Below are 115,343 nucleotides of genomic sequence, written 5' to 3' on the forward strand. Positions count from 1 at the left end.
CATAGCATATAGTATAATAATTGTGGTATGATGTCAAACTATATTTCAAAAAATAGATGTAAATATAGCATAAAAATGCACTTAATGTTTGTTTGTAAATATAGAAAAAAGCTTTTATCTAAAGCGATTTCAGATAATATTAAACAAATTATTTTTGAGGTATCTAAAAACTCTTCTTTCTCGATCGACATCATCGAAACTGACCAAGATCATATTCATATATTATTAAATATCACTCCTCAATTTGCTATTAGTTCTATTGTTAATCGCTTAAAATCAATATCTACATACAGAATATGGAAGTTAGAGCTTGTCCGCAAACTAAGTAATAGAAGTAATCCTACGAAGAAGTAATCGACTCATAGCCAAAAAAATTATATTTTCACTAGAATCAGTAAGAAAATCATATTCCTTGGAGAGCCTTCTATTTCTATTTATCCAAGCAAAGCTTCTCTCAACAACCCATCGCCTTGGCTGTACTTTAAACCCAACTTCCCTTGTTGGCAATAGTTCTAGTGGTGTATTTTTTGGTATCCAAAATCTGCACACTGGGCGTTTAACAATTTCTAAATCTATGTTATACTTTTCCTTAATGAGACCCTTTAAATCTTTAGACTGATACCCCATATCAGCCCACATTTGTTTAATAGTAGTGTACTCTTTTTGCATGTTACTGAGTAGCACTGTAGCTCCGTATCGATCATTCTCATTCGCAGAACCGACATAACAACCTAATACAAAGCCTTGTGTATCGGTAATAATATGCCTCTTTCTGCCCTTAATTTTCTTAGCTCCATCATAACCTTTAGCTCCCCTTTTTCTGTTGTCTTGACAGACTGACTATCTATTATGCAAGCACTAGGATACTCATTTCTACCTAATTTTCGTCTAACATCCTTGATAAGTTCATGGTTCATACGTTCAAATACACCTTGCTTCTTCCATCTTCTAAATTGTTCATATACTGTCTTCCAAATTGGAAAGTCATGCGGCATATATCTCCACTGACACCCAGTACGTAATACATAAAAAATTGCATTCAAAATCTCTCTTTTGCTATGTTTTAAAGGTCTACCTCCCTTTACATACGATACTTGAAACAAACCCTCTATCCTTAACCATTCTTCATCTGTTAAATCTGTTGGATAATTTTTTCTGCTCATTCTTCTATACTTCTTACTAATAATACTTTGTTCACTTCATCATACCTTAATTTTAGTTTGCGGACAAGCTCTTAAAGTACAGCCAAGGCGATGGGTTGTTGAGAGAACCTTTGCTTGGATAAATAGAAATAGAAGGCTCTCCAAGGAATATGATTTTCTTACTGATTCTAGTGAAAATATAATTTTTTTGGCTATGAGTCGATTACTTCTTCGTAGGATTACTTCTATTACTTAGTTTGCGGACAAGCTCTTACACTATGAATATTTAAAACAACAATTTTGGAAAGAAAATACTTTTTGGTCGGATGGTTATTTTGTTTGCTCGATTGGCGAAGCTAATTCCGATACAATTAGACGATATATTGAAACTCAAGGTAAGTAACGCCTTACATCCCACATGCTAAAGACATATGGGTTTTACGGCGTTATTTATAAATTTTGTAGTTATGCATCATCCTCATTCTCACTCTCAACAATACCACCACCAAAGTTATCGTCCTCAATGTCACCATCACCAACATCAACAGCACCATCAGCAAAATCATCAGCATCAACACCACCAAAATCATCACCAACATCAGCAGCAGCACCGGCAGCCGCTCTTCTCACGCTCTTCTCATGTTAAGCCCTCGTACCCTAGTAGCTAAGTTATTGTTAGCCATTACTGCTAAATTATTATCATTGATATCCGCCTTATTATCAACATTACGACACTGACTACCAAACATCTGCCATGGCATTGTTATGCTATGTACACCTCTTCGGTGATTCTTTTTCGCTATTTCTTCCCACAATGCCCCTTGATGGCTGCTACGATCGTAATTCTCTAAACATTTAATTACTACTACTGCTTGTTCATTATCACGGCTAGCTCCAAAGGCTTCACTATAATATAGCACCTTGGCATAATGATATTGTACTAGCTCTTCAATGCCCTTCTTGTTAGAACCACTGACCGTGTTAAATCTTATAGCTCCTTCATTAAAGGCATAGCAGTCCTTAACAGCATATCTAGATTGAACCGCATCCCCAGTATCATCAAATATACCACCCAACATCTCACTAGTAATAAAGGTAAATCCTAAGAAGCTTATATCATAATTTAAAGATATAAGAACCTAGGCTGATATTTTTGGCAAATTGTTCTTTAAGACCATCTGTTATTTGTTCCATTTTTCCTCCTCAAATAATCTATCAATATTTAAAGTGCTATATCATTTATGCTAGAATGTGGTTGTTGTCCGCTATGCAGCTAACAAGCTTTCGGGTATATATGCTATTAGTGGCTCTTTTATGATAGGTTATTGCGAAGTTGCAGCCTTAAATGAGTTGTCACCTACTTCATGACTTTAATGATTGGTTAGTTACGTTATTTTTTATTGTTTTTTATCATAAGCGATCTTATATAATTGTTGCATACGTCTAACAGCTTGATCATGTCCCGTATGGTCTTTAGTCCTTAATTTTACCATAAACTCAGGGTCAGAATCAAGTTTTTCTATCTCTGACAATGCAGCTTCCCGGCTATTAATTGCAGGTAGCTCTTTACCAGTTACTAACGAGTCGGATTTTAAAGTTTCACCAACCCTAACTAACAAATCTACTAAAGCTGGCGAGTAATTGGAATCTTCAATTAATTCAGCTAGTTCTTTAGTACCAAACTTAGACAAGGCTGCCTGCATCACTGTCATCTTACTGTCAAAACCTTCACCATAAGTGTTTTTCAACCAACCAATGTGAGAGTGACGTGTTTGCTCGATAGCATTTTTTTGCTGTTTTTGTAAATCCTGCGAAAAACCATGCAGAGAATTAAGTAGCTTCTCACCTTGCCTTTTAGATAGTCCGCTTTGGTAAAACATATCTTCATAACGAGTTAAATACTCCTCATCTTCCTTGGATCGTTTATCAGTATATCTCTTATCTTCAGGCAGTCCAAGTCGACAATAAAATTTATGCCACTCTTCATCAGAGCTGTCATCCTTTGGCACGGCAATTCGTTGATTCAAGCTCTTTTCTGCTCCCAAATAGCTCTGAGCTAAAGATGAGACATCCTTGAATTTACCCAGTGACTCAGCTTTACGTATTTCCTCAGGCATATTAGCTAGCCAATCGCTAGCAGAGGAAGTAGGGTTAGTTTCATAGTTATTGGCAATTAATTCTTTGCTCATCGTATTATTCTTCTTTTAACTGTTCTATTTTTTCAATGGTTAGTTTTGTATATTTAACTATTTTTTCTATTGGCTCATTATTAATTAACATTTCTTTTGCCATGGCTATAGCTTTTTTTTCTTCACCTTCTTCCCTACCTTTTTCAATCCCTTTTTCAATCCCTTTTTGCTCAGCTGAAACTATATAATCACGTTGTTTTAAGGATTCATTGACATATCTATTATAAGCTATACGTTCTTTTGTAGTCATTTTTAGGATGCTAAGTCGTTCAGCTACTTTCTTCATATAAGGTGATTTAAAATCATCTCTAACCTCATTGTGTTTAGCAAAATATAACCATTCATCCATTTCCTTTTTTATAATATCGTCAAAAAGTGGTACGGAAATAACAAAATATTCTGGAAATACATTATGAATATCCACTACCTTACCCTCTGTATCAGCAAGATGCAGGTCTATAGGATGTTCTCTATCGATTTCTCTAAAAATAGTTTTACCGTAATATAAAGGCGATTTCATACCTGCATAAGCAAAATATATTAAGTTGATATGAAATACTTTTTTGATGCTAGCATAATCTTGACTCGCATAAATACTATCAACAATCAACCGGCTAGTATTAAAGCAAGCTTTATGGAGAAACAAGCTAGTATAAGTGCGATCTATCTCAACAATATATTTATGACCTTGTTGGTCTTCAACAACAACGTCAGCAATGCTTTTTTTTAGGTCTACACTTTCTTTATTACTTTCACTCTCCAGTAAGGCAATGATTTTTACTGCTGAATAGCCGCCGGCATCTCTAAGTATCGCCGAAATAAATCCCTCGACTATCTCATAGTCACCTTTGTTCTTGAGTAAATATTTAATTGCATAGTCCAACGATATCAGCGGTTTACTGCTCATAAGTTATCCTCATTATAAAAAATCACATTTGTCTGTTTAAAAACTATTTTTTTACTATTGTAAACTACTACTCTATTTTAGCACCATCAATATTATTAACTCCATCATCTTCTGAGACCTGCGAGCATATATATAGGAACAAAGATCGGTGTCCTTCAAGAAAAGCAGTGTAATCACTTTCTTGTCGAACAAAATTGCTGCGATATATACCACTCATTTGAGCTAAATCCTCTAATATTATTTTACCATCTTCTCCACTAAAAAGCTTGCAATAAATTGATTTTAATTGTTCTTTTGTTCGTAAATTTGATGGGGATGATGATAGTTTCATGTACTCCTTACCCTTGTATCTGTTGTTGCTGTTGTAATTGTTGCATTTGCATCATCTTACGTTGTTGTCTGATTTGTAATACTTCTTGTTCACTCTTGAGGATTGAGCTTGGGGCTTCTCGTAGTTCAAAAAATAGTTTAAAACACTCATCCCAGTTAATATTATCATAAATCTCAGGAAAAAAGTTACTTATACCACTTCTTTGGAAAAAACCTAATACTTGTTCAACGCTGGCTATTGCTGATGTTTTTTGTACCCTAGATAGTGGTGAAACATATCCAATCTCTATCTCAGGTGGGCTATTTGCCCCCTCTAAGATCGGTACTCTGTTATATTTGATTAGTGTTTGATATATCGCCATAATTAACGGATTTAACAACTCACTCTCAATTCTTCCAACCATCGGGGACATTAAACGGTATTGTTCTTCCGTTCTAATTTGCACCTCAGTGGCAGTCATTTCTTTGTTTTCTTTCTGCATTCTGAATATATCAACATAGAATGCCTTAAATATAGCATCGCGGCATTGATTCTGCTCGATTTCAGTCGGTAGGATATTCTCCATACCAGTTAGGGGCATTATTTTATCTGCCATACCGTTACGATAGAAATTAACACTGCCCGGCGTAGTGTATAGCGGTAAGTAATATCCATCTTTTGGCACTAATAATGGTGGGTCTAGTTGTTTTTGGGCTACTTTTAGGGTAATTTGTCTTAAACTATTGAGTAATTTAATATCAGGTAGCACATGATGAGCCGGAGCATAACCATATACTTCACCTTCTTCTTTTACCCACCGCGTTACAAAAAATGGGAAATAAGAATAACCTGATTGACTGATAATTTTTTGTTCAGCGAGATAGATGTACTCTGAACTATAGGGCAGTAGCGATGAGCTAGATGTTGAAGGACTAGCTGTTACCATTGCTCTTCTACCTTTACTTTTCTGATTTTGAGCTTGTGGGCTAACTATGTGCAATATTTCTACTATTTCATCAGGATTTCGGGCTAACCTTTCTTTGAAAGGAGCAAAGTCTACCCATTTCGCTGATGCCGATTTTATCGGCATGCTAAATAGTCGGTACATTGTATTAACAAAACCAAACTTATCCTCTTCAAAATAACATTCCTGCAAATTAATATTACGAAAGAACAGGGTCTGTGCTAATTCTAAATCTTCTTCAACATAGAATATTGCAGTACCAAAAGCTGATAAATTCAAGAAAAATTGATGAATCTGACTATAAAAATTAGAAGCCGGATTATTAAATATATCCATTAGGGTTTTTTCTAGCATTTGGGCTAGCATGTTGCGTTCAGCGGTGGTTAAATATTGCTGTTGCTCATCATTTTCAGCAACTATAGTAAGATTAAACCAATTCATTGCTGGGTTTACCAGCAAGCTTTGTAAACCTGATGCTAATTGCTCTCTTGACCAAATAGAAGTTGAGTCAAATATTACCTTATTAGTCTCCGTTTGTGGACAAACATATTTCTTCAACTCATCCCATATATGATGCCACTTCTCCCGTTTAGTTTTGAGATTATCAAAATATTCAATCTTTTTGTTTAAATCACTATCAGCCATAAGATGTCACCATATTTGTGTTGTAATTGGTACGTGTTGCGTTTGGATTTATGGTTGAGTTTGGGTTTAAATAAGGCTCGCCCAGCTTCTTTGACACTTTCTTGAGTTTCTTAATGAACTCATTATCATATAACACCTCATAGTTATACTTTTTACCGCTAGCTGCCGTCATACTAGGCAAACCAAGGGTTAACCCTTCAATATCCTTAAGCGACACGATCTTGCCAAGAGATTCGTGCAACGGTGGTAAATCTTTTAATTGTGGCACTGACCGCATGCCAAAATGTTCCAACGCTTGTTTTAGACCACCAAGTTCAGGTATGGCTCTTTTTTCTAATCCTGATGGACCGTATCTTGCTATTCGCGACAAATCAGCTCCTATACTTGGATCATTGTTGTTAAGATTAATTCTTTCTAAACCAGCAAGTTTACGACTAATATCGGATTTATTCATATAATGAGCAATACCCACGATCGGGGATAACATTTGGATTCCCGAACCTATCCCAGCAAGTATTGAACCCTCAGCAGCAATCCCTCCTAAGCCTGCCCCAAGTCCAAAAGTTAAAGCTGTTAGTCCCAATCCTTGTGCTAGCCCAGTCACTCTTGCAGATTTTTGATACTTACCAGCTCGCCACTCTAAATCCCTGCCATAGCTATCCAACTGGCTTTGAGCAGCTTCCCCATAACTTCTTAACTGGTTTTGCAACCCTTCAGCATGCGACCGCTGCCTTGTATAGTTAGCAGTGATTTGCTCTTGTCTATTCTGTTCTTGTTTGCATTGTTCAATCATGCTGAGCAATTGTTGTCTAGCATTATCAAAGTTACTAGTATCCTGCGACAATCGATTTTGCTGTGATTGATAGTTAGTAAGCTGATGTTCAAGATTAGCTTTCTCCCTTGTTAGCTGTTGATGCTCTTTGGTGATACTATCCATCGAATGACGTATTTTACTTTCTGTTTCACTACGTTGCTTTTTTAACAATTCAACATCTTGCTGATATTTAGAAATGTGGCTACCGGCTTCCTCTTCGGTTAAACCTTTCAAGCTTTCTCTTCGCTGGGCTACTTGATCATACAGGTTTTGGAATTGACCCGGTAATTGCTCTACCTCGCTTATCTTTGCATCAAGAGCAGGAGCTTTTTGTGTAAATGCTGCAAAAGCTTGTTTTAGCTGATCAGCTGATGTGACCAAACTAGCTCTTTGTGATTCTATGTTTTTTAAGCCACTCTCATATTGTCGAGTATGATAATCTAGTTGGTGTTGCATATCATAGCTTCTCATGCTAGCTTGATACTGTTGCTCCTCTAGAGAGTGTAAGCCCTGCTGAGCTTGTTGCAATTGCTGCGACAAATTATTGATAGTACTTTGTGCTTCACTCGCATAATTACTATAACGATCTCGTGACTCATTATAGAGACGCTTCTGTCTTGATGTATCAGCTCCAGTAATGTACCTGTTCCTAGATGCACCAACCGCTAAAGCACCAAGTCCTAGTAAACCTAATATTGGTCACATATATTACTTTGCCTTAATTATTTATTAATTACCATTATCTATTATTGCATCATCAATTCTTGCTTCTTCTGCTCCATCATCTTTCCAACGCATTGTAATCATTCATTACTTTACGATATTGTAATATATTATATTGCGATTGTTGTTGCTCATTACCAGTTTTAACATCCATGGCAAGATAACAAAAGCTCTCGGTTATATCAGTTGCTCTAGATGAATTAGAATGCACTCCTCTTTTTGTAGCATCAAACTCGAAAAGTCCGTTAATGCCACGTTGACATTTTTGGGCGTCGATGCGGCATTTACTGAGTAGTATTCTTGCCTTGGTTATCATTTCTTCCCGTAAATATTTCCTACCAATAGCAAAAGGCGAGAAGCCTACTTTCTCTGCTACCTCATTAGCTTGTTGTAATCTTGTATCCAAAGTTGGCATTTGCCTTCGACTCATATCATGGGGCAATACATTGCGTCCATATTGATAAGGTCTAGTTCTTAAATGCGTCAAGTAAAACTCTAAATCCTTACCCCTGTTCATATAAAAGTCAATAATATCGATAGAATCTTTTTTTTCTTGAACAAACCAAATAACCGTATAATCAACAATCCCTATATCCCAGTAAGTATGAACCTGATAGGCTGGGTCATATGGCACATAGCCAATACGCCCCTGACTTTCAGCTAGTCGTAACTGTTCAACAAAAGTACCACCTTGATCAGCTCTCTTGTAACGATAAGCAGCAAAGTCACAATAAAACTCTCTTTGAATCTCTTCGTTACTCATGTCGACTGAAGTCAACTTGTTTTTATCAACTAATGGCTGCCCCTCATGATCAGTAGTATCTTCAATAGTTTTTATTTGGCAAAATACTTCCGGACTATCTTGGTATTTCCGGTATAATTCTTCACCATGTACAAGTTTTGGATTATCAGAAGGGGTATACAAATAAAGCAACCAGCCATTATTACGAATTACCATCGGCTCTATAACGCAACTCATAGCTCGTGGATCATGATAAGAATACTCTGAGATAACTGCTCCTTTAATACCACTACCCCTGATAGTGGCATAACGATCGCTACCAACAAACTGAATCACTGAACCATTTTTAAATAATATCCGTTGCTTATATTGCTGACTACGAGCAATAATCCCTTTAGGAATAAATGACATATAAGGACGCCCCGATAATGTCATACCATCCCATATGCTCATTTTAGCTTGATTATAGGTAGGATAGACATACCAATAAATGCCAACTTCTCGAATAGCACTAGCAGTGATCCAGTTAATACCCATAATATCCTTACCAGCTCTTCTATGCCAAATGGCTATAGCTTTCTTACCACCGCTATATAAATACCTCCACAAAGGCAACTGAAATGGATAGGGTGACCAATCCACCGGAAATTTAAGACTTTTAGAAGCAGAGCTAGAAAGCTCTTTGCTGGCTTTAGCTTTACTAATAGTTTTCATCACTTTGGTCTTACTGTCCTTTGGCAAGTGCATATTCTGCTTCATACGATTCTATTTCAAAATTAGTTACATCTATCATCTTTGCTATTTCTCGGGCTTTTGCTGCCTGTTCAGCTTCATCACTATTTTTCCTATGGTAACTAGCATCATGCTTCCTTGTTTGATATTTTTGCGAATTGGCTTTAAGATATTCCAGCAAAGACTTAGAGCAATATTTTTTCTTAGTAGCTATTGCCTGATTATCCTTGTTATAAGTCACTTCCTCATAACCGTTAATTGCCCTATCATATAACACCCCTTCTGCTCTATCTACCGCAATGGCTAAAGCTAAATTGACGCATTTGGTTAAATATTTATCGCTATTAATAACTCGGTGCAACCTAAGTGGTGAAATACAATCAGCCTTCTTAGCTGCAATAACGATGTTACCATGTTCACAAAGATATAATAGGAAATTAGAGATATCATCTATTGAGCCAAACTTACTAATGCTACTAGATGATATCTTTGCTAAATATTTTTCAAACAAACCATAATTTTTGATCATGTACATCTCTTTAAAAATTCCTTATAATTCCCTTTATTATAGCTGATTTTCAGGTTTTTTACCAATTAATTAATTGAAAATATCCCCCTTATATTTTGCAGTGTATCACAACTAAAAATTGCTGTCAATGCTTTATTTTCTATTTTATTGTTATTTTTTTTTAAGATATAAAAAATTGACAAAAGTGAAAATTTTTAATAACAAGTGATTAATTACCTCAAAAAAATTTTTCGCGTGACGCCCCCTATACCCCATTTTGCATAGCTACCACCCCCCGGGTGATTCCGCGAACAATTTTTGCCAAAAAATGTAAAAAACTGATAAAAATCGTACAAAATCTTGGCAAAATAGCTATAGATGGTGAATTTAGTATAACCCCACCTTCTTCATAAGAAGATAGTGATGTATCCACAAGGTGCATTACTCTCATCTTCTCTAAGTTCAAATAACCTTCTGTAGTGTTTTTATAGTGTTTTCAACCCTAATTAAATAATTCTTGATTATTATTAACTTCTTTGTAATCATTCTTTTTTCTCAACTAATACAATTAGTTTCATCAACTTAACTACCAATTCAAATTTTTGTTTATTATTGCAATAATACCTTAAAATTTCGCAAATACAGACTCGTACAATAGTGTTATTTGTTTTTAACATACCTTTTAATAGCTAAAAATTAAAATCCTCTTATAAACATATTTAAAATAGCTTTAAATGCTATTTGCCATAGCTTACAGTCCAGCCATTCTATCAACTTTCATTAACTCAAAAGTATAATTCAGTTTACTGCACGCATCTTCCAAAGCTCTCCTGTAATTACTCTTAATCCAATCCCCAATAAAGGCAGTAGCTGGTTTGAGAATAAGCTTATTGCAAGTCGTATCTTCTTCAATTGCTTCTAACTTGCTAAACCAAGCTTTGTCCAAGTGTTCACCGTATAATTTTAACAAATATTTCCTTACTTTATACCATACTGACTCTGGATTTAGTCCACTTAGCTCTAAATCATAATCCGATACCTCTCTTTTGTTGGTAATACGCAATTGCTGAACATCTTTGCCATATACCTCTGCTACTATCTTGAGTAATGTGCATTTGTCAGTTTCTGACAAAGAGATATCCGCTAGATCAATCTTGTATTCATCGTCACATACTCCAAAAAAACTGCACCTCTTCAGCAATTGATAAGCAGTGCTAGGCTGATGCTCCTCAAAAGCTTCAACAATCTTACGTTGCAACTGATTCAGTGGTTTAACGCCCTTACTATCTTTTACCTTTTGCAAATAAGCCTTTCTTGCCCTAGTAGCATTGTTCAGATCGAAGTTAAAGTTTGGGTTATTTACCTTCTCTGGTGGACGCATTTCATGAATCAAAGTTTTTTTCATGTAATTCAGTACTGCTTGCTTGCAGGCAAAGAGACGATTAGGAGAGTCCACGCTATGTTTAATCAATAGCTTGTTGACAAAACTCAATTCGTAATTACGACCTGTTTGCCTTTTTAGCCAATCAGCATCTTCTCCGCTCAATGGGTAAAACATCTCTAGCTTCCTAGGTGAATACCAGCCTTTAGCCTGTTTGGTAATATCACTGAGCCACCTAGGCAATTTCCCACTAGCTTCTTGCTCAGACCCGCTACCTCCTGAATACCCGTCTGTTGAATCGGAATCTGAATCGTAATCTGACTCGTCATCAGTTGGAGCTGCCTTAGAGGAATTGCAGGGTAACGTTTCATTTACTGAGTTTACCGTTGTCTCCATAGGTAAATTAAAACTTTTTTCTTCAGTTGACTCAAGCTTTGGTAAACTTTTTTCACCTGAACTTACCGTTATCTCCGGCGATGAATCAAAGCTTTGCTCCGTAGTTGACTCAACTTCTGATAAACTTTGTTCACCTCTTTTTGTCGTTACCTCAAGTGGTAAATTAACGTTTTGTTCCTCAGTTGATTCAGACTCTGACACAGTTTGTCCACAGACTTGTCCACAATTTTCTTGATTTTTTCCATATCTAGATATTATAGATATATTATATATAGATGTGTTTTTTTGAAAATTTTTTACAGTTGGGTGGTAATTTTTTTCCGGTTGACCGGAAATTTTTTGCTGGTTAGGTAGAATATTTGTACGATTAACGTGATAAGAAGTATCATTAGCTTTACGAAAATTTATAAATTTCTTAAGAAGTTTGATAGATAAAATATTACGGCATTTTAGGTTATGTTTGACCGTAGTAATCAAAGTGTGATAAATGAACCCACTTGTTTGTAATTCTATTAGACATTGTTTAACCCGTCTTTGGCAAACTCCTAGCTCTTTCTCGAAAAAATGATAGCCTTCTTGTAATTCTTGTATATTGTTGTAGCTATCAGTTTTCGTGCAAGAAACTATCAACGATAAAAGTTGACGAGATGTTTTACTTAATTGTTTGCCACAATTATTGGTAAGATTTCGCCACTCAGGTGGGACAAAATTACCGACTATATTATAGAAAATAGTATCAGGATTTTCAATTAAGTTGTCGGAAAAAATTAACGATTCTGTCATATTTCCTCCCTGTGAAAAACGGTTAAAAATAGACTATTTTGTAGGTCAAATTTCAGGAAATTTGTCTGAGAAGTTACATATGAATTACATATGAAATTTTTAGTAAAGTAAGAAAATCCTGAAACCCTGATAGGGATTGGCGGGGCGTAGTGGACAATTTCAGAACCATAACAGACAGTAAATTACTTATTATTCAAACGCTTACAACCTATTACTAAAGCATTGTCACCTGATATTGTAAATCCATATTTTTACCACAAAAAGCTATGGAAAGTTTAATGATTTTTTTGATATGAGAATGTTCTTTTACCTTAGTATCATATTGTTTATCTATAATCTGTTTTAAGCCCATTTGAGCTACCGAGGCTAAATCTTCAGAAGGTTTAGCGATTTTATACTCGATAATCATGGCTTTGTCACCTTTGCCAACTTTGGGGATCATGCTTACATCAGGGCGTCCATCACCTGATTCTTGTTCACTTGATATTATATAGCTCGGTGCTAACATGTTAATAATCCCTAGCATAAAGCCACTATAAAATAATTCGACCTTTTTCTCTCCCACTTGATGAAAACTAGTACTATTCAGCAGCAACTCCTGCATTCTTTGTTTAAACTCCTCTATTTTACCAGCTGGCAGTAAGCTCATTAGCGGATAATATAATGAGCTATCCATTTGTAATTGTTTGCCAAGCCATTGCAGTAATCGAGTTTCATAAATAAATTTTACTTCTTCATTTGGCGCACTTAATTCAAAAATATTTCTTGTTGGTTCAACAACGGTAGGATTCAAATAACCACTAAATAGTAATAAGCTAAACAAACCTGAACGTGAACTAATATCACTAAAACTTATTTGTTTCATAATAGGAGCAATAATAGCTTTACCAGCAGCCAATACTTGAATATCCTGCTGCATCTCATCTGACAATAAAACATTATCAATCCAACCAGTACCGCCACTGTCAACCCAATAATAATCTAGTTTCCCTTTACTTGCTAAGCATTGCATGATAGACCATGGGTTATAGATAATCTCTCCACCAAAATTATAGCCATTATACCATCTCTTAATTTCTTCTGGGTTAGTATCAAGCGGTACTTTGCTTAACAACTCTTCTACTTCTCCTGCAGTAAATCCGTAGACTTTGGCAAATGGTTCGTCTAACAAACTATACTCACGAACATTATTCAGACCAGAAAATAACTCAGCTTTAGCAATCCGCAAAATTCCTGTAATAACTCCTCGTTCGACTGGTAATTCTTGATCGCCAGTTTCCCTTTTAAAGGTAGATTTCATGATTCCACGAAAAATTTCTAACACTTTCTGAAATTCTGCCTCATGAGTACCAAACCATCTGTAAGCACTATTAATGGGTGTATCATATTCATCAATCAATACCCAAGGTTTTCTATTATAATGTTTGTAAATCAAATGGCTTAAAATAGCCAAACTATTTTTGATATTGTCTAGAGTTACCTCGCCAAATAAATATTGGTTGAAATCTGCTCGTTCATCTGATGCAAGCTTATCACTATTAGCTAAATATCTATGTGACTGAAATAATTTCCGTAACTGGCTTTTTACTCCTTGTTCGATATCGTGATAGTTTGAGCCTTCTACGCTTTTAAAAGTGATGAATATTACGGGGAATTGACCTTGATATTCCAAAATAATATGTGGATACTCAGCTACTTTGAGCTTTTGAAGTAATTTTTTTCTACCAGTTGCAAGTCCTAAATCTATTTTTCCACCTGTAAATAATTTGCTATTGTTCTGATTCTCTAATGATAAGGGATTGCCATGCTCATCTATTTCTATTTCAAAGAATCTCCTAATCATATCCATATTCAAGCTCTTACCCCAACGTCTTGGTCGGGTGATTAGAATTACTTCTCCACTGTCTTCTAGTAATTCTTTGATCATTAAGCTTTTATCAACAAATACATCACTATTTAACAATAATGTTTTAAAATCATCAGTACCTACCCTCATTCTAGGTAGATTACTATTATCCTTAACAGAATCAGTATCTTTAAATTGTATATTAGTATCCAAAAGTTTAACTATCATACTAGTTGATTATATTTGAAAATTACCATAAAGCCTTATATCTAACAAATTGTAGCACAAATAAGCTAGCATCACTAGTAATTTAAGCAAATACATAATTACATCTCGTGACAACATCGCCTAATTTATCCATATTTTAAAAAAATATTGGATAAGGATTAAGATATTTTTCTAAAGTAGGATGCTTGGTTCATCCCATTTTTACAGGTACGTCAAATAAACGACCCGGTGAAAAACTTCTGCCAAAATGCCGCAAGCCCGGTACTATAATTTTGACTACAGCTATCCCTGTATCCTTTCTAGTTTGGTTAATATAATAAGCTTCTAGCCCGGCTTTTTTCACAATATTTATGCAATTTTCTAAAGTATTGCTGTCCTTTACTGTACTGAAATCATAATTAATGTTATCCTTAGGTAATAAATATGGTTCTGATACTGTCTTAAGAGTCAAGGATTAAAGATCAGGGTAATTTAAAGTCACAATCTGAGGTTGCAGAATAAAGTATAAACAGATTGTTTGTAATGACTATAATATTCCCTAGTTTCAGTAATTTTAGCAGAAATAGTAGCTATTATTGATATAACAAAACTCCGTAATAATGATAAAACTATAGGTGCATTATCTTTCCGAATTGTTGATTTATCTTCCATAAATACCCTGTCTTTTACCCAATTTAAATTATTCTCACAACTCCAGTGTTTTCTATTTAAATCCAATAACATTTCAGCAGAAGCACTGCTACTTAAGCTTGTAATCATGTAAGCCGTTTCTTCGGTATAATTTTCCTTGTTTTTTTGCTCACGCCTTCTAGTAATTCTACATAATTGCTTTATATGCCTGTGACCATTTAGATATTCCCAAGGCATATCTATCACTTCTATTTTTCGTTGTTCAATACGACCATGATTATATTCAACATCTTTCTCAAAAGTTCGTACATTTTCCTGCTTGCTATCGCTAAAAGCTTGCTCTGTTGTTCGCAATAAATTTGCTTCATTGCCCTTTAAACATATAGCAAAATCAGCACCTTGTTGAATTATTTCTTCGCATATATCTGAGTGGTCAAAGGCTGCGTCGGCAGTGATATTTGCCCTTTGTATGTCAAATTTTGTAGTATTTCTAACATTGCTTTATTTTCGTCTTTATTCAATATTTCTTCAAAACTAATTACATACTTAGTTTTATTATTAAAACCAGTTAAAACTTGTATTGCTCTATTCTCTAAATCCTTACTACCTCTCAGAGTCTTACCATCTATATGCACTTCCTGAAACTCCTTAGTTTCCTTCATTCCGCTAATTACTTTTACAATCGCATCATGTAAATCCTTTGGATTTATCTTACGTAACATTATAGTTAATGTACTATAACATGGCGTAATAGCATTATAAAAACCTAAATTCTGTAACAGTTTTTTACTTAAAAATTTCTTAAATCTTGCTATAGACGCTATGCTATTACAATTACACAACAAACCTGCAACAATTAACCGCAATATCGCTGCTAAATTATACCTTTTCCCACGCATGTTTCTTGGATCTTTGACTTCTGATAAAAAGTTTGTTACAGTCATAAATGCTCCGTTATTTGTAGTTGAAAATCTTTTGACGAAGCATTTTACATTAAACTCATGTTACAGGGCTTATTTCTTTTCTTGCCTAAATTTGCTAAAAAATAATTTTGATTATTTTTATCAAAATACTTGCAAAAATCATCAATTGAGCAGAATATTTTCTCTAGGGAAGCGAACATAGTTACCTCTTTAATTGTCAGTTAAAATTAGTAACTTTAATTCACTTCCCACTACACTGCAACCCTTATATCTTTATATAATCCTTCTACTCTTATATCGAACTTAGGTTATTTTAAATAAAATGGTAGCTTTCAAATATCGAAATTATTGACTGATAACAATAACATACTTATCCTAAAACGAAGTTTTAGGATAAAGTGAAGACCAATCTCTGAACTTTATAAAAAACGTAAGGGATTTGATAAATTTTTTCAAATTCACAGCAGAAGCAATTTAGTAAATTGAATCTTGCTAAATTTCCTGTACCTAATTTTTGAAAATTACCAAAGTAACAAAAATACATTGCCCTAGATACTAGCCTTTCAATCTTTGGTCTTATTTTTATAGTCGTCTTGTATTCCTGTTCATCAAGGTATCTATTTAGTACGTGGCAAACCCTTACAGGATCAGGGTTTCAAGAAGAATAATTTTACCACATAATAAAAATTCTTAACGTTAGGATATGGGATTGCAGACAAGTGTTTAATTTAGCTCTTTGACAGCGAAATCTGCGTATATCAAGAGGTTAAAGGCATGCCGTTCACCTGAACAGATACTCATCAAGACGTACCCCCCATTTTTAGCTGGACTCCATTTATTGAACCTAAAATTATTTATGCCTTCATGCAAGCAACCTGTGTAAATGATCATCCTACATTCTGTTCTAAACACCAAACCGTAGGCTAGAGCTTGCAGACTTAATAAATTCTACAAATAGTGGATGAGGGGCAAATATTCTAGATTTTAACTCTGGATGGAACTGCACTCCTATAAAATATGGATGTTTTAACAATTCAACAATTTCAACCATATCATTATCAGATGCATAACCACTAAATATCATATCAGTATTTTGAAATTGTTTTTTAAACATCATATTAAAAGTATATCTATGTCTATACCTCTCTGTAATATTTGTTTTTTTATAAATTTTATAAGCAAGTGTATCATTTATAATAGAACACGGATAACTTCCTAATCTCATTGTTCCACCTACTTGTTGACTGTTTTCTCTATTTTCTATTAAACTACCTCTAATCCATTCTTTCATATTACATATTATATTAGTCCCTTTAATATTAAACTCAGAAGAAGTAGCATCTTTTATATTTAATACATGTCTTGCATATTCAATTAATGCTAATTGCATGCCTAAACAAATCCCTACAAAAGGTATTTTATTCTCCCTAACATACTTAATTGCTAGGATCTTACCTTCCGTATCACGTACTCCAAAACCACCAAGAACTAAAACTCCTGCACTGTCCGCAAGTTTTTCCGTAATATTTTCTTCTGTTATTTCACCTGCATCAACCCACTTAATTATTACCTTATACCTATTAGCAACTCCCGCATGCATTAATGATTCAGTTACCGACTTATAAGCATCTTTAGTTTTCATATATTTTCCGACAATCGCAATGGTAATGTGTGTTTTTAAATTCGAAATTTGTCTAACAATATTATTCCATTTTTTTGTATTAGCTAAAATTGTAGGGGCTACTCCAAAATGCTTTAATATCTGTACACATAAATTATCACCTCTATATGCAGTAAGAGCTTTATAAATATTTTTTTGGTCTAATGCCTGAATTACTCTTTCTTGACTTATATTACAATGAAGAGCTACTTTTTGTTTTATGTCAATAGGAAGAGGTTTTTCTGACCTTAAAAGTAGTATATCTGGTTGAATACCTGCTCCTCTTAATTCTTTGACAGAATGTTGAGTTGGTTTGGTTTTAAGTTCTTTTGCTACTCTTAAATATGGTACTAAAGTTATGTGAATAAAAGCTGTATTCTCTTTACCTAGGTCATAACGAATCTGACGGATAGCTTCTAAGAAAGGTTGGGCTTCAATATCTCCTACTGTACCCCCAATTTCACAAATAATAAAATCTTCCTTATTAAGATTAGAAGTAATAAATTCCTTTATTAGGTTAGTAACATTAGGTATGACCTGTACTGTTTTGCCAAGGTAGGCACCTTGGCGTTCCCCTAATAATAAATCAGAGTATATTTTACCAGCTGTAACATGATCACGTTTTGTAGTATTAACAGCAGTAAAACGCTCATAATGACCTAGGTCTAAATCAGTTTCTGCTCCATCTTCAGTTACAAAAACCTCTCCATGTTCATTAGGTTGCATAGTACCGGAATCAATATTAAAGTAGGGATCAAGTTTTCTTAAACGCACCCTATATCCATATTCCTGTAACAAGACACCAATAATCCCACTAGCAACACCTTTACCTAATGAAGAAACTACTCCTCCTGTTATAAAAATAAATTTTACTAAGTTATGCATTAAATAATTACTGACCTAAGCTAAAGTTATACATAATATTGGAACTTGACCATTGAAAAGACAAGTACGATTATTGGTTCTTCAAGTTATAATTTACGCTACTATAGGAATAGTATATTGTTGCATTATTAAAATTATAATAATTTTAAATAAGAAAAAGAGGAAATAGTTGCTCTTAGTATCTTTAATATATAAAATCATTGTAATAACTAATATCGGATTTAGTCTCTACTTGCTTTATTACCCAATAGATAAGGGTCGTATGAGATGAATGGCTTATGTATAGTTTGAAGCTAGAGGAATTTCTCCTCTAGCTTGCTTGACTATACATATTATGATGCCTTATAAAGTATCTACCATACTACCACTTGCCCCATCATCTCCCATAGTAGTAACTGCTTTTGATGGTTCATGGCAGACAATTAATAGAGCTTGATCTACTATTTCTGATATCTTAGATTTGTAAGATTCATCTGTTAATTCTTGATATTTAGTACGTAATAATTTATTAAGGTCACTATGTATAGCATTTCCATCTTCTCTTACGCATCTATATTTTTGTGCTTCTATTATAGCGTTTGCTAAAACTCTACACTCATTTAGCTTTAATTTCTGATTATTACTAAACTTTTCATGATCAATAGCATTAATAAGCGTAGATAACCTATCAAATTTATTTTCAGCAATATACTTTATAATTAATGACTTTTCTGCTTCATAAAATGCGATTTTTGACTGAGCGTTTGTGTTGGGATTATCATTAATTAGATTTTCTTCTACCCATTGAGTAATAGGCTCAGGGTTATTAAGAATGCTATGAATAAAAAATCTCGAATGATTTTCCTCTAAAACCATTTGTAAGTTACTTTTAGGCATACAATGTTCTCCTGTAATTTGTTGATATGAAATATATTATACCTTTTAATTTAATAACTATTGATGCAATTACGTTGCAAGCTTAGGTTAATTCATAATTATCTATCAATAGACTCATTATATTTTACATACTCACTATTAATTTGTTCTTTCCACTGGTTATCCAAAGTTATTGTTTTCCCATGACAATCTTTAGTGTTTTTATAATCATTTTGTACTAATTTTAGAAATGCATTGAATATTTCTTTCATCCCTTCTTGACTATCATTTATTGTACATCCTGTTTTTAACCCTTTAAAAGGTATTAGTGAAATTATTATATGAGTAGTAACTTTTTTTTGTAGTATGTCTTTTATAGTGTTATTATCCATGTTTGAACGAAATATTGCATTATCATTGTAACCTTTTCTAGAATTATATTGTAATTCTCTATACAGTTTTCCTTCTTGTATTGAATATTTTGCTGTTGTTGTTCCACTGGCGGAAGGATATACTGCAATAGTATTATGAGCTTCACCTTTTTGTCTAGGTGCCAATACTTTTGTTTCTAATGGTTTAAAATCAAACACTGAGTATAGATGCTTTGCAACGTAAAATTGAAAAATATTATGTAAATTATTATCAAAATCAATTTTTGTATTATATTGGGAATTAGTAGGGTTTACACCTCCTATTTTAACATTAAAATTATATTTAGTATTATATTGATCTTGATATTTATGCATTTCTTCTGTTATGTGGTGAATATTTAGTTTCCCAGATATTAAGGAATTTATAATATCTAATGCTTTCGCTGCTCTTTTAACTATTGATCCCTCATTGTTTACAATTCTAATACGCTCATCATATTGTAGGACGGGATATTTAGTAATTTCAGTGTGAGACTTTATAGTATATTCCTGCTGTTCTAATTTTAATGTTGCTGCTTTTTTTGCATCATCTTTATTTTTATATACACGTATCTCTTCCAATAAAGAATTACCTTCGTCAGGGAAAGCAGCATACTTATCCTGATTAAATAAAGTTAATATTATTCTTGCAATTCCTTCACAAGTCATTGTTATAGTATTAAGGTCATTTGCATCCAGTATTACTTCAGTGAGGTATCTTATACCATAAGTGATATATTTGCTAAATTTAGAACTAAAATCTGTCTTAGCTTTATCTTTTTCGTTTTGAGAAAAATCATTACAATTTATAAATTGTGTTATAAGGGCATCGTCATATATTAAGTAATATTCTCTACTAGTAGTAGATAGTTTAAATATTTCTTGTTCTTCAATTTGCAATGTGGAGTTAGCAACTAGTTTAGAATGTTGCTCAGTAGTTAAACATATTCCGTCTTTAGTGCTGATTATAGGCTTAATAGCTTCTAGTATATTTTCCATATAAGCCATGTAGTCACTTTGCTCTTTCTTTGCTACAACCATTTCCTTAATAGCTTTTTCTATGAAAGCATATGGAGTCACATGTCGCATTTGTTTTGTTGAACTTCCTAGTAGTTTAGGACGTCCTACTATTAAGATTTGATTATCGTTTATATCTTCATTAATTATGATATCTACTAACGCATCTTGACTCATATCTATTTTAAAGAGATGTTCTAAAAACTTATAAATATAAGATTTATGTTTTTTTGTAACAAGTAAAGGATTCATAGGTGTGGAGTGAAATACTTCAGCACTGCTACTACTAGGTAAGTTGGTTGATGAACTAGAAGATTGAGTGGAGATAATGCTTTGCTGACTTATAATACTACTAGATTCTTTTTTGCTTTTTCTATCCATAATTTTGTGTTTGTGTTAAATATAATTCCATATAAAGGCTCACGACGGGCATGTTAACATGTTTTATTTTGGAAAGCAACAAATTTTATAATTTTGTCGATAACAAGCTGATGAAAAATTAACCTACTTAAATCTTAGAAACCATAATATTGGTAGTAGTGGTGGTATCAAGCTACTTAGCAAAGCTTTAGAAAATAATAAAACTCTAACCCACATAAATCTTCGTAATAGTAATATTGACTATGAGGGAGTCAATATAGTGGCGAAGTTTTTGCAAAACAACAACACAGTAACTAGAGTAGATCTAAGCAACAATAAAATTGGTGATATAGGTATGCATAGGCTTGCCGAAGCCCTAGAAAACAATAATACTGTAAGTCACATAGATCTGTGCCACAACGAGATTACTAGTAGGGGGGCTATTCGATTTGCCAAAGTTCTAAAAATAAATAAAAATTTATGTCAAATACAGCTGGCAGCAAATAATATTGCCAAAAATGGGGGATTTAGGCTTGCGGAAAGTTTGGAAAACAATAATAATATAACGGCAATAAACCTTAGTGAAAATCATATTGGAAATTGGGGAGCTGGGGAACTTGCTAGGGTTCTAAGACATAATAACTCTGTAAAATACCTAGATCTTAGAGATATTGATATTGGGGATTGTGGAATAAAGTCGTTAAGTAGTATGTTACGGTATAACGATGCTATAACCCATATTAACCTTGCTGGAAACTATATTTGGTCAGAAGGATCTGAGATACTTAGTAAAGATTTAGAGTATAGTAAAATACATTGAATTAGGTAACAAAAAACATAGAAATAGCTTCGAATAATTTACTAGTTTCTGTTATCTTATTTTTAATCCATTTTTTCATATTAGCCCAAAATTTTTCTATTGGATTTAAGTCTTACTTTTACCCACAAATATAAAATTAAGTATAAACTAATATTGAATTATATACTTAAAATATAAGAAGGGGAAAGAATGAGGAATATGCAAGCGTTATCTAATGCTTACAACTTAGGTAATAAGTGGTTAGAAAGGGAATTTAGGCATGTTAACTTTGGAGATCAAAGGCTTATAAAAAGACTTATTAAAACTAGCTCACTTATAGAAAGCAAAGCTTCTGGTTCAATAAATCAAAGTTGCAGAAGTTGGAAAGAGGCTAAAGGAGCGTATAGATTATTTAGCAATAAAAAATTTGATCCAGCGGGAATTTATTATTCACATTATAAAGAAACACAAGAAAGGATTAAAGGTAATGAGTTTGTATTTTCAGTTCAGGATACAACATACCTAGATTTTGATTCTCATATTAAAACTAAAGGGCTCGGTAGCGTCTCAAAGTCTTATACAAAACATAAAATGGGGCTGATTGTGCATAGTGCCTTGATGTTTACAATGGAAGGATTACCTTTAGGATTATCTTCTCAACAATGTTGGGCTCGTGTTATACGTGAAGAAACTGCACAAGAAAAATCAAGAAGAAAATATATATCTTCTACTGAAGATAAAGAAAGTTATAAGTGGATAGCAGCACTTAAGGACACTATGCATATTATACCTAAAGACACTAAAGTTATAACTATTGGTGACAGAGAAGCAGATATCTTTGAACTATTATGGTCGTGTCAAGAAATGGGTAGTTTGTTTATTGTTCGTAATAGACAAAATAGAAAATTTATTTCTACAGAGGGAGGAAAAACAAATTTGCAAACCCATATAAATCAGATATCAGCAAAGAAAGAAATAGTAATTCAAGTTCCAAAAAAGAACAATGAAGCAGCAAGAATGGCAAATATTGAAATAAAATATATGTCTGGTTTAATACCAATTAGAACCCCTTCATTATATGGTTCAAAAAATACTGAACACAAAATCAGTGATAAAGTAGTGCTCTATGTTGTAAGAGCTAAAGAACAAGTCCCCCCTAAAGGAGTGGAAGCAATTGATTGGCTCTTGCTAACTAATGTTCCTGTCAGTAATTTTGAAGATGCGATTGAAAGGATAAATTGGTATAAGTTAAGATGGAGAATTGAAGAATATTTTAGAGTTCTAAAATCTGGATGTAAAATAGAAAATTCTCGTTTAGCTACAAAAGAAAGGCTAGAAAAATTAATTGCCATAAAAAGCATCATTGCATTTAAAATTTTATATTTATCAAAAGTAGCAATATCTCATCCGCAAGAAGTGTGTACTAAGATTTTAACTTCACAAGAATGGCAAACTCTTTATATTCGAGAGCATAAAACTATTTCCATACCTGAAGAACCTCCAACTATGAAACAAGCTATTATCTGGCTTGGTAAATTAGGAGGATTTATGAATAGAAAAAATGATAAATTACCAGGAACTATGACACTATGGAGGGGCTACGAAAATCTTACAGAAAGTATCGAAATATTATCTATATTTCTCTCCCAAAATTGTGGGTAAAAGTAAGGATTTAAGTCTGGTGAATATGGGGGTAAAAAAATAACCTTACAACCTACTGATTCTATTAATTCTTTCGTCTTCTTTGATTTATGGAAACTAGCATTATCTAGTACTACAACCTGTCCTGCTTTTAATTCTTTAATTAAAAACTTCTCAACCCAATTATTAAATAGTTCTGTATTACAAGTTCCATTAAACACAAAAGGGGCTATCGGCTTATTATTTACCAAACCAGCTATGATATTAGTTCTTTGATACTGTTTACCACTTTTTTGTCCAACCAACAATTCTCCTATCTTACCCCAACCTCTCTTAACAAACTGATTCCAACGACTGCTCTATTTTAACCACACTAAACCCTAGTCGTGTTGCCTGTTTTTGCAGATTTTTTACCATTGTTTCTTGGTATTGTTTTTCGTACGTTTCAATTCCCTGTTCGACGTAGTCTTGACCATATTTTAATAATCGATAAAACATACATGCCAACTTCCTTGCTGTTGCTGTAATAGCTTTTGGTGTACCAGCTCTACTTTTTATCCTTCTGTAAAATCCTGCTAGTGCTGATTTACCTCTACCTAGATTAAGAGCTGCCATCCTGAATGCCATACTTGCTTTATTTTCTACCTTTTTTGTTCTCGTATCAAATACTTTACCACCGGTAATTTTATTAGCAGGACTTAAGCCAAGCCAAGATGTAAAATGTTTCTCTGTACTCCATTTGTCCATATCTAACCCCACTTCCGATACTATCGTTTGTACACTTAGCTCACTTAGCCCTGGAATTGCAGTAAAATCTGCTCCTGCTGCGTTATATAGTGATTGTTGTAAATCAAACTTTGGAGAATTTTTGTTCTTGCGTTGCTTATTTGTTACATCACCATCACCACGTTTATCAAACTCTTTGTAACAGCTTTCTATTGCTTCGTCACACTCCTTGATTTGTTTTAGGTAAAATTCATAAATATCTAATTCTTGCTTTAATACTACAAGATGCTCTTTGCGATAATCTCCCTCCAAAGCTTTGATAATAGTCTTTTTATCACTTTTTATACGACTATCCCTAAATGTGACTAATTTATTTGCATCCCTTTCACCAGCAATAATTGCTTTTATTATACTCATTCCTGTAACACCTGTTATATCACTAATCACATGATGTAATTGGATATTCATTTCATTCAGTGCTTTCTGCATACGGTTTACATGGGTTGCAGCATTCTTTGTTAATCTGTCTCTTTGTCTAGTAAGAGTTCTTAATTCACATATCTGATCTTTTGGATGAAATGAACCATTTAACAATCCATAGCTATGAAGTTGTTGTAACCACTGACAATCAGCTACATCTGTTTTACGTCCAGGTACGTTTTTCACATGCCTAGCATTCACCAATATAACTTCAAAGCCAGTAGTCTCTAAAATCTGAAATACAGGTATCCAATATATCCCTGTTGATTCCATAGCTATCGTCTTAACTCCACATTTTTTTAACCAATCTGCCATTTCTCTTAAATCACTGGTAAAAGCAGCAAATTTTCGTACATTCTTTTCATCCCTATCAGCTGGTACACAAACATAATGTTCTCTAGAACCAATATCAATACCTGCCGCATCAGGATTAATTACAGATAGTTTCTGTTTATCATTCTTTTTATTTGTCATATCATCTCCTACACTAAGAATTAGACCGAGCTAATTTTAAGTTGGAGTATTGAATGAAAAAATTAATCTCTTAAACGAGGTCTCTTACGTATCATAAACACATAATGCCATCAATGATATTACCAACAACTCCAAAACCATGCTATCTTACGGGCTGCCTTAAAGCTGCACCATTGTGGTGGTCGGTTATAGCTCTTTACCAACTCGGCTAACTGTAACTTTAACACACAATAATCGCAAACACTATACCTTGTTGTTGATGGCTTACCACCAAAGTTTGTTTATGTTTTTACAAATGTGCAGCAGTTTGTTTGGTGCTATCTTGGCAAATAGTCCTATCTATACCACTCTCATCAAGATATACCATTTGCTCTTTGTCATATTTACTGACCTTTTCTAAATATTCAGATCGTTTTTCTGCACTTGCTTCCAAATAGCTGAAGGTTTTTTTTTATAACTATAGCCTAACTTCTTTAATATTCTTCCAACTTGAGTGCCTGTAATCCCAAATTTCTTACCAATATCTTTTAGCGTAATATTTGAATTATTTTTGACAAAATCTTCTAATTGTTGCTTGTCAACTTTACTTTTAAATCCTAATCTCGCTTTTGCTAATATTGTTCCTTCTTTTTTCTTCCTTACCTTCCAACGACTAATTGTATTCTTGTGTATATCAAATATCTTATACTGATTATCTTTCAAAATAGAATTAATAATTTAATTCCAACTAATGATAGACCTAATACTAAATTATACCATGATACCATGTTAATTCTATTTTGAAAGATAATCAGTATTAGCAGCAGATATTTGACTATTACCTTTTTCTATATAATTTATTACTTTTTCTCTTAAATCTTAACTATATGGGCTTGTTGACATTTTTTCTCTTATTTATATCATATAAACTCACCTAATTCAATGTGTTTCACTATAACTAGAATGCCAATTAAGAGCTAAATTTTTGAGATAGCAAAAAAAAAAGCCGAGGATAATTTTCCAAATACATGAACCATTAGTCCATTATACGACCTAACTTTACTGGCGATTTGGATTTTCGTTTTTTCTTCAAGCCAGTTAAAAAGCGACTCTATTGACTGGTAATATATATTCATATGCTTTTAAGTCAGCCATACCCGCTTCTGTTAATCCAACATAACTTGGAACAGGTAGAGATCCTTGCTTATAGCCAGCTAAAATATGCAACTTAACACCATAATAATGTAGTTTTTTAGTTACACAATAACCATTAGCCGTGGCAATTTCTAGAGCTACTTTTGCATTAAATCTTCTCCCACGATGTGCTAAAATTACCGGCATAGAATCGATCAATTGCCATGTTTTTTGACTTTCATGTACTGGAATTTGTTCATGCAAAATCTCAGTAATTGCAATAAAGCTATCTGCCAATTTATTCAACCTTTGAACAAAGGCTGTATAGCTTGGTAACTTGGGAAACCAGTTCTGCAAATGACGATTAGTATAATCATATATATCCTTAATTTTATAATTTTTGCTCATAATTCTAAACATATAAATTGTTATAATTTCTTCATCTGAAAATGCTAAATTTGCATAATTTGACATTCTACAACAATATCCTGTTAATTTTTGCTGATATATTTTGCTAATTTCCATATAAAGTTGATATTAATTCTTCTTGCCAATCCATAATTTATACTCTTATTTTCCAAAAATACAGTATCTATATATTATAGATTGGCTTTAATCAATTTCTTTCTACTATCACTACTTCATTATTGCCTGTTTTTGCTCTTAATTGGCATTAGAGTAGCATTATACACCTTTTTTATTGTGCACTAATAGCAATTAGCAAAATTTTTGCTAATTATACTATTTTTTCTTAATATTGAAAATCAAGCCTTAACTTTTGCACTCTAGTCAAAATTAATTTATATGTCCTTCTGCACCTAATAGAGATGGTTCAAAGGTTTCATCTGTACTATAGTTATCGGCACCGTCAAGTTAAGTAAAGTAGGTTTTAAAAGTTCTATTTTTTTTGAATTTTAGGCAGCAAGAATGGTTTGAGTAGCTTCATCCCAGATTGATTTAGCAACTGCAAATGAGTTTCTCTTGTGACTAGCATTTTTAGTATATCTTCCTACATCTACAGCAAATATATTTCTGACTTTACCCATTAATGATAAGGTGCTTTGTACTGAGTTCGGATGTTTAAATTTAATCAATATCTTTTCCTTTCGACACGTTGGTTGATGAGCGTTTTCAACTCGATTATTTAATCCCTTGTGAGAACGATGATCTGTCTTAGGACACATATGTTTAATTGGCTTAATATAGCTTTTTAGCTTATCAGTTATAATAACTCTTGGAATAGGATAATTGCCTAACAATCTTGTTAGAAAACGAATAGCCGATTTCTTATCACAACGCCTTTGTAATAATACTTCCAACTCGTGACTTTCAAAATCGATAGCTCTCCATAATATAAACACCTCTCCATTAATCTTAACATTCATTTCATCTAAATGCCATTTATCATCAGGCTTACATTCTCTCTTTCTGATTATATTTTGAAAGTTTGATGCAAACTTATAACACCAAAATCTTACTGTCTTATGGTTTAGAATAATGCCTCGATAAGCCATTTGTTCTTGAATATCACGGTAACTATTGTTAAATCTATGATATAGCCATACTGCATGACTGATAATACTGACTGGAAAACGATGCCTCTTGGGAGCTTTGTCTATATACATAAAACTGCACTATAGTTTAATTTTGTAAAGCTATTTTATAAATCTCTATCTCTCTTTTTGCAATCCTTAATTTAATTCCCTTTAACTTGACGATGCCGTGACGATATATAAGTATTTTCAAAATATTTGCAAAAATCACCTAAACTGGGTATGTCCGAAGTGTGTAAGTAAGTTATCAATCATTGAATAAAATAGCGAGCTGATTGAGTGCTAATTTCCAATCTCTGATGGCATGGACCATTTTTTTTGCGGCATTTTGTAGAGCTAAAAAAACTAGCTTAAAAACAGCTTCGTCATTAGGGAAAGCCCCTTTAGTTTTAATAATTCCCCTAATTTGACGATTTATGGATTCAATGGTATTCGTCGTATAGATAGCCTTTCTAATATAGTCAGGGAAGGCTAAAAATGGAATAATCTGCTGCCAATTTCTTGCCCAAGAACCAGCAATTGTTGGATATTTATGATCCCATTTTTCTTTAAAAGACGCTAAAGCCAATTCTGCTGTTTTATCATTACTACTAATATAAATCGCTTTTAAATCTGCTGCAACCAATTTACGATCTTTCCATGATACATAATTTAAACTATTTCTTACCGTATGTACTATGCATAACTGTACTATAGTCTTTGGAAACACTGAATTAATCGCTTCAGGAAAGCCTTTTAATCCATCAACACATGCTATATAAATAGACTCAATACCTCTATTTTTCAACTCCGTTACAACCGATAACCAAAGCTTAGCTCCCTCATTCTTGGCTACCCATATCCCTAACACTTCCTTTATCCCATCCATATTAACTCCTATAACTAAATATAGTGACTTGTTGATGATTTGGTTGTTTTCCTTAACTTTTACAATCAAACAATCTAAATATAATATCGGATATACTTTATCTAATGCTCTATTCTGCCATATTGTTACTTCTTCTATTACCTTATCCGTTACATTTGAGATAAACTCAGGCGATACTTCAATACCATATATCTCTTCTATATGCTCCTGTATTTGATGCATACTCATCCCTCGTACATACATCGCTATTATTTTATCATCAAAGCCCTGTAACCTTGTCTGACCTTTCTTTATTATCTGCGGGGAAAAACTTGATTCACGATCTCTTGGTGTATTCATTACAACTTGACCGTTATCCATCGTAACTACCTGCTGCTTACTCCATTCCAGCTATTGACGTTTATTGTCTTTTGATGTTTCCTATAGCCTAAATGATTCTCTAGCTCTCCTTCTAATGCTTGCTCTATCACTGCTTTCCTGAGATCTGCAAAAACTCCGCAAATTGTTCAGGTGATTCGTAATGCTGCATTATATCTGTTAATGTCTCTTTTTTTAAGTTTAATTTCCTTGTCATTTCTTTGCCTTATGTAAGTTTTTTAAATTTTAGATAAGTTGCAAATTAATAATTTTGCAACTTCTTTTTTTAAAAGCTTACACACTCTTCAGGACATACTCTGATTGTCAGATAATTTTTTATGGCACATGAATTGATTAGATTTTTCAAGAACAATGTGTTTAGAATCTAAAAAAGTTTGCATAGGAGTTTTCCCATAGCAATACTTACCTGAATGTGATCTATATCTGTTGTACTGAAATAACCATTCATCTACATCTCTTTGTAATTCGTCTGTAGAGTTATAAATCTTTTTCCTAAAAGCAGTATCATAAATTCTGTTTTCATAGTTTTATGAAACCTCTCGCAAATGCCATTAGTTTGAGGTGAGTTTGCTTTAGTTTTGGTATGCTCGATTCCTTCTACACTGAGATATAATTCATAGGCATGATTCCACAATATTCAGTGCTTCATTATGTTCTGCAAAGAAAGGTATAACAGATCGTTCAATATTTCCGCACTAGTAATAGGGGTTTTATCAGTGTAAAGCTTAGCCTCTGCCACACGTGAATATATATCAATAACTGTTTGTTGATACATCTTGCCAACTCCCTTAATAGTCCCTACATATTGCCCAAGATACATATTATGTATCTTGGGCAATATGATACCCTAGATGTTCTGTAGTTATCTTTCCTAAAGCTTCTAGCCTCTTTTTAATCATTCCTTAGCAAATCGATCTCACTCCTCTAGGCGAAACACAACAATCCCTTGTTTTTTAAGCTCATTGAAAACTCTTAATTATCCCCAAGCTGGCTCTTGTACTGCATTATCTATCACTGCTTGTTCAATATATGCTTCTACTCTATTCGCTAATATTGGCTTCTTTCGACTAATTTCTTGTAATGCTTCTCCTCCTCCTTTCTCATATAATTCTTTAAATCGATAATAGCTATCTCTGCTATATCCCATCGCTTTGCACGCCGCAGATATACTTCCTATTTGTTTCGCAAGCACTAACAAGCCTAATTTCGGCTTTATTATTTTTTGTTGTAAATTCATTCTTACTCTCCTTGATACAATTAATATCATTAATTAGTGATTTTTCCTCGAGATTAGATTGCTTGCTCGCTAGCACTATTTACACGCACTCACTCGCAAGCTCATCTCTTCTCAATCATACCTCTTGCAAGATTAAATCTCAACTAGTTCACATAATCAGACTTTAATCCCCGTGCATTAAAATGATCTAAGACATTACACCTATTTCTTCTACACCCAAAAGTTGTACAAACATATCTATGAGATTAGATTCTATGTGTTTTTGTTCATATGAATCTAATTCAGGCCCTACCTTTTCTGTATCTGCACTTGATGCCTTTAGATCACTATAGTCCTGATCTTCATAAAAATCTCTTGGTTCTGCTGATGCTTTAAGTTCTATTATTAAGTCTAGTTTATCTAAATGAGGTAGCTTTATTCCATACCAATCATTTATTAGATCATGGAAAACTTTAGCCTTAACTTTTTGTACTTTGCTGACTTCAGATTTGATCTTTGATTCATTTTGATTCCATTGAATCTTGCCTTCTTCAAATTCATTATTTCCTGGTCTTATTGGAATTGGTAGCTTATCCATAATTTTACCTCTTCCTCTACCAATACTTATATTAAGATCTTTTAAACGGTTACTCAAAGTTCCTATACTGTCATTGCCTCCTAAATCCTCAACTGCTGCGTCTATGTCACTTTGTAGCTTCCATTTTAACCAATCTTGCAGGATTTTATCATCTCTATTTGCTAAATCTCTTGCTTTAGATGGTTCAAATTTTGCTCTGCAATCATATTCTGATGTTTTTTTTACTTCTGTTTTATCTCTCATCTCTTTATCAATTGTAGTTGAAGCTGATACAGCACCTTGCATAACCATAGGCATTTTGTCTAAAATGTCTCCTATCTTATACATATTTGCATCTACCAAATCAAAAAACATAGCATTAGTTAAAAGCGTAGCAGCATTTCTTTTTACTTCAACTCCAAACATTAACTTGACTAATGTTTGGAGTTGATTTGTTAATTCATCTCTTAACTCGTTATTAAGTATAACATCCCCATATTCTTTCCCTCTTAGAGATGATTTAAAAAATTTCGATAACTTGCTTTTATCTATGTATCTTTCATCGATAAATCTTTGTAATCTTTTTTGAATAGCATCATAAGCACCCTCGTCTGTCATATAATCTGAGAAAGCACCCAATGTATGAATTTCTAAGGTTTCATCTTTTTGCGTGGTTTTCTTGCTAATAGAACTACCAGTAATGTGCTTTTTTGTACCAAATTTATAATCATATACACAGTTTATTCCTAAAAGTTTGTCTAGTTTTTTAATAGCTTTTATTTGTGCTAGAAATAAACCAGCATCATTTTTTTGTGTTTCTGTGAACGTAGGCTCTATGGTTTGTCTTTGGTTTTGCGCATATAACTCTATTTTTTTATTTAGTTTATATATGTCGTTAATTTTATCCTTTACTTCATGTTTTATATAAAAATTTGCCTTATTTCCACTTTTATTTAAATTTTTATAATGTGGATCTTGACCACAACTTTCTTCTATTTTTTGTTGATTAATTTTAAAAAAATCACTAGCTTTTCTTGATAATATTTCGCTATGAGCTTCATAATCACTAACAATTATGTTATAAGAAGACCCGATAAGTTTACCTAGTTTTTCAAGACTATCCTTTTCTTGTTGTGTTAATTGTGAAATAAATAATTTCTGTTTAATTACTTTATATTCACCCCTAACTTTTTGACTTTGAAGAATTTGTTGACCCATCTCTTTTAACACACAAGAATTACCATAATTGAAGTCTTGATACTTAGAACTATTATATTGATACTCAAAGTCTCTATATTTATTGAGTTTCTCAATTAGATCTTTTCTTCTAGATTTCAATCCTTTTGGAGGTAATTCTGCTGGATCTTCTTCATAATCTTCTCCATCTGTGCTATCACCTGCATAACCAATTGTTCTCATAATTATTCTCCTTAAATTTATATTTTAAAAATATATTAATAAAAAAACTTAAAAATCACCAATGCCTGTAGATTCCCCTATAGGACTAACTTCACTAGATTCTTGTTCTGTTTCTAAATATAATTCTTTTAAAACTTTTAATAAATCTCCATTACCACGCTGTTCTACCTTTTGAAGCATACTATTAAAAGCTTCATCAAACAACTCATCATTACTTAGCTTATTATCTTCATCTGGAGGTCTATTATCATCTTTTAAATTTAGTCCTTCTCTATTAATGAATTCTTTCTCATGATTCAAAACTTCATATATAGCTTCTAATACGCCAATAGCATCCTTTGGCTGACCATATGCAAATTTTGTACCAAAATCTTTCATTAATTCAATTAATGTGTAGTTACCAGGTGCTCTACGCACTTCATTACTTATCATTCCAAAAAAATTTTCTTCAGCTCCTTCTTCAATATAAATTTCTCTCTCACAGAATTCCCTAGCTTTTTCATGATTTTTCATATGCTACTCCTTATTAAGATTAAAATACTCACATAACTTTATTTTAATTACGCAAATATTAAATAATAAGTTAGTCTTTATAAATATAAATTGCAATAAAATAATTTTCTTTTTTATCCAAGTACAAATTAAATATGTATAGTTAGCATATACTATATAATTTAAATACATTCATAATATTATAACTATATTATAACTTGACTTGTATTGCTTGAGTTTTAGTTGTGTTTTTTGATTCAATCTGTATAATTTTACCAATTATTGATTTTGGATTAATATATTGCATCACTTGCTTGTCTCTTCCTATAGTGCTTAAGTAATCTTCAGGAACCAGATGCTTTTTACCATTAAAATCATCTACTGTGATGTTACTAAATTTGACATTACCAAAATCATGTTTCGGATCAAACTTATTCTTCATTATTTGTAAATCTGCTGCTATTTTTTGCTCAATTGCCATAGAGCAAATCTTGTTACTATAAGCAATAAAAGCTGTCATATCTTTTTCTTTATATATTTGCAAAGTAGCCTTTATGTTTTCTTGTGTAGTAAATTTCTTCAGTGATTTTATTTGCTGTTGAAACTTACGCAACATATTGTTATCTTCTGATACTGATTATCTTTCAAAATAGAATTAATAATTTAATTCCAACTAATGATAGACCTAATACTAAATTATACCATGATACCATGTTAATTCTATTTTGAAAGATAATCAGTATGACTTCAAAAACCCTAATTCTGTTGTTAATTTTACTATTTCAGGTTCTAGAAATTTTCTAACTGATTCTGCTCCTTGAGTTTTAAGCATATCGTTAAAATCACCTTTTTCTGGCGGCATTAATACAGATACTACTGCCCCTTTACTTACCAATTCTTCTTGAGCCTTGACTATGACATGAAGAGATGGTGCATTTTGTCCACCATTATCGGCAGCAATAATGATTTTCTCTCCTGTGGTAGGTTAATAATTCTTGATATTACTAATACCTAAACTACAGAGAATTTTACCCTTGATGCCAGCTTCTTGCACACTCAAAGCAGTTTCTATCCCTTCTGCGATAATCGTCACATTATTTTTGTCTTCTCGTTGAATCTTCACAAATGAACCACTAATCTTGCCAAAAGATCGCTTGTTAACTAAAATCCCAGCTTTAGTACCAGTTTCCTTGTTTAAATAGATTGATTGTCCACCAGTAATATTGGCTTCCTTGTTACGAGCAAAAGCAATTAAAGCTGGATAATATTGTTCATGAAATCTTCATATTGCTGACCTGATTTTATGATAGACCTAGCTCTTTATCATCAGGCAGGGCAACAACAATATCTTTTAATAACTGGCTGTTCTTTCTTCTCTCTAGACGCTCTACCTCATTCATCAAGATTTTGGGGTCTTTAAATTTTGTATCGACATAATCAGGTAATAAAACAGTATGGTAAACATTATCTCCCTTATGAGCAAAATTATAAATAATGTTAGTTTGCTCATCTTTGATAATCATCCTAGCATTATAAGCCGCTTTACAACAGCTATTTCCTCCTGAGCTTCTCCCTACTATTTCTATCCTAGCAAACTGTATCGCCATAATTTACCAATTCTAATAATTCTCAATCCAACATTACTATGCAATGTAAAAATCATCCACTGAATTTTGAGCAGATGAACCAGCAAAAAGAAAAAACAAACTTTTAAATTTGTATATTGTGTTAGTTTTTAAATGCTAGGTTAATAACTCTTCTCTAATATGATATTTCTTGATCTTGACCATTACGCTTCTCGATGGATTTCTATATCATCGCAACCATACATCTACTTTTTTCAATAGACCTCTTTCGAAAGTGGTTAACGTAGTTCAAAATTATAAATGCCAGAAATCAAATTAAATCTAAGACCAAATCTTTTACGTCTATTTCGATATTTGTCAGCAATAATTTTAAACCGTTTTAGCATACCAATAACCTTTTCATTCACAACTCTTTCTCCTGCTAATCTACGATTATTCTTTTTATCATTTTTAGTTAAAGGATTTTTCTTGCTTTTTTTCTTTGGTAATTCAGAATTATTGTGAATTTTTTGTATACCTTGATATCCTGTATCAGTAATCGTTTTAACCTTAGGATGGATAAGAATTTTGGATTCCTTAAATAATCTAAAAGTCATGTTTTTTACCGTTAGAAAAATCTGTACATATTACTTGGTGTGTTTTCTTGTCTACCACTATTTGAGTTTTTAGTGTATGCCTTTTCTTCTTTCCTGAATAATAGAATTTTTGTTTTTTTAGGTCTTTCTATAGGACTCTCAGTAGCATCAATCAAGACTACTTCATAATTCATATCACTCTTCATTAGAGCTTTACGACCTGGAAGAGCAAAGTTTGGGTGTTTAACTAGGGTGTCTTCTACCCATTTAACAGCTTTATATGCTGAACTTTCACTAATCCCATAGTTCTGACCTATATGGAAATAAGTACGGTATTCTCTAAGGTATTCTAAGACCATCAGCTTGCCTCAAAATATCCACCATCTTTGAGAATGTTCCCTTCCTTACTCCTGTTAATCGACGAAATTTTTCATCCTCTAACTCTTTAAGCTGATCGAATTTCATTATTACTTCACATTAGATATTTATAACACCATTCTACATCATTGTCTAGTTTCGAAAGAAGTCTATTATAGATTCCTGCCTTCGCGGGAATGACACCTTTTGCGTTTAAATATAGTAGATGTTGTGTTTTTAGACTTTTGAAGGATTGACTATTTACTTTAACGCGAGTTGCCAATTAATTGCTAACCACAAAGCTGAATTTTATCAAGCCTTTGAAGGTAACTTATAGCATAAAAAGGCTCAAAATTAGCTATATTTTAAAATATAGCTAATTTTAACAAACATTTTAACTACAACTCCTACTTGTAAACCGCCTTAAATAAGGGTTTACCTGTATAATTAATTGGCAACTCGCGTTACTTTACCAAATTTCAGGTACAAAATCTAAAATAACCCACCCAAAGTAGCCTTTTACTAGTTCAATCTACCTATGTCAAGCAGTTTTATATTATTACAAAAATATTAAATATTCCCAATATATCTGTAATTTTTTGCCTTTTTAAACAAAGAAGTATTCTTCTTAAATTTCCTAACCAATTTTCACGTTTGAGTTATTTTTACAAAAAGCTTACTTTTAATAAAGTAATTTGTAGTACGTTTAACTTACTAGCAGTTCAATAAAATTATAGCTACTTTTGCTTATATTTATACCGTTCGTTTATTTTACAATCAATTAATTTTTCTACCTATAACTATTTTTTAGATAAACCATTTCTTTTTTTTTTACCTCTCTTTTCTTCACCCACCTATCCTACCTAAACAACCCACTTAAGGAGCATTCTGCTGCCTATATAAAGCTTGCCAATAAAATAAACTATGTAGTTACAAGTTAGGTTTTAGCATTTACTTTTGCAATCCCTCTACCCCGCACTTGGGCAAACTAGGTAAACCTAGTTTGCCTGTGCTCAAAGATTCAGTTCTTGTCATTGCTATTACCCAAAACTTATAGCTTATAGCGGTAATAGCAATGGCAATATATCACTGTAATAAATCAGAAGTACGAAGAAGCAAAGGACAAAATGCAGTTGCAGCAAGTAGCTATATTTCAAGAAGTAAATTGCAATTTTTTACAACTGACCGTAAAACAGGAGAAAAACGTACTGTTACCTATAATTTTAGCAGCAAGAAAGGACTTGTTCATAGCGTAATTCTAGCCCCAGAGGGTTCTCCTAGTTGGGTGTATGATAGACAAGAATTATGGAATAGAGCAGAAAGTAGCGAAACAAGAAAAAATGCTGAAACCGCTAGAAAGCTAACCATAGCCTTACCAAAAGAATTAACTCAACAACAGAATACTGAACTTACCGAACACTTTGCTTCTGAGTGCCTAGTTAGCCATGGCATGATAGCAGATATAAACATTCATTATGACAATCCAAATAATCCTCATGTCCACATTCAGATGACTACTAGAAAACTACTACGTTTAGAAAATGGTGAAGTAATTTTTGGTGAAAAAGGACGTGATTGGGGAAGAAGAAATTTTTTATATTATTATCGAGAAAATGTAGCCTATTTCATCAACCAATATTTAGAAAAATATGGTCATTTAGCTAAGGTATCACATTTATCGCATAAAGCAAGAGGAATTGATTTAATACCGACTATCCATGAAGGAACAGCACATTATATACAAGACTCAAAATTAAGGTTAATAAATGAACAAATACTAAAAGAAAATGCCGCAAAGATTAGAGAAGATATAGAATTAGTTTTTCAGAAATTATCAATTAACAAGCCAGTTTTTACTAAGGAAGAAATTGCTATAGCATTAGCCGATACGTTAGCTATAGATTTGGAGCTAGGTCAAGCAGAAAAACAAATGGGAAATAGTGCAAATGGTAGTATTGATAAGCAAAAATTTCAACAAAATTTAAGAGAGCTAAGCAAGCAATTAGTACAAAAGAATATTCAGGAAGATATTGCTATAGATACAACTATTGTAACAGAGCCTAGTAGTAAGCAAGATAGCGGCGTACCTAGTACGGAAGATACTATTAATATTGCTACTATTAGTAGCGTTGACAATAGCAGTGATAATAGTGTTACTGATAATAATAGTCCAGTATTATCAGATATAGAACTGTTGAATCAAGAATATTCTACTGAATTTATGTTGCTCTATAGTAAATTGCTGGCGTCTGATAAGATTAGTTTAATAAATCCTAGTGATTTAAAAGGTCGTACCTTATACGCATTAACCAAAAGGGTAGAGTTAGAGCAAAGATTTATTGGGATAGTAGAGGAGTTACAGCATAGTGAGAAACATAATCTGTCTATTGATGATAGAGCAATAGATAAGATTTCTATAGGGAAGAAATTAATTGCCACTATTCGACAAGTTGGTATTGCTGTGCAGGAAATAGTAAACAACAAAACAGGGCTAAAGATAGAGTTAATTGATAAACAATGCGAGCCTTTAACAAATGAGCAACGTAAGGCAGTAAGAGAAATTGTCAATGGTAAAGATATCAGCGTATTAGAAGGATATCCTGGAACTGGTAAGACTTTTGTCATGCGGGAGATAGTATGTCAATATAACAAGGCGGGTTACAGGGTAATAGGAACAGCCCCAAGTAGTACCGCTGCACAAATTCTAGCAAGTAGTACGGGTATTGAATCAAAGAATACAGCACTACTGCGTAAAGAATGGCAAGAAGCTAAGGGACAAACGTTTGAGTTAATGCTGCGTTCTGATTATTATAAGGAAATAGAATATCAACATCAAGGCAGAATAGAGACTAGTTTGAGTTTGTATCAAAATATTAGTGGAGAGTTAGATGATAAGACCATATTAATCATAGATGAAGCTAATATGGTCGAGTTGGCAAATATGGACTATTTACTAAGTACAGTATTAAAGTCAGGGTCAAAAGCGATAATAGTGGGTGATAATAATCAGTTTGCTGCAGTTGGTATGGCTGGGGCTTTTAAGAAGATTTGTACTGTTGCAAAGGTAAGTACATTAACTGAAGTGATGCGTCATAAACACCAAGACGACTGGACTATGAGACTACAAAGGGAAGCTACCAAGCTAATGGGTCTTTATAAGATAGAAAAAGCATTAGAGATTTATCAAGGGCTTGGAGTATTTAATATTTATGACAATGTACAAGTAACTAAAGAAGCGTTAGTAACAGATTATATTAATGAGTATTTAGAGCAAGCCAAGAATTTAGCTAGAGATGATTTAGTATCGATTAGGTCGATAGTAATAGGTGCTTATACTAATGTGGCTGTGAATTATTTTAACATACAAGTTAGAGAGAAGTTAAAACAGGCTGGTATTTTAAAGGGACTGAGTGGTAATTTTAAATCTGGCTATGAGATGATAGAATTGTTGCGAGGTGAGCAAATAGTTTTTACCAGTAACAAGGCAGAATACAAGGGGTTTAATGGAGTGCTAAATGGCGAGGTAGCAACAGTTATAGATTTTAATAATCCCAATAAGTTTGGTCATGGCTGCGTGCAGTTGCTAGTACATAAAGCTGATGGCAGTAAGAAGATAGTCAAGATTGATACATCTGACCCACTATATCCTGTTCAATTTCAATATGGTTATGCAGTTACTGGATATAAGCTAGAAGGTGAGACAGTGGACTATATGAAAATATACCATGAAGCTATTATGGGTTATGAAGCATTTAATGTGTTGATGAGTAGGTTTAGATATGAGGTAAAACTGTATGGAGCTAGAGATGTATTAGAAGATATAGTTTATAGAAGAGTGGAAGAGGATGCGGCAAAAGGACGGGAACGGTTTAGTATAGAATCATATACCTATAAGCTATCAGGTGGAAAAGATTCAAAGTTAGTTAGGGAAGAAATACCTACTTGGTATATTGGTTTAATGTTAGGGGTCAGTAGAAGAGTAGATAATAATTTAGCAATTGATTACCGTAAGCTTGATAATTTAACCCCTAATCAACAAGTAATTAAGAATTATTTAGACTCTAGACGAGAAGTATTTGATTTACGTGGTAAGATGCAAGAATGGCGAGAGCGTCAAGAAATGCCTATTAAACTAGTTGGACTATGTGTGCTATTTAAGCAAAGTGCTAATGTCGAGATACAGAATGTTAGAGAAATTATTATAGACCCGTATGATTTAATGTTTAATAGAGAGGTTGATGAAAAGATTGATAGTAAAGATATTAGTAGTAAAAAAATATTATGGGCAACATTATCAAAAGAGAAGCGTAATCAGCTTATTTGGCAATATCTGTCAGAGTATGATAGGGAGGAACTAGAAACTATCTATAAGGAACTACAAGAAGCAAAGGCAAAGTTGCAAGAACATGCTAAAATTATTTGTGATAATTATCATGGTAGTGTCAGTATTAAAGATGCAGGAGGTAGCGATGTTAAGGATCAAGTAAGGATGGGTGATAGACTTATCCAGCTTAATTTAAATTATCAGACAATCCAAAAACATGCCGGCTATTCAACTTATAAATACTTCTTGAACAACATCAATCAAGGAGCAACATTAATTACAAATAATCATTGGGGACAAATGGTGGAGATTTGTCATGGTTTGCATTCCACCCAAAATGATAGTACCGACTCCTTAAATAATACAAACTTGATAAATATCTTTACCACTAATTTGGCTAATCTCAATGAATTTATTACTGAAACCAAGCTGTTACTAACAGAGAGAACTGAACTATTAGAAAAGACTAGTATAGAGCATCAAGAGATAAAAAAAGAACTAGCAGAAATAATTACTTATCGGGAAAAATTATTCCCTGAATTCTTAAGTCGTATATATAAAACTCCTGTATCAAAAATACTGCAGAAATGGCAAGATTTGTTAGTAGAATGCCGGTATGAGCAATTAGCAGATACCATTTCTAAAGTAAAGAAAAATCCTAAATTACTGGGTAATTTTAGAGGTATTGGCTTTGGTAACATTTTGGGTATTAGCCAGCGTCGGAAAGATGCTATTAACAATTTTGAGGTCATAGCTAAAAGGTTCAGAAATTATGAGCAAGGTGTAATTAAAGCACAAGAACTACAAAATAAACTAACAACAGGAAACTATCTGAAGTTACTTGAGAGCTTATCAGCAGAAATAACGTCGTTAACTGCTAGTTTGCCTAATAAATATGAACAGAGCTTTTTGGATCAGCTTTACCTTTTACAAAAGGAGGGAAAACTAACTATAGAAAATTTGGCAGCACTAGCAAAAGAAGATGATCTACAAGGGCTTATTTATGAATATTATAACTATATTAATGATGCAGAACTAGCTAAATTAGCCATATCCATCTCGGCTGATATTCAAGGTGAAGATCAGAAAGAAATAACTAGCAACAAAATAGAGGAAGTAAGAGACGGTAAAGTTAGACTAGAAACTAACAAATATGATAGCATTAATGCAGCTAGGAATGAGAGATTAGACTTCAATGAAGTTATCCAAAGTTTGAGTGAATATAATTATCGTAATATTTTTGAAAGCTATGCTAGAAGGATTAATAGTGATGGCAAAAATTTTAAAAGGAGTGGTGCTGAGATTAGCCTTGGCAGTTTGAGTATGAATTTAAGGAAAGGATTATGGATTCGTCATAGTACAGGAGAGGGAGGCAATATATTTTCTTTTGTTCAGAAGGCTCTTAACTGCAGCAAATTAGAAGCATTAGAGCAAGTAGCCTCGATATCTGGTATTAGGGCTAGAGCAAATAATTATCATAATGATAACTACAGCAGCAATAAGCAACTACAAGAAAGTGATGGATATGAAAAGATAGTGACACAACCAATCAATGAATGGTATGCACAGCCTTACGTCCCTGAATCTGCACCTAAATTCGATCCTAATATTCACTTGGCTGGTATACTGAAAAGTAATACTATTGCAGGCATCTATTATTACAGAAATGATAAGAGCCAGCTAATAGGTTTAACGGTTAGACTGATAAGTAACCAAGATGGAACGAAGCAAGTACTACCAGTGAGCTATTGCCAAAATGAATCATTAAATAAAGAAGCTTGGCGGTTAAAGGGTTTTAGTGATAATGGTTATAAACCGATCTATCATATAGAGAAAATAACAGATGAGCAGAAGAGTAAATTAAATACTACTATATTAATAGTGGAAGGTGAGAGGACCTGTGATAAAGCCCAAGAATTACTGCCCGAATATATTGTACTATCTTGGTTGGGTGGTAGTAATTCGGCAGATAAAGCAAATTGGCAGCAATTGCGAGGTAGAAGAGTAGTTATTTGGCCTGATCATGATCAAGCCGGCATCAAAGCGGCTAGAACAATATGCCACATGATTAATGAGGCTAATGGTCATATTGGCAATGTAACTATCATTGACCCAAGTCAACTAGAGTTTAATGGTACTATCCATACCGACATCTTACTAGAGAAATGGGACTTGGCTGACCAATTACCAGTAGGTTGCAATATAGACAATATCAGGGAAGCTATCATAAATTGTCAGCAACAAAATAGTTCCTTATCTTATAGTCAGTCTATGGCTGCAAGACTACAACAATTACTACCACAGAAAGAACGAGCAATAGGAGAAAGAATATTGTGGCAAGCTAGAAGTAGCGGTACTATATTTGCCACAGAACACATAAGACAAGAAGCTGCAAAAGAAGTCAGCTGGCAAGAGAAGCTTACCTCATCAGAAGCTAACTATTACGTGAAATATGCTGAAACTACCAAAAAAGATGGGAGTAAACATGAGTTTTTAGGATTACAAGATAGTTTATACCGAGATACACTAGTTGCTATAGCCGTGAATAGCGAAATCAAAGATAAAGAGTGTCTAGAATTACCGAAATTAATAGCAGAACTGCAACATGAATACGAGCAAAAACAAAGAACTTTAAGTTATGACAGTAGTGGTCGTAGTTTCGGTTATGACGATCATTATCAATCTCACATTGCAAGTTTAGAATCTTATGGTGCTGATAGGGTAGAACTATATCATATTATGGTCAGAGATGTAAGCTTGCTACATCAAGAACAATTAAGTGGGATAAAGGGTAAAATAATTAAAGCTTACCAAAGAGCCATAGAGCAAACAGTATATCAGCAAATTAAAACTTATCAAATAAGGCAAGCGAGAAATCAAACAAGTAATAAACTAGATTACGATGATAAAGTAAAAATATCTAGTAAAATATATGATAATCTTTGTAGTAGTAAATGGTGGCAAAGTTTAGTAGAAAAAGATCTAACTTACATACAAAAACTACAGCAAAAAGTTCAAATAAAACTGGCTAAGAATAATAGTTATGAGAGAAGAATAGAGGAGATAATAGAGAAATATAAAGGACAAAACCCTAGATTGATAAATAATGAATTGATCAATAAATGGACTTCAGAGTTAGAAGAACTAAAAACATATAGTGCAGATAGTTTAAGTGACATTATCAAGATAGGGGAGGAAAAAGGCTTAGGGCAAGCATTTAAAGAAATTGTTAGCATTAATGATAATAAAAATAGAGAGTTAAAAATAGTACTTGAAGTGTATAAGGATAGGATAGATGAAATACAAAAATTTAATGATAAGTTCAATGTAGAGGATCTAAAGCATCAAATAAAGCCATTAAAATATAACGATATGGTAAAGGCGGTAGATAAAATACGGGTCGATAGTTTTAGAGATTGGATAATTCCACAATTTAATAAAATAGAGAAGGAACGGCAAGAATTACAACAAGTTAATGGATTACTGAATAGCCTAGAGCAAGAGAGGGACTTAAGTTTAAAGATGGGTAAGGACTATCAAAGTTTAACTTATCGTATATCAGAAGAAATGGAAGAAGAGAGCATCAATGATAAAAGGAGAGTGTATGACTGCCAGCCTGATCTATTAGAGAATATTAAAAGGGATAGTTTATATATAGCAAAGCATAATATATGGGAAGAAGAACTGTTAATTAGGGAATTAAAACGAAATACTTCAGAGTTAAAGGATAGAGTAGCACCATTAATGTTTAAATTTAGTCAACAACATTGTAAGAAGCAAATTGAACAAGATATAAAAATAATAAAAGAACAAGGGATATTAATTAAAGAAAATAAGCAACAATTTAAGACCGTACAAAGTTATTTAAATGACTTAATGAATAATCAGGAAATAAAGCCTTATATAAGAGGGGCTGATTTTGAAATAATGCTAGTGGAAGGAATAAAAGATACAAAGCAAGTAGCTGTGCTAACAAGGCAATTATATAAAGAACGTCAAGCACATGTACTAAAAGAATTGAGTCCTGAAATACAAGAGCTTAAAGAACATGGGATGATAAAAATTAACAATAATACTTATGATGCAAAATCTTATTTAGAATATAGGATGAATGATAAGCTAATTGCTCCTTATTTGAAGAATACAGAAATAGAAAAAAGATTAACAGAGATATATAGACAAAAACAACAGCTAGATCAGCAAAAACAATCAGAGCTAACACGGGAAAAAATAATATAATGAAGATGTAAATAACTCCTACTTCAAGAGTTGTGAACACAACTCTTGAAGTAGGAGAGGTATACTACATTACTAAAAGATAAGACGTTTTATTATCTTATTTTGAAGCATTGAAAATGTTTACTAAATCGATGTCTTGGGGGATGCTATCGCATCTGTTGTAAATGGTAGAAAAATTAGGTATAGTCAAATAAAAGATATATGCAGAAGCTCAGTGTATGAAAAAATTTTTAACATTATTTTTACTAATTATTTATAGTAATACTTTTGCTCAAGAACAAGTATCTAATTTAATCACTCCAGTTAGTTATTTTGTCAACCATGAGCAACAACTTAAGACTATTAAGGGCAATTTAAGTAAATATAAACAAACAAGTTTAGTAGGTACTAGCGGAATAGGCAAGACTCAGCTATCTAGGATGTATGCTTATGAAAATAATTATGATCTTATTTGGTTTTTTGATTGTAACCTTGATTTGAACGAACAATTTGTTAAGTTAGCTAAGCAGCTAAATAGCACTAGAAAAACTAATATATCTGAAGAAGTTGCTTTAGCAAAAAAAGAAGTAATATCATATTTAACTTCTACTAATAAGTGGTTATTGGTGTTTGATAATTTAAAAGTTAATGAAAATAAAAAAGTACAGGATTTAATTGATTGGGAACATAATGGTCATGTCGCGTTTTGTTCGCAAGATAATGAAAAGTTACCTAATATTATAGCAATGACCCTACTTGATAGACCTACTATTGTAGCTTTAGCTAATAACTTATTAGACAACAAGGATAATAATAGTATCGAATTTTTAACGCAATCTTTTAGTGGTTACCCAATATTGATAGTGCAAGGAACTCAATTGCTTAATAAAATTAAAGGTTTAGATAAAGAGGAATATAAAAAGAAAATTTATCAAGCGACTGATAAAATAGCAACAAATATTAATATGGTTATTCAACAATTAAAACCAAGTGCAATAAAGTTGCTGAATAAAATAGCTTTATTGAACAATCAAAGTTTTTCAAAACAATTACTTACTACCATCACTGATAATCCGGATACCCTTAATGACGATATATATCAATTATCCAAATTCATGCTAATTAGCAATATTGACTCTAACGAAGATAACCCTGTTTTTGAGATGCATGACATAGTTAGCAATAAAATAATAGAACTAAATGGTGATAATAATAAAATATATTTAGAAAATATTATTACTAAACTTCCAAAATCAAAAACTAGACATTTACAATACGCCTGGATGACGGCAAATACTATACTCGGGAATTTAACTATTCTTTTAAATAATTCTGAAAAATACAATATAGATTTATATGCAATGCTTAAATTAAGAAGTGAGTTATTGTCTTTATATATAAACGTTGGTGATAATAGCAAAATCCAGCAAATGGTTGATTGGTTTAATCAAAAAAATCAACAAATTAAATTATGGCAAATGCCTGAGAATTACAAATTTTATTACAGTAGATATTTAGGGGCAATAGGAATCTATAATGGGTTAAAAAAAGATTTTGAAACAGCGATTTCTTATTTTACTAAATCATTAGAAGTTTTATATACACTTGATAATGATGAAGGCAAGGATGCTCTAATATTTAATTTAATTCATCAAATATGTATAACGTATATAGAGATAGGTGAGATAAAATTGGCTGAAGAATTACTTAAAAAGATTGAAAAATTAGCAACACAAGAAGTAGAACATATATATACAATATATTTTTTAAAGGCTTACTTATTTTATACACAAGGGAAATATAACGAAGCTTTAGAATATAGAGATCAAAGTATTGAACTTCTTATAGAAAATGGATTCCATGCTAATGACTTATACCTTAGCAGAACTTATATTTATAGAGCAATGGTACTGAATTGTCTTGGTAGATATCAAGAAGCTTATGCTCAAGCTCAACAGTTATATGATATGCGTAAGCCCATAAAGCATGAAGATCATGAAATATTTGCAGATATTTATACAGAAATGGCAAGAAGTGAATTAGGTTTAGGTAAAATAGATAAAGCTTCTGAATACATTAATAAGGCTATATTGTTAGCAGAGGAAAACAACAATTCGGAGAACATAAATTATTCTAAAAATTCTGATTTAGCAGCTAGTTATGTAGTACAAGGTGATATTTTGTTTGCCCAAGATAGGCTTAAGCAAGCTATAGAATCTTATAAAAAATCTTTTATTATATATCATTATTTATATGGAAATAGAAGTAAAAATGTTGCTCAAGTAAGTGAATTATATAACAAAGGGGCAAAAGCTGCCTGTAAAAGCAAAGATTTATATAATTATAAATTCTTTGGCAAGCCACAAATTAAGGAGTTTGGTATACACCATCCTAACACAGTTGATATGTTTGAATATTGCAAACAATATAACATGGATTTGTGGTCCAAAAATCATTAAGGAGATCAAGCTGTGTGATTTATATAGACCTAGGACAAGGAACAGGTTTTAAACAACTTACTAAAGATGGGTTGCTATTTTTAGCCTTACCCCAATTACGATTATAAATTTGGAAGAATTTTGACAAACAACAAATTAGTTATATATCAAAGGTAAAAATAAGGTTACTTTTATAATAATAAATTAAATTATTGACACGTTAAGTAACTTATCATAACATAATTTTAGAAAACTTGAAGAGTATAATGAAGGCTTTTAAGATATGATACCATCAATGTTAAAAAAATGATAGCAAGAAGAAATGACTATTTACATAAGATCGATCAACTTATTGGAGAAAAGATTTATTCTCTAAGACTTGCTAAAGGATTGTCACGACAACAACTGGCGGATATAGTAGAAGTAACAGGGCAGCAGTTACAAAAATACGAAAGAGGCATTAATAGAATATCAATAGGTAGCTTAGTTCTTATTGCTAAAGCACTAGATAAAAATATAGAGTATTTTTATAAAGATTTAGAAGATGCTGATACTGTACAGCCAGTATTTGTTGAAAATCAGCATATGTACATAGAGGTTTCAAAGAATTTTATGAAAATTCGTAGTTCAGAGCAGCAGCAAGCGGTTAATGCATTGATACGATCTTTAATTACTAAAGAAGTTGAAACATCATAAATTTATAATTAGTAATAGTGCTTGAAAAACAAGATATGGAATAAGAGAAAACAGTAAACAGACACAAGATTTACAACAACTAAGTATTTTTATAAAATTAGGCAGTGTAAAGGCGAAAATGGTTAGCTGCGTAACATCAGTTAATAATTTTGAATATATTCCTGAGTATACCACTTTGGAATAGAACGATTTGTCCATTTTGGTTTTATTATATCGTTATTCCATTTTACAGTTAAGTATTGCTGATATGCTTTAAAAGTATTAGAGTGATTAGAAAAATCAATTTGTAAATAGTCTGATTTAGTGCAATTGACGAATGGTGTCATATTATTATCGTCGATTAAATGCGAAGAATATTTAAGTAAGTTGCTGATTAATTGTTGAGTTTTATGTTTCTTATGATAACGATGTGTATATTCATGACAAAGAGCTATAAGATGTTCAGAAAGCCAAAACCAGTTATTTCTATTTGAAGATGCCCAAATAGTACAAGGGTGTTTCAAATGGGTAGGTTTATAAATATCAGGATATACAATTTGACTATTGCAGAAAATAGCAGTACTAAGTAATTGAGCAGACTCAACTATCATTTTTAGGACTCGTTTATTATCAAGTGCCTGTGCTGATAATATTGGACAAATATTAGTAATAAAAATGTTCATAATATGAATTATACTCAATTTCTTTAATTTAATCTACCATTTTCATATCGAATTTGGTCTTTATTTGCATATTTAATCCTTGATTATTTTTGCTTTATTACAGAATTTACCTTGCATATCAAATATTTGTACTACTCCTTCTGTATGAATATCGTGAGCTTTATCAACTAGATATTTTTGCTGTGGTGGAAACCATTGTAACACAAAATAAAGGACAGTGGTTGTAGTAATAGTTGATAAGCTAAGACTAATCGCTACCACAGGAAAGAAATTCTTGCTACGATTAATCCTAAGAGACTCAATATCATCTTTAATTTTATTGAGATTTTGACTACAGCTATTAATCGCTATAGTCATTTCATCTATTTTAAGTTGGTTGTGACTTTGAATTTCCTCAGCAACTTTAGGGGCTATAGCTATTATGCTTTTATCTAACTTTTCTGGTATTTTGCTTAAGATATAACACTCCTCACTAAGCTTAGAAAGATTTTTTTTAAAATCTTCCAACTGAATATTAATATTATTACTATATTGCTTAGTGGAATCACTAAAAGATGCTAAAATATCTTGAACCTCCCGTTTAATATATGGCAGTTCTTTAATAAGTTCTATACATGTAGTAAAGTGCTTGTCTACTTTGTCATAAACTGTAGTAAAGTCAGTCGTTATTTTTTTACTCATTTTTTACCATGAATATTCGTTAATGTATTATACTCGTTAGTTATAACAACATATTCTTGCCTAGCTTCTTGCCACCAAGGTTGATCCTTGCGTGGATATTGTGGTACTACTTGCTCAACATCTGTTATACTTGCTTGGTCATTTGAAATATCAGAAACACTAGCTTCCTGAACATTATAACTATCAATGGAATTATTATAATGCTCAGGAAACTTGCTTGCAGCAACAAAATATGGGTGTTTTTTAGGAACATCCACAGCTAAAGGCACTTTAATTCTAGCTATTCTAGCTTTTGGCTCAGGTAGTCCAACAAAACACTCTAAATCTGCTAAAGTAGCAAGATCATCGGTAGTGATTAAAGCTTTATGTTTAGTATTTTCACTATAGCTAATACCATCTCGAAACTCATGAGCTCCATAAGAAGTATTTTTTTGACTAGTAGCATATTCCAGTTGCCCAAATATCTCAGTGATAATTTTAGCTGTAGCTGGCTCATCACTTCTAAAGAGAAACTTAGTAGCAAATTGGCCAAAGATACTACTACCTTGCAACATACCAAAATTATCGAATATTTGATTAATTGATTGAGTAGCACAAAGAACGCACCCACCATATTTTCGTGATTCTGATATTAAAGTAGGAAAGCTAGGCAAATTACCTAAAGACGCTAGTTCATCGATAATAAACCACATACGTCTTTTTTCATTGATCCCTATACCAATTAGACATGAAATTGCTAGTTCAAATAAACAGCTAGTTAGCGGCATTGTAACGTTTCGCATATCTGGTCTGTTACTCAAGAATAACCAAGCGGGACTGCCTTGGGCTACTTCAGTAAAATATTTGGTCAGGGAAAACTTTTTTTCAGAGTCAAATAAGAGATTTAGAGGAGCAGTACTAGTCGCCAGCACTGATAAAATAGAACTAGCAGTAGTCTTATTACTGGCTGTTAAATATCTAGCGGCTACTGTATTAGCTAACTTTTTCTCAAGTGATTGCCTAGAAGATAGCTGTAACATTTTCTGCAGTTCAGTAATTGATTTATTGCCTTCTTTTATTAAGGATTGAACACAAGCACAAAAAATAGTTGCACTACTATTATTCCAAAATGGATCAAAGCCGCTACTAGTCTTCTTGTTAAACTTAAACAGTACTTTAGCAAATTTATCTAACTTTGGATCAATATATTCTGCTTGTTCATGATTATTACTATTATTAGAACTAGTATCAGTCCAAAAATCCCAACTATGAGATCTAGCATCTAATGGATTAAAGATAATATCTCCTCTATCCGGGTTATAATATCTTTCTATCATTTCCCCTGTTTGATCAACGACCAATGCTGGTTGTTGAAAGTTCCTGATTTGCGGAATTAAATTATTAAACAAATTAGTCTTACCAGAACCAGTAGTGCCAATAGCTATAATATGCCTAATTTCGCTATCTTTAACAAGTCGCATGCTACCTACAATGAATTTACTTGCTTTATTAGCTTTATTTAAATAGTTAGTTATTTCTTTTGCTGACTTGATAGTACTACCGCTAATTTGTTTTTCTAGTGATACCGACTTACCAAATTTTGCCCACAGCAGAAAGATGCTAACAAAAATAGCAAACATCAAACCAAGGCAGAGTAGTAACTTAGCTTTGATAAAATTAACCAGCTGATAATAATTCTTACTAAATTTAGAGGAAGTCAAGATCAGTTGTGGATCAATATTACTCCTATATAAACCAGCATGATTATAGGCATTAATTAGGGTAACATATTCTTTGCCTTTAGGATTGATCATTACCTTAATAGGACGCACGCTATTATCAAAGTTACTGGCTAGTAAGGCTTTCTGATAAGTTACAGCAGCAGATAAATCATACAGTCTTAGCTTAGGGTAAGCTAAAACTATGGTAATTATCACACTTACAATACACGAAATAGCAATAGAGCGATTAAATACCTGCATAAACATCCTGATCTTATGCAAGAATATCTGACCACCACCTATAAAATTACTTAGCATACAATTTGACTAAATTTAAAGTAATAAGTTTATAAAATATATCTTATTTTAAAGACCAACCATTGGTATGTATATTCTCTTAATTTATTATCTATTATAATACATTTTCGATTAACCACTAAGTTCATGATGCTACTTTTCTTGAATATTGTTTAACTATCAGCAAATATTATTAATTTACTATAATCATTATTATCAGCAGCTCTTAGAGCTTCTAAATATTGTTTTCTAGTAGCATTATCACAAATTAAATTGCTTCTACCCCAACTAAATCTATGCTCATTATGACTTACTAATATAAGGTCAGCGAAGAGCCTAGAAAACCTTCCATTACCGTTTGGGAATGGGTGGATAAATACCAGCCTATGGTGAAATCTTATTGCAGTTTCTCGTAAAGAGTAAATTTTATGTGTTAACTGGTAAATAGTATTATCAAATAATAATTTGAGTTCCTGCCCTATATAAATACTATTTACTCCTATATTGGTTTGAGTTTTTCTAAACTTACCCGCCCAACTCCAAGTGTTATCAAACATTTTATTATGTAATTTTTGTGCAAAACTTATTGATAAAATATCTTGCCTTTTTCTCTGTAATACCCATTCCTCTGCTTTTAAAATATTATATTGTTCCCATTCATTTAGCTCACTTTGAGTGGTTAAATGTTTTGGTAATAAATTATTGATTTCATCTTGATTTAAAGGAGTAGCACCTTCAGCGTAAATAAATCTCATTGCCAAATAGTTTTTATATTATTTTTTATTAGTTCTTCTTTTAGAATTTCAATTTGCTCTTGCTGTTTTTTATCAATTACTTTTTGATCTTCCAATATCATCGAATGTGATATTTCCTTTAGCCTATCTATAGCCGTTCTTTCTGCTTGCTCTTCTATAATATTTAGTAAGTTTTTTTCTGGAACTATAGCATAAACTAACTTGCAACCTAGTTGACTTGCGACTTTTTCTAAAGTTGCAAGGGTTGTCTTCATCAATACCTCATCATTTTCTATACGTAAGATTCTTTGTTTGCTAACCCCACACCGACGAGCTAGCTGCTGACTTGTCATACCGATTGCAGTTCTTATGTTTTTTAACCATCCGTTACTTGGTATTATCATATTTTGTAATGGACTTAATTGATTCATTAGCTGTTTGCAGGTTAATTTTCTTAAAGACCAATTCATAATTATAAACTCATAAGTAAACTTATATATTACTATAACATCATATAAAAACAATATACATATTGTTTTTATATGGATTCAGTACTACTAATAATCTGCAAATGCAAATTATTAGTAGTAATAATAATTCAAAAAATACTACTACAAATAAACTAATGTAAATTTATAGTACCATCCTAGCTCCCAAGCCAAGACAATAGTACCTTTCTTGAATATTGCTTATGATGATATGGCTTGGCAGAATGATAAAGTCTGACGACCTTTTGCCAATCACCATGTTGCAGATATAAATCAGTTAGTAGTTTGCCTGCATATTCAACGTTATTTTTAGGAGTAAGCATTTCATCAAGACTAGAAAAATGTCTTTTATGCCAGTACCAATTGATTTGCATTACGCCAATATCAATATTTGTATGTCCTTTTCTCAGATAAGAAAGTATATTTTTAGATGCTTCCGCCTTAGATTTGGCAATGAACGCTTTACCACCTAAATTTACTGCATAAACTTTCATTTCAGACTCTACTTCAGCAATAGCTTTCAATAAACCACTTGGTATATTATGCTCTTTTTCAACTGTGCTAATTAATCCCGCTAAATCTTGTGCAAACACCATATTTTGTGAAAAACCAACTATTATAATAACCAAAATCTTGATTATTTCTTTACTTAAAATATCAAACCATGATATTATTGATTTAGGTATGCTAAACTTGAGGCTTGTTATGAATTGGATCAAATCACGGCTAAATAAAGATAATTTTTGGAACTTAATGTTTTGGCTGGGGATATGCTTTAGTGTTTTTTTGAGCGAACAAATAGCAGATTTTTCAGGTATTGGAGGTTTGGTTTCCTTGGTTTTATCACTAACTTTAATACCATACATACTTACTAGATTTAACCAAGTTAAATACACTGACAATAAAATATTCTTAAATAGCCAAGGTGAAGACTTAACAAATAGGCTACCCAAAGGGTTAGGGATAGTATTTTTAGTTAATATATTTTTTACCACTGCATGCATATCTAAAAATTTTAATGAATTAACGATTGCTTCCATTATTGGTATAGCTCTTACCTTACCTATCTTATATTTCATATGTAAAAATACTCCTATTTCTATTTTATTTGACAAAAATGCTTGGAAAGAAGAGGTTATTGGTATGAAAGCAGGAACATATCATGCTAATTTTCCCTCTTCTAGTTTTAATAGCAATTCCTATAGCAGTATTAGTCATAGTAATACTATAAGGTCTCCTGATATTATTAATGATCCTTCTTATAGATATTTAAGTTCTAATATCTATAACTCAGATCGTTAATTGATCACTGCTTACTCATCTTTCGGTTTAACTTGTCGTGCATTTTCATACGCTCCTTTGTTAACTTGAGTTGTCCTTTGCGATCCTTTAGTTGGTCCACCTATTCCTAAAGGACCACCAATAAATTTCCCCTGTCCAATTCTATCTTCTTCATATTTATTAATCTGTGCCTGTAAGTCTCCCTGCTCAAGTATATTTACTTGCTTGATATTATTATATTGCTCGGTATTTTTGGCAGTTACTTTTTTGTACTGCTTTTTAAGTTTTTCTTCTTTTCCATGGATATTTGTCGTAAATTCTTCATTATTAATGTTAATACCTCTTTTTGCTGTTGCTTCTTTAACTTGTGAGCTTGGATTTCTATTAATTTTCTTATCATGTTCATTGCTAAAATCATTTAATGCTTTTTCTGCATGTTGACCCGATATTTGGTGCTTACCACTATTTATTTCAGGTATTAAATTTTGTAATTCTTCAGAGGCTATTTTATTCCATACTTTCATCACGTCAGGATGCTGCTTGTCTACTAGCTTCCTCACAGAGTTTGCATCCATACCAAACTCTATTACGCAGCGGTCTAACACTTCTTGATACATATCTTTGTTAACTGTCGCTGATTCTAATTCAAGTCTGCTTTTTGTTTTGTACCAATTATCTAATGTTTCTTGACGCATTGATACTTGTTTTTCTAATCTTTGTTGCCATTCATAACTGCTTCTTACCGCCTCGCTATAATGTTTTTCAGTACTATTATCCTGACCCCATGCTTTATTTGACGCAGCTTTAACAATATTAACATAGCTTTCATTAGTATTATTTTGTCTAGATATATCAATCTCCTCACCAAATGATTGATCACTAGAGTTTTGACCACTTATTGATCCTTCTATATTACTAGATATACCAACACCAGTAAGACCTTTTAGTGGAGTACTCAATGATGCACCTACTGTCAAAGCTGTTCTTGCAGCTTGATGCCAACCATAACCATACTTCTCGTTAAGCGATCTAGCATTATGTACTGCTTGCTGTAAAGATTTCGCATATTCTCCAGCTTTACTATAATCAATTGTTTTCCCACTATGTTCACGCTGTGCTATATTGGCAACAAAATCAGCTGTGTCACTAAAAGTATCATTCCTTGCCTCTGACAACGATCTTTGATCTGATTTAAGCAAACTTTCAGACGTGTGTATGCCTTGAGTTACATGATTCTGGGCTGTTTGTTCTAGATTAAATTTGGTGATACCAACCGAAGTGTTAATACCTTGACCACCACTGTAAATTACGCTACCATCAGGATTATTGCGAGCTATACTACCATCAGCTTGTTGCCAGCTATTGCCACCTTCAACATATTGCATATTATAGTCCGTCTTATATCCTGACTTCATATAGTGTTGGCTATTTCCTTCTGAAACATTATCAATACTTCTGTTACCACTTGCTATCTCTGCTCCTATACTACCCGATGTTGCTTGCAGTCCACCAATAATTGAGCCAGCTAAATGACCAAGACTGTTAACACCCGATTGCATAATAGCAAATGCCAAAAATGGTATTACCATTTGCAAACCTGCTGCTACTGTTACTATTGTATCAACGTGATTTAGGATTGTGCTGCTACTACTGAAACTTAACATTAAACTTGAGCCAGTTTTTAAATTACTATAAGTACCCATGATCATATTAATAATAGCATTTAATGACGGCCATAATTGTAGTGAGGCAACTAAAGTCAGATAAGAAGTATATTTTGCTATGCCACCACTAAAGATTAACATTGGCACTAAAAACATAAACGAGGCATAGACTATGCATTTTATTACGACTAGTAACATTGGTAAATACAAGCTAGCCATATCACTTGATAATAACCAACCACTTTCTTGGCTGGTTCGAGAACGAGCTACTGCATAGTTACTTGCGGTATAATCAGATATACTGTTAATCATCATTTGCTGCCTTAGTATGTCACCTGCTTTTTGACCACCTCCATAAAGACTACTAATATTTTTCTCGAGAATATTTGATAGGATACTTGATGAACTGCTTGATGACCTAGCTGAAGGGACATAATCTGATCCACCTCTTGCTTTAGCAAATTCTGTATTGGCATTTTTTGATACTACCCTTTTGATCTCTCCATCAAAATAATTCTCAAAGAGATTTGCTGCATCTTGGCAAGTAACATTACGCAGATTCTTACCGTTTCTAATGTAAAGACGGGTCAATGTGCCAGCCTTGCTACTCACTAATTTCCAAATATCAGGAGTATCTATTAATTGTTTAGGAGTAAACTGATAGCCTATCATTGCTGGTAGTACAACACATTGCTTGATAAAAGAACGCATATTTTCTACAAACTCTGGGTCTTTAATACGAACCTGACGTAATTCCTTTTTTAGTCTTGCACCAAATAACATACCATAATTATAATAAGAAAATATAGGTGACGTACTAACAAGAGCTTCTATCGGTGCATATACTTGTTCAAAACCAATAGTGACCAAATGACCAAATTCTTCTAATATGCCAACGGGCAGGGCAAAAGCTATAGGAATATTATCAACCTTGCCTATTATTTTACTTACATGATCTTTAATAATCATTTCTGTTTTAGGCAGTAATAATGCGTTAATTAGTACAATCATACCAAGTACTTTAAGTACATATGCCCGCCACACCATAGAATTATTACTGTAAGTTATTCGAATACAATAATAGCAGCAAGTCAAAACACATAAACTATTGACTAGATCTGTATAAAACTCACTATTGCGTAGCATTGCAAGGCCATTTAATATATAATACAAAGCATCGTAATAACCATAAGTATGAATTGTTAAATCAAGTTCCATATTTCTTTACCTATTTACCTTATTATCCTTTTCCTACCTAGCTTTTATCCATCCATTTGATTAGTGGACATAAACTCCTGAAACTTCATTTCAAAGTATTTTTCCTCTTGCAACATTCTCATCTTGGTTTGCTCAATAATATTATAACGCCTAAAGGCATTTTCTCTGTTACTTATCAAAAAGCTAATAGTGTTATTGACTTCCTGCTCAAAGTTGGTAAATACTCCTATATCTGCAAGCTGCAAGTAAGAAAGCTCTGATACTGCTTCAGAAGTTTGTTGTAATAATTTAGTAAGGTAGTTGGTTACTACGTCATAGCATAAGCTTTCAACAAATTCAGCTATCCGTACTGTTAAGTAAGCATTATCAGTATTAGTAGCAAGTTCTCTCTGAATCTTGTTAGTTAGTGGAATGGATGATAAAGCAATTAGATTTTCTTCATCCTCAGTAAAATTACCGTTATTATTCTTTATTTTCTTAACCATAGAAAATAGCATCTGATCAATGCTACCATATAGTGTATCTTTATCGGATAACCTAGTTTTGGCTTTTTGGGGGAGTAAGCATAAGTTTGTTTCATCACACTTATACAATTCTACATCTACATTACCACTACGAACTCCAATAAACTCCCCTATTAATTCCTTATTAACCAATGATTTTTTATGAGTTATTGAACGACGTCCTTCAGCATCTTTTTTGCCAATAATAGTCCCTGATATGCTCATGAGTAATTCTTTAAAAGTAGTAGCATCTCCTGAGCTATTTATTTTCTTATCAAGAGCCTTCCATACCAAATTAAAATTATCACCAAGTAAACTCTCAAGTTCTTTATTGCTTTTGGTTGGATCACCAGTATCATGTTTTGCCTTGTCTCTAATATCTGCCATATCACTTCCTCTGCCTGTCATTACCAAGTCACTTTGGCGGGTAAGTTCTGCTCCTTTATCCATTTTACTTGCTAGACCATTACTGATCTGAGTAGCCATGTCACAAGAATTAATATTGAATTGGTTGATATTTCTTTGCATTTGCTCTAAGTAAGTCATAATATTCTCACATTGCGGACAGATGGTTTTAATTGCCATAATTGCCGCATAGCCGCCAACATTTTGTACCATTTCTTTAAGGAATCGTTCCATAGCAGCACTTTTCAAGAACGATAACGCTCCGCCTCTGAGATCTAACTGTGCTCCACAAGGCAATCCTCCAAGTTTACAACTAGGAGCTTGAAAATTAAAAAGCTGTAAATCTTCTATAGGTGGCGACTTAATTAGCACTGATCCGCCAATTATATGACCTGCTAATTGATCTTGTACGATTGCTGATCTAGTTACATTACTCATAGTACCACTTGGCATAACGCTTTTAATTAACTTCTCTATACCTGCATAACTATTGCTGCTTGTGAAGATACTGATCAATACTAACCAAACAATAATTATTATTTGAGCCAAATTCTTAATTACCATTTTCTGTTACCTTAAGTATATTTTCTGTATTATTCGGATAATTGCTTAAATACTCACTTGCCAGTAACCCAGCTTCCTCAAGCTCTGACATCGATGCTGTACCTCTAATGAGTTCGAAATGAATATTACTATCATTTGTAACAGCTACAATTGTTGGAGCTTTTTGCAAGTTTAGCTTTTCAGCAATTTCCTGATTTTGATAAGTTTTAAAGTATTTGCTTATGCTACCATCTAGACTAACTGCTTCTACTTTAAATCCATATTTTTTAGCAAAGTCATTTAGTACTGGCTCTAGAGCTATGCAATAAGGACAATTTGACGAAAAGAATACAAAAAGTTCTATCTGAGTAGCAAGTAGCTTAAGCTTGCTAGCTAGCTCTTGTTGATCAATATCTTCTTTTATTCTTCTACCATATAGATTAATTGGACTGTCAATTAAATTGATAGTCTCAGGATACAGGAAATTCACCATCCTAAAGGTATGAGCAAGTTTTAAACTATTATCTAACATCGAGGCTTCCTTTTCTTTATACCTTCTTGCATGTTCAATATTTTCAGGATATCTGATCATCATAAATTTTAAGGACTCTAGCTCTTTACTAAATTGTTCCACTTCCTGCCTTGCTTTGACGTATTCTTGCTCTCTTTGTTGCTCTATGACTAATGCCTCTTGTTGCTTCTCTAATTCTTTTAGCAACTCCTTCTCCTCAAACCATAACCAACCACGATATCTTTGTTCAAAGAAACCTTGGGCATAGCTAGTAGAGAAATAAGCTATTAATGATAGAAACAATATTAATCTCATAACTTGCTAGATCCATAGCCATTAATTAGGTACTCTTTTAACACACTAGATGCCGATTTTCTAAACTGCACCCTAGATTTGGAATTAACTCGGTAACCTACTGATAAGATTGCATCCAAATTATAATATTCAACTTGATATATCTTACCATCAGCAGCAGTTGTTGCATTTTTTGCAACAACTGCTAATTCTTCTAATTCACCTTCTTTAAGTATATTTTTTAGGTGTCTTGAGATTACTGATTTATCTCGCTGGAAAACCTCAGCTATTTGATTTAAAGATAACCAAACAGTTTCATCGTATATCTGAACATTTACGGTCACTTTTCCATCTTTACTTTGATAAATAGCTATTTTATTCTCTTGCTTCGTCTTAATTTGGCTTTCTTGTCCTATATTAGTCATATTTTTTTCTTTATTTACTGTTAACTCTTTGTTAAATTATTATTCTACTAAACTTTTTAATCACCACTAATAGTTCCCATTAATTAAATCTTGTTCTAGAATTTTATCCTTTGTAATAACTGATCTTTAGTAGGACAATTCTGACAAGAACTATGTCCAGTATTTGACTGTCTCTTCAGCTCAGCTAACTCTTGTTCTTTCACTTTCCTTTGTGAAGTTTTTGCTTCATCTTGTTTCTTCTACTCTGCTTGTTGTGTTTGCCTTATAGCCTCTCCTTTACGTTCCTCTTCTGCTCCTATATTCCAACCAGCTTGATTATTTGCCTGATTATTCGGGTTGTCATCATATTGCCTGATATTTTGCAGACTACCCTTAACCCTCATGCTCATATCTCCGTTATTTGGTGCTTTATATTTGCCAAAAAACTTTACCTTAAACTCCTCGATAAACTCAGTGAAATCGACGCGATTGAAATCTATTCTTAATATTTCATCTAATGTTAAACCACGACAATTAGGATTGCCGCCACTACCAAAACTCATACCAAGCTGCTTCCGACCTTCAACCTGTATGACCTTGTCCAGCATTTGACCAAAACAACAATAATAATGCTTGACTATCTTTGTTACTCCTAGATTCTGCTTTCCCTCTTTGCCAACATAAACACATAGATTCTTTTTACGCTTATCGATCAGCAACTGCTCATCCTTACTGCAGCCTGCTCCAAAATTTTTACCCCAACCTTTCTGATCTACTGAGCAGCAATTACTGTAACCGATTGCCTTCTTACTACAATGCATGCTAAGCCCTTCAAACAACTTAACATTCATGCCGTTACCTGACTTCAACTGACTTACTGCATAGAGCTTGGAAATGGAATCCATCATTTCACCATTGGTCATATAGCTTTTATCCACGCAGTTACCATCAATACACGGTATACCTTTACATACAAGACCTTCCGGACCTTCTTTTTCCTTAAATCCTACCCGCACTTTCTGACTCTCGATAGGCGATGGTATCCATCTCTTACAAGAATATTCCTCTTTCCTGTTAACACAATTACCTAAGCTATCGGTAAGCAAACACTCTAAAAGTGCAACAAAATAGCAATGTGCATATTGATCACAGTTATTTTTACTCGGATAATTACAAATTTTATTATACCCCCATTCCCAGCAGTCTCTATGTACCTGAAAACCATCTATTACCCTTACGCCACTAGCTAAACACTTCTTTTGTCCTTCTTGGCAAGGATAATTGGGAACAAAGTTTGATCTCCCAGTAGCCAATGCTGTTGTTTCAGTTGCTATGCTGAACATTACGATTACCTTCAATAATGAAATCCTTATTATTTTCATTAACTTCATGACTCTTATCACTCTAACCTACATTGCTCATGCCAATTCTCCTGCCAATATGTACAAATACGCTCACTTACATCTAAATTAAAACTTACCTCGTTGTTTCCACGACCAATTGCCTTGATCTCCAGTATATTGTCTCCTTGCCTTATATCAGGCAACAAGTTGATTACTTCAACTCTAGACCTATCAGCTATAGAGTCTAAACCTAGAGCATATTCACCAAAACCAGTACTAACTATTGGATAATTAGTGGTGACTGTCATTCTCTTACCAACCTTGCCGGCATATTTTCTTTTGCCTTTAGTTTCAATTGACCTATGACCATTAAGAAAAAGGTTATTTCCCTGAGCAGGACCAACAAATATCACCTGACCATTTAACTTAAACATAATAAATGTACCGTAACTAGCAGCAGTTAACTGTACTTTAGTAAGCATTGCCACTTTAGCGGATATATTAAAACTTATCTGCCAAGTTGCTTCCCGAGCATGGTAAGTTGTTCCACTCGCTTTATTAATAAAACCGTGTACTGTACCGTCTCCATAACTACTTGATTCACCACCACCACAAAGCCTCCTAAAAAGACTGCAGGGTTTCGGACCATATTGTTCTACAAAACTAATACGTTTAACTAAGCCTGCTATATTTTGGGTGTATTGCATACTCGATTGACTAATTGTTAATTCAGCTGGCTTCTCAGAAAATTGCAAACATTGTAGTGTAAGTCCATCAACACAAGCGTATCTATTACGTAAGCGTTCACAGAAATACTGGTCATATATGGTATCTCCCTTGGCTCTTTCATCTCTGCGACTTAGCTCCATGAAATATTGCGGCTCTATCTCCTTATTGCCTTTAACCGTCTTACAATCCACTCCTATATCTTTTAGTTTTCCTAGCAAATTATCCATCATCTTACCAGATGCATTTGCTATCATTTCCGCATCTTGTTTATGAGCCATCATTCCAGGTCTGCTATAATCAACAAATATCTCGTTATAGAACGGGTCTTTAGCTGCTTCCCTCCGTCCTTTGTTACTTAAATCTCCTGCTTCTATACTACTTAACCTATCCGCTTCTGACTCCGCCTTATCATGACCTACTAAATCACCTAACCCTTGACTATTCTCTACTCCTCTAGCAAAACCTGCTTTACTATCTTCTATTTGTCTACTCCAACTTTGATAATTGTCTATATTCTTTTCAAACAATGGATCTACCTCATTAATATTGGTCTTATTGATTGGGTCTAAATATTGGGCTTCTGCACAAGTAATAGTTACCATTAAAATTATTAGAACTATCTGCCTCATCCTTCTCATCTTTATATCCTTACACCTGCTTTTTATCTTTGTAACAACTCTTGTGCTTCTTGTGATAAATCACCATTAATCGCAAATTTCTCTAAAGCTACTTTTATACCTATACTGCCAGTAATCTTATCGTAGGTAACTTTGCAAGATTTACCAAAACACCCATCTAAGTAACCTTCTTGTTTAACCAACAAAATAGCTGGCACAACATTAATATCAAACTGATCAAAAGCTTCGTCATCTATTTGCATACTGCCTACTTCACCATTTTCTGATATTGACATAACTAGTTTGCTAAGTTCTTTAAAACTACCATTGGGTAATCCCTTAAATACCAATGTTCCACCATATTTTACTGCTTGCTGATGATAGGTCTTCAGTAAATTACTTGGCATTCCGCTACTTATAAATATCTTAAGCACTGCTGGATTAATAAGTTCTTTGTCTATTAATTCTTTATCACTGCAATTTCGTCCTTGCTTTAAACAATGATGCTTATCTAACTCACACAGCTTTTGTAAAATAGCTTCTCTTGTTAGTATTTGTCCTGCATGTCCCAATTTTTTAGCCCAATCTTGCTGCTGATCAGTTGCCTCAATATTTTTTATGTTATTTAGCAATTCACTATTAGTGTTGCTGATGTTTTGTGCTATAGTTAAGTGACTACTGTTAAATAGTAATGTAACTAAAAAGCACAGCAGTTGGTTTTTCGCCATACTAAATACCCCCAATCTTGTCCGTCATACGGATATTCTTTAAATGTTGAATACATCATGTCACTTAAACCTAATGGCCAACAACCAATGCTATCTGATGTTGACTTTGGATTTACCATTTGTAGTTTATACTGGCTCTTCTTAATCTTTAATGCCTTAGACTTACGGCACAATTTACCTCCACCTGCCAACCGAGTGTTTTCATCAGTTGATGTCTCCTCCGCAAGCCCTATTCGGTGCATCTTGGCAATTATTCGAATAGCTAATAAACTACTTGATTGCACTCCACCAACATGATCAGCATTTGCTCCACTAAATGGATACATATTACCTAAGCAACCAGCACACCAAAACATACTATCTAGTGGCATCCTAGCTGTGCTACTTGCACAATCCAAACCACAAGCTGCTTGGGCTATAGGGTTGGCAAATAAAAAAGCTTCAGGATTTAACAGGTTCTGCAATTTTTCATCATTCCAAGTAACGTCAAACTCACTCATATAAGCCACGTCAAAGCTACTCTGCTCTAAACAAATAAAATCAGTAATAAGTTCAAGCCAATAAATTAGTGGATAAATATAATAATGAACGTGATAGAAACTATCGTGAACATGCCTGCCATCATAGCTTCTATTAAAACTACTAGTCCTTTTGCTATCAGAACCAAGAGACATACCACCAAGGTTAGTCATACAATAAGGGGTTCTTGTAACATCAATAAGTCTTACTGGTTCCCAAAAACCAATAGTGATACCTGGTACAGGAATATTGGCTTTAACACATAAACAAACTGGTGATGAGGGATTTTTTGTATCTCTTTTTTTAGGCGTTACACCACTACCAATATTAATTACGTTACCTATGCTTATTGGCAATATGCAACTCCAACAAATATCAGTAATTGGATTGACAAAATGCCCCTTACATGTAATACTTGCAGATACTGAAAATGGCATAAAAATAGCCACTAACAGTAGGATACTTAACCGTGTCTTTGTGCCTTGAGCTGGGTCGCCAAACTTTTTGCTCAAGGCCGTATTATTGATATTTGTCAATGTTTTTACCTCTTACATTATTCAAATTCCTCAAAAGGATTTAGTAATTTTACTGCAAATTTAGTAAAATGCTTGGTATTACGAGTAACTAAAACCATATCATGAACTATTGCTTGGGCAGCAAATTGGCTATCTATATCATTTGTTCCATCTATTACTAATAACTCAGCCCATTTTTGACAGACAGCTAAATCAACATTTAATATTTTATTGGAATAGGTTATTAGTATTTCTTCTAGCCAATTCTCTAAATTTAACGCTGTTGATTTATCAGTTTTAGCTTTCTTTAGTATCCCCTTTTTTATCTCCCCAACACTAATGCAGCTAATATATAATAACTTCGTAGGAATTTTATCAATCCATGCAAGCACTTTAGGATTTGGTATCTTTCTGTTTAATTCTGAAAGTATATTGGTATCAAGCATATATCTCATAATTCAACATCTCTAGCTTTGCCTTGAGCTCTTTCAAATAAATCTTCTTCGTCATCAACAGTTTTAGGTATTGATAAAAGCATTTCTTTAAAACTTTTCTTTGGAACTCTTGCTTTGTATTTTTCAGCAGAAACTATATATACTACGTCTCTAGATGACTTTACTATCTTTTGCATTTCACCATGCAATGCACTATCAACTAATTCTTCAAAATGTTCCTTTGCTTCTTGTAATTGCCATTTTTGCATAATTCACCTCTAATTTTATTAATTTACTTATAATAGCATTTTATTAGCTATGGCTCAAATTTTACCTAAATATAGTCCATTGTGCATTATAACTGTTTTTTTACGACCACTAATCAATTTCTACTTCTTTTATTCTTAAAACTTTTCCTTCCTGCTGAATTATTGCTGGTACTTGCTTAATTTTAAATTTTGTTGTTAAAACTCCTGCTTGATCAAAATATACTTCTCTATCAAGTTCTTTCTGTAAATCAAGTGGTCTACCAGCTACTAATATCAATTTGTCTTCTGCCTTTATTACTGAGCTGCTTTGTTGCTGCTTAAACCACTCAACCTGCTCTTTATCTCTGCTATCAATAAATATCAACTTCTTGTCCAAGTTTATATAATCTAGTGGATTAACTTTTGTACCTATCTTGTGAAGTAGCTTGCCATTTGGCAAAATAATATCCTCTTTTATTATATAGCTTGGATCATAAGTAAAATCTTGTGCTTTTTGAGTACGTTTGATATTGGTAACTGCTACTGGCTGCTCTATTCGAGTTTTAGCGATTTCTAACATCTTGCTTTTCTCCTGTTCTATATCAACTAATTTTAGTTTTCTTTCGATCATTGCTAAAAATCCTTCTTCTTTAACCTCAAAAATTGTTCCATATATGCCAAAATCCTTAGCAATAGTTATTTGTGGTAGTAGAATTACTAAAATCATTGTTAGTATTAGTTTCATTTATATTTTCTTTAAATCTTTCCCTATTTCTCTCCATTGCTCAAGCATCTCTGGTTTGCTAGCGAGTAGCATTTTACTGACTAGTAACATGCCATACAGAGCTTGGTCATCTTTTGGATGCAAGTAATCTAATCCTGCTTTTATTATCAGCCCACCTAGCATAATCTTTTTTCTAGCATCTTGTTTGCGTTCTAAATAATGAGTATTTTGATTATTCATACTGTATCTATAATTGTTATATGTCTTCATATTGTCTATGTTTGCTTTGTTATAAAATGGATACTGAATTTTTTTGTACATTTAATTTCTCTATCTATTATTTGTTATTATTTAATTGCTCTAGATCATTCTGATTTAGGTCACTGATTAGTTTTGCTAAATTCTCTATTACATTCTGATGTACTTGCCTGCTTATTGATATCACTCCTTCTCCTGTAATAAATTCATCAGCTGCAAATATTACTTTAGTTCTTTTATCTTTATATTTTTGGGTTTCCTCGTTTATTAGTTCTATTGCCTGATTAATTTGACCAAAAAATAAATTGCTTTCTTTTGGTTGTTGTTTCTCTTTTTGTTGGTTTATTTTTGCTTCTTCTAATTCCTTACTTACCCTTTCTTTTTCTAGCTTTAATATTTCTTTTTGTGATACATACATAATCTTGCATTGATTACCAATATCACCAAATAACAAAAACCCAAGCCAACCAATTCCAACTCCAAGTAGGATAGACACTAGTAAAACAACAATTTGTTTCTTGCTCAATTCGTTATCACTACTTATATTTATGTTCCTATTCATCTCCATACACTTACCATATTATTACTTATCCATTTTTTCTGTAGTTGGCAGAATAGCTAGCTCACCATATTTTTTTGCCAAGGCTTTTACTGCTTCATCTTTACTAAGACCACTGCGTCTTGCTTCTAATAAATATTTAAAATCAGCTGCTTCTGTTGAGTATAATACTTGCGAGTATGGATCTAGACTAAGACGTCCAACAACTTTTAAGCCAGTAGATATCAGCAGCATCTCAGCATATTTACTTGGTATCAAACTAATAGACTCAATCAACGGCACAATATCTTTAAAGGCTTCTGAAGTACTAAATGAGTTTAGTCCTTTCTCATCTTGCTTTAATATTACCGTCCAAGCACTATTTTCTAAAATGCTCCTACGCTCATCACTTTTTTGAAAATCAGTAAAATTTTGTACACAAATCACTAATGAACCCCCATATTTTCTAACAGTTCTACCAAAGCTTTCTAAGAACTTGGCTGAATAATCTAAAATCATCCAAGCTTCATCAACAATAAGTAAAAATTGCTTCGACCTATCACCACATAAGAACTGCATAGTTACTTGCATCAATACTACCTGTAATATTACCGCCAGTAATATTGGATCATTCTTGACCTCCTCAAACTCAAAAATGGTTAGTATTTCTTTAAATGATGCAGCTTTACCTTGCTCAAAAAATTTACCATGTACTCCTTTTTCACTATAAGGGTATAAAGTTTCAGCAAGAGCTTTTGCTGTAGTTGCCCCCTCTAATTCTTCTAATACTTTAGTAAGTTTGGTAATATCTAGCGTAGTACCATGTTTTTCTATACCCTCATTTATTGCTCGTTCAATGATAGCTTCTTTATGAGCATCCTTGCTAACACCACACATAGCACCAATAATGCTTTTTGCGTATATGATACTATCCTTAGTGACAAAATGATTGCCTATCTGTAATATCTCTATTCTTTGATCTAGGTCTAGGTTTTGGTCTTGATCCTTAGCAGTAAGCATTTCAATTTGTTCTAAGGACAAACCAGTAACTGATCCTATTTCCACTAAATTATAATTTCTAGCAAGCATAGAAAGAGCCTTAGCATGTTTTGTTCCACTACCTGCTATTTGAGCAAAAGGATTTAAAGAAATATTACTATGCTGATTAAATCTAATTGTTTCCCCACCGATTAACTCACAGATATTTTGATAACTACCACCTATATCTAAGATAAATACTGAAGCGTTTTGTGCTAGCATTGAAGTAGCTAGTTCTTGCAAAAATACTGACTTACCTGAACCAGATGGTGCCATAACAGCTACATTGTAATTACCGCTATTGATTCTTACAAATGGATTCCAATTAAATAACTCACCTCTGCGTCCTATTAATAGAACTCCACTTTGGTTTACTCCTTTCCACTCACCATGGATCGGCAACTTGGCTATCACTTCTTTAGCCTGAGCAATTTTAACTAGCTGGAAATGCTGTAAAAACTTCCAACTAAGTGCCTGATGCATTGGTAACTGAGATAACATTGCTGGTAATTGGAGATGCTTATTAACTTGTAATTGGAAGTCGTGTGCATTATATAGGCTAATTAAAAATTCCTCCGCTATTTCTATTTCTGACTGAGGTGCAGTAATCATTATTTGCAGTGATTCTGTCAAAAACTGCTCACCATTTTTAGCTTTAGCAATTATCTCCCGCCACTCTAAAGCTTCTTTCTTCAAGTTAGTATCATGCCTTGCATACCATTGTTCAGCAGCATGTATGCTCCTATGTCCTCTTGCTAGAATTTTTGAGCTTTGTGTTTTACTTACATTATTTGCCACTGTGTAACTAATTATTAGTCTTGCTGGTAAACTATGATCACTGGCTGAACCAAGTAAATTAATCATCTCCAGTAATGACCACTGCTCTGGTAGCATACTTGGGTAAAAACATTTAGAGACTAACTTGTTAGAAGCTAGGTTATTAGATGTTAATTTGTTTGGTTTTAATCCATTATCATTATAAATACTATCTAGATGAATTAGGCAGTCTTCTTTAACAATGGTTCTTGAAAGTGGTGTTAAGATTTGATTAGCTAAAGGGTTTATTGGATCATATTTACGGCTTAATCTTTCTTGCATTTGCATTTGTGCCATATCGCCTGCTACAAACATTAAATTTTGTGCATCACATATACGGGGAGATAATTTTATTGCTTGCAGCTTTTTTACTAATTTGCTTTGGAACACTACTACTTCTTCAATAGATTTTACACTATTATTACCTTCACTTTTTTTGCTAAAAGAAACATATATCCGAAAATCTTTAGCCATCCTTCCATCTGAACTTGTAAAATCTTTAGCACACTTACTAATAAATTCTCTACGGAATTCTGTTAATTGCTGTAACATCTGATTAGGATTACTTCTAGCATTACTCCATAATTTTAGTTTTTGCTCTATATTATGACTAGCAATCAGTAAAAATTGTAAATAGCAATTTACTGGTAATTCATTGTTAAAAAATAAGCTTAAGTTTTTTTCCAAATTAACATCTGTTCCAACTATCGGAGCTATTTCTAGCATGAAGCCTATTACATTATTTTCATTAAAGAAGATATTACATTTAGGATCAAAATATCGATAACTTAGATATCCTGCTAAAGATTTTGCTCCTTTAGTATTTTGTTCGGTATGTTCTTTCAACAGTTGTGTACTGTCGTAATTTACTTCGGCAGGACTAGTCAAACCACAAATATTGCCTATATTTTGTAAGAAATTAGCTATGTTCATATAATCATCTCATTGTCTTATTTGATATATAACAAGTTGCCATCTTTAAGTATTTTCTGATTAGTTTCTTGTTGCAACTTTATTTTATGAACCTTATTAGCTTTAATGTCAGGTTTGTCCAAGTGTCTAGCATAGCAATTTTTTCCTTGACACTTTGCCCTTTCCTTTAATTCTACTTCGACAATTTCTCCGCTATTAATTTTTTGATCAACTATGCTCAAAGGCACACAATTAAAACCACTTGCGTCTTTACAACTAAACGATGAACCATATCCACCACAGGCAGATAAACTAAATAATGTAATAATCAGTAAAATCTTTGATATTCCTTGCATTACTGTTCTCCGTATTGTTTATTTGTTGGTTTTTTGGTTCTTTCCTTGGTTATCTTTTTATGGGTGGTTAATTCTCCGACAAAAAAGCCTTTCATGAAGACAACATCTACCTTTACTCCACTAGGTATAGTAAGAACAGGCGACATGTTTTCTGCCATTCTTAAGTAATAGTCAGCTATTTTCTCAGCAGCATTCGATGTTCCTGATAAAATACCATCTGTTACCATATCCTTAAAACCTTTCTTTTGGCTAGCAATTGCTCCAAGGCTAGTGATAGTCATACTATCTAGACCTTTACTACTTTGGCTAAGCCCGCTAATAACTCCACCTATTAGGGCATTTTTTATATGCTTACTGCTCGTAGCTACTACTTTCCCCTTAATGCCATTCATACCATCTGGTCCATGCACTATTCCAGCTATGTTACTGGTAATTACTAACTCTGTGATTGGATCAATACAAACCATTTTCTCCAAGCGGATAATTACTCTTTCGCTGGATAAGTCACCATAACTACTACCTAAAATACGGCAGGTAGTAATATCAAGATTAAAGTTCTTGGGTAAGTTGCCTCTTTCTGTTAATCTAATTACTATTGGAGTAGCATGTTCATTTGGGGTATTTAATGCGGTAGATACTGCAAGACCACCAAGTAAATAGCCACTAACATAAGAAGTTTTAGGGATATAAATCTTAGCATCTTTTGGTTTATCAAATTCTATTTCACCATTTAAGTCTATAACACCAATATTTACATCACTGCCAAAATCCTTACCTTTTGTATTTTGCTCTGCTTCTTGGTGAATTTGACGCATTCTTTTTAATTCTTCTGTGCTACTGATCAGCTCATTTTTAGCAAAATTCAGTTGAATCTGCATTTTAGTTAGTTCTAATTTTATCTCTTCTTGTAGCTTTTGTTCTTTTTCTTTAAAGTTTGTTTCTGCTAACTGTAAGCGTTCATCAAATTTACGCCTATTATCGTTTAACAAATCTTCAAAGTGGTTGTGCCACATTTTCTCCGGGTCTAACGCTTCACTTGCTACTTCTAATTTAGGTTTAGTATTATCATTAATAACTCATCTTCGAGATAAATATGAGCAGAAATTATGCTATAGAACGTGAGTATTATGCGACGAGTGGAGTGTAGAATTAAATTCTCGTTACTGACTACATTTTTTCACCTGTGGAATTTTATAATAAAGAAATACTGATAAAAGTGTACTTTAATGACAAGAGTTTTTATTTGAAACAAAACAATGGTAATACACATAAGAAGCATTATGTTGACTAATTTTTAGTATGTCAAGTAGAAAAGTGATGTTTACATGACTACAAACTTCATTCCAAAACCACTACGAACCTGATTCTTTAGACGTTTCAAGCACTTTTTCGTCTCGAAGATGAGTTAATAACTGCTTTGTGCTTAATTTTTCCTTGCATTATGTTGATTAGAACAAGTACAGCAATGATGCTCCCACCCAAAAGCAGTAACAAGAAATTATACTGTTTACGTCTAATCTCCTTATTATTAGTTGTATCTAACGACTGTTTTTGACTGTCAGCTATAAATGAACTATCCACTGGAACTGTATCTGAAGCCTTAAGCTGCATATTCTCTACTATTTTGCTTTTCCCTAATAAAAAAGAGAGTCTTTCTTTAAGCTTTGCAAATATTGTCATATCAGTCCCTATCTTGCTCCTTTGCTACTATCCAAACAAATCCTTTATCTTTAGGAAGAAGTATGGTTTTGTCGATAGTGGTAGCTAAACAAAAATCAAATAGATTACTAAAATCTACTTCTTTAAGATGAACTAAGCCTTGAGCTTTCCTGTTGATTGCTACTAATCTTGCTCCAATAAGCTTACCAAAACGGTAAATCCTATCTTGCTCTATGGAAAGTCCTATGTTATGTAAGCGGTCAATTTTTCTTTTTACATGAGTAACGTAATATTTACCTTCCTTGTCAGCAATCATGTTCCTTATCATTCCAGCAATTTCTTGTTCTTGGGTGTTTACTGAGCATTTATTGTTAACAGCTGAATTATTTAGGAAACCATTGGATGGCTTATTATAAAAACTATCCATGGAAATCTTGATAATTTGCCCTTCCATGTCTTCTACTTTAAGTATTAAATCAGCAACATTCCCAGAAAAGTTGACTAAGGCTAGCTCCAAAGTCTGAGCAGTTGGAATTTTCGGTGATAAAAATATGTTTTGTGCCTTGCTATCCACTATTATTTTATACTTGCTTTCATCACCAATAATTTGTGCTATGCCTATTTTGCCAAACTCTATTCTATTAACGTTACTTGCACTTATTTTAGCCTTGATTTTATTGCCAGCTATATATTCAAATTCTTGTGCTGCAAGTGCTGCATTACTCGTTAGTATCATGGCAATTATTAGTATTATTTTGATCATTATTTATTCTCTTATTTTTCTTATCCTTTATTTTTTATCTTTATCATTTTCTTTGTTATGTTGTGCCGTTTCTTGACCTTCTTTGATTCTTACAAATTCTTTAAGTCTTAGCTGTCTACCTGCCCATTCATAAGATAATTGATAAGAAGCAGGACTAACCTCAAAGCCCTTATCACCAAACCTTGAGGTTAGCATGCCAGCAGCTATTACCTGCAAATTCTTACTATCAACTTCCAAGCTTTTGATGGAAAAGTAGGTTGATAAGGCAAATTTTTTGTACTTCTCTTTGCTATCTGCAAAATAACTTTGAATATTTCTCATATAGGTAGCATCACTTTGCGAAATATATTTAAATATGATACCTGCTTTATAGTCTATTATTTCTGGATTTAAATCTAGTAACAATGGTAAGTACATTAAACTTGTTTCTTCCAAATATCCTTTGGAGACTCCATTATTACTAATCCATACTTCTTGGCTAAGACTTGGCATCAATATTACTTTCTCATTGTTTGTCAATAATTTAACTGATAGTCCTAAAGCAGTTAGGCAAAGCAGCAACGTCAGTATTAAAAACAAATTTCGCTGTCTTGCTACTTGCTCGATGTTACCTATTGCTATTATCTTCTCCATTTTTATCTCGGCTTATTCATATCTATTTACATTTAAGTTAGTATTACTACATAAGCAGCCTTATATGAGACTCTGGTAAATTAGCTGATATAATCAGCCTAGTCAGTGGTAGATGCCAATAGAGCCAACGCTGGATTATTCCAAGCCACCATTGATGCATAAACCAACCACCTATAGCAAAACCAATAGCACCACCAGCAAAAGACCATAGCACGCCTTTAAAACATAAAATGATTAACCCAAAGCTAATGCCTCCTACTATTGAACCAATAGATATGTTCCAAAATCTAACGTGTTTGTTTAAGCAATTATTAAATCGTACTCTTTCCATAATTGAATCTCACAAGTAAAAAACCAATATTGTTACAATTTACACTTGATTTAAGCCATAGCAGCAAGTATGCCCATACAAATAGCACTGCTACCTATAAAAACTGTACCGCCACGAAATACCCGAACGCGACCATCACCTTCAGACATAATGGCTGTGGTAATACCACCAATACCAGCTCCATAAACCCAGTAATCTGCGGCAAATTTTACCAGTGGTTCAGTTACACCTTTACCAAATTTACCTAAATCTACTGCTAAACTTTCTGATGTAATAAGGGTAAGTAAAATGCCAATTATTCCATAACTAAGATATAAGAAACTCTTATTCCAGTTGTCATCTAGACAATTTTGTTTGCTAGTTATTTTCTGACTTGTGCCTAGTATTTTCTTTGAATCGACCATAATTCTCCTCTTTTGTTATTTCTTGTTACTTTCCCCGTTGTAGAGGCATAACTAAACTTAAAATGATAAATTACGTGATTTTCTTTAAAATAAATAGGTGTCATTATCACCCATATTTTTGAAGACTACACAATTAGAAAACAATACTCTTCAACTGCCAAGTATTGGTGTTTGATGTTGTCGTATTTTTAAAGATAATAGACCTCTTTCGAAACTAGACTTTAAGGAAGAGAGGTGTTATAAGTATCTGATTTGGAGGATGAACAGTTTCGTCGATTAACAGGAGTAAAGAAGATGACATTCTCAAGGATGGTGGATATTTTGAGGCAAAGAGACAATTTGACTAAACTCTTAATAAAAAATAAATAAATTGTATTAATTATCCTCTAATATTTTGATAGCTAATGTGTATAGTTCTTGTTCTATCCATTCTACCCGAGCTAGTTTTGCCAACGGTATAAAGTTCTTTAAAGTATCAAAAGCGATTCTTTTCTGTTTCTCTTTTGACTTAATGTAATGAAGAGTTTGCATATTATGTAACCTATCAGCAAGCTTGATATACCATGCATCTATATCTTCTGACTCACGTAATTTCTGCAAGGCATGTTCTCCTTCAATTTTTACTTTTTTTATTGCAATATCATCAAGCTTCGTCAGTTTGTTAACTAATTCTGCTATTTTTGTGCCAAATGAAAACTGTATCTGACTAATAGTCAGTTCTGTATCCTCTACAATATCATGCAATAAGGATGCTGCTATTATTTCAGTTTTACAGGAAATCCCAGCTGCTATTAATGCAACCTGTATTGGATGATGGTAAAATGGCTCACCAGAGTGTCGTTTCTGATCTGCTTGGTGTTTGATAACGTATTTTAATGCCAGTTTTACAACAGGAACATCTATTATGGTACTGTGCCTTTTACTACATGCTTTAATTTTATCTAAGAATTCCTTTTTCAAAAATTCTTGTAGTTGCTGACTATGAGACTCATGTAACGAATGTAGCAGGATAATGACTTTTTTACCGGTCATAAACGATTCCCTATTGAATGTTTACTTTAAAACTTGCTTAGTCTATTAGCGAGGAGCTACTTTTAGTAGCAACGAAGCAATCCAGAAAAATTATTAGATTTGGATTGCTTCGTAGTGCTTACGCACTTCTCGCAATGACGATATCATTCTTGATCATGTAATGCCCCTGCTATTGGCACTTCATCTGTAATTTCAGATAAACAATAATAGGCTGGCTTAACAAAATTACTCCAGTATTTTATTCCGGCTGTTCCAGAGTCTTGGATAGTTTGATAATAGGAATGACCTGATAATTCCTCAACAAAATAAGCAAACGCCTTGCCTCTTGCCATCATCTCATCACATAATATTTCTCTACCTTCTACCCCTAATTTATGTTGGATGATTTCTAGTAAACATTCTTTGGCTACATTTCGTATTTGAGATGATATTGATATTTTTTCCATTAGTTTAATTGAGTCCTGATCTCCCAACTCGACTCCTATGCTCAGAGTTAAATCAGCAAGGAACTCATCTTTAACAGTACCATAACCTTTTCTTAAATATTCTGACAAATATGAAGCAACCTCTTGTTTCCCTGCCACTAAATGTAAATATAAATCCCAAGCGGTATTTTTTTGGCTATTATTAAATATTTCTTGGCATTCTGAAAGTTCAATATTTTTAACTGTCTCCAACATAGACATGTCTGAGTCATAATTTTTTAAAACTTTGGTCAAATCAATTTGATACTGATTATCTAAATAAGTGTCTATTTTTCCTTGCTCCTGCCTTGATGTATTAGACATTCGTACTCTACTATATAAAAATTGCTTGCCTGGCATAGTTACCTCCCTTTAGTGTTATTTAATTGTAGTTTTGATCTATTTAATGGTGGTGGTGTATTAGATGGAGAATATCTACTCATAAATCTTCCTATCATACGATCTACTTTTTTAGTTGTTTCAGTTTCCATTTTTAAAGATTCATCTCTTTTTTTGCTTTCTAGTAACGGTTTATCGGTTCTAATTGACTCTTGTGCTTCTAGCTTTAATTTTATAAAAATATTCAATTTTTCTTTATCGGGATTGGATTCTGGTAATGCATCAGCCGATAGTTGTATTTTCTTCAGTTTTTCATAAAAAGATTTATCAGCTGCTTCTATCTTGGTCATTACTTTGTCTACATCTTTCTCTCCTTGTTGTCGTATTTTATCAAGTTCAGCTAATTGTTTCTCTACCGGAGTTAAGCCTAATTTCTTATAACCCCCCACATATTTTTACAAGGTTCTCTAACTCTTCTAATGCCGTACTACTTGCATCTGCTGTTTTTTCTTTGTGATATACTACTGCATGAATATCATAATGTCTTGCTACTAACTTACCTGCTAGATCAGGATATAGCTCAGCAACTTTGTATAATGCTTTTCTTTCTTTTTCTCGTGAGCTAGTTAATGGTTGTAATTCATTTAAGATTGCCTGTTCAGGAGACATGTCATGGATATACTGAGAATCTTTTGACATTTTTTCAAATAATTGTCGATTAGCAACATTATCACTCTTTTCTGTTAACTGCATTCCCTGTGATATTGATTCTGCTTGTCGTTTTGCTAACTCATGATGCTCAGCTGTTTTCTGTAATGTTTCTTCGGCTAATTTTTGTTTATCATGATGATATTGCTTTTTTTCTTCTTGCACTAACAAATCACTATTGACTGTATTAACAGTAACTATCATATCCTGAGCAGTAGTGATATTTTGTTGAGATAGGTCGATTTCTTGACCTTTATTCTTCTCCAAAGCTAACATCATTTCTCGATATTTACCTTGGGTCACTGGCAAACTATAGACATGTCCTAGATGTTCTATATAGCCTATTGCCTCATCTCCTTCACCATTAAACCTTACTGGCTTTGGACTACTGATCTCTGACAATTTACCTTGACTATCATAATGAGCAGTAAAATATACTGCTCGGTCTAAGGAAATATTTCGACCATTTTCATCTTTTACAGCTAATGACAAATGCATAGGACCGCTTTTATTTACCAATTCTGTTGGGAAATCTATGGTTCGATAGTTATTGATTTGTTTAAGAGTACCATCTGACAAAGAGACTAGAGTATTAATTTTATGAGTTGTTTCCTTGATAGTAGCTAACTCATCACCTGAATCATTTCTTACTATTTGGCTTCTGATATTGTCTTGCCTATCACCATCTTGCCAGCTGATTGTATGGAATCGATCAGCAAAATTATGGTGAACTTTCTTATAGCCTGCTATCTCTGTTTTTTCTAATTCAGCTTTAACTTTGCTATTTAGAAATGCTTGGTTAATTATTGCTCTGTTATTGACATTTTTAAGATATTCAGCAAATTTCTGATCGTCATGGTAATTTACTGTTACATCAAGATTCGCAGCGATATAATCTTTTAAGATATTCCGCTGTTTTTGCAGGATTTCTTGCCTGATGGCTTGAGTAATAGGATCTAATTCTTCTTCTATACCAAAGAAGCTGCTACTACTGACCGAATTAGTTAAAGTAACTAAGTCTTGTGCTTCTTCTGTTGGTTCTATAACTTCAGTAATATTACTGAGTTGTGGGTTATCTTTCATAATCCTGCTCTATTAATGACGTATGTGTTTATAACTCGTCATCAATGGACTTTGTCCATATATGACGTTAGTATTGGGCTAGCTATACTACGGTATTGCTGATACTTACGTTATAAAACTGCAAAAATAATAGAGTTTGACTAGTGGAAGGAATTTGTGTATGATCATAGTACACCTCAATAATGGTTGTAATTTAATAGCAGTGCTATTGGATTAATTTTGCTAGTAAGTACTTTTCGTCTGCAAAACTTTAGAGTACTTACTAGTTTACTATAACATTTAGGTCTTAGCTTTGTCGAAAAATTAGGCTAAACTTTAAATATTACATAGTTTGAGACTTACCAAAATGTGTATTTTGGTTCTAAAAAATCAGTCAGCAATCACTGATCTTTTTTTTATGATCTCATTCTATTTTTGGGAGTTTAATATAATTATTTTGGGGTGTCAAATAAATTATGTCCTCAAGACATAATTTTTATTTAAATAGCACTTTTTATATTAGAAAATGGCTCTTGTTTATAAAATACAAGAATTTTTAAAGAGAAAATTCGACGAATTAAATTTAAAAAGAACGGATTTTGCTAAAAACAGCGGCATTTCCTATCCTACTGTAATTGATATAACAAAAGGATATAAACTAAATCCTGATATAAATACTATACTTAAAATTGCCAATTATTTTAGATGCTCACTTGATGAAGTTATAGGTAGAAATGACTATACTATTTTACCTAACACAAGAAATTTGGCATTTCATGAAATTACTTCAGAAGAGATAGTAACTAATATAAGAAGATTTCTAGAAAATAAAGTAGAGAAGCAAAATCTAAATTTATATAAACTAAGTATAGATATAGGCTTTAGTATTAAACCTTTACATAGGTTCGTTAATGTCAATAGAGAACAAAAAACTTTAAATAGTCAAATCATAGTAGCTCTAGCAGATTATTTTCAAATATCACTAGATGAAATGGTTGGCAGAATTAAGCCTACTACTTCTTCTAGTAATGATAAACTTTCTCAACAAAACTCCAATAGTTAGAGTGTCATAATCATAATATATTATATGAATTATCAGGGTTAAAATGGGTTAATTATTTCAAGACCTAAATAACTGAAGTCTTTAATATTCCGTGTTACTAAAATAAGATCAAAATGTAAAGCTGTAGCAGCAATTAAACTATCAACAGCTGGTAACGTTCTACCTGACTGAGCTTGTATTACTCCCCATTTATTAGCTACTTGCTGATCAATAGGTAAAATACGACCGGCAAACCACGATGTTAACTCTTGATCCAACCATATACAGATATTTTCTCTTCTTTTTATATCTGTAATCTTATCAATACCCTTGCGTATTTCTCCTATGGTTAAAACACTTAAATATAAGTCTCGATTTTGTACAGCATTAAACCACTCTACTACCCGTGTATTTTGTTTTACTTTGATAAGTTCAGAAATTACATTTGTATCAATTAAGTAACTCATTTAAATTACAACTCAATTTCTCGACAAGAACTTTTGTCCCTTTCAAGATCAATTTTCAATCCTCTTAGCGGAGAATTTTGTAGAAATTGAACAAAAGAGGATTTTGGAGAGATTAAGTCAACATATTGGTTGATGGATATTATAACAGCCATAGTTTTACCTTTAACACTAATTTCTTGAGGACCATCATTAACTGCTTTTTGTATTATCTCACTTAGTTTTGTTTTCACTTCTTGAATTTGCCATTTTTTCATATAATCATTTTCCAAATGAACTTGATAATTTAAAACTAGTTTATTTTATATTTTATTTAAAAATAAGTTATTTCTATGCATAATCGATGTGAAGTAATTAGGTATACATTGTAAAATGAGTAATTTTTCTAGTTCATACAATGCCCATATTATAAGTATGAGTGTCAAATAATAATCTCACAGCTAATCCTTTATCCCTAACCTTGTTGCCATTTCTTCAGACCATTTGTCAAAATCTTTAGCTACTTTAATTTTATCTTTAAATATCCCAAGCCTATTAATAGATTTCACAGGATTGTATTTAACGATTTTAGCAATTGGTTTCCCAGCTCTTTCAATAATAACTTCTTCATTTTTGTCTTCTACTTCTTTCAGTAGAGATGATAAGTGAGCTTTTGCAGAAGTAATGTTTACTGGATACATAAAGTTTAATTTACTTTTTACTAGGATTAATATTAGTTCAATTAAATATGTTTATCAACCATAATTAAGTAAAAATATCAATAACATTATATTGACTTTATACAAGTATATATTTAAAATTTAAGGCGGAATTACTGCAAAGTAATTCTGGAGTTTCAAAACCTCCTTTAAGCAGCGGTGTGCATTTACCGTAAAATGGTGCTTCTCGGTTTTTATGGTCGGGGGGATGGTAATCGTATGTTCGGCTTAAGTGTTTACATTTAAGCCCGACGGTTACCATAGCTGTCTGCTTACAGTGTTTTGAACTCCCCGATCACCAATCTAGACTCATTTCTTCTAAAAATCTTGTCTTTGGTGGTCAAAAACTTACAGTTTATTGACATTTAGGGGAAGATTATATGCATTTAAGTTGGGATTGGGATACAACCATTTTTGCTATTTTTTTAGTTTTTAACTTAGCAGTAGGTTTATTTTATAGTCGTGGTATAAAAAATATTAACGAATATGCTATAGGAAACCGCAATTTCTCCACCAGCACTATAACTGCTACAATTATTGCTACTTGTATAGGGGGCGGCTTCTTTTCTGAGGCAGTTAGTGAATCGTATACACAAGGTTTATATTTTATCATTCCAGCAATTGGTGAACCTTTGGCTCTCATAATTGTTGGTTACTTATTAGCTCCACGTATGGCAGAGTTTTTGGGTAATCTTTCCATAGCTGAAGCTATGGGTACTCTATATGGTAAAAAAGTTCAATTGGTTACAGCTATAGTAGGTATTTTCCTTTGCACCGGAATAGTTGCATTGCAATTTAAGGTTTCAGCTACCATGCTGCAACTTTTCTTTAATCTTTCTAGTTTTTATGCTGTTTTGGCAAGTGCTGTTATAGTAATATTATATTCGGCTTTTGGTGGTATAAAGGCTGTTACTTTTACAGATATAATACAATTCTTTACTTTTGGCACTATTATTCCTGTAATTACTTTAATGATTTGGGGAACTCTCCATGATCCCAATAAAGTTTTTGTAACAATTAATGAGAATCCTTTATTTGATTATAGGCAGCTATTTAATTTTAACTCTAAGTCTATAAGCTCCTTTTTGCTGTTATTATTTTTTCTAATCCCAGGTTTTCAACCGGTTTTTTTTCAAAGATTGGCGATGGCTAAGAATATCACACAAGTTAGACAGTCTTTTATAACAGCAGGTTTAATATGTCTTGTGATATTAGTAATAATAATGTGGGTTGGAATATTATTACTGGCAGACAATCCTAATCTTAACCCTAATAACTTGTTAGCCCATATTATAGAGAATTACAGCTATTCAGGATTAAGAGGACTTACTGCTATAGGTATTATAGCGATAATCATGTCTACGGCAGACTCATACATTAATTCTTCAGCTATATTATTCACTAATGATATTTTAAAATTATTAGATTTTAAGGTTATAAGAAAGATACGTAATAATCTTAGTGATCTCATTATATTACGTATTCTTGCTGTTTTTGTTGGTATTTCTGCTATTTTCCTAGCTTTTAAAGCAAAGAGTATACTTGCTTTACTGTTAATAGCATTAGATTTCTATATGTCTGTAGTTTCAGTACCTTTCCTCTTAGCAATTCTAGGCTTTCGTAGTAGTAGTAAAGCAGTATTAATGGGAATGTTTGCTGGATTTATTATAGCAGTTAGTTTTAAAGTCCTAAATGTAAAAATAGAGCCTATAGTACCAGCTATGGTAGCTAATTTGTTAACTTTGATGTTTAACCATTACTTTTTTAAACAAGCTGGTGGTTGGATTGGGGTAAAAGACACAAGCCCCATCATCGCTCTTAGACTTGAACGTAAAAGAAAATTTAGGAAAATTATTAGTGCAATCAAACAATTTAATCTGATAAATTTTTGCAAAGGTAATCTACCAAAAAATGAAATTACTTATTTTCTATTTGGCTTCTTTGTAATAGTTTCCACTTATTCATCATTATTTACTATCCCAGAATATTATAGCACAAAATATGCTAATATTTATCACTTCATTCACCATTCAGTATTAATAATAGCTACCGGATTTGTAACTTATTCGATATGGCCTCCTAGATTTAAAAACGAGATATTTATCGCATTAGCTTGGAATTTAGGTATTTTATATCTGTTGATTTGTGTTGGAAGTATGTTGGTTATGATTAGCGAATTTCATCAACTACAATTAATGATATTTATTATTAACTTGTTAGTTACGGGAATATTGCTTAGGTGGCAGATAGCTTTATTTATCACAATTTTTGGCACATTCACATCATTACAATTTTTTAAATGTTGTATGGGTAAATATTATTTAACTAGTAATTTTGGTAATATACAATTCCAAATAATTTACCTTTTATTACTATTTAGTAGTGTACTAATAGCATTTCTGAAACCAAAACAAAAATATGAAGAATTGTCTGAGACCATGAAGAGTGTATGGGAAACAAAATCAAGAAAACTAACGCATGATTTGATAAAAATAGCACAACATGAAGAAGAGTTTTTTAATAGAATAGAAGCTCAAGAACAACAGCAACTTCATAGCTTGCAACTCCAATTTAAAGCATTATGTACAAAACTACAAAAAACAGATAATAAAGACCAAATTTTTCGGATTACTGAAGAATTATATGAGGTAGCAAAACGAATAGAGGCTTGGGCTTTATATCTTTCGACTATTACTCACAGAGTAAGGCGTCAAGTGCATATTAAGCCTACTAAAATTAACATTATGGATTTAGTAAATGAAGTAGTAGTAGAATGTGAAAAATTATCTGATCAACCATTACGGTTTGTTAACCAATATGCAATAAAATATCATAATATAACATGCGATCCAAAGAAACTGAAGGCAGTAATAAAAAGCCTGTTGATTCATGCTATCAACAATAATGTTGATAGTAATCTAGTGAGTATTTTTCTAGAGGATGATGTTCTAGATTTTAAGGTAAATATCTCGGAAACTACTAAAAGTAAAAAATCAATTGAAGCAGTAAGACTAACAATAAAGAATCAAGGAGATCACCTTACTGAACAACAACTTAAATTAATTTTCACTCCAACTTTTAGGGAAACTAATGAACTAACTTTTTTTGAGTGTTCTAATATTATAGATGCTCACTATGGGAATTTTAAGGTCGATAATAACCAAGATAAAGGTATAAATTATAATATCACTATTCCTGCTAATATTAAGGAGATTCGACCTAAAGTAATGGATTTACCTGATATAAGGATTGAGAACTTTGAAAAGATTACAGAAATATTTTTACAGGAACAAAAGGATGACAGATTAAACATAGCACAAAAATTACTGCAAGCAGGGGTTGACTTTGATATTATTGAGCAAGCTACCTTAATTAAAAAGGAGGAAATTACCAATATTTAGTGGCTGGAAAAGGAAGCATTTAATAGGAGCAATTAATTTATCTGATTTGCAATTAGTTAGCACAGATAATCCTAAAGTAAACGGTGATTATATAATCAATTTTCTACAAAAATTAGAAGTAGAAAATCCTAATAAAGAGAAGATATATTTGATTTGTGATTTTTAAATAGCTTAGATTAATATTACCACTTAGATAATTTCTTAACTTTACTTTTTGTGGGATACTAAGAAATTTATTATCTTCTTGAAGATATTATTCCAAATAATAGAATTTTTCAAATAATTCTATTATTTGATATGTTATAGTCAATTGATAAGAATTTGGTGACGTCGTCACTCTTCAGTTAGAAAACAATACCCTTCAACTGCCAAGCATTGGTGTTTGATGTTGTCGTATTTTTTTAAGATAATATTTTCCCTAGTGTCTCTATTCTACCGCTGATCTATTAAATCTTGCAAAAAAATACCCTAGGCAAAAACTTTCTCTAGACTCTGTCAATTAGTGGGATTAAATGTGGTGTGGATACTACGCAGTGTGGTGTCAAATACCGAGGTTAGACAAGAAATAGGATGATTTTTAAATCTAACCTCAGTGTCCATTTTTTATAGACAAAAATAGGGGTTAATTATATGGTGAGCGATATTAAAGATCAACAACAAAACTACTTAACAAATGAAGAAATAAATAATCTCAGTGAAGTCTCTATACGACTGTTTTGCAAGATCTTCCAAAGCAACAATAGAACGGAGCTAAATCTTGAACAAATTAGACTTGGAGCAGAAGGAGCTGAGTTAGTTGCCAAGTTTCTTGAAAATAATAAAATTACCACCTATATAAATCTTACCGAAACTAATATAGGTTATCAGGGGATAAAGCATCTTGTTAAAGCATTAGAGAATAATATTACTTTAACTGATATAGACTTTGAATACAACAATATTGGAGATCAAGGAGCAATCATACTGGCACAATTCCTAACAAATAATAAAACCATCAAGCGAATAAATCTCAATGTCAATAATATTAATGATGAGGGGTTTGTACAACTTTTCAAGGCCTTAGAAATTAATAGGACTATAAGGCAAGTAAAGCTTAGTTATAATAATATTAGTGATAAGGGGGTAATGGAATTGGTAAAAAGTTTAAATACTAATAAAATTAATGGCGAAATAATAATGGATTATATAGATCTTGAAAACAATGATATTAGTTATGAAGTGTTAGAGCTACTAATTAAAGTGCTAGAGGAAAATAATAAAAAACTGGTGGATAACTATAACTGAGATATAGGGTTTTCACCATTCCTCCTCCTTTTAAGTTAATCGTGTATTTTTATTTTTCTGAAGACTAACTGAATAACATTTAACAACTGTTTAAAATTTAAAAATTTTAAACAGTTACATCAATAATAAATACCCCCAAAAATGTCAATAATGTTGCAATTAGCCACAATGGCTAATTACTTATCTAGCTTATTTACCATAACTACAATAATAACTGTAATAAGTGAAATTTGATTTAATTATAGCAATTATTTACTGATGTCTCATCTTTGCAGCTGTGCTTAATATTTTCAAGAAATAATCATATTTATTCTACGATCTCACTGTACTCTTAGGATTATATCAGATAAATGTGGATCTGTTGTTGCGTTGTAGTTGCAAGTAACATCAAAGTAAGTATCACAAGGTTAGAGTTAAAACGCCAATTTTACTCATCTAACCTTGCAGTACACCATTTTTTGTAACCTCAAAAAACAGTAGGAAAATCATATGTCCAATAATAATGAAAATCAACAAGAAGTTAAAGAAATTACTAATTTGTACGAACTTCAACCACAATTAGTGGAAGCACGACTAATTTTAGAAAGGGTTTTAAAAACAGCTTGTTCTAATGATAAGTTAATGAAAAAAATATATGAATATTCCGGTGATAGCTCTACAACCATTATATGGTATTTACAGCAAGTCATAAAATATTTAGATGCCATAATTATTAATAATAAAGTAATTATCGATGCTTTAGCTGGTAAATCTTAGTAAAATTACTTATCTTTATTTTTGTAATCTGTGATATTAAAATAACAAAGTAGGATTTAGTAGAGTAGACGGAAAAGATGTCCTTTACGTCTACTCTAACTAAAATTAGAAATATTTATATAATGATTCTTGGCTCAATAATTTGTTATTAATAATTCATTAGATGTTTTTCTATAATTTGACATAGAATATTTAACGGTAATAGTGCTAATATTAAAACCTTTATATACATCTCTAATAAAGCTTGTATCACTGTTAGAGAGCATAAGTTTCACACCTTTATTACTTAATTCTTTGGCAAAATTACTAAGTCTTACTTGGTCATTTTCACCAAATGGTAACCTAGTATAAAAAGTTTCACCTGATTTATGATAAGGTGGATCAAAATAAACAAAATCATTGGTCTTAGGTTCAATAAACGAGAAATCACTTGCGTAAATTAGAGTATTTTGCAAAAGATTGCTGCATTGGTTAAGTATGATAGCAAAATTATTAGATTGACCATACTGTCTAGTAGAATAAGACATTTGTACTTGGTTATATTTATTTACTCGATATACTCCTCTAAAAGAATATTGGTTTAAATACAAGAATCTTGCGGTAATTTCTAGAGGATCATTACTATTAACGTTATTATCTCTGATCTGATAATAATGTTCTTTAGTATGTTTTAACTTATATGATTCACATAATTCAATAATTTTTGCTGGATTCTTTTTGACAGCATTGTAGCTTGTTATAAGTTCAAGATTGATGTCAGATAAAAAACATTTTTTAAATCGATTTTTTACTTGAAAAAACAGTGCTCCACCACCAAGAAAAGGTTCATAATAATTATTTAAATCTAATGGAATGCGTTCAAGCAATTTATCAATAAATTTTCTTTTCCCTCCTACCCATTGAAAAAATGGACTAATAATGGGATTAACTGTAGTACGAATAGCAGTTATTTTAGTAGCCGTGTTGATGCTTTCATTTCTAGTAATTTGCTGCTGGGTCATTTAAATTTATCCTTCAATTGCTCTTTAGTAAAGCATAGAAGATTAACTAAAAACGAATAGTTGACATTTTTACCCATTTATTTTGTTGTTTAGTAGTCTTGACAACTACATATGAATATATTAGAATATAATGTATTCACAGTACATGACATTATTATGACCACAATTACTACACGTATTCCAGATGATTTAAATAACTCTTTATCTTTGATAGCTAAATCAATGGAAAGATCAAAAAGCTATATTGTTCATAAAGCAATTGAAAGCTACATTAAAGAACAACTAGAAGATATAGAGGATGCAGAAGATGCTTTAGTACGAATAAAAAGTCCAAACAGAAAATTTTATACTTCTGAAGAAATGAAACAAAGATTAGAAGAAAAATATCGCACAAAGCAGAGTTTATAAAACTAAATGGGATGATAAAACAGATGCAGATTTATCAAATATTTCTCCTGATATCGCTTTAAAAATATACAATAAAGTGGAGAGCTATACATCAATGCCACAAAAATTAGGAAAGCCGTTAATTGGTAAATACAAAGGTCTTTATCGATGATACGGTGACTACAGAATACTTTATGAAACTGATTTAGAAAATAATTTGGTCATTATAAATAAAATAGGACATAGAAGTAAGATTTATTAGTTTAGAATTTTTATATTAGACTTCTTTCGAAACTCTACTTCTGCTGGTGATTTGTACGTCGATGCGGTACTATAATCCTCACGTACATTAGAGTACGCTGCGGTTCTGCGTTCCGCGTCTCCTTCAAATCCCTCAGCATAAGCGAGTTTCGAAAGAAGTCTATTGATTTATTTTATCAGTAAAACTGGTAGGCTACTTATAACAGTTGGTAAGAAAATAAAAAATCTAATAATTGTCGGTGGTGATAGATGCCAATTTTATTTTTAGCATTTGTTATATGTTTTTCTGCGGTTCTATACGATATGCCTAGTCTAGCTGCTATGTGTTTTTTAGGAAAGCCAAGAGCTACAAGTGTAAGGCATTCCATAGCTCTTTGAGTAAGAATGAAAGACTTGCCTAAATATTTTACGTTAATTTTAGTTGTTTTCATAATAGGGCTTATTTTAGTTAATTGTTTAAAACCCTTTCAGGAAATAATTCTGTCAAGCTATTGGGGCTAAAAATTTTTACGTATAAGTTATTGTTGTGTAAGTTTTGGCAGTATGAATTACTGCATCTTATACTACATAGAACTAGGCTAACACAAAGACTTACAAGACTAATAAACTGTTCAAAAGATTCAAAGTGGCTAAGGTAATAGCTAATAATTTCTGGACTATTAGTTGATGGCAAAAAGTAAAATCCTTCAATTTTATCTTTGGTTCTTTGGTAAATGACAAAACCGTTACATGCTTGCTGACTGTAGAATTGTATTAGAGATTGGTAGCTGAGATTTTTATTTTGGATATTTTGGCTATTGTCAATATTTTTGGTGCAAAAATTTCGGGTACAAAAACCCATAGTTGTGCCATTGCTCAAAAATTGACGATAGCCAAATTCTTGAATCTGTAAGTTAAATGTACCAGTTAATTGGTCAATCAGTTTTGCTTGTAGTACATTTTTTACTAAACCAGTAAACACAACTTCATTGATTAAACACTGGTTCATTAGCCGCTCACTCATTGGATATTTAATCATTTTTTTACCATTTTGTTCATGCTTACTCTCACTATTTTTGTAAATTTCGTTAGACTTCTCGCATAATACTACTTCTGCTGGTGATTTAGACAATGAGTCTAGACTCAAATCCGTAACAGAATTTGAGTACGCTGCGGATTGAAGTTCTGAGTCTCCGTCAAATCCTTGCACAGAAGCAAATTCTGCAAGAAGTCCATTAACTGGCTTCATTGAAGCAAGCTGAGGTTGAGATTTTTCTAAGGTAGTTTTGTTCATAATTTTTACTCTAATTGCCTTTATTAATCACAGTATGACAAGGTTTTTTTATAAAACAATAGGCTTTTCATTGCATGAAATGGTCTTTTATATAAAAAAGAAAGACTAAAGCAAAAAAATAATTTAAATTATTTCATATTGTGAAATTTATTTTATCAAATGCACCTTTAACTTCCACTTGCTACTACCCCGCCTAACAGTAACGTTTTATCTCTGCGGTGAAATAAGCAAATGACCTTGGGTGTTCAAGTTGATGCTGGCAAATGCGAGCTACTACTTGCTCGATTTTTTGGTAGATAAAATCTTTGCTAATACCGCTTTCTAGCCATTCTATAAGCAACGACGCATCTGCTGGTAAAACCATATCGTGCTTATTGAACAACCCTTGTAGCTTTTGAGTTAGTTCTGCTATTTCGGTTTTTGCTAATTTGGCAATCACTGGTGACTTATCCACAAGCCTATCATCATCCTCTAATCTTATATCAATATAATTATCTTTAGACGCGTGCGTACGTAGGTAATACGATCGTATATACGGTCGTATCATTAGAGGGGGTATCTTTTTCCTCTGCAGATTCGATCAGTTGACTACGATGTTTCTCCCATCTCTTTGCTATATTCAAGGAATTTTGTTGTGATACTTTTATAAGTTTTTGGCATTCATTTTTCAACCTCAAATGTGTAAAAGTTTTATCAGAAAAAATGAAAAAATTTTGCAAAATTTTTTTATAATTTTGCCATTTTTTTAGCGAAATATTTAAAAAATGTGCTAATTTTTGGTCATTATTTGGCAATTTTCCACCACTTATCCACATATGTTCAAGTAGTCTAATGTAAATTCCTAATTCATCATGTCTAAGTAAATTAGTGCCATAAAGAAAAGCTGATAGAGAAAAGGGTTTGCTCTTAGATTTTAACATAATAATCTCCTATAATTTTAGATAATTTAGCTGTAAAAACTCATAAAAAAACTCTCAAAAAATGGCAAAAAAAAACTATACGAGCGTATAAATCAAAAAAAAACCTAAAAAAATGCAAAAAAAATCCCAAAAAAGTTATAAAAAAATCCAAATTTCACCTCTTATCCACAGGGTAAAAAAACTTATCCACGTGATATCCACATATTATACACATATTCATCCACAGATTAATGCACGGATTTTGTGGATAACTTTTACCACTTAGTACCTAAAATTAAGAAGATTTTATTGATATTTACAACTAATAATAACCTTGCTATTTCGGTTAGCTATAAAAACATATAATCAACTCAAATGATTATATGTAATAAAAATAACAACCTAAAAGTAAATGTTATAGATAAGCTATTTAAGTATAAGATTATTCTCTACCACTTAACTAGCTTAAGTAATTAGTCGATAAAAGAGATTTATAACGAACTGACAGTATCAATAGCTAAAATCTATTTCAGGTTTGGGGGGGTTCTTTTTATTTTTTAATTCTTCTTCAAATATTTGGTCAGAAAGCTTAAAAAAAATGTTGGCATCAACTGCTCCCTTAGTAACCGTGTAAATTTTGATCATAGCCTTACGCCCAGGTATTGTTTCTTCGTAGACATATTTATGTACTAAACTTTGATTCTTGCCTATCATTTCAGCAAATTCTCGTACGGACACTTTAGACAGTTCTAACCATGTGAGTAATTTCATAACGATTAGTATTAAGATTTAATCCTTACTAACAAAACACTATTAGTTGTCTAAATACAAAGAATTTAAAAGAAATTTCATATCATGAAATTTTTTTACATATTAAACCAAATAAGGCAGGAGTTTATCAGTTATAGATCGTTTCACGTTATGAAATGGCTATTGTAAATCAGAAAAAAATAGTTAACAGTAATATAAAGCCGTAGGGCTAAAAGCTTAACAACAGAGGAATATTATGCAAAATGCTGATATGCAACAGATGATAAAAGAAATAGATAGAGATAAACGTTCGTCTGAAGAAATTTACACAGCAATTGTTAGTAAACTAACAATTATGTCTAAAGGTAAACTTACAGACCAAGAACTTCACGCAGCAGCTAGAAACTTAATAGGTTTTTGTCAGGAGATTATCGATTATAAGATGAAAAAGCAAAGGACTGAGCAAAGTAAGATGAAATGTGATTTAAAAAAAGCCCATATTTAGACTTGGAGAGTAATAATCAAAAGTACTCCAAAATACGCAAGAATACTAAAAAGCGTTGTGCGAGCCTTGAAATAGCTAAATAAGGGTATCTATGATAAAGCACTTGATCAAGTTACTCCTGCTATGACTAAAAACAATTATTTTTACAATAACCAAAAATTATTAATGCTAAATAAATGTTACACTTGGCTCTAATACTGAAGGAGATGGGGTAATTTAATAATAATTCAACTTGACTTGTGCGGTGCTTGATATATCTCTGCTCTTTGAGTAGATACTACTTTCTAATTAAAGCAAAATTTATTATCTAAGGAGAAAATATGACAGACAAAGCAACAAAATCAATAATTTTAGTTCGTGTTTCAACAAGGGAGCAAGAAGAAGGGTATTCAATTGAAGCTCAAAAATATAGATTAGTAGAATATTGCCAACGTAAAAATCTTGAAGTTATCGAAACTTTTGAAATTATCGAATCTTCAAGCAGAGGTGATCGCAAACAATTTAAAGAGATGATCAAATTTGCTAAAAGCCATAGAGAAACAATTGCTATAGTTGCTGATAAAGTAGATCGAGTACAAAGAAGAATCTCAGAAATTTCATTACTAGAAGAACCAATAAAAGCTGGTAAGATAGAATTACATTTTAGAACAGAAGGTTACATAATAGATAAAGATTCTCAGTCTCATGCAAAGCTAATGTGGGGAATGAACGTATTGATGGCACAATCTTACGTTGATAGTTTAAGTGATAACGTTAAAAGAAGCCTAGATCATAAATTGCGTAAAGGAGAGTGGATAGGGCCAGCTCCTCTTGGTTACCTAAATAGTCGAGATGAAAGAGGAAACAGTATAGTAATTCTCGATCCTGTAAGAGGTTCTATCATAAAAAAACTCTTTGAAGAATATGCAACAGGAATGTATACTCTTAATTATTTGACTGAAAAAGCTAAGGAGCTTGGTCTTAGAAGCAAAAACAATTGCTACGTCAATAAAACAGTAGTGCATCGCATGATCCAACAACCATTTTATTACGGTGAAATGAGAGTAAAAGGAGAGATGTGGTCACATGGTTACCAAGCAATTATAACAAAAGAGACTTTTATGGCATGTAAAGATGTACGTTTAGGGTGGAAGAAGAAGCCTTTTAAATATGGTGGTAAGGATTTTCTTTTTAGAGGATTAATCACCTGTGCAGTAACTGGTAAAGTTGTAACAGCTGAAACTCACAGCAAAACATATTCAGATGGCAAAGTGGACGAATGGACTTATTTAGGTACATGGGATCCAAAGAATCCAAACAAAAAGATTTATGTAAGAGAAGATGAGGTTTTAAAGCAGGTAGAAGAGGTTTTTAAAAGAATAGGTATAAGAGACCCAGAAATGCTAAAAGAGACTCTAGCCTATTTAAAAAACACAAATGAGCTAAAGAAAGATGAGCATGGGCAAGCAACAGCTGCTTTAAAGAAAGAACATACCGAAAATGAGAATAGATTAAATTCATTAATAGATTTGCGACTCAATGGAGAACTTAGTACAGAAGAATTTCAAAGAAAAAAACAACAATTAAAAGATCGCCAATATGAAATTGCTCGTTTAATTAAAGTTTATGAGGAAGCAGACGATAAATTTACTGATACCGCTACAACGCTAATAACTCTAGCATCTGAAGCCTATGAAACTTTTAAAGGTTCTGAAATGCCCCAAAAACGCAAAATGATAAATTTCGTATTTCAGAACCTCAAACTAAGGGGCAAAAAACTTGAGACCTCCCTACGTTTCCCGTTCGATATTTTTGAAAAAACGACAACTTGTACCGAATGGCGGAGAGGAGGGGATTTGAACCCCTGACACGTTACCGTGAACACGCTTTCCAGGCGAGCGCCTTAAACCACTCGGCCACCTCTCCATCTATAGGAATTCAGAATAACAAGTTACATCAGATTCGGTTAACTACGTAAACAATAGGTTTGGTATACTATTCGTCTTTAAAGTGTTAGCATTGTCTTACTATCGGGACTTTGCGTACTCACATACTAAATATACGATTAGTTAACTTGCCACTCGTACTCCTAGCCAATTCTTTAAAGCAGAAGTGTATCTACAGTTTGCTACTTCAGAAAATTATTAGCATAATACTCACAATATTCTTTAACTGGGCAAGCAGGGCAATTTGGTACTCGTGCTTTGCAAATATACCTACCAAGTAATATCAACCAGTGATGAGCATGTTGTAACCATTTTATATCGATAACTTTAACTAATTCAAGTTCTACTTTTTTGGGAGTATTACTATTTGCCAGTCCTAATCTTTTAGAAACTCTAAATACATGTGTATCAACTGCGATAGTTGACTTACCAAAGAGGCAATTCAATACTACATTAGCAGTTTTTCTTCCGACACCTGGCAATTTAATTAAGTCATCAAAATTGTTAGGTACTTTGCTGTCATACTTATCTATCAAAATTCGACAAAGTGCAACAATATTTTTTGCTTTGGTTATAAATAAACCTATTGATCTTATATAAGTTCTTACCCCTTCTTCCCCGAGTTCTAATATTTTTTCTGGTGTATTATACTTCACAAACAATAATCTAGTTGCTTTATTAACTGAAACATCAGTTGCTTGTGCGGATAATATCACCGCTACTAATAGAGTAAAATTATTAACATATTCTAGTTCCGTTCGGGGAGTAGGATTATTTTGGCTTAAAATTTCAAAAATTTTATCAACTATTTGAGCTTGCATAATATAACATTTAAGAGTAAAAGAAGTTATAATTTTTATCAGGTTTAGGAATGTTAGAGAATAGAAATTTTGATTTTATAAAAAATGAAATTGCTAATCATGATATTGTATTATTTATGAAAGGCACTGCCAATTTTCCTCAATGTGGTTTTTCTGCTACCGTTGTTTCTATCTTAAAAAAACTTGGCGTAGAATTTCGTGATATTAATGTTTTAACCAATCCTAGCTTACGTGAAGATATCAAATCTTTCAGTGATTGGCCTACTATACCACAGCTTTATATAAAAGGGGAATTGATAGGTGGCTGCGATATAGTACGTGAGATGTATGAAAATGGTGATCTTGTTTCATTATTAAAAAATAAACATATAATATCTAAGTAACCTCAATTAGATATAAGAATATTTATCTTATATCTAATTGCTTTATAAATGAGTATACTCTTCTGCTTTGAGTATATATCTAGTTATGGAACTGCCTTATGGTTTCAAGTAGTTCTTCGTTTTTATAAGGTTTATGAATTAGGTATGTTGTTTGTTCTTGTAAGAATTCTTGCATTTCTTGGTGATTGCTAGAAAAACCAGTTTGAAAAATTATAGGAATATGTGCAAGGTTATCATCACTTCTTATCTGCTTATGTACTTCATAACCTGTCATATCAGGAAGAGAAATATCAAGAAATATTAACTCTATTATATTAGCATATATTTTAAATAAATTAACTGCTTCTTGTCCGGAATAAGCACTGATAATTTTATATTTTTGTTCATAATGTAGCACTAAATTTATTGCGTCATGGCAAATTGGTTCGTCATCAACAAAAAGTATAGTAAATACTTTTGCAATATTATCCTTTGTAAGCATTTTATGTCTCTTTTTTATCATATACAGGAATCATAAATTCTAATTTTGTTCCTCTTTTATGGTTATTTTCGGCATAAATATAACCATTATGAGCCAGTACAATTTCTCGGCAAATAGATAAACCAACACCTGTACCAAGAAAATTATTATTAGTTCGTGAACTACGAGTAAATACTTCAAAAATAGTCTCAAGTTCTGAGTCTGGAATTCCTATACCTGTATCGATTAGGCTAAAGCACCAATAAGGAATATTATCATGATTTTTTAAATCAATTATCGCTATAATTAATCCTTCCTTAGTATATTTGAGTGCATTATTAAATAAATTATTTAATAATTGGTTAATCCTAATTTTATCTCCATTAATCATTGCTTTTGTAATACTATGATCAATAAGAATAATATTAACTCGATCGTTAATTATGTTTAATTCTGTAAGTTGTTGCACGGTCTCTTTTATAGAAGATAATAGATCCATAGCAACAAAATTAAACTGCATTTTTCCGGTACTAAACTTAGATAGGTCTAGTAGGTCATTAATTAATTTTATAAGACGCTGATTATTTTTAGCTATTATACTGACATACTTTACGTGTTCTTGCTCATCCATTTTATCCCAATTTTCATATAAAAACTGAGCTATACTACTTCCCCCATGTATCGAAGTCTTAATTTCGTGAGTAACGTGATTCAAAATATTATCTTGCTCTGATATCTTTTGTTCTAATTCTAATATTTTAGTTTTTGAATTATTTCTTAAATTAAACCACGAAAACATCTTGTACCTGCAAATATAAAGAACTACAGGAATCAAAAATATGACTAAAATAGTCCAAAAAAGTTGGTACATATGCTTACTTTACTTAAAATAATTATATGCAAGATAAAATATAAAATAACTAATGAAAATATCTAAAAATTTCAAATTAACATTTCATATAAATAATTCTAATTTAGTAATCTTTGATAATTTATTAACAAAATTTAATATAATATATAACCAACAGCTTATATATTATATTAAATTTTTCAACACAATAAATAATTTTTAATAAATTAGTCAAAAGGCTGTCTTAAGGTTATTGCAGCTGATAAAGTTCCTTCATCTAAATAATCTAGTTCTCCACCTATTGGAATGCCGCTAGCTAATCTTGATATTTTGATAGTATAATCTTTAAAATATTCAGTAATGAAATAAGCTGTAGTTTGACCTTCTAAGGTGGAATTAGTTGCAATAATTATTTCATTAATATTATTCTCTTGGCATCTAGCTAGTAATTCTGGTAGTCTTAATGCTTTAGAATTATGGCTACTTGCAGTTGATAAATTATGTCCTAGTACATGATAATATCCATTAAAAATACCACTACGTTCTATTGCCCACAATTCTGTCACTGTTTCAACAATTGCTATAATAGATTTGTTGCGATCATCAGATGAACATACTCTACAAATATGATGAGAATCTATGTTGCCACAAATATCGCACTTAACAACATTATTATCTACGTAAGAAAGAGCTGAAATTAAACCTTTTAACCTAACGTCTTTTTCTTGTAAAAGATGCAGGACTATACGCCTTGCTGATCTTTGACCAAGACTAGGTAGTTTGGAGAAAAGATAGATCAACTGATCTATTTCATTTAGTTTATTCATTTTAGCATACCTTTACTACTTATAACTGTTTTAACTCTTAATAACCACTGTTCCAGCAATTTTATCATGCAAAGCTTGGCGTTGTTTAGAAAAGAGTATAAACCAAATACCAACTAGCACTAATACATATCCACAAAATCTTTTAATTAATTGCCATTTACTAGGTTTTCCAAGAGTTATTGCATCTACTATTTTCATATGCATAATCATTTTTCCTGGAGTAGCACCAAAATAAATCCAAAAACCAATAAAATATGTTGCAGCTAGGGCAAAATTAATTATAAACATTAAAATAAATAATGTAAGAACACTACTAGCAGTTATATTTTGAACTAACTCCGGTTTCGTGCTACCCATTATTAGTATGTCCGCTATACTAGCTTTAAAAAAAAATAAAGACAGTTTAGATAACATAAAGTGGGTGATCGGAGTTGTAAAAATTGACAACAAAAACGAATCTAGGCAAGAAGCAAAGAGCCTAGGAATTAGTTTAGGGTATATAATTTGTTTATTCATTTTTTTCTATATATATCACGGAAGTTCGATGTAACTGTTACATCGAATTCAGGTTATGTTATGGGAGTATTCGAACTGATTATAAATCTCTTTCAGAAGAAGTCTAATGTAATATGAAATCCAAACTATTACCAAGCATAATATTTAACACCTCACTTGAACGAGGAACTACATCAAGATACGTAGCAATGTCGATATGTTGCTTAGGGGACAGTTTAATATTTTTTTGATTCATTATATAGGATTTTACTGTTACATATTTTTTATTGAGCAATCTAACCCGAATAAGTGGTATTGTCACATCATGGTCGGAAGTATTACTTATCCTGTAGGAAACTTTCATTTGTCCCATTTCTTTATTTTGTTCAACATGTATATTTCTTATAGTTAATATATTATTATTCTCTTTATACAGAGCTGGTATATTAAACTTCTCGTGAAATAACATTAATAATAAGAAGACAATTAAACTAAGCCACAATAATATAGATAAAATATGCGATTGCTCAGGAATTTTAGTTGGTAATAAAGCCGGTAAGTTAGTACCTTTGGTTAAATATATTTTATTATTTTCATTAGTGCTAGCGTTTTTTGTGGTATTATCTGATATAATAGGAGGTTCTTGCTGATCAAACTCTGCCCTTTGATACCATATATGGTGGCATTTTGAACATTTTACCTTCCTACCAGTCATACCTATTTGTTCTCTTGAAACTATAAAGGTAGTGTTACAATTTGGGCAAGCAATACTCATTTACGTGATCTAATTTGTATACTCAAATTTGAGTATATAGGTTGACTTAAAAATAAAGTAAATTATGATTTTTTTAATAGTTTAGCAAGGACGTTATGCAAAAACACATCAATACTATAGAAGAATTGTGGCAAATACGCGATAAATTAACCAAGGATTCAGAAAAAACTAACTACGCCAAACAAATATTGCATAATATTATTGATGGTTTAAATCAAGGATTAATTAGGGTTTGTGAAAAAGAAGGGGCTGATTGGCGAGTTAATCTTTGGGTGAAAAAAGCAATTTTATTACATTTTATTGTAACTGATTCGCAAATCCATTCTGGCGATTGTATGAAATGGTATGATAAAATTGCTCCCAAATTTTCTACAAATCATAATGAAGAATTATTTAGAACCCACGGCTGTCGTATCGTTCCCGGAGCATTTATAAGAACGGGGGCATATTTAGCTAAAAACGTTATTGTTATGCCTTCTTTTATTAATATAGGTGCATATATAGGAGAAGGAACAATGATTGATACTTGGGCCACCGTAGGATCATGTGCGCAAATAGGGAGGAATTGTCATATTTCCGGCGGGACAGGTATTGGTGGGGTACTAGAGCCAATACAAAATACCCCGGTAATAATTGAAGATAATTGTTTTATAGGTGCAAGATCAGAAATAGCAGAAGGGGTTTTAGTAGAAGAAGGAAGTGTAATTAGTATGGGAGTATTTATTGGTGCTTCTACCAAGATAGTAGATAGGGAAAGTGGAAAGATAATTTATGGTAGAGTTCCGGCCTACTCAGTTGTAGTACCTGGCAGCCTGCCTGCTGATTCGGGAAAACCAAGTTTATATTGTGCAGTAATCGTTAAACAGGTGGATAAAGGAACTAGAAGTAAAGTATCTATAAATGATCTATTACGGTGAAAATTTCCTATAACTGACCGCAAATATATGTCCATTAATGGCATTTCTGTGTTATTATATAGCTAACCTTAGCAACCTCAGTTTTGGATTAAAATTTTTAATTTTAATCCAAAACTGGCTATAATATCAGAAAAATGCATTCTTGAAGCACTTCTACGAATGCATTTTAATCTATTATCGCTAATAATCTTATTTTTATTGATATAAAAATAAGATTATTAGCAAATGAAATATTTAACAATCAGGCGTCAAACCGCTTTAAGCCTGATTGTTTACTTTCTCATTCCAATTTCGGATTAATGAAATTAATCCGAAATTGAGGTTAGCAATAGTAATTGTGATAACTTCGAGTCATTCCAGCGTATATACAATAAATATGAGTACAATCAACAAAGTAAATCATTTAGCCATTATCATGGACGGTAATGCAAGGTGGGCTTTAGAAAAAGGTTTACCAAAATCTGAGGGACATAGAGCAGGTGCTAATAGAGTAAAGAAACTATTACCAGATTTTATAGAACTTAATATACCTTACGTGACACTTTATACTTTCTCATCAGAAAATTGGCGTAGGTCAAAGACTGAAGTGACCTTTTTACTAAAATTATTACGTTATTATCTAAAAAATGAGACTACACTACTACACGAAAACGGAGTCAAAATAAAAGTTATCGGTAGATTGGATATGTTAGATAATATGTTACAAAAACAAATCCATGATGCTATAGAATTAACAAAACATAATAATAACATAACTCTTTGTATTGCTTTTAGTTACGGCGGGCGAGCAGAGATTGTTGATGCATGTCAGAAAATCATCAATTCTAGTAAAACACAAATTAGCGAGAATGAGTTTGGTAATTATCTATATGATCCAGGAATGCCTGATGTAGATTTGTTAATTCGTACTGGTGGTTTATGTAGAATCAGTAATTTTCTACTATGGCAAGCTGCCTATGCTGAACTATATTTTTTACCTAAATACTGGCCTGACTTTAACAAACAAGATATACTAGAAGCGTTAAACGATTACTCAAAAAGAAAAAGGAATTTTGGTGCCAGATAAGAGGCTTAATATAGTAGTAAGAATATTATCAGCCCTAGTAATAGGACCAGTATTTATTATAGCGATAATGTTTATTAAGTCATTATTTTATATAGTTATGTTATTAATTGCCATAATTATGTTATATGAATGGTATCAAATGACAAAATCGTCCTTTTTTCATATATTACTGGGCTTTATTATTATTCCCATTCCTACTATATCTTTAATAATAATTGCTACTGAAGATAAAAATCGATGGCTATTATTACTATATTTCATTATAATATGGTCAGTTGATATATTTGCTATGATTGGTGGGAAGAATATAGGCGGACCTAAGCTGACCCCCAAGATTAGTCCTAACAAAACTTGGAGTGGATTAATCATAGGGGTATTAGCTAGTGGGCTTACAGCGTTTTTATTAAGTTTAGTACCTAGCTTTGACTTACCAACTGACTATTTATTAAACAAACGGCACTTAATTATAGCAGCTATTTGTTTAGCACTAATAGCACAAATGAGCGATTTATTTATTTCATATTTTAAGCGTAAATTTGCTATAAAAGATACTGGCACTATAATACCAGGTCATGGCGGTGTTCTAGACCGGTTTGATAGCATAATTCTTACCGCCCCAATATTATTTTTTATTATTAAAATATTATGAATTATCGATATTTTATTGATTCAGTTAAAAATTCCAAAAAGATAATATTTAATGTTTTGCTATCTTTATTATTAGCTTATTTTATCTTCCATTCTATTTGTGGTAATAGAGGGATTATTGCTTATTTTACATTAAATCAACGACTCGAAAAAACCTATAGTGAACTAGAAAATTTAAGGGCAGAACGCATTGAACTTGAACATAAAGTAAAACTACTTAGACCAGAATCTCTAGATAGAGATATGCTTGACCAAGAAGCAAGAAGAGTTTTAGGGGTAGCGTTGCCAAAAGAACAGGTTTTTACCATAAAATAACTTAGGAGGTTATTATCAGTATTATAGTTTTTCAGAATGATCTCGCGGAAGATTTTAATATTGCAGGAGACCTAGCAATCGATACAGAAACGATGGGATTAAACTTACATAGGGATAGGTTATGCCTTTTGCAACTGAGTAATGGAGATGGTAAGGCTTACTTAGTAAACTTTATTGACAAGAATTACGTAGCACCTAATTTAAAAAAACTATTACTTGATAAGAATCGATGCAAAATATTTCACTATGCTAGATTTGATTTAGCAGCAATAAAAAAATATCTTGGAATAGATTTGGAGAACATATTCTGTACAAAAATATCTTCTAAACTGGTTAGAACCTATACTGACAGTCATGGTTTAAAGGACTTATGCCGCGAACTACTTTCAGTCCAAATTTCTAAACAACAACAATCTTCCTATTGGGGAAGGTTGGATCTTACAGCTGAACAAAAAGAATATGCCGCCAAAGACGTCCTTTACCTACATCAACTTCGTGCTACCTTGCAAGATATGTTACTGGTCGAAAATAGGTTAGATATTGCAAAACAGATTTTTAAGTTTTTACCTATTAGAGCTAACTTAGACCTAGTAGGATGGAACGATATTGATATTTTTATGCACTAAGCTCTAGATGCTGCAAACAAATATAGTTACTATTATGAGTGAAGAATTACTGCAACGCAACTTAATTAAAAATCCTCAGAAAATAGGAACTTGGAATTTTTATAATATTGGTGCAACAACTATTAGTGCTTTGAAAAAATATGATATAATAAGAAGTATAGATTATGGAAGTGTTGAACGTAGAAAAGTTGATGCAATTATTGTAAAGCAAAAGGAAGTTATAGCAATAGTTGAATATAAACATCCTAAGCAATTTAATACAGTTGACAAGAAAAATCAGGCTATTTTACAAGGAATTGAAGTTGCAAAGAAGTTAAAAACCAAGCTAATAATTGCAACTGATACTCAAGAAACGCTTTGGATTAATGTTGCAACTGGCAATAATATTAAAGATGCGAATGGTAATGCTTTTAAATATAAATTTAATCCAATAGATGAGAATTTACAAAAAATTATTACAGAAATAATACAATCGATAAATGAAAAAAATGATAGGATTTTACCTAAAAAACTAGTCAATCCAACAGATCTTTCCAAACAAATTTGGCAAGATATTTGGAGTGTAAGTGGTGCAACTCCTGAAAATTGCTTATATAGTTTTGTTGAGTTGTTTATATTCAAATATTTGAGCGATTTAAATATATTAACTGGTACTTATTCGTTTGATAAATTAATAGATATGTACAAATATGATGAATATAACGATGTACTACAACATTATGCAAATATTATAAGACCCAAAATAAAAGAGTTATTTCCAGAAAATCCTATAGATAAAACAACGATTATAAATTGCACTATATTTGTAAGTGAAGATCAAAAAGCTATTACTGGATACGGAACTGTCTTTAAAAAAGTTTTAGAAAAGTTTAGAAACTATGGTAAACTTGAACATATTGATCATGATTTTAAAAGCAAATTATTTGAAAGTTTTTTAAAGGCAAGTACCAGTAAAAAGCACTTGGGACAATTTTTTACACCGATCAAAGTGGTGCGTGCAGTGAATGAAATGGCAGAAGGTACATTAAAAGAAGGCATGACAATTTGTGACCCTGCTTGTGGTGTCGGAAAATTTCCTTTGGAATTTATAAAAGATAAACTTGATAAATTATTCACTATTGAAAATGGTGAAATAAAACAAAAGGTAAAAATAGTTGGTTTTGATAAAGGTTTTGATAAAGATGCACAAAGAATAATTATCTTAGCAAAGGCAAATATGCTGATTTATTTTTGTGACCTTATAAAAGATAATGCAGGGCTTACAAAAGGATTTGCTAATATATTCAATGAAAGCTTTATTTTAAAGAGGGAATCAATACTAGGTACATTATCAGAAATTGTTGAAAACCAGTATGATCTAATTCTGACAAATCCTCCTTATTTTAGTGATGGAAGTAGTAATTTTAAGGAAGAAATTGCCAAAACGAACCTAAAAAACCATTACAAAATCAATGCAATGGGTGTTGAAGGTTTGTTTGTGGAATGGATTATAAAAGCTTTAAAACTAGATGGCAAGGCTTTTATAATTGTACCTGAAGGAATGTTTAACAGGCAAAATGATAAAAATTTAAGACAATATATTTTAGATATTTGCTATATTGATGCAATAATTTCATTGCCTGTTAAAACATTTTTTACAATTAGTAAAAAAACATACATTTTAGCATTAACAAAGAAGAATAATACTACTGAAATACAAACTGACCCAGTATTTACTTATTTAGTAAGTGAAATTGGAGAGAGTAGAGATATTTATAGATTTGATATTGAGCAAGATGATCTAAAAGAGGCAGTCAATTTATACAATGCTTTTAAAGGAAATAAAAAATATTTTGCTAAAATTAATCATGATAAGAGATGCAAAATACTGGAAGTTGAATGGTTTAAAAATAATTTAAGAGATTGGAATATTGATTGCAATTGGAGTGAAGAGGAAAGGATAGAACTTGGAGCAATAGATAAGTTTAATCTAATTTCTCCAATAGAGTTTAGCTCTATACTTGAAGACACATCTCAATCATTAAATAATGCATCTATAGAAATAAAGGATGAATTTCATATAGAGACCTACTCTCCTCTTTATAAAGAACTGTCAATAGCTAATATTTTTAAAATTAAAAAAGGGTTAGCAAAATATACAAATATTTTTGTCAAAAATCATAAAGGTGATTATCCCCTATATTCAGCACAAACAATTGATCGAGGTATTATTGGTTACATTGATAGCTATGACTATGATTGCGAATGCTTAACGTGGACAACAGACGGAATTTATGCTGGCACAGTATTTGTGCGTAACGGTAAATTTTCCATGACAACACATTGCGGAGCATTAATAACCAAAATACCAAATATTTCTTTAGAATATGTATATTCCTATTTGACTGAAAACCTAAAAACTTATGCAAAAGGTACTGATAATAAAAGAGTTACTGTTGAAATTATCAAAAATGTTAAAGTCAAAATCCCAATAACCCAGGCAGGAGAATTTGATCTACAGAAACAAAAAGAAATAGCAGAAAAATATCGTAAAATTGAAGAAATAAAAAGAAATCTGAAAGCAGAGCTAGAAAAAATTGAAAATATTAAAGTTGATATAGGATTATACTAATTAAAAAAATAATATGTTAACTAGCAGTAAGTTTTTTTTCTTACCAATTAAATCACGTATTAACGTTAGTGATAATATAATTATTGGACTCAAAAGATTGGGAATAATCAATTTAAGAGATTTGTTATTTTATAGTCCTACTTCTTATCAAATTAAAATAATTTCACCAAATTTATCTTCACTAAAAAATGGTCAGTTAATTCAAACTGAAATAACAATTGAAGAAGTTCTTGTGCCTAAGAACAAAAAACAGCCTTTGAAAATTTTAGGATATAATGAAACTGGCTCAATTCTACTGATATTTTTTAATAGACCCTCTTATTTTATCCTAAGTAAACTTACAATAGGCAGTAAACATACAATTAATGGTAAGGTACGAGTTTTTTCTAGCTTACCTCAAATAGTCCACCCAATATTTATTTTGGATCAAAAACTTACCAGCCCCCTAGAACCAATATATCCTTTGACCTATGGGATAATTAATAAGCAACTTTATTCCTATATAATAAAGGGGCTTGATTTGTTTGAGAAAGAGTGGAGCTGTATTCCTGAGAGTTTTCAAGAAGTAAAGGACTATACTAAATCATTATTAGAAGATTTAAAAACTTTACATTTATATCAGGTTAAAACTAAGAAATTAGAAGAATTACATACTCAAGCCTTAAGACGATTGGCAGAAAAAGAACTTTTTGCTAATCAAATTTCATTACAATATCTCCGCCAGCAAACAAAATTAAAACAAGGTAATTCATTTACAGGGTCTAGTCAGCTACAACAATCAATACTTAAGACATTAGGCTTTGAACTCACACTAGACCAAAAAAAAGTAATCGAAGCAATTGAAAAACATCAATTATCTCCTACAGAAATGATGTGTTTACTCCAAGGCGATGTTGGCTCTGGTAAAACCTTAGTAGCTTTATTGACAATGGTCACTGTAGCATACCATAAATTTCAAGCTGCACTAATGGCCCCTACCGATTTATTAGCAAACCAGCATTACCAATTCTTCGTTAAAGCCTTAAGTGAAACTGGAATAAGGCTTGGTTTACTTACTGGAAAAATATCTAGCAAAGAACGAAACAAAGTTCTATCAAGTCTAGAAAACGGAGATATTGATATATTAATTGGTACTCATGCATTATTTCAAGAAAAAGTAAACTTTAAAAATTTAGGTTATATCGTCATTGATGAACAGCATAAATTTGGTGTACAACAACGGTTGGATTTAATTAACAAAGCCTCGCATCCCGATGTTTTGGTGATGACCGCAACCCCTATTCCTAGAAGTCTTACTTTGACCATGTTTGGAGATATGGATATTGCTAAATTAACAAGCAAACCAAAAAATCGACTACCAATTATTACTAGCATATTGCCAAAGACCAAGCTAAATGATGTAATTTCAGTTTTGGATAAAAAGCTAAAATTTGGAGAGAAAATTTACTGGATATGTCCCCTTATCGATCAAAATGATGAAGAGTTAACAACACAGGCAAAAAATACAGGATTAATCGACATCAATACTAGACTAGTTACCATTGAGAATGCCTACCCTAGCATTACAGGTACTATACATGGTAAAATGAAAAATGAGCAAAAAGATATGATTATGCACCAATTTAAGAATGGTAATATTAAAATCTTGGTTGCTACAACTGTAATTGAAGTGGGTATCGATGTACCAGAAGCAACCTTAATAGTAATAGAAAATGCTGAACAGTTTGGTTTAGCTCAGTTACATCAGATAAGAGGTAGAGTTGGACGTGGAACTTTACAATCTCATTGTATTCTTCTATATGATCCTCAAAAATTAAGTATGGTTGCAAAATCTAGATTTGAAGTGATGAGAAACAGCAATGATGGTTTTTATATAGCAGAGCAAGATCTACTCTTAAGAGGTAGCGGAGAAATATTAGGAACAAAGCAAAGTGGTGAAATAAGATTCTTTTTCGCTGATCTAGCTAGAGATTTAGACCTTTTAACTAAAGCCAATAAATTAGCAGAAGAAGGTTCAAAAGATCATTCTGAACTCTCTCTACTTCAAACAAAATTATTTGCTAGAGTAGAGTTTAATGAATTGAACTAACAGTTCAACCGTTATTCATTCTGAAGTTATATACTCAGGTAGAACTTCAAGAATTGGCGTTGTCGTGTCTAAAGATATCCGCTGCTCCGTTACTCATGTACGCTCTGCTGCTCGACTTTGCTACTGCCTAGCTCTTCTTGAAGTTATACTATCGTCTATCAACTCTTCATTTACGAGCAGTATATTTAGCAGAATATTCCCACATAGGATTCCAATAGGTTTCCAATAATATTTTACTAGCTTCTATACTATCTACAATAATGCCAAATTGTTGTAATGATGTTGGGTAAAAATTATGACTACCAAAATAAAAAACTTTGTCATCTACTATCCAAAACTTATTATGGCTTCTTGCATTGGTATTAATACTATGATTATAACTTATATAAGCAAGATGGAGATGCTGTTTTAATTCTTGTTCGGCTACTTTACTCTCAACATGATAGTCAGAAACTATCGTATTAAGTATATAATCATATAAATATTGTAAATCTACATGATCTGAGTAATTAAATCTGAATAAGTTGCTGGTCACTATATATGTATCTACTGCATTATTATGTATAGCATATGCTATTGCTTGAATAATATTGCCATTAACAGTACTAATTGGTGGCAGTACTTTATCTAGCAGTGGATAATTACTCTCTTTAAAAAATAGGGCTTGTTGGCTAATTTTGATAGAGCGAGTAGCATTTTTTAGAGCAAATACCCTTGCAATTTCTGATTGATCAGCATCATCACCAATGCCAACTCCATTGTTCAATTTACTAATAAACATTGCCTGTACAGGTAATGAACTATTAATATTAAATTCGTTATTTAAGGAAATAGCTTTAGCACATTTTGTTGAAATATACCCCTTCTTATATGTATAACAACGGTTTACTGCTATATCTCGATGATGTTGTACATATTTCCATAATATATTAGCATAAGTTGTTGCCCCATTTACAACAGGTCCAAATATTTTAATATTGGCATCATTAACTGGCTCTGCTTGAGTGTAATCCTGACCAAATAAATTTTCTCCACCAGTGATTAATGTATTACCATCCACCGCAATAATTTTGCCATGATTCCAAGAGAAATCAAGAGAGATATCATGTTGTTTCTCTTGATTTCCACAATTGGATTTAAATGTACATGACCTAATATTAGCAATTGATATAATTAGTTTATTATTGGCTGGTAATTTAGAAATAATATTATTTAAATAGCTTTTCATCCATTCAGGTGGAACTTCTTTATACGTACCATATAATAAGCGTATAGTTATAAGATGAGGAGAATTAATGCTTTTTTTACCTAGCGTTATTATAGCATTTTTCAACATAGCAGTAAATGCTCCTGAACTAAAGTAATTTCTACCAAGAGTTGTAATGTCTACAGATGTAGTAGCATTAATAATTGTATTATACATAGTGTTTAACACATTATATGCATTTGTTAAACATAATGTTCTATTATCCAAAGTAAAATCAGCAGTCCGACAAGTACTGATTCCACGACAATCTGATTGAGTACGGCATGTTGGGACAAAAAATTGTGCATCTATCACGTTATCTCCAACTGGCGTAAGCCCTTCTCCATATTCTTCTAAAGCAGCACCCCAAATATTTGGCGTTTGCAGCAACCAATGATTTGGTACTAAATAATTGGTTGAAGGTTTATTATAAGTGATATTATTGTATTTTGGAGATGTTACTAATAAATTTTGATATATGCTATCAATTGACAATGGCTGTGCCAAAGCGGTTTTAATCGTAAATAATAAAAGTAATAGTTTAATAATTAATATATTCTTCATGGTTATTTAAACGTACAAATTTGAATAATAAGAACCTAGCAGAAATACTAATTGATATCTAGGAGAATTTAAAAGTCGGTCTTGTAACATTACTAATATATAGTTATCTTGAAATCTATAAAATGGCATGTTATAATTTTGTTTTTGGTCTTAGTGATCGATATAAATTGATATATTATATGTTATAATTATGGCTAACGTTTTTTTTAATGGTCCTGCTGGTCGGATCGAAGGGCTTTATACTAAATCTAGTAATCCTAAAGCTCCCCTTGCTTTATTATTACATCCGCATCCGCTTTACGGTGGCACTATGAATAGCAAAGTGGTTTACAATGTCTATAAATCATTAGTAGCTAATGGATTCACAGTACTCAGAATTAATTTTAGGGGCGTTGGACGTTCCCAAGGAGAGTTTGATAATGGTATTGGCGAAATGACTGATGCTGCAACAGCACTTGATTGGCTGCAACTTAACAACCCTACTAGCAGTCTAAATTTGATAGCAGGGTTTTCTTTTGGAGCATGGATAGCCATGCAACTTATCATGAGAAGGCCAGAGATTAATAATTTTATTGCGATATCTCCGCCAGTAAATAAATATGATTTTTCGTTCTTGTCTCAATGCCCTATTTCTGGTTTTGTAATACAAGGTGACAATGATAGTATTGTATCCGAAGAATCAGTGCTTGAACTAGTAGATAAATTATCTAAGCAAAAACATATAACTGTCGACTATAAGATTATCAAAGGAGCCGATCATTTTTTTCGGAACAAACTTGGTGAATTTACCCAAGCAATTAATGATTATTTACAATTAAGATTATTGAATAATCAGGTTACGCATTTAAAGAAGGATTTTTTAACTGAAGAAAATTTAGCAAATAAACCTTTGCAAAAAGTTTTCTTAGATTAACTTCAATTAGCAATTAATTACAAAATTGGATCTTTATGGCAAAAAATCAAGAAGAACTTAAACAATCTTTACATACTCAATTATTTACAACTTTAATAACACTTGCAAAGTCAAAAGGTGACGATCTAGATATAAATACTAGAATCTCTAAAAAATGTGGAAACCTTGCTAGTAGCGTGATAGCACTTGCTCAAGAGCCATCAGAATCCAATATTGATTTGTATAGAAAGAAAATGCGGAAACTTACACATTCTAAATACATTGTAGGTGAAGCATTAAAGGTAATAAAAGAGGCTTTTCCTGGAGATCAAAACCAATCACTAAGAGAACTAATAGATATTCCGCTTATGGATGCATTAGCTAAAAAAAATAAGCCAGCACGTCCAAAAAAGCTAAAAGAATCCCAAAAAGATCCACTTGAAGCTATGCTACGAGATAGAGTAACGGCTAAAAATACAAAATTTAAAAGAAAAGGCGATAAGCAAGCTGGTGTATCTGTTGGATATGTTGCTGAAGAACAAGGAACACAGAATATTTTCATGTTAAAAAGTTTCTATAAACAGCATGATGATTGTTTCAGCCTACAAACACACGAACAGCAAAAGCAAGCTTTAGCAGATCGGAATGATGGTGTGCGGGAGTTAATCGGTTCTTCTATGTATCAGTTTTTATTATATGATCGCACCCCTAAAGAGGCATTAGTAGTACCTGAGCAGGGCAGGTTCCCATTCATTGCTATACGTTCTAAATTTTTTGATAACGTGGTACAGCTTGCAGAATTTGCTAAGGGTCCTTATACTACTAGCATTGGAGAAAATGATCAAAAATTAAAAGAATTAGAAGGATTTGAAAAGGTTATTGCTGCTTGTCATATGTTAGGGGAATTGGATTATCATGCCGGTAATTTGATGGTGCAGGATGGGAAGACTGTAACTAAAATAGATCACGGTAGATCTTTTGCAATGTTTCACCAAGATTTTGGTGCTATGATTGAGGCAACACATAAAATGTTTTCACATAAGGGAGTTAACTATACTGAAGCTATTAAGGCAGGTAATTTATCATTTAACATTGAAAAATATAGTGAAGCATTAAAGCAAATGATAGGTCAGTTAGATGATCAGCAGATAGATGCTATAATTGATCAAAAAGTTGATGAATTGAAAAAACATGGGTTCTCTCCAAAAGGTCTCGTTGTAACAGCTAGATTTGAAGGTGATAAATTTGAAGAAAAGCAAATTAATGATTTTAATGAATTAAGCACATTTTATAAAGAACATATCAAGGAAAACCTCAATAATATGAAAGAGGTAGCAAGAGCAGCAGACATAGTGGCTAAATTTAGTGATGTATCGCCTGAATTTAAAAACGGTCAGTGGTTAGAAACTTTTGCTAAATCTCTTATTAAAGACCCGGTAGCCTATGCAGCTCACCATAATATTCAAATTGAAGGAAAAAGTGCTTTACAGTGGGCTAGCGAACATGATTATCAAATTAAAGTTCCTGCTCAACCTGTAACAACGACTGTTCAAGAACAACAATGGCAAAAGAGTCAAGATGGTAAATGGCAAGAGGTAGAAGTCTCGGTGTCGAAGGTTCAAAAAAGTGTAACAAGTTTGAATCCAACAGAATATGTTGCAGATATAGACAAACGTCTTGAATCTTTTGGAAAGAAAGTTGAGGATTTCATAAAAGAAACAGTAACAGCAAGTAACGAGAATGTTATGGCAAAACTAAAGAATTTTTATGACAAATTATTGACCCATCTTAAAAAAGAAAATTACCTTACTGATGAAGATGTTAAGAAAATAAAGCAAGATCCATATTATCTTAGGGATGTTGCAGAGACAGTTCAACTAATGGTAATGACGACCCCTAATTTAACTAATGTAGAGAAGATATGTTATAAGGCAGCAAATTTTTGTGAAAAAATAGGACTCCCTAGTTTATCGAAGCATTTGATGCATAAAATTACTCCTGAAAAATTGGCTAAGATAGATGACACAGAAAAGGTTGTAGCTGAAAGCCTAAAAATTAAAGAAATATTGTTAGAACCTATAGTAAAACCTGTAGCAGTAAAACCTATATCAGTGAAACCTACACCAACAGCTAGAATGGATAAAGCAAGATAAACAAAAGACCTTGCAGGGTATACTCAGATAGAAAATCAAGAATTGCGTTGTCGTCTTCAGGGATCATAGGTCAGAGCTGTCGAAAGTTCGAAGAGGCAGCGGTTTTAGAATTCATCATGACAGTTTAAAAGTTGCAGAAAAATAACCAAGGTCATTGCGAGGAGGCGATTCCATCGCCTCCTCTGGGTAGTGTTAACTTTTACCATAATGGCATGGCGGATAAAATAATGCCCCTAACTGGTATGGAAAATCTTATACCTACTGAGATAGAACAAAATCAATGTCGCGATGCCATATATAAGGCATTCTATATCGATATATTTAGGATGCAGAAGGAAAATAAAGAAATGACTGCCACTGAGGTGCAAATTAGAACGGAGGAGCAATACCGGTTAATGTCACCAATGGTTGGTAGAATCGAGACGGAATTTCTTTGATTAGGAATTATGAATAAAATACAAGGGTTGTATATGTATATATAACTCCATTTATTTGTTTGTTCAATATTATGCTTGCAAAACTCTTAAGAAAATAGTTTCCTATTACTTGTAATAATGTTGATATCATTTTTCTATTCCTTAAAGAAATTAAAAATATAAATACTATGTTTGGTTTTTTAGAAGTAGGTAGAGGAATCCAAATACTCTATGAATACGCAAAAGCAGAGATATTAGAATCAGATTTTTTTGATCTCCAGTCTAAATTCTCATTCCAATTTCGGATTAATGAAATTAATCCGAAATTGAGGTTATTAAGATTGTTGTAATATCGTTAACTAAAATTTATTTTCACTTTTAATATTATTTTTTCTTGCTATCATTAATAGTCAAGCTATTGATGGTAAGAAAAATGATAGGGTATCCTCAAGAACAAAGAAGTTTAAACAAAGAACAAAAAGAAGCTGTGAGGTTACTATCAATAGGCACATTCCTTGAATATTTTGATTTGATGATTTACGTTCATATGGCAGGGGTTCTTAATGAATTATTTTTTCCCAAAACTGATCCACACACTACTGCTTTGTATTCTGCAGGTGCTTTTTGTACAACTTACCTACTTAGACCATTAGGGGCTTTAATATTTGGATGGATAGGTGATAATATAGGGCGTAAATCAACAGTTATCATCACAACTTTCATGATGTCATCTGCTTGCGTTGTTATGGCTAATCTTCCTACTTACGAACAAGTAGGAATCGTAGCGGTTTGGATAGCGATTATCTGCCGGGCTGTTCAAGGTATGTCTTCTATGGGCGAAATAGTAGGGGCAGAACTTTATTTAACTGAAATGCTTGCGCCCCCAATACAATATGCAAGTGTTGGATTGATAGGGGCTTGTGCTGTCCTAGGAACAGTAGGAGCTTTGGCAATTTCTTCACTTGTTGTTTGTTATGGTATTAATTGGCGTATAGCATTTTGGATTGGTGCAATAATTGCATTTGTTGGTTCTGTTGCAAGAAAAAAACTTAGAGAAGCCCCAGAATTTGCCGATGCCAAACGTCGAATAAAAAAAGTTTTTAAAACAACTAATACAGATATAAATATTTTAAAAAACGATCCTATTTGGCAAGAAAAAGTTAATAAAAAAACTGTAATAGCTTTCTTTTTACTACAATGTGCCTTACCGGTATGTGTTTATTTTATTTATATATATTGTGGTAATATTTTAAAAACTAGCTTTGGTTACACAGTACCCGAAATTATTAAGCATAATTTTATTGTTTGTATAATGGAGTTGTTAATCACATTAATATTATGTTATTTAAGTTTAAAAGTTTATCCATTATTAATCATAAAAATTACACTGCTAATATTTTCTATTTTTATGATATTTTGTCCGTATTTATTGAATAATGTTAATTCTCCTTATCAGTTATTTTTTATTCAATTTTTTATAGTCTTATGGAAACAATGCTTAAACCCCGCTACTCCTATTTGTTTAAAAAGCTTTCCTATATTTAAACGTTTTACCTATGCTAGCATGACATTTTCTGTATCTCGTGCTATGATATATGTTATTAGTGCTTTTGGTTTTGTCTACCTTGTTGAGTGTTTTGGCAATTGGGGAATATGGTTTATTATAATTCCTATAATCATTGGTTTTACTTACGGATTATTGCATTTTGAAAACCTGACGAAAATAGCTAAAATCATCCACTCAAAAAACTGTATAGTCTAGAGCCGGTATGGAGTTAATAGGCAAATTTTTGTAACATAGATTTACTAATTGTTGTTCGGCTGTTGGTATTTCTAAGCGAATACAAAGAGTTATAAAATATCCTATAGTTTCCTTAACTACCTTCAGTGCCTTTTCAGGTGATCTAGCTCCTAGAGTTTGTAAGTTGTGAATGCGATCAAAAATTTTAATCAATGCTACATCATATTTTTCTTGTTGAACTAATAAATCTAAAATCTCTTTGGAGCTAATCTTGCCGTAAGGCTTGATTCTTGTTAGAGCTTCCACTTGGCTAGCAATTAGACTCCCAAAAATTTGAGTAATCATCTCTTCGGTAAGTTTTGTATCTTCGATCGTGTCGTGTAGTAAACTGGTAACGATCATGTTAGTGTTAAACAATTGGTGAACTGCTTGAGCTGTATAGCTAGCAAACATATAAGCTACTTCAATCGGGTGTGAGTAACATGGTTCACCTGATTGCCGCATTTGACTACCATGATATTTCTTAGCACAATAGATAGATTTGATAATTTCTCTGATATCTACTGGGTGAGTTACTTTTTCATTTAGTGAAATCAATTTACTAAGTAACTTAGCAGAATATTCGCAAGATTTAAACTTTATCTGCCAATTTTCAATATCTTCCATAAAATGCCTCTTTCGTTATTTTAATTCTACATTAAATTAAATATTTTCTACCCCTAGTTTTGTTATGGCTTTCTAGAGTCTCAGTTAACAGCTCTTCTACTTGATAACTAATATTTTCATTGTCATAATCTGTGAACTCTATTATTATTTTGCTTGTAATTTTATTATTAAACTCTAGAAGTCTCACCAGTGTTATTACTCCTTTATCAGTAATATTATTGCTACCAATATCCACTTGCTTTACAATTTTCATTATTTGTTAGAACTCCTGCCAGTATATCCGCCCCTTCATCACCAATATCATTGCCTATAAGACTTATTTGCTTTATGGTTTTATCACTTGCTAGAAATTCAGCTAGTATGATTAGCCCCTGAACACCTAATATTATTAAACCCAATATCTATATTAATCACACTATGATTATTCTCTAACGGTTTGAAGCATAGTTAGTTCCTCAAGGTCAATATCGTTGTTGCAAAGACGTATTGCGGTTATAAGCTTATTATCTTCTAAAACTTTGCTAAGTATTTTAATTCCTTCTAAACCTATACGAACTGCGATAAATTCTATATAAGTTATATTATTGCTCTGCAAAACTCCTTTAAATATTTGTGCCGCAATATTAATGATATTATTTATTTTTTCATTTGTAAAATTATTTTGTGGTTGATTTTTAACATCGTTAGTCATAAAATTAACTCCTGTTTTTTGTTTTGCGAAAAATAGACACTGAGGTTAGATTGTAATTTGTTCGATTGTCTTCTAACCTCGGTGCTGACACTACACCACGTAGTATCGTCTTGCATGAATACAATTATTTTTCCGCAGAGTAAAGGGAATTTTTTAAGTTTTTTAGAATAATGTTAATCTAGTAACAGTCGCTAAAATTGTTATTATAGTTTTTGATGGTTAATATTTTTGTTGTTCTGAACTTTCAGTGGAGTAGTTTTGGTTATTGTATTTTTAGGAAGATGAAATGAACTGGTGTCATATATCTAGGCTCTGAACAAAATTTAAATTACTCTATTTTAACTTTTTAGCTGCAAATTATAAGATTTTTTTGAAATAGGATTAACTATTATGGCAAAAATCTTACTAACTTTCGACAGTTATGCACTCCGGTGTTCGACACTCGTACTCCGAGTAGCAATTTAGTTTTGGGAAATGGTATAAGTTCATAGTTTAATCCCCACAATCCATACCTCATCAGGGTTTTACTATTGCAAGAGGTAGGTCAGATGTGATTACAATAGAGGATCAAACACTGCTTACAATTTACACTCTACTTACTTCAGGAGTAATTTTAGCATTAATCTAGTAGTAGGTTCATGTAGTTCTAGTACTTCTATATTTTCATAAGCCTCAGATGCTAGAAATGTTATAATACAGGTGTTGATTTTTTAGTAACGAGCCTTGACGCGGTTAGATATACAAGATATAATAATGTACTAAATTTTTTTATCAAATAGTATTAGTGCTAACTATATTTAGTGATATAGTATACAAATTAACAAAATAGCAATAGCAGAAAATGTTTAATCGAATATATACTCAAGTTCTAAAAAAATCCCCTTGGGGAGATTCTGAAGAGGAAGAAAAAAGTGAATATAATATATTTACTAGACCAAGGAAAAAAAATAAGTTTAACCTTAATGATTTCTATAATAAGTTTGGCTTCAACAATAACATAATGGTGTTAGTTTTGTTGTCGTTAGTTGCTGTTTGGTTTGCCTCCGGAGTTTATGAAGTTAAGGAAGGAGAGGAAGCTGCAGTAATGAGGTTTGGTAAGTTCGTTCGTAAAGGATTCCCTGGTTTGAATTATCACCTTCCCTTACCGTTTGAACAGGTAGTAGTTGAGAAGGTAAACCAGTCTCGTAGAATTGAGATCGGCTATAGATCAACAAGTAGCCTTAGGTCTAATATGGACAACACCAAAGCTGTGGCTGCTGAAAGTACTATGCTTACTGGCGATGAGAATATTGTTGCACTAAATTGTGATATAATGTGGCATATTACTGATTTAGAAAAATATATTTTTAATATTGTTAATCCAGAAGATTCTGTAAAAACAGCTGCTGAAAGTGCTATAAGAGAAGTTATAGGCAATACTCCTATCTCTTCGATATTATCAGACCAAAAACAAGAAATCACTAATAAGATTGAAGCTTTAACACAGAAAATACTTGATCATTATAATGCTGGTGTTGGTATTGAGAAAGTGCAGTTACTAAAAGCTGAACCGCCAGCTGAAGTAATTGATGCTTACAGGGATGTACAAACTTCTAAAGCTGATAAAGAACGTGAGATAAATCAAGCACAATCCTATAATAATGATATTTTACCTAAAGCTAGAGGGCAGGCGGCTAAAATTGTTCAAGAAGCAGAAGGTTACAGACAAGAGGTTATCTCAAGAGCTGAAGGAGACAGCAAAAGGTTTGCTGCTGTCTATACACAATATGTTGCTAATAAGTCAATAACTAAGGATCGCCTTTACTTAGAAGCTATAGAAAATATTCTAACGGATACCAGCAAAGTTATTATGGGTACTAATGGTGTTTTGCCACATATGGCAATTCAGCAAAATAAAATTAAGGAGTAGTGCTGGATGAAGACAATTTATTATATAAGTTTCGTAGTTTTCGGATTATTATTATCAGTTACCAGTGCTTTATTTACTGTTGATCAACGCCATTCCGCTGTGGTATTTCAATTTGGTGAGGCAATGAGGACCATTGAAAGTCCAGGATTAAATATCAAGATTCCATTTATTCAAAATGTTGAATTTTTTGATAAACGTATCTTAAATGTAGAGGCGGAAGCAAAAGAGCTAACTGCTTCTGATGGAAAAAGGGTAATCGTAGATGCTTTTGCCAAATTTCGTATTGTTGATCCTGTGATGTTTTACAAAACTGTACATAACTACCAAGGTGTTAAAATTAGACTTAATAAAAACCTAGAATCTTCAATGAGAAAAGTTATAGGTAGATTACCTTTGACTAGTCTTCTTACAAGTGCAAGGTCTGACATAATGTCAAATATCTTAAATCAGGTTAATGAGGAAGCAAAGAATTTTGGACTTGATGTAATTGACGTTAGAATCTTAAGAGCTGATTTACCGAAAGAGAATAGTGCAGCAATTTATCGCCGCATGCAAACTGCTCGTGAAAAAGAAGCTACCCAAATAAGAGCTGAAGGGCAAGAAGAAGGGGCTCGCATAAGATCAAGAGCTGACAAAGAAAGTAAAATATTACTTGCTGAAGCTTATATGCAATCTCAAATCATAAAAGGTGATGGTGACATGGAGGCAGCTAAGATATATAATCTTGCTTATTCTGTTGATCCAGAATTCTATAAATTTTATAGATCCTTGGAAGTATATAAAAATACTTTAAAGAAAGATGATACTTCTTTTGTGTTGTCTCCGGAAGCAGAGCTATTTAAATATCTAAATTTGGGTAAATAGGATGACTAGTAATTAGGTAGATGATATGGTTCAAAATATTTGTAAGTTTAACAATTTACTAAGGTATTTAATTAAGTATTTAATTGCCACTTTTCTGATGACTATGTGGTTGGCATCTTCTGTTTTTGCTAAAGATATTCAGTCAAGCAAAATTACTCCTGAGGAATCTAGTAATTTACAGTCAGTGCCAATAAAGATACCTGAATCCCATAATTATAGTTTTGCAGACATTGTTGAGCCACTTATTCCAGCTGTGGTAAATGTGTATACAGTACAATATAACCAAAAATCAGAAGATTCTCATAAAAAATCTTTCGAGCGTTTTCCATTTGATCATTTTAATGAACTTTTGGAGCGTTTTAATCTACCTTTTGATTTTGATGAGATGTATTCCAATCCTAAATCTGTTCCCCTTGGCTCTGGTTTTATTATAGATTCTACAGGTTTTATTGTTACCAACCATCATGTAGTTGCAAATACAGATGAGATTCACATAAAATTAACGGATAATAGGGAGCTATCAGCTAAATTGGTAGGTAGTGATAAAAAAACTGATCTTGCTCTTTTAAAAATTGAGATTGAAACTCCTTTGCCTTTTGTAAAATTCGGTGATTCCAGTAAAGCTAGGGTAGGAGATCAGGTTATTGCTATTGGTAATCCTTTTGGTAGACTTGGAGGAACAGTAACTGCTGGTATTATATCTTCAAAGGGACGTGATATTGATAACACTAACGGTATAGTAGATGATTTTATACAGACTGATGCGGCTATTAATAATGGTAATTCCGGTGGACCAATGTTCAATATTAATGGTGAAGTTATAGGAGTCAATACAGCAATATTTTCACCTTCTGGGACTAGTATTGGTATTGGATTTGCTATTCCATCTAATACTGCTAAATCAATTATTGACCAACTAAGGCAAAATGGAAAAATTAATCGTGGTAGGCTTGGGGTAGTAATTCAAGAAGTAACTAATGAAATAGCTGAAGGGTTTGAGTTAAAAGAAGCTTCGGGAGCGTTAGTAGTGGAAGTACAAAAAGATGGTCCAGCTGATCAATTTGGTATAAAACCTGGGGATGTAATAATAGAATTTGCTGGACAACCGGTAAAAAATTCTAGGAGATTGCAGGTAAT

112 protein-coding genes, 1 tRNA gene and 6 pseudogenes (1 of these 119 running past the window's edge) are annotated in these 115,343 nt (G+C 32.3%); 33 read left to right on the forward strand and 86 right to left on the reverse strand.

Going from position 1 to position 115,343, the window contains the following annotated elements; genetic code table 11:
• Positions 1-84: 84 nt before the first annotated feature.
• Complete coding sequence (tnpA, locus tag AAGD53_RS07695) at positions 85-354, forward strand: IS200/IS605 family transposase (protein ID WP_410521124.1); 270 nt, start codon at positions 85-87, stop codon at positions 352-354.
• On the opposite strand, the gene AAGD53_RS00815 is transcribed toward tnpA, so the two are convergent.
• A protein-coding gene (locus tag AAGD53_RS00815) for an IS5 family transposase (RefSeq protein WP_341762384.1) occupies positions 322-1,163 on the reverse strand; the annotation gives its coding sequence in 2 pieces (ribosomal slippage) (positions 322-791 and positions 791-1,163; 843 coding nt in all). The genes tnpA and AAGD53_RS00815 overlap by 33 nt on opposite strands.
• 64 nt (positions 1,164-1,227) lie before the next feature.
• On the opposite strand from AAGD53_RS00815, the pseudogene AAGD53_RS00820 reads away from it, so the two are divergent.
• Both AAGD53_RS00820 and AAGD53_RS07700 read left to right on the forward strand, forming a co-directional pair.
• A pseudogene (locus AAGD53_RS00820) lies at positions 1,228-1,398 on the forward strand (transposase); the annotation flags it as partial.
• Positions 1,399-1,428: 30 nt separating this feature from the next.
• A pseudogene (locus AAGD53_RS07700) lies at positions 1,429-1,545 on the forward strand (transposase); the annotation flags it as partial.
• A gap of 62 nt (positions 1,546-1,607) precedes the next feature.
• Here AAGD53_RS07700 and AAGD53_RS00825 read toward each other — a convergent pair.
• The 18 genes from AAGD53_RS00825 to AAGD53_RS00910 all read right to left on the reverse strand — a co-directional run bounded on the left by AAGD53_RS00825 (position 1,608) and on the right by AAGD53_RS00910 (position 21,071).
• Complete coding sequence (locus AAGD53_RS00825; protein ID WP_341762914.1) at positions 1,608-1,772, reverse strand: hypothetical protein; 165 nt, start codon at positions 1,770-1,772, stop codon at positions 1,608-1,610.
• Complete coding sequence (locus AAGD53_RS00830; RefSeq protein ID WP_341762915.1) at positions 1,769-2,221, reverse strand: phage capsid protein; 453 nt, start codon at positions 2,219-2,221, stop codon at positions 1,769-1,771. Before AAGD53_RS00830 ends, AAGD53_RS00825 begins: the two co-directional genes overlap by 4 nt.
• Before the next feature lie 318 nt (positions 2,222-2,539).
• Positions 2,540-3,331, reverse strand: coding sequence for a hypothetical protein (locus AAGD53_RS00835; protein ID WP_341762916.1), 792 nt, complete (start codon positions 3,329-3,331; stop codon positions 2,540-2,542).
• A gap of 4 nt (positions 3,332-3,335) precedes the next feature.
• Positions 3,336-4,238: an Rpn family recombination-promoting nuclease/putative transposase gene (locus AAGD53_RS00840; protein WP_341762917.1), complete on the reverse strand. Its 903-nt coding sequence runs from the start codon at positions 4,236-4,238 to the stop codon at positions 3,336-3,338.
• A gap of 67 nt (positions 4,239-4,305) precedes the next feature.
• A complete protein-coding gene (locus tag AAGD53_RS00845) occupies positions 4,306-4,569 on the reverse strand; it encodes a hypothetical protein (protein WP_341762918.1) in 264 nt (87 codons plus the stop codon).
• A 7-nt stretch (positions 4,570-4,576) separates the two neighbouring features.
• The gene (locus tag AAGD53_RS00850; RefSeq protein ID WP_341762919.1) at positions 4,577-6,157 is read right to left on the reverse strand and encodes a portal protein; all 1,581 of its coding nucleotides are present in this window, start codon (positions 6,155-6,157) and stop codon (positions 4,577-4,579) included.
• Positions 6,150-7,511: a hypothetical protein gene (locus AAGD53_RS00855; RefSeq protein ID WP_341762920.1), complete on the reverse strand. Its 1,362-nt coding sequence runs from the start codon at positions 7,509-7,511 to the stop codon at positions 6,150-6,152. The genes AAGD53_RS00850 and AAGD53_RS00855 overlap by 8 nt, the downstream gene beginning before the upstream one ends.
• Positions 7,512-7,752: 241 nt before the next feature.
• Complete coding sequence (locus tag AAGD53_RS00860; protein ID WP_341762921.1) at positions 7,753-9,183, reverse strand: hypothetical protein; 1,431 nt, start codon at positions 9,181-9,183, stop codon at positions 7,753-7,755.
• Entirely contained in the window at positions 9,161-9,697 is a 537-nt protein-coding gene (locus tag AAGD53_RS00865) for a hypothetical protein (protein WP_341762922.1), read from the reverse strand. The genes AAGD53_RS00860 and AAGD53_RS00865 overlap by 23 nt, the downstream gene beginning before the upstream one ends.
• Positions 9,698-9,941: 244 nt before the next feature.
• On the reverse strand, positions 9,942-10,118 hold the full coding sequence (locus AAGD53_RS00870) for a hypothetical protein (protein WP_341762923.1): 177 nt from the start codon (positions 10,116-10,118) through the stop codon (positions 9,942-9,944).
• A 309-nt stretch (positions 10,119-10,427) separates the two neighbouring features.
• Positions 10,428-12,236: a DnaA N-terminal domain-containing protein gene (locus AAGD53_RS00875; RefSeq protein ID WP_341762924.1), complete on the reverse strand. Its 1,809-nt coding sequence runs from the start codon at positions 12,234-12,236 to the stop codon at positions 10,428-10,430.
• A gap of 214 nt (positions 12,237-12,450) precedes the next feature.
• Complete coding sequence (locus AAGD53_RS00880; protein ID WP_341761637.1) at positions 12,451-14,310, reverse strand: AAA family ATPase; 1,860 nt, start codon at positions 14,308-14,310, stop codon at positions 12,451-12,453.
• A gap of 190 nt (positions 14,311-14,500) precedes the next feature.
• Entirely contained in the window at positions 14,501-14,653 is a 153-nt protein-coding gene (locus tag AAGD53_RS00885) for a YcaO-like family protein (RefSeq protein ID WP_341761638.1), read from the reverse strand.
• 134 nt (positions 14,654-14,787) lie between these two features.
• A complete protein-coding gene (locus AAGD53_RS00890) occupies positions 14,788-15,411 on the reverse strand; it encodes an ISAs1 family transposase (RefSeq protein ID WP_341762175.1) in 624 nt (207 codons plus the stop codon).
• Positions 15,348-15,884: a transposase family protein gene (locus AAGD53_RS00895; RefSeq protein ID WP_341757353.1), complete on the reverse strand. Its 537-nt coding sequence runs from the start codon at positions 15,882-15,884 to the stop codon at positions 15,348-15,350. Before AAGD53_RS00895 ends, AAGD53_RS00890 begins: the two co-directional genes overlap by 64 nt.
• A gap of 883 nt (positions 15,885-16,767) precedes the next feature.
• A complete protein-coding gene (locus tag AAGD53_RS00900) occupies positions 16,768-18,408 on the reverse strand; it encodes a CTP synthase (RefSeq protein WP_341757352.1) in 1,641 nt (546 codons plus the stop codon).
• A 342-nt stretch (positions 18,409-18,750) separates the two neighbouring features.
• Positions 18,751-19,284: a hypothetical protein gene (locus AAGD53_RS00905; protein ID WP_341757351.1), complete on the reverse strand. Its 534-nt coding sequence runs from the start codon at positions 19,282-19,284 to the stop codon at positions 18,751-18,753.
• Positions 19,285-19,382: 98 nt separating this feature from the next.
• The gene (locus AAGD53_RS00910) at positions 19,383-21,071 is read right to left on the reverse strand and encodes a hypothetical protein (RefSeq protein ID WP_341762925.1); all 1,689 of its coding nucleotides are present in this window, start codon (positions 21,069-21,071) and stop codon (positions 19,383-19,385) included.
• 259 nt (positions 21,072-21,330) lie between these two features.
• Here AAGD53_RS00910 and AAGD53_RS00915 point away from each other — a divergent pair, with 259 nt between their 5' ends.
• Positions 21,331-21,870 (forward strand): hypothetical protein, encoded by a 540-nt coding sequence (locus AAGD53_RS00915; protein ID WP_341761640.1) that lies wholly within the window; start codon positions 21,331-21,333, stop codon positions 21,868-21,870.
• Between the two features lie 198 nt (positions 21,871-22,068).
• Complete coding sequence (locus tag AAGD53_RS00920) at positions 22,069-23,511, forward strand: IS4 family transposase (RefSeq protein ID WP_341761641.1); 1,443 nt, start codon at positions 22,069-22,071, stop codon at positions 23,509-23,511.
• Here the strand turns inward: AAGD53_RS00920 and AAGD53_RS00925 are convergent.
• The 15 genes and pseudogenes from AAGD53_RS00925 to AAGD53_RS07705 all read right to left on the reverse strand — a co-directional run bounded on the left by AAGD53_RS00925 (position 23,448) and on the right by AAGD53_RS07705 (position 35,412).
• Positions 23,448-23,798, reverse strand: a complete 351-nt coding sequence (locus AAGD53_RS00925) for a transposase (protein ID WP_341762926.1) — start codon at positions 23,796-23,798, stop codon at positions 23,448-23,450. The genes AAGD53_RS00920 and AAGD53_RS00925 overlap by 64 nt on opposite strands.
• A gap of 25 nt (positions 23,799-23,823) precedes the next feature.
• Positions 23,824-25,170: an IS110 family transposase gene (locus AAGD53_RS00930; RefSeq protein ID WP_341762927.1), complete on the reverse strand. Its 1,347-nt coding sequence runs from the start codon at positions 25,168-25,170 to the stop codon at positions 23,824-23,826.
• A gap of 289 nt (positions 25,171-25,459) precedes the next feature.
• The gene (locus tag AAGD53_RS00935; protein ID WP_341762928.1) at positions 25,460-25,603 is read right to left on the reverse strand and encodes a hypothetical protein; all 144 of its coding nucleotides are present in this window, start codon (positions 25,601-25,603) and stop codon (positions 25,460-25,462) included.
• Entirely contained in the window at positions 25,567-25,872 is a 306-nt protein-coding gene (locus tag AAGD53_RS00940; protein ID WP_341762929.1) for an IS630 transposase-related protein, read from the reverse strand. Before AAGD53_RS00940 ends, AAGD53_RS00935 begins: the two co-directional genes overlap by 37 nt.
• Before the next feature lie 375 nt (positions 25,873-26,247).
• The gene (locus AAGD53_RS00945; RefSeq protein ID WP_341762930.1) at positions 26,248-26,808 is read right to left on the reverse strand and encodes a hypothetical protein; all 561 of its coding nucleotides are present in this window, start codon (positions 26,806-26,808) and stop codon (positions 26,248-26,250) included.
• Between the two features lie 389 nt (positions 26,809-27,197).
• Positions 27,198-27,908 carry an IS6 family transposase gene (locus AAGD53_RS00950; RefSeq protein WP_341762931.1) on the reverse strand — a complete coding sequence of 237 codons (711 nt, stop codon included), beginning with the start codon at positions 27,906-27,908 and terminating at the stop codon, positions 27,198-27,200.
• A gap of 175 nt (positions 27,909-28,083) precedes the next feature.
• The gene (locus tag AAGD53_RS00955; RefSeq protein WP_341762932.1) at positions 28,084-29,064 is read right to left on the reverse strand and encodes an IS256 family transposase; all 981 of its coding nucleotides are present in this window, start codon (positions 29,062-29,064) and stop codon (positions 28,084-28,086) included.
• Positions 29,065-29,366: 302 nt separating this feature from the next.
• A pseudogene (locus AAGD53_RS00960) lies at positions 29,367-30,319 on the reverse strand (integrase core domain-containing protein).
• A 187-nt stretch (positions 30,320-30,506) separates the two neighbouring features.
• Positions 30,507-32,294 carry a hypothetical protein gene (locus AAGD53_RS00965; RefSeq protein ID WP_341762933.1) on the reverse strand — a complete coding sequence of 596 codons (1,788 nt, stop codon included), beginning with the start codon at positions 32,292-32,294 and terminating at the stop codon, positions 30,507-30,509.
• Positions 32,295-32,342: 48 nt separating this feature from the next.
• Positions 32,343-32,807 (reverse strand): hypothetical protein, encoded by a 465-nt coding sequence (locus AAGD53_RS00970; RefSeq protein ID WP_341762934.1) that lies wholly within the window; start codon positions 32,805-32,807, stop codon positions 32,343-32,345.
• 190 nt (positions 32,808-32,997) lie between these two features.
• The gene (locus AAGD53_RS00975; RefSeq protein ID WP_341762935.1) at positions 32,998-33,402 is read right to left on the reverse strand and encodes a hypothetical protein; all 405 of its coding nucleotides are present in this window, start codon (positions 33,400-33,402) and stop codon (positions 32,998-33,000) included.
• Between the two features lie 120 nt (positions 33,403-33,522).
• Positions 33,523-33,753 carry a hypothetical protein gene (locus AAGD53_RS00980; protein WP_341763373.1) on the reverse strand — a complete coding sequence of 77 codons (231 nt, stop codon included), beginning with the start codon at positions 33,751-33,753 and terminating at the stop codon, positions 33,523-33,525.
• A gap of 18 nt (positions 33,754-33,771) precedes the next feature.
• Complete coding sequence (locus AAGD53_RS00985) at positions 33,772-33,909, reverse strand: hypothetical protein (RefSeq protein WP_341762936.1); 138 nt, start codon at positions 33,907-33,909, stop codon at positions 33,772-33,774.
• A gap of 181 nt (positions 33,910-34,090) precedes the next feature.
• Positions 34,091-34,393: pseudogene (locus tag AAGD53_RS00990) on the reverse strand (MobA/MobL family protein); the annotation flags it as partial.
• Positions 34,394-34,650: 257 nt separating this feature from the next.
• Positions 34,651-35,412: pseudogene (locus AAGD53_RS07705) on the reverse strand (IS5 family transposase).
• A 967-nt stretch (positions 35,413-36,379) separates the two neighbouring features.
• Between AAGD53_RS07705 and AAGD53_RS01010 the strand changes: the two are divergent.
• The 3 genes from AAGD53_RS01010 to AAGD53_RS01020 all read left to right on the forward strand — a co-directional run bounded on the left by AAGD53_RS01010 (position 36,380) and on the right by AAGD53_RS01020 (position 46,980).
• Positions 36,380-43,867 (forward strand): MobA/MobL family protein, encoded by a 7,488-nt coding sequence (locus tag AAGD53_RS01010; protein WP_341762941.1) that lies wholly within the window; start codon positions 36,380-36,382, stop codon positions 43,865-43,867.
• Positions 43,868-44,085: 218 nt separating this feature from the next.
• Positions 44,086-46,305, forward strand: coding sequence for a tetratricopeptide repeat protein (locus AAGD53_RS01015; RefSeq protein ID WP_341762942.1), 2,220 nt, complete (start codon positions 44,086-44,088; stop codon positions 46,303-46,305).
• Positions 46,306-46,593: 288 nt separating this feature from the next.
• Positions 46,594-46,980, forward strand: coding sequence for a helix-turn-helix domain-containing protein (locus AAGD53_RS01020; RefSeq protein WP_341763374.1), 387 nt, complete (start codon positions 46,594-46,596; stop codon positions 46,978-46,980).
• Between the two features lie 140 nt (positions 46,981-47,120).
• Here the strand turns inward: AAGD53_RS01020 and AAGD53_RS01025 are convergent, their stop codons facing one another.
• The 6 genes from AAGD53_RS01025 to AAGD53_RS01050 form a co-directional block, all read right to left on the reverse strand.
• Complete coding sequence (locus tag AAGD53_RS01025) at positions 47,121-47,642, reverse strand: pyrimidine dimer DNA glycosylase/endonuclease V (RefSeq protein ID WP_341762943.1); 522 nt, start codon at positions 47,640-47,642, stop codon at positions 47,121-47,123.
• A 72-nt stretch (positions 47,643-47,714) separates the two neighbouring features.
• Positions 47,715-48,323 carry a hypothetical protein gene (locus AAGD53_RS01030; protein ID WP_341762944.1) on the reverse strand — a complete coding sequence of 203 codons (609 nt, stop codon included), beginning with the start codon at positions 48,321-48,323 and terminating at the stop codon, positions 47,715-47,717.
• On the reverse strand, positions 48,320-50,341 hold the full coding sequence (locus AAGD53_RS01035; protein WP_341762945.1) for a type IV secretion system DNA-binding domain-containing protein: 2,022 nt from the start codon (positions 50,339-50,341) through the stop codon (positions 48,320-48,322). Before AAGD53_RS01035 ends, AAGD53_RS01030 begins: the two co-directional genes overlap by 4 nt.
• Before the next feature lie 152 nt (positions 50,342-50,493).
• A complete protein-coding gene (locus AAGD53_RS01040) occupies positions 50,494-51,075 on the reverse strand; it encodes a mobile mystery protein B (protein WP_341762946.1) in 582 nt (193 codons plus the stop codon).
• A complete protein-coding gene (locus AAGD53_RS01045; RefSeq protein WP_341762947.1) occupies positions 51,072-51,524 on the reverse strand; it encodes a mobile mystery protein A in 453 nt (150 codons plus the stop codon). The genes AAGD53_RS01040 and AAGD53_RS01045 overlap by 4 nt, the downstream gene beginning before the upstream one ends.
• A 176-nt stretch (positions 51,525-51,700) precedes the next feature.
• A complete protein-coding gene (locus AAGD53_RS01050; protein ID WP_341762948.1) occupies positions 51,701-52,621 on the reverse strand; it encodes a transglycosylase SLT domain-containing protein in 921 nt (306 codons plus the stop codon).
• Between the two features lie 64 nt (positions 52,622-52,685).
• On the opposite strand from AAGD53_RS01050, the gene AAGD53_RS01055 reads away from it, so the two are divergent.
• Entirely contained in the window at positions 52,686-52,844 is a 159-nt protein-coding gene (locus tag AAGD53_RS01055; protein ID WP_341762949.1) for a hypothetical protein, read from the forward strand.
• 11 nt (positions 52,845-52,855) lie between these two features.
• Here AAGD53_RS01055 and AAGD53_RS01060 read toward each other — a convergent pair whose 3' ends face one another.
• From AAGD53_RS01060 to AAGD53_RS01160, 21 genes are all read right to left on the reverse strand, one after another.
• Positions 52,856-55,705: a conjugal transfer protein TraG N-terminal domain-containing protein gene (locus tag AAGD53_RS01060; protein WP_341762950.1), complete on the reverse strand. Its 2,850-nt coding sequence runs from the start codon at positions 55,703-55,705 to the stop codon at positions 52,856-52,858.
• 44 nt (positions 55,706-55,749) lie between these two features.
• A complete protein-coding gene (locus AAGD53_RS01065) occupies positions 55,750-57,177 on the reverse strand; it encodes a conjugal transfer protein TraH (RefSeq protein WP_341762951.1) in 1,428 nt (475 codons plus the stop codon).
• The gene (gene traF / locus AAGD53_RS01070) at positions 57,167-57,982 is read right to left on the reverse strand and encodes a conjugal transfer protein TraF (RefSeq protein ID WP_341762952.1); all 816 of its coding nucleotides are present in this window, start codon (positions 57,980-57,982) and stop codon (positions 57,167-57,169) included. Before traF ends, AAGD53_RS01065 begins: the two co-directional genes overlap by 11 nt.
• Positions 57,979-58,386, reverse strand: coding sequence for a virulence RhuM family protein (locus tag AAGD53_RS01075; protein ID WP_341762953.1), 408 nt, complete (start codon positions 58,384-58,386; stop codon positions 57,979-57,981). The genes traF and AAGD53_RS01075 overlap by 4 nt, the downstream gene beginning before the upstream one ends.
• Before the next feature lie 239 nt (positions 58,387-58,625).
• A complete protein-coding gene (gene traN / locus AAGD53_RS01080; protein WP_341762954.1) occupies positions 58,626-59,708 on the reverse strand; it encodes a conjugal transfer protein TraN in 1,083 nt (360 codons plus the stop codon).
• Positions 59,709-59,764: 56 nt separating this feature from the next.
• Positions 59,765-61,075 (reverse strand): hypothetical protein, encoded by a 1,311-nt coding sequence (locus AAGD53_RS01085; protein WP_341762955.1) that lies wholly within the window; start codon positions 61,073-61,075, stop codon positions 59,765-59,767.
• Between the two features lie 23 nt (positions 61,076-61,098).
• Positions 61,099-61,782: a type-F conjugative transfer system pilin assembly protein TrbC gene (gene trbC / locus AAGD53_RS01090; RefSeq protein WP_341762956.1), complete on the reverse strand. Its 684-nt coding sequence runs from the start codon at positions 61,780-61,782 to the stop codon at positions 61,099-61,101.
• Positions 61,752-62,738 carry a conjugal transfer pilus assembly protein TraU gene (traU, locus tag AAGD53_RS01095; RefSeq protein ID WP_341762957.1) on the reverse strand — a complete coding sequence of 329 codons (987 nt, stop codon included), beginning with the start codon at positions 62,736-62,738 and terminating at the stop codon, positions 61,752-61,754. Before traU ends, trbC begins: the two co-directional genes overlap by 31 nt.
• Positions 62,739-62,854: 116 nt before the next feature.
• Positions 62,855-63,271, reverse strand: a complete 417-nt coding sequence (locus tag AAGD53_RS01100) for a type II toxin-antitoxin system VapC family toxin (protein WP_341762958.1) — start codon at positions 63,269-63,271, stop codon at positions 62,855-62,857.
• Positions 63,268-63,519 carry a type II toxin-antitoxin system prevent-host-death family antitoxin gene (locus tag AAGD53_RS01105; RefSeq protein ID WP_341761896.1) on the reverse strand — a complete coding sequence of 84 codons (252 nt, stop codon included), beginning with the start codon at positions 63,517-63,519 and terminating at the stop codon, positions 63,268-63,270. Before AAGD53_RS01105 ends, AAGD53_RS01100 begins: the two co-directional genes overlap by 4 nt.
• 109 nt (positions 63,520-63,628) lie before the next feature.
• Positions 63,629-64,243 (reverse strand): type-F conjugative transfer system protein TraW, encoded by a 615-nt coding sequence (gene traW / locus AAGD53_RS01110; protein ID WP_341762959.1) that lies wholly within the window; start codon positions 64,241-64,243, stop codon positions 63,629-63,631.
• Complete coding sequence (locus tag AAGD53_RS01115; protein WP_341762960.1) at positions 64,244-64,543, reverse strand: conjugal transfer protein TraD; 300 nt, start codon at positions 64,541-64,543, stop codon at positions 64,244-64,246. It lies immediately after the preceding gene.
• Positions 64,544-64,559: 16 nt separating this feature from the next.
• Positions 64,560-65,042 carry a hypothetical protein gene (locus tag AAGD53_RS01120; RefSeq protein WP_341762961.1) on the reverse strand — a complete coding sequence of 161 codons (483 nt, stop codon included), beginning with the start codon at positions 65,040-65,042 and terminating at the stop codon, positions 64,560-64,562.
• A 21-nt stretch (positions 65,043-65,063) separates the two neighbouring features.
• Positions 65,064-67,805, reverse strand: a complete 2,742-nt coding sequence (locus AAGD53_RS01125) for a TraC family protein (RefSeq protein ID WP_341762962.1) — start codon at positions 67,803-67,805, stop codon at positions 65,064-65,066.
• Positions 67,806-67,822: 17 nt separating this feature from the next.
• Positions 67,823-68,140: a hypothetical protein gene (locus AAGD53_RS01130; protein WP_341761819.1), complete on the reverse strand. Its 318-nt coding sequence runs from the start codon at positions 68,138-68,140 to the stop codon at positions 67,823-67,825.
• A complete protein-coding gene (locus AAGD53_RS01135) occupies positions 68,140-69,153 on the reverse strand; it encodes a TrbI/VirB10 family protein (RefSeq protein ID WP_341762963.1) in 1,014 nt (337 codons plus the stop codon). Before AAGD53_RS01135 ends, AAGD53_RS01130 begins: the two co-directional genes overlap by 1 nt.
• Before the next feature lie 364 nt (positions 69,154-69,517).
• Complete coding sequence (locus AAGD53_RS01140) at positions 69,518-69,820, reverse strand: hypothetical protein (protein WP_341762964.1); 303 nt, start codon at positions 69,818-69,820, stop codon at positions 69,518-69,520.
• Between the two features lies 1 nt (position 69,821).
• Positions 69,822-70,562 (reverse strand): type-F conjugative transfer system secretin TraK, encoded by a 741-nt coding sequence (locus tag AAGD53_RS01145; RefSeq protein WP_341762965.1) that lies wholly within the window; start codon positions 70,560-70,562, stop codon positions 69,822-69,824.
• A 27-nt stretch (positions 70,563-70,589) separates the two neighbouring features.
• Positions 70,590-71,195, reverse strand: a complete 606-nt coding sequence (locus AAGD53_RS01150; RefSeq protein WP_341762966.1) for a TraE/TraK family type IV conjugative transfer system protein — start codon at positions 71,193-71,195, stop codon at positions 70,590-70,592.
• A gap of 46 nt (positions 71,196-71,241) precedes the next feature.
• On the reverse strand, positions 71,242-71,526 hold the full coding sequence (locus tag AAGD53_RS01155; protein WP_341762967.1) for a hypothetical protein: 285 nt from the start codon (positions 71,524-71,526) through the stop codon (positions 71,242-71,244).
• Positions 71,527-71,576: 50 nt separating this feature from the next.
• Positions 71,577-71,930, reverse strand: a complete 354-nt coding sequence (locus AAGD53_RS01160) for a hypothetical protein (RefSeq protein ID WP_341762968.1) — start codon at positions 71,928-71,930, stop codon at positions 71,577-71,579.
• A 252-nt stretch (positions 71,931-72,182) separates the two neighbouring features.
• Between AAGD53_RS01160 and AAGD53_RS07710 the strand changes: the two are divergent.
• Positions 72,183-72,278, forward strand: a pseudogene (locus AAGD53_RS07710) (IS5/IS1182 family transposase); the annotation flags it as partial.
• A 27-nt stretch (positions 72,279-72,305) separates the two neighbouring features.
• On the opposite strand, the gene AAGD53_RS01165 reads toward AAGD53_RS07710, so the two are convergent.
• From AAGD53_RS01165 to AAGD53_RS01180, 4 genes are all read right to left on the reverse strand, one after another.
• Positions 72,306-72,962 (reverse strand): HD domain-containing protein, encoded by a 657-nt coding sequence (locus AAGD53_RS01165; RefSeq protein ID WP_341762969.1) that lies wholly within the window; start codon positions 72,960-72,962, stop codon positions 72,306-72,308.
• A 143-nt stretch (positions 72,963-73,105) separates the two neighbouring features.
• Positions 73,106-73,786 (reverse strand): hypothetical protein, encoded by a 681-nt coding sequence (locus tag AAGD53_RS01170; protein ID WP_341762970.1) that lies wholly within the window; start codon positions 73,784-73,786, stop codon positions 73,106-73,108.
• A 2-nt stretch (positions 73,787-73,788) separates the two neighbouring features.
• A complete protein-coding gene (locus AAGD53_RS01175) occupies positions 73,789-74,214 on the reverse strand; it encodes a hypothetical protein (protein ID WP_341762971.1) in 426 nt (141 codons plus the stop codon).
• On the reverse strand, positions 74,201-75,556 hold the full coding sequence (locus AAGD53_RS01180; RefSeq protein WP_341762972.1) for a Sca4 family protein: 1,356 nt from the start codon (positions 75,554-75,556) through the stop codon (positions 74,201-74,203). Before AAGD53_RS01180 ends, AAGD53_RS01175 begins: the two co-directional genes overlap by 14 nt.
• Before the next feature lie 505 nt (positions 75,557-76,061).
• Here AAGD53_RS01180 and AAGD53_RS01185 point away from each other — a divergent pair.
• The gene (locus AAGD53_RS01185; protein WP_341762973.1) at positions 76,062-76,598 is read left to right on the forward strand and encodes a helix-turn-helix domain-containing protein; all 537 of its coding nucleotides are present in this window, start codon (positions 76,062-76,064) and stop codon (positions 76,596-76,598) included.
• Between the two features lie 38 nt (positions 76,599-76,636).
• Here the strand turns inward: AAGD53_RS01185 and AAGD53_RS01190 are convergent, their stop codons facing one another.
• The 3 genes from AAGD53_RS01190 to AAGD53_RS01200 form a co-directional block, all read right to left on the reverse strand.
• A complete protein-coding gene (locus tag AAGD53_RS01190; protein WP_341762974.1) occupies positions 76,637-77,044 on the reverse strand; it encodes a type II toxin-antitoxin system VapC family toxin in 408 nt (135 codons plus the stop codon).
• 5 nt (positions 77,045-77,049) lie between these two features.
• Positions 77,050-77,298, reverse strand: coding sequence for a type II toxin-antitoxin system Phd/YefM family antitoxin (locus AAGD53_RS01195; protein WP_341751270.1), 249 nt, complete (start codon positions 77,296-77,298; stop codon positions 77,050-77,052).
• 183 nt (positions 77,299-77,481) lie between these two features.
• Positions 77,482-77,721, reverse strand: a complete 240-nt coding sequence (locus tag AAGD53_RS01200) for a type II toxin-antitoxin system Phd/YefM family antitoxin (protein WP_341752782.1) — start codon at positions 77,719-77,721, stop codon at positions 77,482-77,484.
• A gap of 398 nt (positions 77,722-78,119) precedes the next feature.
• On the opposite strand from AAGD53_RS01200, the gene AAGD53_RS01205 reads away from it, so the two are divergent.
• The 3 genes from AAGD53_RS01205 (at position 78,120) to AAGD53_RS01215 (ending at position 83,180) form a co-directional block, all read left to right on the forward strand.
• A complete protein-coding gene (locus tag AAGD53_RS01205; protein ID WP_341762975.1) occupies positions 78,120-81,140 on the forward strand; it encodes a sodium:solute symporter family transporter in 3,021 nt (1,006 codons plus the stop codon).
• A gap of 630 nt (positions 81,141-81,770) precedes the next feature.
• Complete coding sequence (locus AAGD53_RS01210) at positions 81,771-82,424, forward strand: hypothetical protein (protein ID WP_341762976.1); 654 nt, start codon at positions 81,771-81,773, stop codon at positions 82,422-82,424.
• A 489-nt stretch (positions 82,425-82,913) separates the two neighbouring features.
• Complete coding sequence (locus tag AAGD53_RS01215) at positions 82,914-83,180, forward strand: hypothetical protein (RefSeq protein WP_341762977.1); 267 nt, start codon at positions 82,914-82,916, stop codon at positions 83,178-83,180.
• A gap of 134 nt (positions 83,181-83,314) precedes the next feature.
• Here the strand turns inward: AAGD53_RS01215 and AAGD53_RS01220 are convergent, their stop codons facing one another.
• On the reverse strand, positions 83,315-84,181 hold the full coding sequence (locus AAGD53_RS01220) for a DNA adenine methylase (RefSeq protein ID WP_341762978.1): 867 nt from the start codon (positions 84,179-84,181) through the stop codon (positions 83,315-83,317).
• Between the two features lie 111 nt (positions 84,182-84,292).
• Between AAGD53_RS01220 and AAGD53_RS01225 the strand changes: the two genes are divergently transcribed.
• Entirely contained in the window at positions 84,293-84,589 is a 297-nt protein-coding gene (locus tag AAGD53_RS01225) for a hypothetical protein (protein ID WP_341762979.1), read from the forward strand.
• 437 nt (positions 84,590-85,026) lie between these two features.
• On the opposite strand, the gene AAGD53_RS01235 is transcribed toward AAGD53_RS01225, so the two are convergent.
• The 5 genes from AAGD53_RS01235 to AAGD53_RS01255 form a co-directional block, all read right to left on the reverse strand.
• Positions 85,027-85,260 (reverse strand): helix-turn-helix transcriptional regulator, encoded by a 234-nt coding sequence (locus tag AAGD53_RS01235; protein WP_341762980.1) that lies wholly within the window; start codon positions 85,258-85,260, stop codon positions 85,027-85,029.
• A gap of 17 nt (positions 85,261-85,277) precedes the next feature.
• The gene (locus tag AAGD53_RS01240) at positions 85,278-86,102 is read right to left on the reverse strand and encodes a hypothetical protein (protein ID WP_341762981.1); all 825 of its coding nucleotides are present in this window, start codon (positions 86,100-86,102) and stop codon (positions 85,278-85,280) included.
• A 193-nt stretch (positions 86,103-86,295) separates the two neighbouring features.
• Positions 86,296-86,556 (reverse strand): hypothetical protein, encoded by a 261-nt coding sequence (locus AAGD53_RS01245; RefSeq protein ID WP_341762982.1) that lies wholly within the window; start codon positions 86,554-86,556, stop codon positions 86,296-86,298.
• Positions 86,557-86,599: 43 nt separating this feature from the next.
• Positions 86,600-87,022, reverse strand: coding sequence for a DUF1376 domain-containing protein (locus tag AAGD53_RS01250; protein ID WP_341762983.1), 423 nt, complete (start codon positions 87,020-87,022; stop codon positions 86,600-86,602).
• A 489-nt stretch (positions 87,023-87,511) separates the two neighbouring features.
• Positions 87,512-87,772, reverse strand: a complete 261-nt coding sequence (locus AAGD53_RS01255) for a hypothetical protein (protein ID WP_341762984.1) — start codon at positions 87,770-87,772, stop codon at positions 87,512-87,514.
• 235 nt (positions 87,773-88,007) lie between these two features.
• On the opposite strand from AAGD53_RS01255, the gene AAGD53_RS01260 reads away from it, so the two are divergent.
• Together AAGD53_RS01260 and AAGD53_RS01265 are read left to right on the forward strand one after the other, a co-directional pair.
• On the forward strand, positions 88,008-88,256 hold the full coding sequence (locus AAGD53_RS01260; RefSeq protein WP_341762985.1) for a hypothetical protein: 249 nt from the start codon (positions 88,008-88,010) through the stop codon (positions 88,254-88,256).
• A 320-nt stretch (positions 88,257-88,576) separates the two neighbouring features.
• Positions 88,577-90,103 (forward strand): recombinase family protein, encoded by a 1,527-nt coding sequence (locus AAGD53_RS01265; protein WP_341762986.1) that lies wholly within the window; start codon positions 88,577-88,579, stop codon positions 90,101-90,103.
• Here the strand turns inward: AAGD53_RS01265 and AAGD53_RS01270 are convergent.
• Positions 90,074-90,161, reverse strand: a tRNA-Ser gene (locus AAGD53_RS01270). The two genes, AAGD53_RS01265 and AAGD53_RS01270, sit on opposite strands and share 30 nt — an antisense overlap.
• Positions 90,162-90,363: 202 nt before the next feature.
• Positions 90,364-91,002: an endonuclease III gene (gene nth, locus AAGD53_RS01275; protein WP_341761944.1), complete on the reverse strand. Its 639-nt coding sequence runs from the start codon at positions 91,000-91,002 to the stop codon at positions 90,364-90,366.
• Between the two features lie 50 nt (positions 91,003-91,052).
• Here nth and grxD point away from each other — a divergent pair, with 50 nt between their 5' ends.
• Complete coding sequence (gene grxD / locus AAGD53_RS01280; RefSeq protein WP_341747650.1) at positions 91,053-91,385, forward strand: Grx4 family monothiol glutaredoxin; 333 nt, start codon at positions 91,053-91,055, stop codon at positions 91,383-91,385.
• 79 nt (positions 91,386-91,464) lie between these two features.
• Here grxD and AAGD53_RS01285 read toward each other — a convergent pair whose 3' ends face one another.
• From AAGD53_RS01285 to AAGD53_RS01305, 5 genes are all read right to left on the reverse strand, one after another.
• Positions 91,465-91,866 (reverse strand): response regulator, encoded by a 402-nt coding sequence (locus tag AAGD53_RS01285; RefSeq protein ID WP_341762987.1) that lies wholly within the window; start codon positions 91,864-91,866, stop codon positions 91,465-91,467.
• Position 91,867: 1 nt separating this feature from the next.
• Positions 91,868-92,644 carry a HAMP domain-containing sensor histidine kinase gene (locus tag AAGD53_RS01290; RefSeq protein ID WP_341762988.1) on the reverse strand — a complete coding sequence of 259 codons (777 nt, stop codon included), beginning with the start codon at positions 92,642-92,644 and terminating at the stop codon, positions 91,868-91,870.
• Positions 92,645-92,922: 278 nt separating this feature from the next.
• The gene (gene recR / locus AAGD53_RS01295) at positions 92,923-93,522 is read right to left on the reverse strand and encodes a recombination mediator RecR (RefSeq protein WP_341761947.1); all 600 of its coding nucleotides are present in this window, start codon (positions 93,520-93,522) and stop codon (positions 92,923-92,925) included.
• A gap of 30 nt (positions 93,523-93,552) precedes the next feature.
• Positions 93,553-94,038, reverse strand: a complete 486-nt coding sequence (locus tag AAGD53_RS01300; protein WP_341762989.1) for an RDD family protein — start codon at positions 94,036-94,038, stop codon at positions 93,553-93,555.
• 103 nt (positions 94,039-94,141) lie between these two features.
• A complete protein-coding gene (locus AAGD53_RS01305; RefSeq protein ID WP_341761949.1) occupies positions 94,142-94,792 on the reverse strand; it encodes an MJ0042-type zinc finger domain-containing protein in 651 nt (216 codons plus the stop codon).
• A gap of 95 nt (positions 94,793-94,887) precedes the next feature.
• Between AAGD53_RS01305 and dapD the strand changes: the two genes are divergently transcribed.
• From dapD to AAGD53_RS01340, 7 genes are all read left to right on the forward strand, one after another.
• Positions 94,888-95,709, forward strand: a complete 822-nt coding sequence (dapD, locus tag AAGD53_RS01310) for a 2,3,4,5-tetrahydropyridine-2,6-dicarboxylate N-succinyltransferase (protein WP_341762990.1) — start codon at positions 94,888-94,890, stop codon at positions 95,707-95,709.
• 376 nt (positions 95,710-96,085) lie between these two features.
• Positions 96,086-96,775, forward strand: coding sequence for a polyprenyl diphosphate synthase (gene uppS, locus AAGD53_RS01315; protein WP_341761951.1), 690 nt, complete (start codon positions 96,086-96,088; stop codon positions 96,773-96,775).
• Positions 96,762-97,424 (forward strand): phosphatidate cytidylyltransferase, encoded by a 663-nt coding sequence (locus tag AAGD53_RS01320; RefSeq protein ID WP_341762991.1) that lies wholly within the window; start codon positions 96,762-96,764, stop codon positions 97,422-97,424. Before uppS ends, AAGD53_RS01320 begins: the two co-directional genes overlap by 14 nt.
• Entirely contained in the window at positions 97,421-97,738 is a 318-nt protein-coding gene (locus tag AAGD53_RS01325; RefSeq protein ID WP_341762992.1) for an FtsB family cell division protein, read from the forward strand. The genes AAGD53_RS01320 and AAGD53_RS01325 overlap by 4 nt, the downstream gene beginning before the upstream one ends.
• 14 nt (positions 97,739-97,752) lie before the next feature.
• The gene (locus AAGD53_RS01330; protein ID WP_341763376.1) at positions 97,753-98,364 is read left to right on the forward strand and encodes a ribonuclease D; all 612 of its coding nucleotides are present in this window, start codon (positions 97,753-97,755) and stop codon (positions 98,362-98,364) included.
• Between the two features lie 34 nt (positions 98,365-98,398).
• Positions 98,399-100,975 carry an N-6 DNA methylase gene (locus AAGD53_RS01335; RefSeq protein WP_341762993.1) on the forward strand — a complete coding sequence of 859 codons (2,577 nt, stop codon included), beginning with the start codon at positions 98,399-98,401 and terminating at the stop codon, positions 100,973-100,975.
• A 13-nt stretch (positions 100,976-100,988) separates the two neighbouring features.
• Entirely contained in the window at positions 100,989-103,064 is a 2,076-nt protein-coding gene (locus AAGD53_RS01340) for an ATP-dependent DNA helicase RecG (protein WP_341762994.1), read from the forward strand.
• Between the two features lie 166 nt (positions 103,065-103,230).
• Here the strand turns inward: AAGD53_RS01340 and AAGD53_RS01345 are convergent, their stop codons facing one another.
• On the reverse strand, positions 103,231-104,874 hold the full coding sequence (locus AAGD53_RS01345) for a hypothetical protein (RefSeq protein WP_341762995.1): 1,644 nt from the start codon (positions 104,872-104,874) through the stop codon (positions 103,231-103,233).
• A 190-nt stretch (positions 104,875-105,064) separates the two neighbouring features.
• Here AAGD53_RS01345 and AAGD53_RS01350 point away from each other — a divergent pair, with 190 nt between their 5' ends.
• The 5 genes from AAGD53_RS01350 to AAGD53_RS01370 all read left to right on the forward strand — a co-directional run bounded on the left by AAGD53_RS01350 (position 105,065) and on the right by AAGD53_RS01370 (position 110,097).
• Positions 105,065-105,787 carry an alpha/beta hydrolase gene (locus AAGD53_RS01350; RefSeq protein ID WP_341762996.1) on the forward strand — a complete coding sequence of 241 codons (723 nt, stop codon included), beginning with the start codon at positions 105,065-105,067 and terminating at the stop codon, positions 105,785-105,787.
• Between the two features lie 35 nt (positions 105,788-105,822).
• Positions 105,823-107,919 carry a hypothetical protein gene (locus AAGD53_RS01355; protein WP_341762997.1) on the forward strand — a complete coding sequence of 699 codons (2,097 nt, stop codon included), beginning with the start codon at positions 105,823-105,825 and terminating at the stop codon, positions 107,917-107,919.
• A gap of 212 nt (positions 107,920-108,131) precedes the next feature.
• On the forward strand, positions 108,132-108,356 hold the full coding sequence (locus AAGD53_RS01360; RefSeq protein ID WP_341761959.1) for a portal protein: 225 nt from the start codon (positions 108,132-108,134) through the stop codon (positions 108,354-108,356).
• 167 nt (positions 108,357-108,523) lie between these two features.
• Positions 108,524-108,685, forward strand: coding sequence for a hypothetical protein (locus AAGD53_RS01365; protein ID WP_341762998.1), 162 nt, complete (start codon positions 108,524-108,526; stop codon positions 108,683-108,685).
• Positions 108,686-108,768: 83 nt separating this feature from the next.
• Positions 108,769-110,097: an MFS transporter gene (locus tag AAGD53_RS01370; RefSeq protein WP_341762999.1), complete on the forward strand. Its 1,329-nt coding sequence runs from the start codon at positions 108,769-108,771 to the stop codon at positions 110,095-110,097.
• Here the strand turns inward: AAGD53_RS01370 and AAGD53_RS01375 are convergent.
• The 4 genes from AAGD53_RS01375 to AAGD53_RS01390 are packed head-to-tail and all read right to left on the reverse strand — an operon-like array spanning position 110,077 to position 111,433.
• Entirely contained in the window at positions 110,077-110,742 is a 666-nt protein-coding gene (locus AAGD53_RS01375) for an HD domain-containing protein (protein ID WP_341763000.1), read from the reverse strand. The genes AAGD53_RS01370 and AAGD53_RS01375 overlap by 21 nt on opposite strands.
• A 31-nt stretch (positions 110,743-110,773) precedes the next feature.
• Positions 110,774-110,995: a hypothetical protein gene (locus AAGD53_RS01380; RefSeq protein WP_341763001.1), complete on the reverse strand. Its 222-nt coding sequence runs from the start codon at positions 110,993-110,995 to the stop codon at positions 110,774-110,776.
• Complete coding sequence (locus AAGD53_RS01385; RefSeq protein WP_341763002.1) at positions 110,964-111,140, reverse strand: hypothetical protein; 177 nt, start codon at positions 111,138-111,140, stop codon at positions 110,964-110,966. The genes AAGD53_RS01380 and AAGD53_RS01385 overlap by 32 nt, the downstream gene beginning before the upstream one ends.
• Positions 111,141-111,163: 23 nt before the next feature.
• Positions 111,164-111,433 carry a hypothetical protein gene (locus tag AAGD53_RS01390; protein WP_341763003.1) on the reverse strand — a complete coding sequence of 90 codons (270 nt, stop codon included), beginning with the start codon at positions 111,431-111,433 and terminating at the stop codon, positions 111,164-111,166.
• Positions 111,434-112,274: 841 nt separating this feature from the next.
• On the opposite strand from AAGD53_RS01390, the gene hflK reads away from it, so the two are divergent.
• The 3 genes in view from hflK to AAGD53_RS01405 are tightly spaced (at most 25 nt apart) and all read left to right on the forward strand, a layout consistent with a single transcriptional unit that may run on beyond the window.
• Positions 112,275-113,342 (forward strand): FtsH protease activity modulator HflK, encoded by a 1,068-nt coding sequence (hflK, locus tag AAGD53_RS01395; RefSeq protein ID WP_341763004.1) that lies wholly within the window; start codon positions 112,275-112,277, stop codon positions 113,340-113,342.
• Between the two features lie 6 nt (positions 113,343-113,348).
• Positions 113,349-114,206, forward strand: a complete 858-nt coding sequence (gene hflC / locus AAGD53_RS01400; protein WP_341755183.1) for a protease modulator HflC — start codon at positions 113,349-113,351, stop codon at positions 114,204-114,206.
• Positions 114,207-114,231: 25 nt separating this feature from the next.
• A protein-coding gene (locus AAGD53_RS01405) for a Do family serine endopeptidase (protein WP_375332539.1) crosses the window boundary here: on the forward strand, positions 114,232-115,343 show its 5' portion. Its footprint extends 457 nt past the window's final position; only the first 1,112 of its 1,569 coding nucleotides appear in the window; it begins with the start codon at positions 114,232-114,234; the stop codon falls past the right edge of the window.

The sequence above is a fragment of the Candidatus Tisiphia endosymbiont of Melanophora roralis genome (assembly GCF_964026575.1).
In the GTDB taxonomy this organism is placed as follows: Bacteria; Pseudomonadota; Alphaproteobacteria; order Rickettsiales; family Rickettsiaceae; genus Tisiphia.

What these genes read in the sequence shown, in the direction of transcription:
- AAGD53_RS01195 (WP_341751270.1), bottom strand. Translation starts at nt 77,298, where the DNA reads ATGAAAAAATGGCAAATTCAAGAAGTGAAAACAAAACTAAGTGAGATA.
- AAGD53_RS00895 (WP_341757353.1), bottom strand. Translation starts at nt 15,884, where the DNA reads ATGACTGTAACAAACTTTTTATCAGAAGTCAAAGATCCAAGAAACATG.
- AAGD53_RS01155 (WP_341762967.1), bottom strand. Translation starts at nt 71,526, where the DNA reads ATGGAAAGAGTACGATTTAATAATTGCTTAAACAAACACGTTAGATTT.
- AAGD53_RS01250 (WP_341762983.1), bottom strand. Translation starts at nt 87,022, where the DNA reads ATGTTAAAATCTAAGAGCAAACCCTTTTCTCTATCAGCTTTTCTTTAT.
- AAGD53_RS01215 (WP_341762977.1), top strand. Translation starts at nt 82,914, where the DNA reads ATGTCCAATAATAATGAAAATCAACAAGAAGTTAAAGAAATTACTAAT.
- recR (WP_341761947.1), bottom strand. Translation starts at nt 93,522, where the DNA reads ATGAATAAACTAAATGAAATAGATCAGTTGATCTATCTTTTCTCCAAA.
- AAGD53_RS01015 (WP_341762942.1), top strand. Translation starts at nt 44,086, where the DNA reads ATGAAAAAATTTTTAACATTATTTTTACTAATTATTTATAGTAATACT.
- AAGD53_RS01350 (WP_341762996.1), top strand. Translation starts at nt 105,065, where the DNA reads ATGGCTAACGTTTTTTTTAATGGTCCTGCTGGTCGGATCGAAGGGCTT.
- AAGD53_RS01125 (WP_341762962.1), bottom strand. Translation starts at nt 67,805, where the DNA reads ATGAACATAGCTAATTTCTTACAAAATATAGGCAATATTTGTGGTTTG.
- AAGD53_RS00905 (WP_341757351.1), bottom strand. Translation starts at nt 19,284, where the DNA reads ATGCCTAAAAGTAACTTACAAATGGTTTTAGAGGAAAATCATTCGAGA.
- AAGD53_RS01075 (WP_341762953.1), bottom strand. Translation starts at nt 58,386, where the DNA reads ATGACTAATATAGGACAAGAAAGCCAAATTAAGACGAAGCAAGAGAAT.
- AAGD53_RS00850 (WP_341762919.1), bottom strand. Translation starts at nt 6,157, where the DNA reads ATGGCTGATAGTGATTTAAACAAAAAGATTGAATATTTTGATAATCTC.
- AAGD53_RS01290 (WP_341762988.1), bottom strand. Translation starts at nt 92,644, where the DNA reads ATGTTTTCGTGGTTTAATTTAAGAAATAATTCAAAAACTAAAATATTA.
- AAGD53_RS01010 (WP_341762941.1), top strand. Translation starts at nt 36,380, where the DNA reads ATGGCAATATATCACTGTAATAAATCAGAAGTACGAAGAAGCAAAGGA.
- AAGD53_RS01285 (WP_341762987.1), bottom strand. Translation starts at nt 91,866, where the DNA reads ATGCTTACAAAGGATAATATTGCAAAAGTATTTACTATACTTTTTGTT.
- AAGD53_RS00835 (WP_341762916.1), bottom strand. Translation starts at nt 3,331, where the DNA reads ATGAGCAAAGAATTAATTGCCAATAACTATGAAACTAACCCTACTTCC.
- AAGD53_RS00870 (WP_341762923.1), bottom strand. Translation starts at nt 10,118, where the DNA reads ATGCACCTTGTGGATACATCACTATCTTCTTATGAAGAAGGTGGGGTT.
- AAGD53_RS01170 (WP_341762970.1), bottom strand. Translation starts at nt 73,786, where the DNA reads ATGCCAGGCAAGCAATTTTTATATAGTAGAGTACGAATGTCTAATACA.
- AAGD53_RS00845 (WP_341762918.1), bottom strand. Translation starts at nt 4,569, where the DNA reads ATGAAACTATCATCATCCCCATCAAATTTACGAACAAAAGAACAATTA.
- AAGD53_RS01140 (WP_341762964.1), bottom strand. Translation starts at nt 69,820, where the DNA reads ATGACAATATTTGCAAAGCTTAAAGAAAGACTCTCTTTTTTATTAGGG.
- AAGD53_RS01375 (WP_341763000.1), bottom strand. Translation starts at nt 110,742, where the DNA reads ATGGAAGATATTGAAAATTGGCAGATAAAGTTTAAATCTTGCGAATAT.
- AAGD53_RS01265 (WP_341762986.1), top strand. Translation starts at nt 88,577, where the DNA reads ATGACAGACAAAGCAACAAAATCAATAATTTTAGTTCGTGTTTCAACA.
- AAGD53_RS01200 (WP_341752782.1), bottom strand. Translation starts at nt 77,721, where the DNA reads ATGTATCCAGTAAACATTACTTCTGCAAAAGCTCACTTATCATCTCTA.
- traU (WP_341762957.1), bottom strand. Translation starts at nt 62,738, where the DNA reads ATGCCATTTTCAGTATCTGCAAGTATTACATGTAAGGGGCATTTTGTC.
- AAGD53_RS01345 (WP_341762995.1), bottom strand. Translation starts at nt 104,874, where the DNA reads ATGAAGAATATATTAATTATTAAACTATTACTTTTATTATTTACGATT.
- AAGD53_RS01355 (WP_341762997.1), top strand. Translation starts at nt 105,823, where the DNA reads ATGGCAAAAAATCAAGAAGAACTTAAACAATCTTTACATACTCAATTA.
- AAGD53_RS01360 (WP_341761959.1), top strand. Translation starts at nt 108,132, where the DNA reads ATGGCGGATAAAATAATGCCCCTAACTGGTATGGAAAATCTTATACCT.
- AAGD53_RS01035 (WP_341762945.1), bottom strand. Translation starts at nt 50,341, where the DNA reads ATGCTAAGTAATTTTATAGGTGGTGGTCAGATATTCTTGCATAAGATC.
- nth (WP_341761944.1), bottom strand. Translation starts at nt 91,002, where the DNA reads ATGCAAGCTCAAATAGTTGATAAAATTTTTGAAATTTTAAGCCAAAAT.
- AAGD53_RS01130 (WP_341761819.1), bottom strand. Translation starts at nt 68,140, where the DNA reads ATGCAAGGAATATCAAAGATTTTACTGATTATTACATTATTTAGTTTA.
- AAGD53_RS01065 (WP_341762951.1), bottom strand. Translation starts at nt 57,177, where the DNA reads ATGGTAATTAAGAATTTGGCTCAAATAATAATTATTGTTTGGTTAGTA.
- AAGD53_RS01340 (WP_341762994.1), top strand. Translation starts at nt 100,989, where the DNA reads ATGTTAACTAGCAGTAAGTTTTTTTTCTTACCAATTAAATCACGTATT.
- AAGD53_RS01030 (WP_341762944.1), bottom strand. Translation starts at nt 48,323, where the DNA reads ATGAGTAAAAAAATAACGACTGACTTTACTACAGTTTATGACAAAGTA.
- AAGD53_RS00900 (WP_341757352.1), bottom strand. Translation starts at nt 18,408, where the DNA reads ATGCATAACTTAGTAAAATTTATTTTTATAACAGGAGGAGTAGTTTCT.
- AAGD53_RS01390 (WP_341763003.1), bottom strand. Translation starts at nt 111,433, where the DNA reads ATGACTAACGATGTTAAAAATCAACCACAAAATAATTTTACAAATGAA.
- AAGD53_RS00910 (WP_341762925.1), bottom strand. Translation starts at nt 21,071, where the DNA reads ATGGATAGAAAAAGCAAAAAAGAATCTAGTAGTATTATAAGTCAGCAA.
- AAGD53_RS01190 (WP_341762974.1), bottom strand. Translation starts at nt 77,044, where the DNA reads ATGAGTTACTTAATTGATACAAATGTAATTTCTGAACTTATCAAAGTA.
- AAGD53_RS01205 (WP_341762975.1), top strand. Translation starts at nt 78,120, where the DNA reads ATGCATTTAAGTTGGGATTGGGATACAACCATTTTTGCTATTTTTTTA.
- uppS (WP_341761951.1), top strand. Translation starts at nt 96,086, where the DNA reads ATGAGTACAATCAACAAAGTAAATCATTTAGCCATTATCATGGACGGT.
- AAGD53_RS01305 (WP_341761949.1), bottom strand. Translation starts at nt 94,792, where the DNA reads ATGAGTATTGCTTGCCCAAATTGTAACACTACCTTTATAGTTTCAAGA.
- AAGD53_RS01220 (WP_341762978.1), bottom strand. Translation starts at nt 84,181, where the DNA reads ATGACCCAGCAGCAAATTACTAGAAATGAAAGCATCAACACGGCTACT.
- AAGD53_RS01185 (WP_341762973.1), top strand. Translation starts at nt 76,062, where the DNA reads ATGGCTCTTGTTTATAAAATACAAGAATTTTTAAAGAGAAAATTCGAC.
- traN (WP_341762954.1), bottom strand. Translation starts at nt 59,708, where the DNA reads ATGTTCAGCATAGCAACTGAAACAACAGCATTGGCTACTGGGAGATCA.
- traW (WP_341762959.1), bottom strand. Translation starts at nt 64,243, where the DNA reads ATGAAACTAATACTAACAATGATTTTAGTAATTCTACTACCACAAATA.
- AAGD53_RS00830 (WP_341762915.1), bottom strand. Translation starts at nt 2,221, where the DNA reads ATGTTGGGTGGTATATTTGATGATACTGGGGATGCGGTTCAATCTAGA.
- AAGD53_RS01115 (WP_341762960.1), bottom strand. Translation starts at nt 64,543, where the DNA reads ATGTACAAAAAAATTCAGTATCCATTTTATAACAAAGCAAACATAGAC.
- AAGD53_RS00950 (WP_341762931.1), bottom strand. Translation starts at nt 27,908, where the DNA reads ATGTATATAGACAAAGCTCCCAAGAGGCATCGTTTTCCAGTCAGTATT.
- tnpA (WP_410521124.1), top strand. Translation starts at nt 85, where the DNA reads ATGTTTGTTTGTAAATATAGAAAAAAGCTTTTATCTAAAGCGATTTCA.
- AAGD53_RS01300 (WP_341762989.1), bottom strand. Translation starts at nt 94,038, where the DNA reads ATGAATAAACAAATTATATACCCTAAACTAATTCCTAGGCTCTTTGCT.
- AAGD53_RS00930 (WP_341762927.1), bottom strand. Translation starts at nt 25,170, where the DNA reads ATGACAAATAAAAAGAATGATAAACAGAAACTATCTGTAATTAATCCT.
- AAGD53_RS01150 (WP_341762966.1), bottom strand. Translation starts at nt 71,195, where the DNA reads ATGGAGAAGATAATAGCAATAGGTAACATCGAGCAAGTAGCAAGACAG.
- AAGD53_RS01120 (WP_341762961.1), bottom strand. Translation starts at nt 65,042, where the DNA reads ATGAATAGGAACATAAATATAAGTAGTGATAACGAATTGAGCAAGAAA.
- AAGD53_RS01370 (WP_341762999.1), top strand. Translation starts at nt 108,769, where the DNA reads ATGATAGGGTATCCTCAAGAACAAAGAAGTTTAAACAAAGAACAAAAA.
- AAGD53_RS01160 (WP_341762968.1), bottom strand. Translation starts at nt 71,930, where the DNA reads ATGGTCGATTCAAAGAAAATACTAGGCACAAGTCAGAAAATAACTAGC.
- dapD (WP_341762990.1), top strand. Translation starts at nt 94,888, where the DNA reads ATGCAAAAACACATCAATACTATAGAAGAATTGTGGCAAATACGCGAT.
- AAGD53_RS00945 (WP_341762930.1), bottom strand. Translation starts at nt 26,808, where the DNA reads ATGGAAATTAGCAAAATATATCAGCAAAAATTAACAGGATATTGTTGT.
- AAGD53_RS00955 (WP_341762932.1), bottom strand. Translation starts at nt 29,064, where the DNA reads ATGGATAACGGTCAAGTTGTAATGAATACACCAAGAGATCGTGAATCA.
- AAGD53_RS01380 (WP_341763001.1), bottom strand. Translation starts at nt 110,995, where the DNA reads ATGAAAATTGTAAAGCAAGTGGATATTGGTAGCAATAATATTACTGAT.
- AAGD53_RS00975 (WP_341762935.1), bottom strand. Translation starts at nt 33,402, where the DNA reads ATGTTGCGTAAGTTTCAACAGCAAATAAAATCACTGAAGAAATTTACT.
- AAGD53_RS01260 (WP_341762985.1), top strand. Translation starts at nt 88,008, where the DNA reads ATGCAAAATGCTGATATGCAACAGATGATAAAAGAAATAGATAGAGAT.
- AAGD53_RS01210 (WP_341762976.1), top strand. Translation starts at nt 81,771, where the DNA reads ATGGTGAGCGATATTAAAGATCAACAACAAAACTACTTAACAAATGAA.
- AAGD53_RS01045 (WP_341762947.1), bottom strand. Translation starts at nt 51,524, where the DNA reads ATGAATTGGTCTTTAAGAAAATTAACCTGCAAACAGCTAATGAATCAA.
- hflC (WP_341755183.1), top strand. Translation starts at nt 113,349, where the DNA reads ATGAAGACAATTTATTATATAAGTTTCGTAGTTTTCGGATTATTATTA.
- AAGD53_RS01060 (WP_341762950.1), bottom strand. Translation starts at nt 55,705, where the DNA reads ATGGAACTTGATTTAACAATTCATACTTATGGTTATTACGATGCTTTG.
- AAGD53_RS01105 (WP_341761896.1), bottom strand. Translation starts at nt 63,519, where the DNA reads ATGCAAAAATGGCAATTACAAGAAGCAAAGGAACATTTTGAAGAATTA.
- AAGD53_RS00920 (WP_341761641.1), top strand. Translation starts at nt 22,069, where the DNA reads ATGCAAGCGTTATCTAATGCTTACAACTTAGGTAATAAGTGGTTAGAA.
- trbC (WP_341762956.1), bottom strand. Translation starts at nt 61,782, where the DNA reads ATGGCGAAAAACCAACTGCTGTGCTTTTTAGTTACATTACTATTTAAC.
- AAGD53_RS01040 (WP_341762946.1), bottom strand. Translation starts at nt 51,075, where the DNA reads ATGAGATTTATTTACGCTGAAGGTGCTACTCCTTTAAATCAAGATGAA.
- AAGD53_RS01165 (WP_341762969.1), bottom strand. Translation starts at nt 72,962, where the DNA reads ATGACCGGTAAAAAAGTCATTATCCTGCTACATTCGTTACATGAGTCT.
- AAGD53_RS01145 (WP_341762965.1), bottom strand. Translation starts at nt 70,562, where the DNA reads ATGATCAAAATAATACTAATAATTGCCATGATACTAACGAGTAATGCA.
- traF (WP_341762952.1), bottom strand. Translation starts at nt 57,982, where the DNA reads ATGAGATTAATATTGTTTCTATCATTAATAGCTTATTTCTCTACTAGC.
- AAGD53_RS01335 (WP_341762993.1), top strand. Translation starts at nt 98,399, where the DNA reads ATGAGTGAAGAATTACTGCAACGCAACTTAATTAAAAATCCTCAGAAA.
- AAGD53_RS01255 (WP_341762984.1), bottom strand. Translation starts at nt 87,772, where the DNA reads ATGAAATTACTCACATGGTTAGAACTGTCTAAAGTGTCCGTACGAGAA.
- AAGD53_RS00880 (WP_341761637.1), bottom strand. Translation starts at nt 14,310, where the DNA reads ATGATAGTTAAACTTTTGGATACTAATATACAATTTAAAGATACTGAT.
- AAGD53_RS00865 (WP_341762922.1), bottom strand. Translation starts at nt 9,697, where the DNA reads ATGATCAAAAATTATGGTTTGTTTGAAAAATATTTAGCAAAGATATCA.
- AAGD53_RS01180 (WP_341762972.1), bottom strand. Translation starts at nt 75,556, where the DNA reads ATGAAAGATAACCCACAACTCAGTAATATTACTGAAGTTATAGAACCA.
- AAGD53_RS01225 (WP_341762979.1), top strand. Translation starts at nt 84,293, where the DNA reads ATGAATATATTAGAATATAATGTATTCACAGTACATGACATTATTATG.
- hflK (WP_341763004.1), top strand. Translation starts at nt 112,275, where the DNA reads ATGTTTAATCGAATATATACTCAAGTTCTAAAAAAATCCCCTTGGGGA.
- AAGD53_RS00970 (WP_341762934.1), bottom strand. Translation starts at nt 32,807, where the DNA reads ATGAAAAATCATGAAAAAGCTAGGGAATTCTGTGAGAGAGAAATTTAT.
- AAGD53_RS01365 (WP_341762998.1), top strand. Translation starts at nt 108,524, where the DNA reads ATGTTTGGTTTTTTAGAAGTAGGTAGAGGAATCCAAATACTCTATGAA.
- AAGD53_RS01325 (WP_341762992.1), top strand. Translation starts at nt 97,421, where the DNA reads ATGAATTATCGATATTTTATTGATTCAGTTAAAAATTCCAAAAAGATA.
- AAGD53_RS01025 (WP_341762943.1), bottom strand. Translation starts at nt 47,642, where the DNA reads ATGAACATTTTTATTACTAATATTTGTCCAATATTATCAGCACAGGCA.
- AAGD53_RS01100 (WP_341762958.1), bottom strand. Translation starts at nt 63,271, where the DNA reads ATGAGATATATGCTTGATACCAATATACTTTCAGAATTAAACAGAAAG.
- AAGD53_RS00840 (WP_341762917.1), bottom strand. Translation starts at nt 4,238, where the DNA reads ATGAGCAGTAAACCGCTGATATCGTTGGACTATGCAATTAAATATTTA.
- AAGD53_RS01240 (WP_341762981.1), bottom strand. Translation starts at nt 86,102, where the DNA reads ATGAACAAAACTACCTTAGAAAAATCTCAACCTCAGCTTGCTTCAATG.
- AAGD53_RS01085 (WP_341762955.1), bottom strand. Translation starts at nt 61,075, where the DNA reads ATGAGAAGGATGAGGCAGATAGTTCTAATAATTTTAATGGTAACTATT.
- AAGD53_RS00965 (WP_341762933.1), bottom strand. Translation starts at nt 32,294, where the DNA reads ATGAGAACAATTGGTTATGCAGGTGATAGCACAGATGGAGAAGATTAT.
- grxD (WP_341747650.1), top strand. Translation starts at nt 91,053, where the DNA reads ATGTTAGAGAATAGAAATTTTGATTTTATAAAAAATGAAATTGCTAAT.
- AAGD53_RS01055 (WP_341762949.1), top strand. Translation starts at nt 52,686, where the DNA reads ATGAAAGCAGGAACATATCATGCTAATTTTCCCTCTTCTAGTTTTAAT.
- AAGD53_RS01135 (WP_341762963.1), bottom strand. Translation starts at nt 69,153, where the DNA reads ATGTGGCACAACCACTTTGAAGATTTGTTAAACGATAATAGGCGTAAA.
- AAGD53_RS00860 (WP_341762921.1), bottom strand. Translation starts at nt 9,183, where the DNA reads ATGCACTTGCCAAAGGACAGTAAGACCAAAGTGATGAAAACTATTAGT.
- AAGD53_RS01050 (WP_341762948.1), bottom strand. Translation starts at nt 52,621, where the DNA reads ATGAAATATAAGATAGGTAAGGTAAGAGCTATACCAATAATGGAAGCA.
- AAGD53_RS01235 (WP_341762980.1), bottom strand. Translation starts at nt 85,260, where the DNA reads ATGAAAACAACTAAAATTAACGTAAAATATTTAGGCAAGTCTTTCATT.
- AAGD53_RS00875 (WP_341762924.1), bottom strand. Translation starts at nt 12,236, where the DNA reads ATGACAGAATCGTTAATTTTTTCCGACAACTTAATTGAAAATCCTGAT.